Source organism: Pseudoalteromonas sp. 23_GOM-1509m (genome assembly GCF_000518425.1).
Classification (GTDB): domain Bacteria; phylum Pseudomonadota; class Gammaproteobacteria; order Enterobacterales; family Alteromonadaceae; genus Pseudoalteromonas; species Pseudoalteromonas tetraodonis.
The window spans coordinates 331347-416976 of the sequence record NZ_KI912434.1 but is presented as its reverse complement, the minus strand read 5'-3'; the positions used below and the strand labels follow the sequence as shown (position 1 = coordinate 416976).

Below are 85630 nucleotides of genomic sequence, written 5' to 3'. Positions count from 1 at the left end.
ACAGATAGCGACACGTTTAGCCCCGCAAAATGATTGAGTATTATTGCGGATTGGTATTAGCGCACTGGCTCCAAATAACAGAACCACGTTACAGCAAAATGCTGTTTTTTATTGTTTTAAATTTGAAGATGAATTACGCAATATCTTAAAAAAAGAGACTGCCAGCCAATCTCATCATGTATATGCTTCCTATCAGATTACTAATAACTTATAGACTTAACATTCTCATGCAGTTATAGATCCTACGTGTTAAAATTTGATTTTAACTTTGCATATTATTGAGGTGTCTATTGCCAACCAGTGATTATCAACGAGTGCTAAATGAGATAACTCAAGAGGTTAAACCTTTATTGAGCCAAGGTAAGGTTGCTGATTATATCCCTGCTCTTGCTGAAGTTGATCTTGAGCAGTTTTCTATTGCCATTTACACCACTGAGGGGGAGATATTTTGCGCGGGTGATTGTGAACAGCGTTTTACTATTCAATCTGTTTCTAAAGTAATGACTCTTACATTAGCGCTGCAACGTTATGGCGATGAACTATGGAGTAGAGTGGGTAAAGAGCCCTCTGGAACAGCATTTAATTCACTGACACAGCTTGAGTTTGAAAAAGGCATACCCCGTAACCCATTTATTAATGCGGGTGCCATAGTTACCTGTGATGCTTTATATAGTCGTTTATCAGCACCCATGCACTCTATGCTGGAAACATTTCGCGATTTATCTGGTAATCGAAGTATCGTAATAGATAAACAAGTGGCTAATTCAGAGTATGAGTTTAGGCATCGAAATGCGGCAATGGCACACTTAATGAAATCATTCGGTAACTTTGAAAATGAAGTTGATGATGTGCTGTGGTCATACTTTAATTTTTGTGCCATAGAACTTAATTGTATCGAACTTGCTAAGGCGTACAATTTTTTAGCTAATAAAGGGATAGACTATAGTTCTTCTAAACGAGTGCTTTCTAGTCGTCAGAATAAGCAACTAAATTCGTTGTTATTTACCAGTGGTTTATATGATGCGGCGGGTGATTTTGGTTATCGAGTAGGAATGCCGGGCAAATCAGGGGTTTCTGGCACTATATTGGCGGTGTTACCGAATAGATTTACTGTGGCAGTGTATTCCCCAGGATTAAACTCTTTTGGTAATTCAGTCGCAGGAATAGCAGCATTAGAGCTGCTATCTAAAAAGCTTGATATATCGATATTTTAAATACGCTGAGTGCATTGGGATTTTATTGATCCCAATACACTTGCTCTAAGCAATCTTCTCGCTCTGGTAAGCCACGTGATAAGCGTGGAGAATGCTGAACCAGTACTTCGTAACTTGCACGGTTGGCGTATTTACTAATTTGAGCGAGCGAAGAGTAGGTAATCGCTTGTTGCTGATGTTTTGCTGAATTAGCAACGTTCAACTTATGATAAACATTCGCTGATAAGTCATGCAATACAGCGGCTAAAGCACAATCACCAGCGCCGTTGGTATTTTTAATCGAGTCAGGCCCGCCCATAAACGGAGCAGTATGACTATATGCCTTTATTGGGTTTTCACAGTCAACTTTACGCATTGCACGTGAAAACTCATAACGATTAAAGTCAGGGATAGCACCAGGCAAAAGTGGATACTCTGTTTCGCGTTTGAAACTGTCATCAACAAAACCGGCCATAAATAAGCCTTTTTCACCGGCAGTACAAATTACTAAATCAACCCAGTCTAATGCTTTGTCGGCAGCTAGTAATGGATCTTCAAATCCAGTAATTGCTTGGCCTTCTTCTTCGTTCATAGCAAGGATATCAACATGCTTTTCTACAAAGTTAGCCCACCATGTCGGATCCTGCTCGATAAGAAACTTAGTACCGAGTGTTAATACAACCGGTACATCTGCATCGTTAGCATACTTGATTGCTTGCATGGTCGCTTCGGTCATGGTTTCATCGCCTTGAGTACGCATTAAATAAGCGCTAATCACTAATGCCGATGAGCCTTCGATTAGCTCTTTATCAATTGACTCAGGCTTTAGATAATTCATTAGGCCAGCACTAATGGCAAAGGTGCGTTCACCCGTTTCATCAATCAATGTGAAACAGCGGCCTATAGGACCATCTACAGGCTGTAAGTAGTCTAAGTCTACGCGACTTGAGTTATTACATAAAAAGCGATAAGCATAACTGCCTATTTTTATGTTTTCACTCATTACACCTAATAGCACCGAACGGTCATCAGCAAGTACGGAATAGTTGTGCATCGTGTTGCCAACGGTTCCGCCTGCGAATTCGTAATCGACCATGTCGTTTAGTTTTAAGCGATCGTATAAAGCATTGGTGATGTCATTATCTATAACTTGCGACATCCCTCGGCGCAATTGAAATTCATCGAGAAAAGCTTGGTCAACCTTAGCTTCTATATCAACAACGATTTGATCGATCCCCGTAATATAGCTGCGGTGTAATCGCTCAGTGGCGTTAAGTTGATTGGTCAGTGGATCTTTGGCTTCCACTGGAAAATAATGTTTATGCCTGCGGCGTCCAGGAAATTTCATTTGCTACCCGTGTTGTGAGCTAAATAAAAAAAGCGTGAGATTATAGCGTAAATCCTGCCTTATGAGCCATGACAAACCACTTAAATTTGTTTTATTTTTGCAATAAAGTGATCAATGACGCATTTTATTGCGCTAAGTTGGTATAATTACGGCATAAAAAATAGTTAAGTAATAATAATGACAGAGCCATTTGACGACCAATATTGGATGGAACAAGCGCTTGTGTATGCAAAACAAGCGGAGCAGCTAGATGAGATCCCGGTAGGGGCTATAATTGTTAAAGATAATCAGCTTATTAGCGCAGGCTATAATCGTTCAATTACTGATAACGACCCGTCGGCTCATGCTGAGATGATAGCGGTACGTGAAGCAGGAAAAGTACTTAATAATTACCGCTTAATTGACTGTACTCTTTACGTCACGCTAGAGCCATGCTCTATGTGCGCAGGTTTATTAGTACATAGCCGAATTAAACGCTTAGTATTTGGTGCAGCCGATGCTAAAACGGGTTCTGCTGGTTCAATTATGAACCTTTTACAAGAACCTCGTTTAAACCATCAGGTAGAAATAACGGGTGGGGTATTAGAAACACAATGTGCAGAGACTATTTCTAGTTTTTTTAAGCGTCGCCGAGCACAAATAAAGGCGGCAAAGCAAGCCGCTCGTAATAGTAACAGCGATTAGTCAGCTGCTGCTATTAAGGCGTCTAATTCAGCCATTTGCTGCATAGCAAACATGCGGCGGCGCCAAATTATTTTTTTATGTAAATTTCTTAACATCACTCGACGACGAGTGGCGGTTGAGTGCTTTATACAACGTTTAAGTTGATGTGTACGTCTACGTTTAAGCATGACTTATCCTTATGTGCTTGGTAATGACACAAAATTTTATACAATTAAGCCAGATTATTGAATAATTGATTACAAGTAAACAACTATTTGATTTTCTGATGTTCAGTTAAATACTAAGCAGCGTATTTATTTTTTTTCCTCAGCGGAATTACTCGTACGTTGCTCTGAATCATCAGGTTTAACGATTTTCTTTTCTGTTTCATTTGTTGAGGTAATCGGCGCCATTGCATTATTTTCATCAAGCCAAACAAGCGCATCGTAATAGCGACGTATATTATCAACATAGGTCACTGCTACATCACCGCGAGCATAGCCATAACGGGTATTACGATAGTGACGTTTTTTTACTAACAATGGTAAGCGCTTTTTAACGTCAGCCCATTTATCAGGGCTAGCTCCCTGTTGCTCGGTAATAATACGGGCATCGTTAACGTGTCCCCAACCTACATTATAGGCGGCAAGTGCAAGCCAAGTACGATCCGGTTGAGGGATTCGATCCGGGACGCGTTTAATTAATTTTGCTAAGTATTGGGCACCACCGCGTATATTTTGCTCTGGTTCTAAGCGGTTTGTTACACCGACTTGTTTTGCTGTGCGTCTTGTTAGCATCATAATACCACGCACACCGGTTGGTGACTTAGCTCGCGGGTTCCACATCGACTCTTGATAACTTAATGCTGCCAGTAAGCGCCAATCTAGGCTACCTGCATATTGCATAAACCAAGGTTGATATTTAGGCAGTGTTTCTTTAATTGCGTCTATATAGGCCAAGGTATTAACGTAATTAAATTGGCGGACATGACCGAAGTATTTTTCTTCGAGCACATAAAGTTGATTATTTTGTTTTGCTTCACCAAAAAAGGGAACTAATAATGCGTATAGGGAATCATCATTCGACTTTCTTAGTATCCATGCAATTGAATCATTTCGGGTAACTGAAAAGCCAATACTTAAATTAGGGTGATAGCGACGAAATAGCGCTAAAGTATGTGAATCCGCTAAGGTGTAATCTATTTCGCCGTCAATAACTGCTTGCAGTAATTCTTCTTCATCAAACTCTTCGGTTTCATTCCAGCTTAAGTTTGAGTTGGTTTGTTGAATTTCTTCTAATGTTAATGAATGGCTACTTTTAGCGATAACGGTGAAGTTTCCGGTTAAATCATCAAAATCACGAGGGCGTTCACGGCCTTGTTTAAAGACTAATTTTTGGCTAATTGTTCTGTATGTAGGGCCATAGCGATAGCGCTCAGCACGTACTTTATTGTAGGTAAGCCCTGAGGCAATTAAATCGAGGTCACCACTGTCCAAGCGCGCAAACATTTCGGATAAATTAAAAAAGGGTACAATTTCAAGCTCTACCCCTAAGTAGTCTGCAAACGCTTGAGAGAGCTCAAATTCAAATCCTTGCTCCCCTTGAACGGCTTGATAGTAATTACTTGCACTGGCAAGTGTACCAATACGAATTTTGTTTTCAGATTTGATTTGGGCAAGCTGTGTTGATTGCTCTTGTGTATTACATGCACACAAAAGTATGACTAACGTAATGATTGTTATTAGCTTTATCTTCAACATATTCGCCTCTTTAGCATCCTATCTCCTGTTATAACAAAACTTACTGATTACGTCACTTATCGTTTAATCGCAGTGAGTAAAAAATAGGTGTAAACAAAAAGAAAAAGTTAATTTAATGAAAAGCGCATTTTTGAGTTAAATCTGAGAGTAATTTGGACTATAATACGCGCCTAAAATATCGTTCAATCCCTAACCCCGGGTGAAATTACTTATGTTGATCCTTCGTGGTGCACCAGCACTTTCAGAGTTCAGAGTTAATAAAATTTTAGCGCGTTGCCAACAATCGCAACTTCCTGTCACCAATGTATATGCCGAATACGCTCACTTTGCCGATTTAACATCGCCATTAAACACTGATGAGCACACCAAACTTGAAAAGTTATTAACCTACGGCCCAACAATTGCTGAGCATGCGCCAGCAGGTCAGTTGGTATTAGTGACGCCTCGTCCTGGTACAATCTCGCCATGGGCTTCGAAAGCGACAGATATCGCTCATAACTGTGGGCTTAAACAAGTTCATCGCGTAGAGCGAGGTATTGCTTACTATGTTGAAGGTGATTTAAGTGCAGAACAGTTAGCACAAGTTGCAGCACTTCTTCATGACCGCATGACTGAAGCTACTCACAGTAAATTAGAAGATGCCGCGCAGTTATTTCGCAGCGATGCACCTCGTCCAATGTCATCAGTTGATATTTTAGGTGGCGGCCGTGAAGCATTAGCCACAGCAAATATAGAGCAAGGGTTTGCGCTTGCTGATGATGAAATTGATTATTTAGTTGAAAACTTTATTAAGTTAGGGCGTAACCCTAACGATATTGAACTGTTTATGTTTGCTCAAGCGAACTCAGAGCATTGTCGTCATAAAATATTTAATGCTGATTGGACTATTGATGGCATTGAACAACCAAAGTCGTTGTTCAAAATGATTAAAAACACCTTTGAGCATAATCCTGAAAATGTATTATCTGCTTATAAAGATAATGCAGCCGTAATGAAAGGCTCAAAGGCGGGTCGCTTCTTCCCGAATGCACAAGGTGAATATGCGTATCACCAAGAAGACATTGAAATATTAATGAAGGTTGAAACCCATAACCACCCAACGGCTATTGCTCCTTTCTCTGGTGCGGCAACAGGGTCGGGCGGTGAGATTCGCGATGAGGGCGCAACTGGTCGTGGTTCAAAACCAAAAGCGGGTTTAGTGGGCTTTACTGTATCTAATTTACGTATTCCTGGTTTTGAACAGCCTTGGGAAAGTGATTTTGGTAAGCCTGGCCGTATTGTTAATGCTCTAGATATTATGACTGAAGGCCCATTAGGTGGTGCTGCGTTTAATAACGAGTTTGGCCGTCCTAATTTATTAGGTTATTTCCGTACTTACGAAGAAAAAGTGACCAGTCACAATGGTGAAGAGGTGCGTGGTTACCACAAGCCAATTATGCTTGCCGGTGGTTTAGGTAATATCCGTGCTGATCATGTTCAAAAAGGCGATATTCCAGTTGGTGCAAAACTCATTGCACTAGGCGGCCCTGCAATGAACATTGGCTTAGGCGGTGGCGCTGCATCAAGTATGGCATCGGGTCAATCAAATGAAGATTTAGATTTTGCCTCTGTACAGCGTGAAAACCCAGAAATGGAACGTCGTTGCCAAGAAGTCATCGACAAATGTTGGCAGCTAGGTGATGCAAATCCAATTGCGTTTATTCATGATGTGGGTGCAGGTGGTTTATCTAACGCATTCCCTGAACTTGTTAGTGACGGTGGACGTGGCGGTAAATTTCAGCTTCGCAATATCCCAAATGATGAACCGGGCATGGCACCACACGAAATTTGGTGTAATGAATCGCAAGAGCGCTATGTACTCGCTGTCGCTGTTGAAGATTTTGATCGTTTTGAAGCTATTTGTAAGCGTGAAAGAGCGCAATATGCGGTTATTGGTGAAGCAACTGCAGAGCCTCATTTAACGGTTGCTGATAGTCACTTTGAAAATAATCCTGTTGATTTACCGCTCGATGTTTTATTAGGAAAAGCACCTAAAATGCATCGTGATGTAACATCACAACAAGTGTTAGGTAAAGCACTCGACGTTGAAAATATCAGTGCTGCTGATGCTGCAGAACGTTTATTACGTTTACCAACCATTGCTGAAAAAACCTTCCTCATTACTATTGGCGATCGTTCGGTAACAGGTTTAGTAGCACGCGATCAAATGGTAGGCCCATGGCAAGTACCAGTAGCTAACTGTGCAGTAACCGCAGCAACGTATGACACTTACCATGGTGAAGCAATGTCACTGGGTGAACGTACGCCTGCAGCACTACTTAACTATGGCGCTTCAGCGCGTTTAGCAGTGGCAGAATCGTTAACGAATATTGCCTGTGCAAACATTGGCTCTCTTGAAAATATTAAGTTATCTGCAAACTGGATGGCCGCAGCGGGACACCCAGGAGAAGATGCCGGTTTATACGAAGCGGTAAAAGCGGTGGGTGAAGAGTTATGTCCGGCACTTGGGTTAACAATTCCTGTAGGTAAAGATTCTATGTCGATGAAAACGACATGGAAGAACGAAGATGATGCTACAGAGCAATCTGTAACATCACCGTTATCGCTTATTATCACTGCTTTTGGTCGTGTTGAAGACGTACGTAAAACAGTGACCCCACAGTTACGAACAGATAAAGGCGATACATCGCTTATTTTAGTTGACTTAGGCGCGGGCAAAAACCGACTGGGTGCATCAAGCCTTGCTCAGGTTTATAAGCAATTAGGTGATACAACACCTGATGTAGATAGCCCAGAGCTACTAAAAGGTTTTTACAACGCAATGCAAGCGCTAGTCGCTGATAGCAAGTTGCTTGCGTACCATGACCGTTCAGACGGTGGTTTATTTACCACTATCGCTGAAATGGCGTTTACCGGTCACACCGGTGTTACCGTTGATTTAGCGACTTTGACCGGCTCTGATATTGAAGCGCTTTATAACGAAGAGCTAGGTGCTGTAATTCAAGTAGCGAATAGCGATTTAGAGGCTGTAAATGCGGTATTTGAGCAGCATGGAGTTGCCGCAATTAGTCATGTGATTGGCTCGCTAAATAACGACGATAACATCGTGTTTAATCGTGGTGAGCAAACAGTACTTAATCATACTCGTACTGAACTTCGTACAATTTGGGCCGAAACAACGTATCAAATGCAAGCGCGTCGTGATAACCCAGATTGTGCTAAGCAAGAGTTTGACGCTAAGTTTGACGCAAAAGATCCTGGCTTAAATGTAAAACTTAACTTTGATTTAAATGAAGATGTTGCAGCTCCATATATTGCAACTGGTGCTAAACCGCAAATGGCTATTTTACGTGAGCAAGGTGTAAACTCTCATTTAGAAATGGCAGCTGCATTTAACCGTGCGGGCTTTGCAGCGGTTGATGTGCACATGAGCGACATTTTAGAAGGGCGCTTAACACTTGAGCAATTTAAAGGCTTAGTGGCGTGTGGCGGTTTCTCTTACGGTGATGTGCTTGGTGCGGGTGAAGGTTGGGCTAAGTCAATACTGTTTAATGACATGGCACGCGATCAATTCCAAAGTTTCTTCCACCGTGAAGACACCTTTAGCTTAGGGGTATGTAACGGTTGTCAGATGCTATCAACATTAAAAGAGTTGATCCCAGGTACTGAGCATTGGCCACGCTTTGTAACGAACAAGTCAGAGCGTTTTGAAGCACGCTTTAGCTTAGTTGAAATACAAGAGAATCCATCGGTATTCTTTAATGGTATGGCGGGCTCGCGGATGCCAATTGCGGTATCTCATGGTGAAGGCCATGCAGAGTTTGCAAACGAAGCAGCAACAAAAGCAGCACTTGCAAGTGGTACTGTAGCGGTTAAATTTGTTGATAACTACGGCAACCCTACAACGCAATACCCAGCGAACCCGAACGGCTCGCCAGAAGGTATCACAGGTATTACATCAACAGATGGCCGTGCAACTGTAATGATGCCACATCCAGAGCGTGTATTTCGTACTGTTGCTAACTCTTGGCACCCAGATGAGTGGAAAGAGGATAGCCCATGGATGCGTATGTTCCGTAATGCGCGTAAAAATGTAGGTTAATATACACACTAGATTCATGATCTGGATGTAAAATAAAAAAGGCTGCCTTGTGCAGCCTTTTTTGATTATAGTGACTAAAAAACATGTAAGGATAATATGTTTAAGCGCATTGGTTTAATTGTTGGCACTCTTTTACTGAGTCTATTATTACTCGGGTATGTATTTCGCTTGCCTTTACTACAATGGGCCATTGCCCCTGAACTTAAAAAAGCAGGTGTCACATTAAGCTGCCTCGATTTTTCAATTACCTCAAAGTTAAATATACATGCCGACACTGTGTGTTTAAATTATCAAAACCAACAATTACAACTCTCTGATATTACTGCAAATACAAAGCATGTCAGTGTTCAAAGTGCAATATTAACGCTCAATCCATTACCTAAAAGTGATAACGCTAATCAACCGGCTAAACAGCTTGAGATAGCGCTACCTTCAAATCGCCCACTCATTAATATTAAACAGCTTGTAGTAAACAGTAATCAGCTCAATAAACCATTAAAAGTTAGTGTATTAGAACCTGCGCTAAATCAATTTAATGTAACGGGCGATATAAATGCGCGTGCTACTTTAACCTCCAATAAAATAAGTGGTCAGCTAGCAGTTGATGACATTTTGTTAAAACAGGTAATAAACACTAAAAACACCTTACTCGATGCTGTTAACTTTAATACTCAACAAGTGTTTAGTTTTGACGGGATTGAGCTTAAGTTGAACGGGGGGATTAGCGCTCAATTTGCTCATACGTTTGAGCAATGCCAATTTAATTTATTAACCACTGGCCAGATGGCTACTCGCTTTAATTTAAATAACCAAGCGTTAATCCTAGATACCGGTTCACTTAATAACAAAATTAATTTAACCCCTCGCTGTACTGAGTTAATTCCACCAAGTAAGTACGCAGATTATGTAAGCAAACAAGTTGCTTTAAATTGGCAGGTTAAGCTTTCTCAAGCTCTTCGCATAGAACAAGGGGAGCTGAGTATTCCAGTAATCAATTTGATGAGTGAAGGTAATAAGCACTTTGATATTTTAATAACAGACACCGCACTCTCTATTAACGCTTTGCTTGATAATATTCAGGCAAAGGTGTCTGCTCAAATAAACACGCCAGATATAAACAGCATTAATATAAGCGCTCAGCTAAATGGTACTAAAGTTAAAGGTGATTACAACGTTGAGCTTGAAAGGCTACCCGCATTTATCCCTGTTACTGCTAATATGCTTAATTTCAGTGGTTACTTTGAATTAAGTGAATTTATTGACTCAAAACCCGTCGGGTACACACAGAGTAAATTTTCCGTTGCTAGCTTTGAAGCTTTTGATGTAAAAGCGGTACATTATCAAGGTGGTTTAACCGCGAAAATGGATAAACAACTAAATGCAGAAATTACATTAACTAATCAGTTAAAAAATGCGGCATATAAAGAATTTAAACTTACCAATATAAATAATAGTCTCACGGCAAAAGCAAACCTAGGTGTAGGTGAGTTATTTGCTCATTTAACTGCGAAAACGCAAATTAAGGCTCTTAATAGCGCTGATATAAGACTGAATAATATAAAAATAGACTCGAGTGGATTACAAAGCCGTGCACTTAAAGCGTCGCACCATGCGTTTATAGATGATATTGAGTTGGTGGTAAATCATCATATATCGTCACAGGCGCATCCGTTTGAGGTGATTGTGCCAGCGCAAAGTGTGTTGCCATTAAACACCTTTATTAATCAGTTTTATCCACTTGCTAAGCTGACAAAAGGTACTTTTAACGGCAATATTAGTGGCGATGTCAATTTACAAAGGGCATCCTTTGATATAGATACTCGCCAATTAAGTGGACTTTATAATGACTACCTTGCAAGTGATTTTAGTAGTGTATTTAGCGGGGAATTTAATTCAGGTAGGCTTAATGTAAAACCCACTACCTTTCATTTAAATGAGTTTAGAGCGGGCGCAGTTATCAAAGGCCTTAAAGGGCAATGGCTCGTCAATAACAATAATGTGCTTGTTAGTAATGTTGAAGGTAATGTGCTTGGCGGTACATTTTTATTAGATAACTATACGCTTGGACAAGAAACCCAAGTTAGCACTGTAACGTTTAATAATATTGATGCAAGTAAGCTGATCACCCTTGATGATAAGTCGGGTATTACTTTAACAGGGCGTTTGGCTGGTACACTGCCAGTGAGCGTTAATAAAAATGGTGTGCACATTAGCCAAGGCAGTCTGTTTAGTCAAGGCGAAGGCAATTTAAAAATTAGCAATAATGCTGCATTTGATTCTGTGATGCAGCAACAGCAAGAGTTGCAACCTGTACTGGGGTTATTGACTGATTTAGATATTCAAAAACTCAATAGCAGCGTTGTACTTAAAAATGATGGTTGGTTAAAGCTTGGAGTTAATTTACAAGGTTATAATCAGCAAGCGCAGCAGCAAGTTAACTTTAATTACAACCATGAAGAAAACATATTTACGCTTTTACGGGCACTGCGTTTAAGTGATGAAATTACACAAAAAGTTGAGCAACAATTTTCACAAAAAGGAAATGGGCAATGAGACAGTCGTTATCGATAAAAGTGCTGCTCGCGTTAGCAGCAATATCAGCGCTAAGTGCGTGTACGCATCGTGTTGAGGTGTCGGCTAAAGAGCCAATCACTATTAATTTAAATGTTAAGGTTGATCATGAAATTCGTGTCAAAGTAGATAAAGAGCTCGATAATTTATTTAGCGATGACAGTGAGTTATTTTAAGGAGCTAGAATATGAATATTAAAAATAAATTAAATATAGTAACCCTAATCAGTGCCGTTTGTATGTCATTTTCAGTTTGGGCTATGAGTTTAGATGAAGCTAAAAGCCAAGGCTTAGTTGGTGAAAACAGCTCAGGCTACCTTGGATTAGTTGTACAAAATACAGAAGCAAAAGCGGTTGTTGATGACGTTAACGAAAAACGTAAGGCACAGTACTTAAAATTAGCTAAAAAGAATAACTTGTCACTTGCACAAGTTGAGGCATTGGCAGCGGCAAAAACAATCGAAAAAACGCAAAGCGGCCACTACATTGAAGTAAACGGTAGCTGGGTCAAAAAATAAAGTTAATGGGTTAACTAAAGGTATTAAAAGCCGAGCTTATACGCTCGGTTTTTTACAGTTCTCTAATAATTGTTGCCAAAAATCAATACCTTTTCGGCGTGCTAAGTTTATATTATGCTCAGGAATAGACTCAGGTTCGTCATAATTTTCAAGTGCTTCACTCATACTTGCTTCACGAATTAGGTGCAAGGTAGGAAACGGCGCTCTATTTGTGTAGTTGGCCGCATCGGTTTCATCGCTATCGGCAAATACATAATCGGGGTGAAAATTAGCAATTTGATATTTACCTTCAAAGCCTTGTGCAATCAATAGTGCATTTGCTAAATCGACTAAATCTAAAAAGTCTTCAAAGTCACTAAAACCGTTATCGAACATGATTAGCGTGGTTTCTCGTTCGCGCTCGCGGTCAAGCTCGATACATTGCTCAAGCATATCCATTACAGCATCATCGATAGTCTTAGCGTTACTTACAATGTAATGAATACAGTTGTTTTCGACTTCTTTACGGGCAAACGGACAAAAGTTATATTTTACAATAACGGATGAAACCCATTCTCGGGTTTGGCTAATAGCTATGTTATTCACTGTTTTGGCTCTAAGTATTGATTAATAATAGTGAGTGTTTTTTTTATGGCGCCTTGGTTTTTAGCAACACATTGCGCCGCTTTTGTGCCGAGCGTTTGGCATGCCTTTTTATTTTGGCTAAAGGTAATGAGTTGTTGTGCCAGTTCATCTGAATTTTCTACCACGCATGCCCCTTTGAGCTTTGTTAACTCAGGATAGACATGATCAAAGTTATACGTGTGAGGGCCTGTTATTACACCGACCGAAAATGCGGCTGACTCAAGCGGGTTATGACCACCACGACGAATCAAACTACCGCCAATATAACTAACATTAGCCGCGCCGTATAAGCACTGTAATTCACCTAGCGTATCGGCAAGTAAAACGTGTTCGTTTTGGTAATTATTTTGGCTACGACGACTAAAGCTTAAAGTACTTTGTGTGAGTAGTTCAGCCACTTTATCAAATTGCTCGGGGTGTCGCGGGGCAATAATCAATAAAGCATCAGGCTGCTTTTTTAACAACTGCTGGTGGGCATCGAGTATTAATTCATGCTCTATAGGGTGAGTAGAGCCTGCCACCCATATAAAACGTTCTTGGCTATTATAGTACTGTTTGAGCACGCTCACCTTTGTAAGTTGCTCTTGATTGGGGCTTATATCAAACTTGATTGAACCTGTAACATGGCTTTTTGAAGGCTCAAGCCCAAGTGTAATAAAACGCTCTGCATCTGTTTTATTATGACTGGCTAACGCAGTAATAGATTGCATAATACGGTGAGTTAACTGCGCAACCTTTTGATAACCCTGCTGCGACTTTTCAGAAAGTCTCGCATTAACAACCAATACCGGGATTTTTTTGTTATGCGCATTAGCCATAATATTTGGCCACAATTCAGTTTCTAAAATACATAGTAACTGCGGTTTTACGCGTTTTAAAAATCGAGCAGTGGCAAAAGGAAAATCGATAGGTAAATAACTAATAGCGACGGTATCTTTAAATTGTGCTGTTATTTGTGCGCGTCCAGTTGGGGTATTACAAGTGATCAAAATATTTAGCTGCGGGTGCTCATTTTGCAACGCTTTAATTAATGGCGTAGCTGCTAATACCTCACCTACAGAAGCACAATGAATAACAACAGGTTTAGTGTTATTAGAAAATAAACAGCGACGTACAAACCCAAAACGTTCTTTAAAATGCGCGCGATAACCCGAATTTTTTTTACCACGTAATACATATAAATAAAATATGATCAAAGGGCTAATAATGATTAGTGCAAGTGAATAAAAAGTGCGTGCCATACTGAGCTTTGTTTAAGGTAATTGTAGCTAGTTTATCGTGAAACGGCTTATTTCTAAACATACAAAGTATAAAAGTTGGTTTGAGTTCATTTACTAGGGTATAAACTAAATCAATGTCATTCAAATCACGCTATTGCATCAGTTTCATGATTTTAGGAAATGCTTATGGTTACTTTTATAACAAAAACGATTTCCATGCAGTAAGCCTTTGATTTTAGTTTCTGTGAAACATCTAATTTAGTTATATAGAGGTGATTTGGCTATAAAATTATGGAATAATGAAATTAATTTTTCCTGCCATTTCAGTTCCAAGAGGAATATCTCATGTCAATTATAGATTCAGTGGCAACCAGCTACCTAGAAAGTTTAAACCGTCATCAAGTATTGTTTGAAACAATGGAGGCGTATCATCAAGAGGTAATGCAGTTGCTAGAAGCATGTCATAGTGCTTTACAAGCTGGTGGTAAGGTTGTTTGGTTTGGTAATGGCGGCAGTGCTGCCGATGCTCAGCATTTAGCTGCAGAGTTTGTGGTGCGTTATAAATTAGAGCGAGGCCCATTAGCGTCTATTGCTTTAACCACAGACACGTCTATTTTAACAGCGCACAGCAACGATTATCATTTTGATACTGTGTTTGAGCGCCAAGTACAGGCGCTATGTAAACCTGAAGATATCGTGATTGGTTTAACTACATCAGGTACCAGTAAAAATATCAATTTAGCATTAGAAGCTGCTAACAAAATAGGGGCATTCACGGTTGCATTTACTGGCCGTGACGGCGGGCAAGTAAAAGATATTGCAAAGTTACCTATTATTATTAAAAACGACGAAACCGCGCGTATTCAAGAAGCACACATGTTTATTGGCCATTGGTTATGTGAAGCCATGGATATGGTTGTTGCGGAGCAGCAGTAATGGATTTATCTTTACTAAAGAACTTATCAGCAGCACGTATTTTAGTGGTGGGCGACGTGATGCTCGATCGCTATTGGTATGGTGATTCAGGGCGTATCTCACCAGAAGCGCCAGTACCCGTTGTTAAAGTAAGTAAATTTGAAGACAAGGCTGGCGGTGCGGCTAATGTGGCTAAAAATATAGCCCGTTTAGATGGTAAAGTGGGGTTGTTAGGCCTTATTGGTGAGGACGAAAGTGGGCAAATTTTAGAAAATATTTTAGAAGGTGAAAAAATAAATTCACAGCTTGTCAGCGTGTGTGATTTACCGACTATTTCTAAAATGCGTGTAATTAGCCGTCATCAGCAAGTGGTACGTTTAGATTTAGAAGAAACTTTTAACGAATCACATAGCCAGCTTTTATTAAATCGATTAGAGCTTGTGCTAAATGATTACGACTTTATAGTGTTTTCTGATTACAACAAAGGCTCGCTATCGCTGATCAAAGAGATGATAAGTGTGGCCAAAAAAGCAGGTAAAACGGTACTTGTTGATCCTAAATCATCGGACTTACAGTTATATCGCGGTGCTGATTATATAACCCCTAATTTAAATGAATTTAAATTAGCAGGCGGGCAAGTGGGCTCAGAAGAGACACTTGCAAGTAGTGCACGAAACCTCATTAGTGATGCGGGTATAACGGCGATGTTACTTACCCGTTCAGAGCAAGGTATGTCGCTTATAAATGCCACTGAAAAATATGATTTTGCAGCTCAAGAGCTTGAGGTCAGTGACGTAACTGGCGCTGGGGATACTGTTATTGCAACCCTTGCCGTTATGTTAGGTGCGGGCATGACTGCCAAAGATGCAGTCGAAATTGCAAACTTAGCAGCCGGTATTGCGGTGAGTAAATTGGGCGCGGCTACGGTTTCTCCAGAAGAGTTAAGTCGAAAGCTGGGGCAATACTTACAGGCAACTGGCGAGCATTATCAAACCCCGTTTGATGACGTATTGCAGCATATTGAATTTGCTAAGCAAAATGGTGAAACGATTGTATTTACTAATGGTTGCTTTGATATTTTGCATGCAGGGCATGTGCGGTATTTAGCGCAAGCTAAAGCCCGTGGGGACAGATTAGTGGTTGGTTTAAACAATGATGAATCTATTGCTCGTTTGAAAGGCCCAGAACGCCCAATAAACCCATTAGATGAGCGCGCCATGGTCCTCAGTGCACTTGCCTCCGTTGATTGGGTTATCCCGTTTGGAAGTGCTGATGAAAATGACACGCCGGCAAAACTTATCGAGCAAATAAGCCCTGATATTCTTGTCAAAGGCGGCGACTATACGGTAGAACAAATAGCCGGTGCGGAGCATGTGCTGCGCCATGGCGGAAAAGTCGAAGTGCTTGAGTTTTTAGATGGCTGTTCAACATCAAAAGTGATTAGCAAAATAAAAAGCTAGTTAATGAAATCAAAAAAAGGGGATAAACTGCAGTTTATCCCCTTTTTTAATGTTATTAATGAAACTAAAAGTTGTATTCGAACTTAGCAAATGCAGACGTATCGTTTTCTGCTCCATCGTTATTAGAGGCAAGTCCGCCAAGGGTTAAGCGCCCCCCCATGGCAAGCATTCTGTAGCGTACTTCAAGTTGTTTAGAACTAAAGCCTGTTTTAGTAATCGAATTACCTAAATCTGGATTATTAGGGTAACGGTCGCGGTTGTCGCTATTGAAGTCAATATCACGCAGTTTTACTTGCCAATCAGTTCCGTTAGAAAGTTGCCCAAGTACAGTAAGTACTAGTGACTGCGTATCATTATCATAAGTAGAGCCGATAGGACGTCCATGATAGCGATAGCCTGAATTATATATACTGTGTTCATAGTAGCAGTTTTCGGTTGCCGATGAAGCAGAGCACGCAACGCCGGTATCAGTGTACTCTAGGTTAAATAAAATATTCTGATCATAAATGCGAGTCGTAGTTTGTATTCCACCAAGGTAACCTCTGTCTACTGGCTTAATGCCGCCACTGGTATCTTCACCAATCGTGCTTACATACACGGCGTAAGGTTGATTAAACAACGTGTCAGACCAACGAATATCAAAGCCTGCTAACTGGTTACCCAAGCGAGTGATAAGCTCACCATCACAATCATTGGTACCATCAACACACTCTCCTCCGCCGGTTATTAAATCAAAAAAGTCGCCCGCTGAACTGGGTTGTCCCTTGCCAGCCCATTGTGCTGACCAACTAAAGCCAATTTCTAATTGTTGAATTGGACGAAGATTTAAACGAGTACTCCACAATAACGCATCTGGTACAACTCGGGTTGACTCTAGCTTTGCCATTTGTGCAGTAAAGCTCCACTGACCAATCCAACTCAGCCAAGGTGTTTCAAATGCACTGCTTTGTTCTCTGCTGATACTTATTGCAGGAAGTGGTTTGGCGTTACCAGACATAATTAGACTGTTATCAACGCCTGGTCCCCAAAACTGTTCAACCGCACCGGCTCTAAATATCCAATTACCCAAACGATACGCTAAATAGCTATCATCAAGTGAGGTATCATTGCAGTCAGTCAGTGCTTGCTCATTGTTAACTATATCGTCTGTTGTTTTACCGTTGACTAAGCAGTTTTTGCCATCACTGCGGTGATTAAGCGCAATTTTAGCTGCAAAGTTATGTCCTAGGTAAGCATAGGCTGCTGTTAATTCTGACTCTTGGGTATTCGTTGCACCAAAGCTGGTGGTCGCTAATGGGTCTGAGCTGGCAAATGCAGAAAGTTGAACACTATGTGAACCACTGTTTTCTGACTTATAACGATGTTTTACACGCAATAACGCATCTTGTAAGCGAGGTGATAATTGCTCTAGTCCGGCATTATCGATATCAGCAATAAAGCTTTTCCACATTAACGGGTAAGTCGTTACCGGGGCTAAAATAACACCTGCATCGGCGAGTTGCTGGATATCCGCTCTTAACCCAAAATCATCAGGTTTAACCCAGGGTTCAGCATAAACAGGGGCACTCATTGCACAAAAAAGCGAAGAGAGTATAAAAAAATTGTTTCGCAAAGCTCAGATCCTTGTGATTGAAATTGCCGGTAAGTTTAGCAATCTAAGCATCTTATTGCAGTAATTAAATCTGAATTGGTATGTTAAATCATATAGAAAAATGCTTACCATCTATCGCTAAAAAGTTGCCATTGGTATACTGCAGGTCAAATAAGCCAGTGAGATTGTAATGAGCAAAAAACGACTTTTATTTATTCCTGTGTCATCACCTGAGGGGATTGGTGAATATATGCGCTCGTTGCAATTAGCACAAACGTTAAAAAGTGATTACCAAGACGCCTTAGACATCCATTTTATTTTAAATAAGCATACTGCTTATGCTAAGCACTGCCCATTCACTACCACACTACTAAGTCAGTCGCCAACTAAGGAAGTTGAAGCAGTTTGTGAATTAATTGAGCAGTACCAGCCAGATGTTGTGCTGTTTGATTGTGCAGGACGCGCTGAGCAAATGAAAGCGGCAAAAAAAGTGGGTGCTAAAGTTGTCTTTATTTCGCAGCATGCAAAAAAGCGAGCAAAAGGTTTAAAGCTTAACCGAAATAAACTAATTGATATGCATTGGGTAGTGCAACCTGACTATTGCATTGCCCCTCTTACTTGGTATGAAAAACTTAAACTCAGTTATTTTTCGTTGGCCTATCCTTACAATGTTGGACCTTTTACGGCTTTCGCCTCTGAGCAACAAAAGCTGAACACTTTATCTAATTATAATTTAAAAGAAAATGAGTTTTTCATCGTGAATGCCGGCTCAGGCGGGCATACAGTCAATGGCGTGAATTGCGCAGATATATATTTTCAAGCAGGGCTTGTTATTGCTAAACAAACAGGCTTGAAAGGCGTGGTGGTATTTGGCCCTAATTACACTAAGTCGCTACCTAAAACCAATGAGTTAATTTGTTTGCCAAGCCAAGAGGGAACTGAATTTTTAGCCTTACTCAGTCAGGCTAAAATTGCATTACTGAGCGCGGGTGATACTTTACTACAAGCTATTGCTTTGCAAACCCCAACCATTGCTTGTGCTATTTCAAAAGATCAGAGTGATCGAGTCGCACGTTGTGCAGCCACTGGCGTTGTTAAACAAGCTGAGCTTGATATTTTAGACATCACTCAAAAAGTGCAAGAGCTACTTACTGAGCCAAATTATAACAATACACTCAGCCAATATATGTTGTTAGAAAATGTACATAGCTTTGATGTTATAACGAATGGTGTAAAAGTACTGTTGCAGGGGAATAAGCTATGAATATTGTCATTGTAATTGACTCTCTTGTTGGTGGTGGCGCTGAAAAGGTAATGCTTACATTAGCGCAAGAGATGGTATTAAAAGACCACAATGTGACTATCTTGTCATTGGCGCAAAATATTGAATATGACATTCCAACCACTTTGAACGTTGAAAGTTTATTTTCAGGTCGAGCAACAAAAGTAGATCGATTTTGGCAGATAAAAAAGAATATCAGAGTGTTAGAGACATGGTTTGAGCAAAAGTTACGGCAACTTGGGTCTATTGATATAGTACTTTCTAATTTAGATCGTAGTAATAACTTATTAGCGCAGAGTAAAATAAAAAATATCCATTTTGTTGTTCATAACTCAGTTAATGCAGAGCTCGCTAGGCAAAAAAAACTAGGCCCGCTTTCATACTTATATCTTAAAAAGAGTAAACAAAATCTTAATGGTAAATCACTGATCTGCGTGTCCAAAGGGGTTGAAGAAGAAATACAACAAGGCAGCTTAATAACCCCAAGTGCTATTACCACTATTTATAATCCATTCAATTTTAAAACAATCAATGATAAAGCTAATGAGGTGAATACAAATATACCCGATTCTCCCTATCTTATTCATGTGGGACGTTTAGCTAAACAAAAACGCCATGATATTTTATTTTCTGCATTTGCCAAGTTAGATAAAAAATACAAATTAGTGCTGTTATGTAACAAAAAAGAAAAGGCATTAAAGTTAGCCAAAGAATATGGTATTGAAAATCAGCTTATTGTTCCGGGATTTGTACAAAACCCATATAACTGGATAAAGCAGGCAAAAGCTTTATTGTTAAGTTCAGACTTTGAAGGGTTTGGTAATGTGCTAGTCGAGGCTTTAGCAGTAGGTACGCCTGCTGTCAGTACTGAGTGCCCTCATGGTCCAAGTGAAATACTTACGGGTGAACTAAGTAAATATCTAGTACCTATTGGCCAAGGTGAGCTCCTAGCGCTCGCAGTTAAGCAAGTGCTCGCAGATAACCCAAATGTAACCAACGCAGCTATTTTAGAAAAGGTGTGTGCCGATAGAGTAACAGAGCAATACTTAGCGTTAGCAAACTAGTTTTTATTAGGTTAACCCATTATGGTAGTGTTTATTTAAACTTTGCCAATCGTTTTCTTGCCAATGAAAGCTGCTATTGCGGCTTTGCTCTTTTAAAAATGAGCGCTGTAGGCGAGACATGTTGCTTTGTTGCCATTTTTTATCGGGTGTTTTTATTTCGCCGCGGTCAAAATCGATAATAAAAACGTCACCACAATCATCAAATAAAATATTATTAATATTTAAATCAGCGTGATAAACCCCTTTATTATGAAATAACGCAATTGTGCTGGCTATTTTTTTAATTTCAGCTTCATTCAAGGTGCGTTCAATTAGTATATCTAATACGCTTTTAGCGCCGCTTACCGCTTCGGTAATAATATCACCTCGGTAAATAAGACCATGGCGGCCCACTTTAGCGGCAATAGGTTTTGGTACATTTAAACCTAGCTCTATTAATTGTGTCATCAAGCTAAACTCTTTATAAACACGGGTATGCTCAAGCCCCCAGTACAAATACTGATCACTGAGTAGCTTTCCTATCAGGCCGCCACGCCAATAATGGCGTAACACAGCCGTTAAATCTGCGTGTTTAAAAAACCACGCGGTTGCACGTCCCTTTTTAGCGCCAACAATTTTTTGCTGTAGTTGCCAGAAATTGGGATCAAACCAATCTAACTCTATCTGGCTGCTATATTGAGGATGGCTCAAAATGACATGGTTATTTTTGACGTGTTGATTAAACATAGCTCATAGGATTCGCTTTAATATGTGCATATATTAACGTGTTTTCAGGCTAAGGATAAGTACTTGCAATGACGCGATTATAATTTAAGATCGGGTTTTATTATTTTACTCCCAAGGAAACGTGTGACTTCAGCGCCTACTTACACTTCAATTTGTATTTTACGTCTTTCTGCTATTGGTGATGTATGCCATGCAGTAAGTGCGGTACAAGCTATTCAAAAAGCACACCCAAATGCCAAAATTACATGGGTTATAGGTAAGGTCGAGGCGATGCTGTTAGCTGACTTACCAGGCGTTGAGCTTGTTGTATTTGATAAAAAACAAGGTAAAGCGGCACTGAAACAGTTAAAGCAAACCTTTAAAGGGCAGTGTTTTGACGTACTGCTTAATATGCAAGTGGCTTTAAGAGCAGGTTTTGTTGCTCGCTGTATTCCTGCCAAAGTTAAAATTGGTTTTGACTGGGCTCGTTCAAAAGAGCTACATAGTTTATTTATTAATAAACGCATTAAAGCCCAATCTCAGGCGCATGTTTTAGAGGGATTTAAAGGCTTTGCCCAAGCGATTGGTGTTGATGATTATGTCCCTGTATGGAATATGCCCTTTACCAACAAAGATCAAGCTAAAGCTGATGAGCTGTTAGGTGACGATTATTTATCAAATAAGCTATTTGTTATTTCGCCAGCAGCAAGTAAAGCACAGCGTAACTGGTTAGCCGAACGCTATGCTGCGCTTGCGGATTATGCACATACACAGGGGTTTAAAATAGTATTAACTGGTGGACCGACTGAACTGGAAATTAATTTAGCAAATAACATCATTAAACACTCTGATTCACCCATTCTGAACTTGGTGGGTAAAACAAAACTCAAAGAATTATTGTGCGTACTTAAGCGTGCAGACTTAGTACTGGCACCTGACACAGGCCCAGCTCATATGGCTGTGACTGTTGGTACGCCCGTTATTGGTTTATATGCGCATTCAAACCCTGCGCGTACGGGGCCTTATTTATACCAAGACTACGTGGTTGAGGTTTACCATCAAAACTTAGTTATGCAAACAGGTAAAACCGCCGAGCAATTGCCTTGGGGTACTCGTGTTAAAGGCGATGATTTAATGAGTCAAATAACCACCGATGCAGTAAAACAAATGTTTGATCATGTTGTTAAAAAAGAGTCACTGTTATGAATCAAGAGAACACTAACAAGGCGCTTTTTTTAGATCGTGATGGCGTAGTAAATGTTGATCATGGTTATGTGTTTAAAAGCGAAGAGTTTGAATTTATAGACGGTGTGTTTTCAACATGTAAAGCGTTTTATGATGCGGGGTATAAAATAATTATAGTGACTAATCAGTCAGGCATTGGCCGTGGTTATTATTCTGAGAGCGAATTTTTAGCACTTAGTGAGTGGATGAAAGCGCAGTTTAGCGCTCATCAAATTGAAATTACGGACGTTTATTTTTGTCCCCATCATCCTAAAAACGCATTACCAGATTATTTAAAAGAGTGCGATTGCAGAAAACCAGCGCCTGGCATGTTACTTCAAGGAATAAAAGATCATCATATCAACCCTGCACTTAGTGTGATGGTGGGTGACAAATTAGGTGACATGCACGCTGCCATTAGCGCTAATGTGCGTACCAAAGTACTGGTACGTTCAGGGCAAAAATTTGATGACAAAGCTGTAAATTTTGCTGACTATGTTTGTGACTCAATCAACGACCTTCCGGCTTTGTTTGCTGATCTAACGTAGTACATACCTCAAGCCTGTAAACTGGCAGCTTTTCCTGCCAGTTAGGCAATTTGCGACGAATGACAAACAGTGCAATTTGGCGCTTAAACTTTTACAATACCCCCATTATAAATAGCAGCAACACGTCTGCTGTTTAACCCGTTCAACCAAATGGAGATCACAGATGAGAGCATCTGCTTTTTTTAGCCAATTACAACAGCAAATCGAAGACGTTAAAGCGGAAGGTTTGTACAAGAATGAACGTGTTATCACTTCGCAGCAGCAAGCTCAAATTGAAGTGGCATCAGGCGAAAAAGTTATTAATTTTTGTGCTAACAACTACTTAGGTTTAGCTAACAGCCCAGAGCTTATTAAAGCAGCGCAACAAGGCTTAGATGACCATGGGTTTGGTGTGGCGTCTGTGCGTTTCATTTGTGGTACACAAGATATTCATAAAACGCTCGAGAAAAAAATCAGTCAATTTTTAGAAACTGAAGACACCATTTTGTACTCATCATGTTTTGATGCCAATACGGGGTTGTTTGAAACCATATTAGGTGCAGACGATGCGATTATTTCTGATTCATTAAACCATGCTTCTATTATTGATGGCGTACGTTTATGTAAAGCAAAACGTTTCCGTTATGCAAATAACGATATGGCTGATTTAGAAAAGCAATTAATCGCAGCCGATGAAGCCGGTGCTAAAACTAAATTAATTGCAACCGATGGCGTATTCTCAATGGATGGCGTTATTTGTAACTTAGAAGCCGTATGCGACTTAGCTGATAAATACGATGCACTTGTTATGGTTGATGACTCACATGCAGTTGGTTTTGTTGGCGAAAACGGTAAAGGTACACCTGAGTACTGCAACGTGCTTGATCGTGTTGATATTATTACTGGTACCTTAGGTAAAGCACTAGGTGGAGCCTCGGGTGGTTATACCTCAGGTAAAAAAGAAATTGTTGAATGGTTACGTCAGCGTTCTCGTCCTTACTTATTCTCAAATTCATTAGCGCCTTCAATTGTAACGGCGTCAATTAAAGTGTTAGAAATGCTTGAAAATGGCGGTGAGCTTCGCGCTAAGCTATGGTCAAATGCTAAATACTTCCGTGAGCAAATGGAAGCGGCTGGTTTTACCTGTGCAGGTAAAGATCATGCGATTATACCTGTGATGCTAGGAGACGCCAAAGTAGCGTCACTTATGGCTGATAAGTTATTGGCTGAAGGGATTTATGTAACCGGCTTTTCATTCCCTGTTGTACCAAAAGGGCAGGCGCGTATTCGTACCCAAATCTCTGCAGCGCACAGCAAAGAACAGCTTGATACAGCCATTGCAGCATTTACCCGTATTGGTAAAGAGATTGGTGTTATTTAATTTTCTTGTTAAATCGCGGCTGAAGTCGCGATTTTTTAATTGAGTGTGAATTATGAAAGCATTATCAAAGTTAAAAGCAGAGCCAGGCATTTGGATGACAGATGCACCAAAGCCTGAAGTGGGTCATAACGATCTGTTAATTAAGATTCGTAAAACGGCTATTTGTGGCACCGATGTGCATATTTATAAGTGGGATGAGTGGGCACAAAACACCATACCGACGCCTATGGTGGTTGGCCACGAATACGTGGGTGAAGTAATCGACATGGGACAAGAAGTTCGCGGTTTCGAAGTTGGCGACCGTGTATCAGGTGAAGGTCATATAACCTGTGGCCATTGTCGTAACTGTCGTGCTGGGCGCGTTCACTTATGTCGTAATACAACAGGGGTCGGTGTAAACCGCGAAGGCGCATTTGCAGAGTATTTAGTGATTCCTGCATTTAATGCGTTTAAAATCCCAGATAATATTAGCGATGAACTTGCCTCTATTTTTGACCCATTTGGCAATGCAGTACATACCGCATTATCGTTCGATTTAGTCGGTGAAGATGTCTTGATCACCGGTGCTGGCCCTATTGGTATTATGGCAGCAGCAGTGGCTAAGCATGTGGGTGCACGCCATGTGGTTATTACTGATGTAAATGAATACCGCCTAGACTTAGCACGTAAAATGGGCGCAACGCGTGCTGTAAACGTCGCGAATGAAAAGCTTGAAGATGTAGCTAAAGAGCTGGGCATGACTGAAGGCTTTGATATTGGCCTAGAGATGTCAGGTGTACCAAGTGCATTTAATGCCATGCTAAATAACATGAATCATGGCGGCAAAATTGCCATGTTGGGAATTCCACCTTCAGATATGGCGGTCGATTGGAATCAAGTTATTTTTAAAGGCTTAGTGATCAAAGGTATTTACGGTCGTGAGATGTTTGAAACTTGGTACAAAATGGCCAGTTTGATTCAATCAGGGCTTGATTTAAAACCAATTATTACTCATCAGTATTCAATAGATGACTTCCAAGCTGGCTTTGATATGATGATTTCAGGTCAGTCAGGCAAAGTTATTTTAAACTGGGATTAAACGTAAAACAGTAAAAATAACGGGAAGGCGGCTTTTGCCGCCTTTTATTTTATTTATTAAAGAGATTTCAATGGCATTTAAACATATATCAATCGCACAAACCCTTGAACTACTTGATAAAGAAGATGTAGTGATTGCTGATATTCGCGATCCTAATTCGTATCAAGCGGGTCATATTCCGGGTTCAGAGGCATTATCTAATGCGAATATTGCCCAATTTATGATGGAAAAGGAGTTTGACCAGCCGATTATTATTGTCTGTTATCACGGTATGAGCTCACAAGGCGCTGCCAGCTACTTAGTAGAGCAAGGCTTTGAAGATGTTTACAGTATGGATGGCGGTTTTACTGCATGGGAAGCCGCTTACAAGGATAAAATAGCACGATGATAGAGCTAGGCAGCCTAACTAACCCTCGCGCTGCACAGGGCTTTATAGATTATTTAAAAAGCCAAGGGTTTAGCGGGCAAATTCGTACTGAGGATGGCCATACGCTTGTCATTAGTGTGGCACCTGAGGACTTTCATGCGGTGCAACCGTTGTGGAATGAATTTGCTAAAAACCCTAATCATGAACGTTATCAACAAGCGTCATGGCAAGTAGGCAGCACGCAATCACCATTAAAATATCAAGGCCAGTCGCTTAATTTAGTCGCGCGGTTTAAAGCCTTAAGTTGGCTTAATCAAAGTGTTAGCATACTGAGTATTATTGTTTATATTGCCTTTTTATTGAGTGCGTTTGAACCTATTTACATGGCGTTGCAGTTTAACCCTGCGTCACCACTTACTTGGTTAACCCCGGCTATAGTGCATTTTAGCGCCATGCATATCGTGTTTAATCTAATTTGGTGGGTTTCACTGGGTGACAATATTGAAAAGCAATGTGGTAAGTCGAGTCTAATCGGACTCTTTTTAGTTACCGCTTTAATAAGTAATTGGGCACAGTACTTAATGGTCGGTCCTAACTTTGGTGGGCTTAGCGGTGTTGTATATGGGTTGTTAGGCTTTTGTTGGATTTACAGCACCCTTAACCCTAAACAGCCTGCACTGGTTACAACTGCAATTGTTGGATTTATGCTGGTATGGTTAGTACTTGGTTTTGCAGATGTATTATTTGTTGGAATGGCTAATTGGGCACACTTAGGTGGGCTCGTTAGCGGTATGGCTTTTGCCTATACCGCTCAGCTTTTTAAAACAAAAAGTGCCTAATGATATAAATATTTAGTAAATAAGAGATCACGGATGATCTCATGCCCTGTTTCTTCTTTAAGAAGGCTCTTTAGTTTTTCTGCGCTTTTAAGGCGTATTTGCTCGCGTCCTGTTAAAGACTTTATTTTGTTTTCAGGCTCTTTAGATAATATCTCTACTAACGCATCACGAAGTAACGGCGTGTGGTGTTCCACGATTGCAATATCTGATGTTTTATTAAGCATTAAATCAACAGTGACACGTACATAGCCCATTTTTTTACTCGATGGGCCAATGTAGTTGGTAATAATATCTGGCTCAAACCCAAAATAACCGACAGTAGACTCAGCACGTGCCGATAAGCTAGTTAAGCTGACTAGAAGAATAAAAAGGCCTGTAAATACTGTTTTTTTCATTTCAAAAGCGTTTCCGTAAACTGGTTACAAATAGTTTATACTTATTAGTAAATAAGATACAGCAAGATGCTGCTATTTGTTGAGTTATGTAAAGGCACTCTGTGCTCAAGTTTGGGATAGGCAATAGCGAGAGTCAAATGTTGATTAGCTTTTTATAATAACAGGGTGTGCTTGGTAGTGAGTAAATCGCGCTTTTTCAAATCTCTTAGCAATGTTATGATCTTGCTGATTTTTATCAAGTAGAGCTATTGTGATTACGTTTCCTCTTTCTTTATCTGCTGATTGGCAGAGTACTTCTCAAGTCTGTAGCTTATCTAGCGCTGAGCAAGAGTGGCTATTTGAACCGCATTCTTTAACGGCTAAATTAAAAAGCCAGTCACAGCGTTTTGCTGTAAAGGTGCTGAGCGAGCAAAAAGTTAACCTCTCGCAACCTCAGCAAGCTTTATTAAGTAATGAGGTGAACACCGTACTTAACCGTGAGGTTTTATTGTTGTGTGATGACAAACCGGTTGTATATGCTCAAAGCTGGTTGCCAATATCAAACAACAATACAAATAATCAGCTGCATAATATGGGTGAACGTCCGTTGGGTGATGTCATATTTCAAGACCCTGCGTTAAAGCGCACTGATATTGAAATAGCGCGCTTTGATGATAACCACTCATTGCAATCACTGGTGAGCGAACTTAATTTACCCATACACATATTATTAGGGCGACGAAGCGTGTTCTCTTTGCATGACTACAAATTTTTAGTTTGTGAAGTTTTTTTACCAGGAGCCTATTTATACTCATGAAACTAGCCCCTTTATCGGTAAACCATGTACCGTATTACGTTCAGTTAATGCGAATAGATAAGCCCATAGGCACCTTATTATTACTTTGGCCAACTTATTGGGCGCTGTGGATAGCAAATGAGGGGATACCAAGCCTAACAAACTTCATTGTGTTTACCCTTGGGGTAATAGTTATGCGCAGCGCAGGATGCGTTATCAATGATTTTGCTGACAGGAAAATAGATGGCTCAGTAAAACGAACCTGTCAGCGCCCTTTAGCAACTGGGGCTGTGAGTAGTGGGGAAGCAGTTAGTTTGTTTTTGCTGCTGGTTAGTATCGCTTTTATTTTAGTAATAATGCTAAATACCAATACTATCTTGTTATCGTTTGGGGCGCTTGGGCTCGCGTTTTGTTATCCCTTTATGAAACGTTACACACAACTTCCACAGGTTGTATTAGGGGCTGCTTTTGGTTGGGCAATTCCTATGGCATTTATGGCATCAACAAACTCATTGCCTGTGCAAGCTTGGCTATTATTTGTCGCTAATATTTGCTGGACGGTGGCTTATGACACTATGTATGCCATGGTTGATAGAGATGATGATTTAAAAATAGGGGTTAAATCAACCGCTATTTTATTCGCCAGTTACGATCGCCATATTATAGGGTTGCTTAACGTTATATTCTTAGTATTAATGACATTGATCGGCTTTATTAGCCAAGTTGGAGCAAGCTTTTGGTTAGGGTTAGCGGTTGCTGCGGCTTTATTATTGTATCAACAGCGTTTGATTCATTTACGCCAACGAGATGCCTGTTTTAAAGCGTTTTTGAATAATCATTATGTGGGACTTACTGTATTTATAGGCTTATTATTTTCTTACCCCGTTTTTTCTTAACGGGGTGGGTCGATAATACCACTAATTGACGCATTTTTTCTGAACCAACCAGCAATCGAATAGCGGTTATCAAAAGCCGGAAGTACTTCATGCACAAAGCGTTCGCTTTCAAATAATACCAAAGTGCCTGCAGTGGGTTTTATAACCACTTCTATGTCTTTACTTTTAGGCTTGTAAATTACTAGCTCCCCGCCTTTCTTAGGAGAGTTTAAATACAATACGGTGGTAAAAACTCGATTTGAACGACCTTTGAACGCATCTACATGTTTTTTGTAAAAATCACCCTGTGTATACTTTGCATAGTGACATTCATAATCAAACAAGCCCATGAAAAAGTTACGATTAAGGGTAGTGCGAACAGCTTCCATTATTTGTTGATAGCTAAGCTGTGCATTTGAGCTGCCATCAAACCAGTAGGTTTTATCTTTACGAACGGAATCATCAATTTGTAAATTGTTTAATCGTCCAATACCGGCAAGGCTAAAGTGAGGATTTATTCTATAGCAATCAGCCATCAACTCGGATATTAAGTCACTATCAATGGCGTTTTCAATAATGGCATAGCCATGCGTTTCAATGTGCTCTAGGTAAATTTCAGCAGCTGTAAAGTTATTCATTAACGCTAGTCATAATATAAGGGAGCGTTAGTGTAGTGAAAAAAAACTTTAATGCCACTAATTTATAGTTGTTATAAAACGCATGGAGTCATTTTTTATGCTCTTGAAACCTTCTTAATTAGCGAGAGTAGGTGGTCAACATGCTCACCTGCCTCTATTTGCTGGCTTGTTTGCACCACAAGTTGTTCATGGCTAATATCGTTATTCGTTTTAAGCTGGATTAAGTTATGGTTTTCTGCTACAGAGCTGGTGTGTTCAATACCTGCAATAGCAAAATGATCTGACTTTTCAAGTCCAGCCATTACCTGCTCAATACTACCTACTTTAATAGTTGAAACTTTATTTAACGAGTCTATTACTTCATTAAGCATTGATTGCACTTGTTTTGACTGCGAAAAACAACTGAACATTGGATAGCTTTCGAGCTCTTTTTTACTAATATCGCTTTTATTTGCTAAAGGGTGTTGTTTTGAACAAAATAAAATAAGTTGATCAGGTAATTGTATATCGCTACCAATGCTATTGACTATTTGCGAGCATACACTAATGTCAATTTCCCCTTGAAGCAGTTTTCTATGAAGCTCAGTTTTATTTTGCAGCTGCATTTCAATTTTAATATGCGGGTACTGACTCAAAAATTCGCCGCAGGTGATTGGTACTATGCTGCTGGTTGTTGTGGTGTAGCCAATCACTAATTTTTTTTCTTCTGTGCCATTAATTGATTGAAAAGCGCGATGCTTTATTTGTTCTAACTCATTGAGCGTATTTTTAGCAAAGTCGAGGAAAAGTTCGCCTGCTTGAGTTAACTTAACCGAGCGAGTAGAGCGGGTGACTAGTTCGTAGCCAAGCTCCGTTTCAAGAGTTTGAATGCTACGGGTTAATGCAGATGTGCTAATTTGGGTTTGTTCAGCAGCTTGCCTAAAATGACGAAGCAGGCCAAGTGCTACAAACTGTTCTAATTGTTCAAATCTCACTATATAGTCCTTTTTTATAGGTAAGCTAGGGGAATTACAGATTTAATACTGACTTTATATCCCTACAGATCAGTTGAAATAAGGTTTTTAACCACTTATTAAGATTAACTTTCTTTTAATCGTATTTAAAGAGAATAGTTGCAAAATGTTGTTATACCTTTGGGTAATGTTAAATTACTGTAGTGTTTTATTATTGACCAAATTTATGCAATTTTATAACAACTTTACTAAAGTCTCGTTTGGTTAATTGCTGTTTTTGCTTTTAGGATTAGGCTCAATAAAGTTTTTACTAACTCGGTTACTTAAAGGCTTATTTTCAATGTTTTGTAATTCAATTTCTATGGCATCACAAGAAATATGAATTTCAAATAATGAAGTAAGCAAAGATAAGCTCAAGCAGCTTAAACTGACACCAAATAAAATAATGCCCGTGGTATTAAATTCTATAAATAATGCAAACATAGATAACGTACATAATAAAAAAGAGGCCACACCGTATACTTGCATGGTCCTTATTAGTTTTATTCGCTTTCTAAGATTAGTTATTTGCGCCACTACAACAGGACGAATAGACTCACCTTCACGGGCATTCAATTCTCGTATTAGTTGCGCAAGTACTAAAAATCGGTTTGTATAGGCAAGTAATAACAATGAGATGGCTGGAAAAAGTAAACCTGGGGTAGTTAGCGTCATAATGTGTCCTTAAATCATATTATTTGCTTTAGGTTACGCGGGCTTATTGTACACATAAAGTAAATGAGGTGGATATTGCAAAATACTAATAATAGCCAATCAAATGTAACATCATTTGATTGGGTGACGCTTTATAATGCAGAAAATAGTTTAGAGGCCAATATAATAAAAGGACTGATTCTTAATGCGGGAATTGAGTGCCAAATAAAAGGTGAAATACTGCAAGGCGCAATGGGCGAGATCCCATTTGAACAAACACAAGTAAGTGTGCAGGTTTATGCGATAAAAGAGCGCCATGCACGTGAAATATTGGTAAACTATCAGCAAGTAAAACAATCCGCTCCAGATTGGGTGTGCCCTAACTGTAATGAGCATAATGGATCAACATTTGATTTTTGTTGGTCATGTGGGACCTTAAAGAATGACAAAAGCGAATAATTTTCAGCGTATTAGAGAGTTAAATTATTTACAAAAAGCGGTATTGGCCAGTGCGTTAATAGAGCGTATGTTGCCTAATTATGGGCTATTTAGTGAGGCTACCGGCTTTGGCGATGAGGTTATTTTACGCAATGCTTTAAATGTATGTTGGGAAAAAATACTCCTTCCTAAAAGTAAAATTGATTTAGAAAAGCAAGTTGAAAAAATAGAACCTAATGTTCCTGAACTTGCCGATTTTGATATGTTTGGTACCTATCCTGCCATTGACGCTGCCACCTCATTACTGAGCTTAATGCATGGCCTTTTAGCACAAGATGAGCAAGAGTTTGTTAATGTGAGTAAAATATCACAGGCCACCGTAGCTCGCTTTATTGAGTACCAAATGACGGTTGAAGGTGATGTTGCCGATAACAAAGCGGTGCGTGAACACCCACTGATGCAATACGAAATAGAGGTATTAGGTGAACTAATTGATTTTGTAGAAGCAATGGGGCGTATCACTGCTGAAAATGTGAAAGCATTGAAAAAGCATGTCCTTGCTGATGGCCAAACTAACATTGGTTTAGCACTGTAAGTTATTTGTTTTAAACACCTTGTTAGGTGGCAGGAGAATTAACAATGCGAATTTTAGGCATTGAATCATCATGCGATGAAACTGGTATTGCTATTTATGATGACGAAAAAGGGCTGCTAGCCCATCAATTATATAGCCAAGTAAAAGTACATGCAGACTATGGTGGTGTAGTACCTGAACTTGCCTCGCGCGATCACGTACGTAAAACATTGCCGCTTATTGATGCGGCATTTGCGCAAGCGGGTTGTGGGCCTGAAGATTTAGATGGTATTGCTTATACGGCAGGGCCAGGTTTAGTAGGGGCTTTGTTAGTAGGTACCTCAATTGGTCGCTCTTTAGCATATGGCTGGGATATCCCAGCGGTGGCAGTGCACCATATGGAAGGGCATTTATTAGCGCCAATGCTTGAGGAAAACGTCCCCGAGTTCCCATTTATTGCCTTACTGGTTTCTGGCGGTCATACCATGATGGTAAAAGTTGCTGGTATTGGTCAATACGAAGTATTGGGTGAGTCGGTAGATGATGCTGCTGGTGAAGCATTTGATAAAACAGCCAAGTTACTTGGGCTTGATTATCCAGGTGGCCCTCGTTTGGCTAAAATGGCTGAACAAGGTGTTGCTAAGCGATTTGTTTTTCCGCGTCCAATGACAGACAAACCTGGCTTAGATTTTAGCTTTAGTGGCCTAAAAACCGCCGCTTCAATTGCTATTCGTGAAAACGACAGTGATGAGCAAACAAAAGCAGATATTGCTCATGCATTTCAAACGGCCGTTATTGATACTTTAGTAATTAAGTGTAAGCGCGCATTAAAACAAACCGGTATTAAGCGCTTAGTAATAGCCGGTGGCGTAAGTGCTAATACGCAATTACGTTTGCAATTAGAGCGTGTGATGCAAGGTATGAAGGGCGAAGTGTTTTACCCTCGTACTGAGTTTTGTACTGACAATGGTGCAATGATAGCGTATGCCGGTATGCAGCGTTTAAAAGCGGGGCAGTTTGCTACGCTTGATATGAAAACTAAACCGCGCTGGCCAATCGATAGCTTAGAAGCAATATAGTTAACCAGAATTCAGGTTAGTTATTACTTCTTATCATCTGTAGGGGCTTGTTTAGTCCCTACTTTTGGTTCTTCCCCTTTAAATAAACGCACAATATTAGTGCGATGCCTAATAATGATCAGTAGCGTAATAAAGGTCACCGGTAAGGTGTATAACGGTTTTATCCACCATGTGTATAAAGGGGCTAGCGTAACGGCCACTAACGCGGCAAGTGATGAGTAACGAGTAATCGCGACAATCAGCAACCAAGTACCAATCAATAACCCTCCTAAAGAAAGCCCTATCGGTAGTAACGAGCCAAATGCAGTTGCAACCGCCTTACCGCCCTTAAAACTAAAAAATAACGGGTACATATGCCCTAGGCATGCAGCAACGGCGATTAAACCAAGCTCTAATGGCTCGAGTTTTAAAAAATAAGCGCCCCAAACAGGGATTGTTCCCTTTAAAATATCGAAGACTAAAACTAAGCATGCAGGAAGTGACCCGCCTAAGCGGTAAACATTGGTTGCACCTGGATTATTGGAGCCATGCGTGCGTGGATCGGGGAGTTTGAATAGCCGCGACACTAAAATGGCCGATGAAATCGAGCCGAGCAAATAGGCTAAAACAAACATTAAAATGACTAACACGCGCTTCCTTATTTTTTAATCATTACTTTTAAGCTATTATTGGCGTCAAAATTTACGGGCTTCTTAAATTACTCGCAATTTTGTAACGATTCTATTGTAGAAGTAATTTTAGTATATTTAAACACTGATTAAAGTATATACAGTATTAATTTGATTGATACAATATGTAATTAACTCAGTGACTTGTTACAGTCATTTGGAGTATCAATGGACAAGGTATTTATATCACAATTGCATGTCGAAACGATTATCGGGGTGTATGATTTTGAAAAGAAAAGTAAACAAAGCCTGTACTTTGATATTGAAATGTTAAGCGACATCAAGCCCGCAGCGCAAAACGACGATATTAACTTGGCACTGGATTACGCTAAGGTAAGTGAGCGTGTTATCGAACACAGTACGGCTAAACCGGTAGAGCTTTTAGAAACACTGGTGGAGCAATTAGCGCAAATCATTTTAACCGAATTTAATACCCCCCAAGTGACAATAAAAGTAAGTAAGCCCGCTGCAGTTGCACAAGCGCAAACCGTCGGTGTAGAAATAACGCGTAACAAGGCTCTTGCTTAAATGGCGCAAATATTTATTAGCTTAGGGTCGAATATTAATAAAGCAGAGCATATCAGGCGTGCTGTAGTGGCGTTAAATAAACACTTTAAAAATACACAACATTCTTCGGTGTTTGAAAGTGAAGCGGTGGGTTTTGCCGGTAATAACTTTTACAACTCCGTACTCGCTGCCACTACCGAAATGGCGCTTGAAGATGTGTGTGCGTTATTAAAACAAATAGAGCGCGATAATGGTCGCAAAGCAAATGATAAAAAATTTAGCCCGCGCACCTTGGATCTCGATTTACTCTTTTACGATGATGTCATTTGCGAGAGCCCAGCTCAACTACCACGTGACGAAATTACCAAAAATGCCTTTGTATTACAGCCTTTAGCAGAGGTGGCTCCTGATTTTTATCACCCTGTAGCAAAAAAAACGATTGCCCAAATATGGAATGCATATAACAACCCTCAACAAAAACTATGGAAGGTGGAGTTTTCTAACCCATGAGTATTATAGAAATAATTGTTTTAGCCCTAATTCAGGGATTTACTGAATTTTTACCTATATCGAGTTCTGCACACTTAATTTTACCGTCGCAAATTTTAGGCTGGGAAGATCAAGGCTTGGCATTTGATGTTGCCGTTCATGTAGGAACGTTAATTGCTGTTGTTATTTATTTTCGTAAAGAAGTGGCCGATATACTCGGTGCTTGGTTTAAATCGTTTGGTGCGCAAGGTACAACAGATGACAGCAAACTAGGCTGGTGGATAATTTTAGGTACTGTGCCTGCCGCTATTTTAGGGCTATTGCTAAAAGATTTTGTTGAACTGTATTTGCGCAGTGCGTGGGTGATTGCAACCACAACCATCGTATTTGGTTTGTTGTTATGGTACGCCGATGCTAAAGGTAAGCAAATAAAAACAATTTATCAGCTTAACTGGAAAACCGCACTCATCATTGGCTTTGCGCAAGCCGTTGCGATGATCCCAGGGACTTCTCGCTCAGGTATTACCATGACCGCGGGTTTAATGCTGGGTATGAATAAGCAAAGTGCAGCCCGTTTTTCGTTTTTGCTGGCTATTCCGATTATTTCAATGATGGGCCTTTATTACACAGCAGAGCTAGCGCTTGGCGATCATATTGTTGATTGGACTGCTTTATTGTTGGGTGTAGTGCTGTCGTTTTTATCAGCTTATGCCTGTATTTTTATGTTTTTAAAAGTGATTGAACAAATGGGTATGCTGCCATTTGTTATTTATCGTTTGTTATTAGGCATCGGCTTAATATTCTTTTTAATGCTATAAGCCATTAATCTTTAAAAAGCCTCCCACCATGGGAGGCTTTTTTATTTGCGCCAAACATCGCATCGGCGCTGTCTTGCCGAAATACCAAACATCTGCTGCAAATTTACCTAGAAAGCTCAACAGACCCTGATGGTAACTTGATCTAAATTTTGGCATTATAGCGCCATTAAAGTTTGCCTTAGAGCACATTCCGCGCAGGATGAAAGGATAGTAAATGCATATACATATTTTGGGTATTTGTGGCACATTTATGGGTGGTATAGCCGCTATAGCTAAATCATTAGGTCATCACGTTACTGGGTCTGATCAAAACGTTTACCCACCAATGAGTACCCAATTAGAAGCGTTGGGAATCGAGCTAACCCAAGGCTATGATGTATCTCAACTAGAACCGGCACCCGACATCGTCGTCATAGGTAATGCTATGAGCCGAGGGAACCCGTGTGTTGAATATGTATTAGATAAAGGCCTGCCTTATACCTCAGGCCCAGAGTGGCTTAAGCATAATTTACTACAAAACGCATGGGTGCTGGCGGTGGCTGGAACCCATGGTAAAACAACGACCGCCAGTATGCTGGCATGGATATTAGAATATGCAGGTTTAAAACCAGGCTTTTTAATTGGCGGGATCGTACAAAATTTTGGTCTTTCGGCTCGGGTTGGGCAAACGCCATTTTTTGTAATAGAAGCCGATGAATACGACACCGCCTTTTTTGATAAACGCAGTAAGTTTGTTCATTACTTACCGCGAACACTCATTTTAAATAATCTTGAATTTGATCATGCTGATATTTTTGAAGATTTAAATGCGATTAAAAAACAATTTCACCATTTGATACGTACACTACCGCAAAGCGGGAAAGTATTGTGGCCAAAAGGTGATGAGGCTCTGAGCGATGTTATAGCAAAAGGGCTGTGGAGCGAGAGCGAAACATTAGGCGATGATTGGGATTATCAGCTACTTAAAGCGGATGGTTCTCAATTTAATGTGTTATTAAACACGCAGCTGCAAGGTGTAGTTAACTGGCAGGCAATTGGTGAGCATAACGTTAAAAACGCGATGATGGCCATTGCTGCAGCACGCCATGTAGGAATTGCTATTGAGCACAGTATTGCGGCTTTAGGCGAATTTATCAGCCCAAAAAGGCGTATGGAGCTTAAAGCGGATATAAATAACATTAAAGTGTATGATGATTTTGCCCATCATCCTACCGCGATACAAACAACGCTTGCGGGGCTGCGCGCCAAAGTGGGCAATGACAAAATTATTGCGATTTTAGAGCCGCGCTCTAACACCATGAAAATGGGAGTTCATCAATTTACATTGCTAGACTCATTAAGCGATGCGGATGAGGTGCTACTGTTTGAACCAGAAAACTTAAGCTGGTCGCTTAAGGAGCAAGCAGAAAAAGTCGGTATGCAGTGTTTTGATTCTACAATCGCCATTATCGAAACAGTGCTTGAAAATATTGAGCCAAATCAACATGTTTTAATTATGAGTAATGGTGGTTTTAATGGCCTTCATCAACAACTTGTTGATGGCTTGGCCAATAAATACAGCGGAGAATAATGTGCAATTTAAAGATAAAATCACCTTAGCATTTAGTGGTGCATCAGGCGCTCCATATGGATTGAGGTTGCTAGAAGTGTTACTTGAGCAACAATTTCAAGTGTATGTGCTTATTTCAAGTGCCGCGCGCGTAGTTTTTGATACCGAGTCCAATATAAAGTTATCAGGGAATGAAGACAAAGCCACAGAGCAATTAAGCCTGTTATATAACGCAAAACCTGGGCAGTTAAAGGTATTTGGTAAAGATAATTGGTTTAGTCCGGTAGCTTCGGGCTCTGCAGCGCCGAAAAAAATGGTAGTATGTCCATGTAGCGCAGGCTCTGTGTCTGCCATTGCAGTCGGCGCATCAGATAATTTATTAGAGCGCGCCGCCGATGTGGTGATAAAGGAGCGAGGCCAGCTTATTTTAGTGCCACGCGAAACGCCATTTAGCGAAATTCATTTAGAAAACATGCTTAAATTATCGCGTTTAGGTGTAACAATTATGCCTGCAGCACCTGGGTTTTATCATCAACCGCAAAGCATAGAAGACTTGGTTGACTTTATGGTGGCGCGAATTTTAGATCATTTAAATATTGAACATAATCTCACAAAGCGTTGGGGTTATGGTGAGGGTAAGAAATGAATAAGCAAAATATTGCTTTAAATATTGAAGGCCTTACCAAGGTTTACAAAAATGGGGTAGAGGCAGTAAAAGGGGTTGATTTACAAGTTCACGAAGGTGACTTTTTTGCATTACTGGGCCCGAATGGGGCGGGTAAATCAACCACTATTGGGGTAATTTCTTCACTGGTTAATAAGACCAAAGGCAAAGTTGAAGTATTTGGTCACGATATTGATACCGACCTTGAAGCGGCTAAAGCGAATTTAGGCCTAGTACCACAAGAGTTTAACTTTAGTCAGTTTGAAACGCTGAGCCAAATACTCGTTAATCAAGCAGGTTACTACGGTGTACCGCGCGGCGAAGCACATAAACGTGCAGATAAATACTTAGCGCAGCTTGGATTAATCGAGAAAAAAGATAAGCAAGCACGTACCTTATCTGGTGGTATGAAACGCCGTTTAATGATTGCACGTGCCTTAATGCATGAGCCCAAATTACTTATTTTAGATGAGCCGACAGCGGGGGTTGATATAGAGCTTCGCCGTTCAATGTGGGACTTTTTAAGGCAAATTAACGAACAAGGTGTGACCATTATTTTAACAACCCACTACCTTGAAGAAGCTGAACTGCTTTGTAAAAACATCGCCATTATTGATACCGGGCGAATTGTTGAAAACACCACGATTAAAGCCCTGCTTGCTAAATTAGACAAAGAAACCTTTGTATTGGATTTAAAACAACCATCTAAACCCGTAACGCTAGATGGATACAAATTTACTATGGGGGATGATCACACCATTGAAGTTGAAGTGGCTAAATCTCAAGGATTAAACGCGGTGTTTACAGCATTGACTGAACAAGGTAATACCGTGCTGAGCATGCGAAACAAAGCGAATCGATTAGAAGAATTATTTGTAGGTTTATTAGAGCAAGGGCGGGGCGAATAAATGTTTAAATATGGCGTAGCCTTAAAAAGTATTTGGATTAAAGAGTGCATTCGCTTTTTGCGTATTTGGGTGCAAACCTTAGTACCGCCAGCGATCACGATGAGTTTATATTTTGTTATTTTTGGTAACCTAATTGGCTCGCGTATTGGTGACATGGGCGGTTTTAGCTATATGGAGTTTATTGTCCCTGGCCTTATTATGATGTCAGTTATAACTAACTCTTATTCAAATGTTGCCTCTAGCTTTTACTCAACTAAGTTTCAAAAAAGTATTGAAGAGTTATTAGTTGCACCTGTGCCTAATTACATCATTGTACTGGGTTATATGGGCGGAGGTATGACCCGTGGCATTATGGTTGGTTTTATCGTAACGTGCGTTTCTTTATTTTTTGTAGATATACAAATACATAATATTTTTGTGATTATAGCCACTGTTATTCTCACCTCGGCGGTGTTTGCCTTGGGCGGGTTAATTAACGCTATTTATGCAAACAGCTTTGATGACATAAGTATTATTCCGACCTTTATTTTAACGCCGTTGACCTATTTAGGCGGGGTGTTTTATTCAATCACTTTACTGCCTGACTTTTGGCAAATGGTGTCGCAAATAAACCCAATTATTTATATGGTTAACGCATTTAGATATGGGTTTTTAGGTGTTTCGGATGTAGATTTATCGGTCGCAATGGGTGTGTTGTTGGTGTTTATCAGCGTCCTATTTACTTTAGCACTGACGCTAATTAAAAAAGGTGTGGGGCTAAGACACTAATGAGCGATGCAAATTCACGTAGTATTGTATCTAATCAAGCGGGACTTCATGAAAAGCTTGATGAAATAGTTAATAAACACTTACAGGCTGAGTTTAAAAAGCCAATTGCAACGCATACGCAAACCGCATTTGATGAAGTTAATGCTAAAGTGCAAGCCTTTAATGGGCCGCTTATTTTAGATTCCTGTTGTGGGGTCGGAGAGAGCACCGCTAATTTAGCAAAACGTCATCCTGAAGCGTTAGTCATAGGCATTGATAAGTCATCTCATCGACTTGATAAGCATGATGTTGAATATAAACAAAGTGAAAGTGGTCAATACATTTTAGTGCAAGCTGACTTAAATGACTTTTGGCGTTTAGCGGTGGCTGCTAATTGGCAGCCTACGCATCACTATTTGCTTTACCCTAACCCTTGGCCTAAGTCTAAACACATACAAAGGCGCTGGCATGGGGCGGCTATATTCCCGTTTATTGTAAAGTTAGGTGGTTTACTTGAGGTGCGCAGTAATTGGGATATTTATGTTAAAGAGTTTGCCAGAGCGCTTGAATTAGCGGGGAATCCATGTGAAACCGAATTGTTTGAGTCAGACGAAGCAATTACCCCTTTTGAACGTAAGTACTGGGCCAGTGGCCAGCAAAGCCACCGGCTTGTTATAAATCTTAAATAGCTAATTGTTGCTTAAAGTGAGTCACATGTGGCGTTGGTTTACCAAGGTAACTACCTTGCATCAGCGTCACATTTAGTTTATTGAGTAGCTCGGCAACCGTGTTATTTTCTACCGCTTCAACAACCAATTCAAGTTCAAGCTGCTGGGCTATATCAGCAATATAGGCGATAAATAGCGACGTATTTTCATCATTTACGAGTTGCTTGGTGATCGCACCATCGAGTTTAATACCATCTACCTCAATCTTTAACGTATTGAGCGTATTAATAAACTCATTACCCCAACAATGCATCACTATTTTTGCCCCTTTACTTTTCACCATCGCAATAAATGATTTTATTTCATAGTAGTGTGTAATGACCTGCGACTCTAATATTGAAATAGTAATGTTTTCAGGGTTGGGGTAGCGATGAAGCTCATATGCTATGTGATCATAAATAGTGGGATCTGCAATATTTTCAGCGCACACAGTTAACCCCCAGCTGATTGCTGATTTGCGAAAGCGCGAAATGCATTGAGTAAATAAGGTACGTGTTAACATCCCATCCATACGCAGCCTATTTACTGCATTAGAAAAGGTATCAGGGGTTAAAATCTCCCCATGTGAGGTCACTATTCTTGGTGAGCAGTCATACCTAATAATGGCATTGGTATTGGTATCTATAACAGGTTGAAAATAAGGAACAACGCGATGGGCATTAAACGCTTCACGAATTTCTTTTGCTATTTCTACATTGTATAAATACAGAGATTTAGCGTCGTTAATCGCTTCTGAGTAGTTAACTATGGGTTGATCGCCTTGCCTTGATTGCAGCAACGCAATGTGGGCATTCTTAAGCAGTAATGACTTATTCCCTCTTGCGACTCCAGCGTTGAGTGTAATATAAATAAATGGGTCTGTAATAAAAGGTGTATTTTTATTATGGGATTGAATAATGCTGTAAAGCTCATCAAAAGGTGTTTCTTTACTGGTTAAAATGGCCAGCTTGTTGGTCGCAATACGATAAATACGTGATTGCAGACGGTTTTGCTGCTTAAAGTGAGTGAGTAGTTTTTTCATCACTTCATCGGCTGTTTTTGTGCCAAAAAAGCGACTGATACTATCAATTTCGTTAACCAAAATAATCGCGATTTGTAGATGATGCTCATTACTTTTTTTTAGCTGCTTTTCCAAGGCAATATGATTTTCAAACCCCGTAGCATGATCCCTCATTAGTGAGCGGCGTACCCCAAAACAATAAAGAATATAAACCAGTAACAATATGAACAGTACGCAACTAAAATGAAGCAGGGCTTGATTCAAACGTGTCATTAAAGCCGTATTGATTTTATCGACGCTAATATCAGCTGCAGTTAAATAGGTTCTGCCATTTTTTGCTATATGAGGAATATACACCGTTTTAGAATGACCACGATGCACCGTTGACACTTCAAAAATAGGGGCCGTTGATAAAAATGCCGCCATATTAATTGGCGTCGCTTCAGGGTAAAGATCTAAATATTGGGTGACTTTACCGTTATTTTGATCATCTTGGGTGTAACTGGAGGCTGTAAAATAAATATTTTCATCAATTAATATCATTGAATATAAATAATCTATATTTAAATCATTGGCTAAAGCAGAAAGCTGTTCGGCCTTATTTTGATAGCTTGCAAAGCTAATTTCTTGCGACGTTTTGTCGTGGTAATCACTACCTAAAATATACTTTACGCTGGTGGCGGCATTTATTAAGCGATTGTCAATGCTGCGAATTACATCACTTTGAATGGCAGAGTAAGTGTAGTAACCATAAATGATTAAGCTGACCAAAAAAAAGACGGTCCCAAGCGCCAACCGTGTTAATTTTAGATTTCCTTTGAGCATGTATTATCCTTATTTTTGTTGATTTTATTATACTTAAAAATTATAAATGCCCAATATTTTAATTACCCTTTGTACTAAATTTAGAAAATAGTGAAATGTTATCTATTTAGTATTGTCTTTTATGGCTTAAAACGAGACATTTTTGTCATATTGCAGTAAAGTTAGCGCAATTTTTTAGAAATGCCGTTGCTTAAAAAACACCTTATATTAGCGTGTTTTACAAACTAACAGGTGTTTTAGTCACACACTAGGTATGAAGATGGATCAAAAGCGTTGTGCCGTCGCCTCTAAAGAAAGCCTTAAACGGATATTCACCGTTCCAGAGGCGCCAGACTCAACTTTGAGCAAAATAGAGCTTGAAATTTCGAGTAATTTAGCAGGTTTCTTAAACGAAAATATCGCGGCAATTGAAAAACCATTACATGAAATAGAAAAAGATTTTCAATCGGCGGCAATCCCTGAAGAACCGACGTTTGTGTCTTGCTATGCTCAAGATATTATGGAGCAGCTGGTTGCTCATTCTGTTCATACCGCAGCGCCAAGCTTTATTGGCCATATGACATCGGCTCTGCCTCATTTTTTACTACCGTTATCGAAATTAATGGTTGGGTTAAATCAAAACCTAGTAAAAATTGAAACCTCGAAAGCGTTTACCCCATTAGAACGTCAAGTTTTAGGGATGATGCATCATTTAGCTTATAGCCAAAGTGATGGTTTTTATTCTAAATGGATGCACAGTGCAAAAACTTCGTTAGGGGCATTTTGCTCTGGCGGCACCGTGGCAAATATTACTGCACTTTGGATAGCTCGAAATCGCTTATTAAAAGCGGATGGCAATTTTAAAGGCATTGCTGCACAAGGTTTAGTTGCAGGAATGCTTCACTATGGTTACAAAGGGCTGGCAGTTTTAATTTCTGAACGAGGTCATTATTCGCTTGGTAAATCGGTTGATTTATTAGGTATTGGTCGTGAAAATTTAATTGGTATTAAAACTTCTGCCGATAATAAAGTCGATGTTAGTGCAATGCGAGAAAAAGCGTTAGAGCTTGAAGCACAAGGCATTAAAGTGATGGCAATTATTGGAGTCGCAGGAACCACTGAAACCGGTAATATTGACCCACTTGAAGATATGGCTAATTTAGCACAAGAGATTAATTGTCATTTTCATGTTGATGCAGCGTGGGGCGGAGCAACTTTACTGTCTAATACCCATAGGCATTTATTAAAAGGTATTGAGCATGCAGATTCAATCACCATTGATGCGCATAAGCAAATGTATGTGCCGATGGGGGCCGGTTTAGTCTTATTTAAAGACCCTGCTGCAACTGATGCCATCGAGCATCATGCTGAATATATTTTACGTAAAGGCTCTAAAGATTTAGGCAGCCATACGCTGGAAGGTAGCCGCCCTGGGATGGCGATGTTAGTGCATGCTTGCTTACGTGTTATTGGTCGTAAAGGCTATGAAATGCTTATCGATCGCAGTATTAAAAAAGCGCGTTATTTTGCTGATTTAATAAAAGCCGATGAAGACTTTGAGTTAATATCAGAGCCAGAACTTTGCTTACTGACCTATCGCTATGTACCAAAACAAATTAAACACGCGATAGCCCAAGCTGATGCACAAACCCGTTTAGACATTTTTGCCGCGCTTAATCGTTTTACTGCCAGCATGCAAAAACGCCAACGTGAATCGGGTCGCTCATTTGTATCGCGTACGCGTTTAACGCCAGTTCAATATGATAACCAACCAACCGTGGTATTTAGAGTGGTACTTGCGAACCCGCTTACCTCAGGTGCTATATTAAAAGAGATATTAGAAGAGCAGAAAGAACTGGCACAAACTGATCCGGTGTTTAAAAAGTATCTACGAAAATATATGTAACTACAATTACAAATGCAATGACAAAAAAGGCGCGATTAAGCGTCTTTTTTGTTACTGATTAAAAGCAACTCGCCTTTATAAGGTTGCTGATAATTTGTTGCGAAGGTTTTATTTTTTCCATTGCTAAAAACTCATCGGGCTGATGCGCTTGGTTAATAGAGCCTGGTCCCATTACGATGGTTTCACAGCCGAGTTGCTGTATAAATGGCGCTTCGGTACAGTAGTTAACAGCCACTGCTTTTTGCCCTGCTATATTTTCGGCTAATTTGACTAACGCGCTATCTGTGCTTCCCGTAAATGCTGGAATTGGCTCATGCAAATCAATTACGCTCACAGAGTTAGGGTATTGCTGGTTTATATCGTAGGTTGCATCAAGTACCAGTGCTTGAAGCTCTTGCACGCTTAAACCTGGAAGAGGGCGCATATCAATGTGCATTTCACAGCAGCCACAAATTCGGTTGGCATTGTCACCCCCATGAATATTGCCTAAGTTGAGTGTTGGATAAGGAATTTCAAAGTGGTTTATTGAATATTTATTCTTAAGTTGTTCTTTTAAGATCAGTAATTTTGTAATCACTTTATGCATTACTTCGATGGCATTAAGACCCCGTTCGGGATCAGAGCTATGTCCTGAGCGACCAACGACTCTGATTGCTGTAGTCATATGGCCTTTATGGGTAAATACTGGTGTCATATCAGTGGGTTCACCAATAATACAGCGATTTGGCTTTAAATTTGGGTGATTACAAATTTGCTGTGCGCCAGCCATAGTGGTTTCTTCATCGGCGGTCGCTAATATTAAAATAGGTTGAGTTTGTTGCTTTTCATCAAGCTCACTAATAGCTTGCAGTACAAAAGCAAAAAAGCCTTTCATATCAATACTGCCTAAACCATATAATTTGTTATCAAGTTCAGTTAATTTAAATGGGTTTTGATTCCAGCGGCTATCATCAAATGGCACCGTATCGGTGTGCCCCGCAAGCATTAACCCGCCATCGCCTTGTCCGCGTTTTGCTAATAAGTTGTAGCGGCCTTTACCACCTTCTAACTCTATTATTTCACAGGTAAAACCTAAGCTTTCACACCACTGAGCGAGTAGTTCAATCACGCTTTTATTGCTCATACACAAATGCTCTTCAATAGCGCTAATAGAAGGGGCAGCAATCAATTGCTGATACATCGAGATAAATGACGGCAGAGACATAAAAAAATCCAAAATAAGTATTCAATTTAATTGCATAACAATATAAAAGTATTTATGATGAATATCAATTCACTTTTTAAGCATAAATATATTAAAGTTACGCCATGAAAATAATACGACGATAGTTATCACTCATTAATTTAATCAGTTTAGCTAGGTTGCAACCTAGTGTAAGTAAATAACATGGAATGTAGTCACTAATTTTAGATAAAGAGTAAATAATGAACGTAGTAATTATAGGTGCCAGCGGTTATAGCGGCGCAGAATTGGCTAGCTTAGTTGCCAAACATCCAGCATTAACATTATCAGCATGTTATGTATCAGCGCTAAGCTTAGATAAACATAAACTGCTCAGTGAATTATACCCTGAGCACTCAGGGTTACTTGACTTACCTTTGCAACCACTTAATGAGAGTGCATTGAGTGATATAGCGCATTCAGCAGACTATGTGTGTTTATGCACTGACCATAAAGTAAGTGTTGATTTAGCCCCTCAGTTTTTAGCGATGGGCAAAAAGGTATTTGACTTGTCGGGTGGTTACCGTCTTGAAAGTAATGAAGATTACGTCACTTATTATGGTTTTGAACACCAGCATCCAGAACTTCTTAATGAAGCTGCATATGGCCTTGCAGAGTGGAATAGTGAGGCCATTGCAAAGGCGCAGTTAGTTGCTGTAGCTGGCTGCTACCCAACTGCCGCATTAAATGCATTAAAACCTCTTCAGCAAGCTGGGTTACTTAGTGATGAGCGGATTATTATTAATGCTGTATCGGGAGTAACTGGGGCTGGTCGTAAAGCAAGTATTGGCACGCATTTTTGCGAAGTATCGCTAGCTGCTTATGGTTTGTTTAACCATCGTCATGGGCCTGAGATACAGCAGTATCTTGGCCATAACGTGTTATTTACTCCTCATTTAGGTAATTTCCCGCGCGGTATTTTAGAAACCATTTATGTACAGCTAAAACCGGGTGTGACCAGTGAGCAAGTAACTAAAGCGTATCAAGTATTAGCGGATGAGCCGTTAATTCGATTGCTTGGTGGCAAAATTCCCTCCATTAAAGGGGTAGCAAAACAACCCTATGTTGATATTGCATGGCAGCAGCAAGACTCACAATTAATAGTAATGGCAGCGATTGACAATTTACTAAAAGGGGCGGCTGGTCAGGCTCTGCAATGTATTAATTTGTCAATGGGTTTGCCTCACACTACAGGTTTAGTAGGAGCGTTTAAATGAGCAGTAAAACGTGGGTTATTAAACTCGGTGGCGCAGTACTCAATACTGAAAATGCCGCTAAAGCGCTTTTTGAGGTTCTTAATGAACAACATGATGCACAATTTGTCATTGTTCATGGCGGTGGCTCATTAGTTGACCATTGGCTAGCAGAAGCCGGTTTTGCCAGTGCTAAACACCAAGGTTTGCGTATCAGCCCTAAAGAACAGATGCCTTATATTGTAGGAGCATTAGCGGGAGCAGCAAACAAACAATTAATGGCGCAAGCAATGACTGCTGGGCACAAACCCGTTGGCTTGAGTTTATATGAAGCTGGAATAACAGCATCACAAAAATTAAAAGCGCTAGGGCAAGTAGGTCAATGCCATAGTAATGATGATTCTATTATTAATGAATTACTCAGTGGCGGGCGTTTACCTATAGTCAGCTCCATCGGTTTTGATGAGCAAGGGCTTTGGTACAACGTCAATGCTGACGAAGCAGCAGCAGCGATTGCGAGTAATTTAAACGCCGAACTTATTTTTATGACAGATGTAGAAGCGGTGCTTGATGCGAATAAGCATCCACTACATCAACTTGACACAAAACACATTGATACTTTAATTGCAGAGGGAGTAATTGTGGGCGGGATGGAGGTCAAAGTTAAGACCAGTCTTCACGCTGCCCAACATTTACGACGCGGTGTGTACATTTCCAGCTGGCAAAAGCCAGAGAATTTAACGGCTTTGCTGCAAGGCGAGCACGTCGGAACTAAAGTGACACCATAGGTTGAATATGTTTAAAGATTTTATAACGGGTCTAGAATTAGACCAACAAGGCGCCCTTAATTTATTAAAATTAGCGCAAGATATTAAAGAAAGCCCTGCAAAGTACAGCCAAGTGTTAGCTGGTAAGTCAGTGGTTACTCTGTTCGAAAAGCAAAGTTTACGTACGCGTTTATCGTTTGATATTGGTATAAACCGTTTAGGCGGTCATGCGGTTTACCTAGATCAACAAAACGGCGCGATGGGAGCTCGTGAATCAATAAAAGATTTTGCCTTGAATATTTCAACTTGGGCTGATGGTATCGTTGCTCGGGTTAATCAGCACAGTACGTTAACTACCTTAGGTGAGTATTCGTCTGTTCCAGTGGTTAATAGTTTGTGTGATTTATATCACCCATGCCAAGCCTTAGCTGATTTTTTAACGCTTCAAGAAGTGCACGGTGATGTTAGTCAGCTAAAGCTAGCTTATTTAGGTGAAGGCAATAACGTAACGCATTCACTGATGCTACTTGCAGCAACTTTAGGTACTGATTTTGTTGCTGTAACGCCAAAAGGCAGTTCGCCCGATTCGCAAATTCTTAAAAAAGCGGAGCAAATTGCCGCAATGAATGGGGCTTCTGTGATGGTAAGTGACAGAGTTGAGGCTGCGGTAGGTGCTAACGCAGTTTACGCTGATACCTGGGTTTCTATGGGAGACACCACACCGCTTGAGCAAGTGAAAGAAAAATACATGCCTTATCAATTAAATCAGGCATTACTTAAAAAAACCGGGGCAACCACGGTATTACATTGCCAACCGGCACACCGTGAGTTTGAAATTACCTCTGAGGTAATGGATGGCCCCGCATCAAAAATTATTCAACAAGCAGAAAATCGTATGCATGCGCAAAATGCTCTGCTTGTTACATTATTAAATCCAAATTTTGTTAAGGAACACCTATGAGTTCAATTAAAAAAGTCGTTTTAGCCTATTCAGGTGGTCTTGATACATCGGCTATCGTGCCATGGTTAAAAGAAAACTACGGCTGTGAAGTTATTGCCTTTGTGGCCGATGTTGGCCAAGGCGCAGAAGAACTTGAAGGCGTAGAAGCAAAAGCCATTGCATCGGGGGCATCTGAATGTTACGTGGTTGATTTGAAAGATGAAATGGTAAGTGATTACATTTACCCAACACTTAAAACAGGCTCTATATACGAAGGAACCTACTTGCTAGGTACTTCTATGGCACGTCCGATCATCGCTAAAGCCCAAGTTGAAATTGCCCGTAAAGTGGGTGCAGATGCACTTTCTCATGGCTGTACGGGTAAAGGTAACGACCAAGTACGTTTTGAGTCATGTTTTGCAGCACTGGCTCCTGATTTAAAAGTGATTGCGCCATGGCGTGAGTGGGATTTATCAAGTCGTGAATCATTGCTTGATTACCTAGCCGAGCGTGATATTCCGTGTTCTGCATCAGCAACTAAAATTTACAGTCGTGATGCTAACGCATGGCATATCTCCCACGAAGGCGGCGAGCTTGAAGACCCTTGGTGTGAGCCAAGTGAGCAAGTATGGACATGGACTAATTCACCAGAGCAAGCGCCCGATAAAGCTGAGCATGTCACTTTATCAGTTGTAGAAGGTGAAGTGGTTGCTGTAAACGGCGAACAATTAAAGCCTTACGACTGTTTAGTTAAACTAAACGACATGGCAGCTCCGCATGGTATTGGTCGTGTTGATATTGTAGAAAACCGTTTAGTGGGCATGAAATCACGCGGTTGTTACGAAACACCAGGCGGTACAGTGATCATGGCTGCGCTTCAAGCAATTGATGAGCTCGTTCTTGATAAGTCAAGCCGTAAATGGAAAGAGGTACTCGGTGGTGAATTTTCGCATTTAGTCTACGACGGTCGTTGGTTTACGCCGCTTAAAGATTCTATTTTAGCCGGTGCAGAAGCGCTTTCTACGTTAGCGACAGGTGAAGTGGTACTTAAACTTTACAAAGGGCAAGTAACAGCGGTCCAGAAAAAATCACCTAACAGTTTATACAGCGAAGATTTTGCTACTTTCGGTGAAGACGATGTTTATGACCAATCGCACGCAGAAGGCTTTATTCGTTTATTCTCACTATCAAGCAGAATTTCAGCATTAGCTAAAAAGTAATTTTTTAAGCCCCTTGGAATTAAGGGACTATTATCGGGTTTGGAGAGATTTCATGGCATTATGGGGCGGGCGTTTTTCTACGGGTCCAGATGAAGCGTTTAAACAATTTAACGATTCACTTCCCTTCGATTATCAATTAGCAGAGCAAGATATTATTGGCTCTGTTGCATGGGCTGGCGCACTTGAACAAGTGAACGTGTTATCTAATGACGAACACCAAAAGCTGGTATCGGCATTATATGAATTACTTGAAGAGGTAAAAGCAGATCCACACGCTGTTGCCACCTCAGGTGCTGAGGATATTCACTCGCATGTTGAAGCTGCGCTAATTGAAAAAGTGGGTGATTTAGCTAAAAAATTACACACAGGCCGAAGCCGTAACGACCAAGTTGCTACCGACTTTAGATTATGGTGTCGCGATACTGCCGATCATATCTTAAAAGCGATTGCACAACTAAAAGCTGAATTTATTAGCTTGGCTGAACGTGAGCTTGGCACAATATTGCCAGGGTATACGCACTTACAGCGTGCACAGCCGGTGTTATTTAGTCACTGGTGTATGGCTTATGTAGAAATGTTAGAGCGTGATGAAAGCCGGTTGCAAGATGCCCAAGCACGAATGAACTATTGTCCACTCGGCAGTGGCGCTCTTGCGGGAACTGCCTATCCGATTGACCGTCATGCACTTGCACAAGGGTTAGGGTTTACAGGCGCGACTAAAAACAGCCTTGATGGTGTATCTGATCGTGACTTTGTGGTTGAGCTATTAAGCTGTGCGTCTATCTCTATGATCCACTTATCGCGCATGTCTGAAGACTTGATTTTTTATAACTCAGGAGAAGCTGGGTTTATCGAACTGGCTGATAATGTTACATCGGGCTCATCTTTGATGCCGCAGAAAAAGAACCCAGATGCATTAGAGCTAATTCGTGGTAAAACAGGGCGGGTATTTGGTGCGTTTAGTGCAATGATGATGACTCTAAAAGCACTGCCGCTTGCCTACAATAAAGACATGCAAGAAGATAAAGAAGGCATTTTTGACGCTATGCCAACGTGGCTTGCTTGTATTCATATGGCGCAAGCGTGTATTAAGGGGGTAACAGTTAAGGCAGACAAAACCTTAGCAGCGGCAAAAGGTGGCCACGCGAATGCAACCGAGCTTGCTGATTATTTGGTAGCCAAAGGTGTACCGTTTAGAGAAGGGCATCATATTGTTGGGGTGTTGGTGCAATTAGCCATTAGTGAAGGTAAAACGTTAGAGGAGCTTTCACTTGAGCAGTATAAATCAGTAAACCCAGTGTTTGAAGATGATGTGTATCCGGTACTTGAAATTGATGCCTGTATTAAAGCACGTCAAGCACTTGGCGGAACCTCATTAGAACAAGTAAGTAAAGCGGTGAAAGGCGCGAAAAAAAAACAGCAAATAACAGTTCGTGATGCAAACCTAGATGACGTGGAAGCAATCGCTAAACTCGTACAACACTGGGCAACAGTCGGCGAAAACTTACCGCGCGCTAAAAGTGACATGGTGCACTCAATTAATGAGTTTGCTGTAACCGAGATAAACGGTCAGGTATCAGGTTGTGCTTCATTATACATTTACGACACTGGATTAGCTGAAATACGCTCATTAGGTATTGACCCTAAAAGCGCAGTAACAGGCCAAGGGCGAGAGCTAGTAGAACATTTATTAGTAAAAGCCAAAAAATTGGCACTCAATCGTGTCATCGTTCTGACTCGTGTACCTGACTTTTTCGAAAATCAGCGGTTTAGTTTCTGTAATAAAGAGAGCCTACCTGAAAAAGTCATGAAAGATTGTGAGTTATGTTTACGTAAAGAAAACTGTGATGAAGTCGCAATGGAATATATGTTAAAGCCAAGTAATAGCATGGAGATCCCTTGTAAAAACGTGGCTTGAGCAATCCCTAGGATAAAAAACGCACGGTGACCCCGATGCGTTTTTTTTTTGGGTAAAATAAAATAATTTTTAAATTAACATACTATGAACTTAAAGTTGGCATATCGGTTGCATTTATTATTTGTGTAACCTGTTGTTGAGTCAATTAACTAACATAGACAATACGTTACAGCAGTTATTTAGTAACTACTTCAGGTGGTGTGATTTAAATTTACGCCAATAATAAAAATTTAATACTCAAAAGGATTAATCACATGCAAATTTCAGCTAATAGCCAAGTGCAAATGCAAGCATACAATAAAACGCAACAATTAAAGCCTGCTATGGAACAAACTGCTAGCCCTAAAACCCTACAATCTGATACAGTTAGTATATCTCAAGAGGCAATGAGTGCTGCTGGTGCAGAACTTCGTCGTGGCGGCGGTATTGTACCTATCAAACCTAAATAATTAATTAAGGTTTTAAATGTTTTTAACTGAGTTTTTTGGTTTTTTCTCGCTTTCAGCGTTTACAATGTGGGGCTTTTTAATGGCATTTTTTTTAATGTCTTTGTCTATACTTTAAACGTAAAAAGAAATACAACTTTATTACTCAGTTCATTTATTATGATGGTTTCTTATACTCTTTCAGACTATTTTTTTACTTGGCTATCAATTAAAACTGCGGTTTTATTAGATTGGGCTATCTATGATATTTTTACCATTCTTTGCTTGCTAATAGCTATGGCTATGTTAAGAAAAACGACACCCTCTTTTTTGTATTTAATTGTGGGTCTTGCAATAAATTCACTTTTCTTTTCCCTCATGTACTTAGATTTGAATGTATATCAAAATAAAGAACCTTGGCTTTTTTGGGATATCTACACGTTCAGTGTAAACATTATTGATCTGATTATGATTGTCGCTTTAATAGTAGACCGTGATTTCCTTGGCTTACACACCCTTAAAAGTAAACTCATTTCATTATTCAAAACGACTGAGCTTAACAAAATCCAATAAATGTATTATGTAGACTTATTTTTAGCTGATTATATTGATGCATTTATACAGTGGGGCTTTTTAATGGCCATGTTGTACACTTTGGTATCGAGTATAAATACGCTAAATAAATCTTTGGTCTATTTAGCCACAATCATGTTCTTTTCTTACCTTATTGGTGACTTCCTTTTAGTTTTCAAAAACGTTTACCTTAACTGGATTTTTTTTGATTTCGCTACAGTTTGTATTATTTTTATAATAACAAAAGCTTCAAGCTTTGAAAGCGATGTGGCTAAAAACTATATTGTTAGTGGCTTATTGATTAATGCTTGTTTAACGTATGCTATTTACATAGATCTTTATATAAACTGGAACTCAGATCCTTGGTGGTTGTGGAGCCTGTACTCTATGGGGGTTAATGTTGTTGATTTACTAATGATTATTGCTATTTTTATCAATAAAGACTTTTTAGGGCTAATGAAACTTAAAGGTCGTTTATTTAGATCATGCGCTGAGTTTAAAAGCCCATAATGACAGATTTATTATGGCTACTTGTTAAAGTTGGCGAGAATTTAGGTAATTTTATATTGTGGTTATTTTTAATCGCTTTTCTATTTAACCTTTCTTCGAGCATTAATAAACAAGATAAAAGCTTACTGCATATTTCATTAATAATGATGATTTCTTATTTTCTAAGTGCATTTTTAAGCCTCGAAACTTCTACTTATAAAGATTATTTCATATTTGATCTCACAACTATTTTGATACTTTTTTTATGGCGAAAAATAACGTTGCAAAACACGCCAATTGCTTTTTATTACTTAATGCTGGGGTTGGGTGTTAATACCTGTTTATTTTTAGGAATGCATTATGATGTTCAAGTTAAAGCAAACAGTGACTATTGGTGGTTTTGGGCTGCATATGGGTTTGGCGTTATTCTATTTGATCTTATAATGGCATTGGCACTATTTATCAATAAAGATTTTTTGGGCTTAGTGAGGCTTAAGAACATTCTATTTCCAGCAAGAGCGAAACTACCTAGCGCAATGTAATAATACGCTAGGTGTTGTGTTTAGTGCTTGGTTTTACCCAGCCTTGACTGCAGGGCTTTCATAACTATGGTGTCAACAAACTCACTCACATCCCCGTTATGGCGTGCTACTTCTTTTACTAGCGTTGATGATATAAAGGTATTACGCTCGGCAGGCGTTAAAAATACGCTTTCTAAATCAGGGTTTAAACGGCGGTTCATATTCGCGAGCTGAAACTCGTAATCAAAATCAGAAACCGCTCTTATGCCTCTGATCAGTACATTAGCATTATGGTCACGGGCTAAATCGGCGAGTAGCCCTGAAAAGCCAATGACTTTTACATTATCTAAATGGCTTAAAATCTCATTTGCTAAATCAACGCGTTCTTCTAAAGTAAAACACGGTTTTTTACTTGGGTTATGAGCAATAGCCACAATAACGGTATCGAACATTTTAGCCGCACGCTGAATTAAATCAGTGTGGCCGTTGGTAAGAGGGTCAAATGTGCCTGGGTAGATTGCGGTCACTTTCATAATATTTACTGTGTTATTATTTTTAGCCGTAGTGTAGCAGTGTTTAGTGTGCAAAGCAGCCTTGTGAGTAAATTGTATATAACTGCAGCTGCGCAGTGTTACAAATGCAATGATTTGTTTATACTAGGCGGATTATTTTAATGCAGCATCGTATTTTCGAAAATTGAGTAATGAGTATATGAATACCAAGGATAAAATAATTCAAACCAGTATTTCATTGTTTAATGAACATGGTGAAAGAGCAATATCTACTAATCATATCGCATCGAGTTTAGGTATGAGTCCGGGTAATCTGTACTACCACTTTAAAAATAAAGAAGACATTATTCGCCATATATTTGCACTTTATCGTGACCATTTAAGTACTCATTTTAAGCCGGTTGATCAAGGCGACGATGCTTTTGAACACCTAGGTCCTTATTTAGATTCGCTATTTGAATTGATGTGGCGCTATCATTTTTTTTACGACAACCTTGGCGATATTCTCGCTCGCGATAGTCATTTAAAACAGGGTTACATTGATTTTCAACAGGAGTTACTTGAGCAGGTGCGTAACATCATTTTGGCCTTACGCGACAGCGAAATTATTGCTATTGATGAACAAGATGCTATCGAACTTGCTCATACGTTAAAATTAACGGTCAGCTTTTGGACACCCTATATGAAAGCAAGGAGGCTTAGTGGTGTGCTGGTTGAGCAAGATATTTACCCTGGTATTGTAAAAGTACTGACTTTATTTAAAGCCTACAGCACCGAAAAAAGCGCAAATAAAATTAATCAGTTAAGAGACAAGTACGCACTTTTAGCAAATGCTGCTCCCCAGAATCCTTAAGCCCGTTAAGTTGGTTAGTTCCTAGGCGCTAAATTTTTTGCTATAATCCGCCGCGCCCAATACCTGGGTGCGCGAATTCCCGCAGTCTAAGAGTTAAACTATGCTTAAATTTATCGTCAAACTTCACCCTGAAATAGCCATTAAAAGCCGTTCAGTCCGTAAACGCTTTACTAAAGTGTTAGAAAATAACATTAAAATTGTATTGCGTCGTGTTGACGAAAAAGTACAGGTACGTAATAACTGGGATAACATTTCAGTTGTAACAAAACTTGACGATGCTCAAACTCGCCTTGATTTTATCGACAGCTTACAACGTATACCTGGCATCGTGCAGTTTATTGAAGTGACTGAAACAGACTTTAAAACGATTGATGACATTTATCAAAAAACTATTGAGCTAGTTGGTCACACTATTATTGGTAAAACCTTTTGTGTCCGTGCTAAGCGCATAGGTCAACATGATTTTACTTCAACTGAGCTAGAGCGTTACGTTGGTGGCGGGCTTAATCAACATGTTGAAGGGGCTCGAGTAAAGCTAAGTCGCCCAGAAGTAACGATTCGTTTAGAAATTAAAGACGAAAAAGCCTACATAGTAACGCAAACGCATTTAGGAATGGCGGGCTTTCCACTGCCAACACAAGACGATGTATTATCGCTTATGTCTGGTGGGTTTGATTCTGGCGTTGCCAGTTATCAAATGATCCGTAAAGGTGCTCGCACGCACTTTTTATTCTTTAATTTAGGTGGCGCTGCTCATGAAATTGGGGTTAAACAAGCGAGTTACTATCTATGGAAACAATACAGCTCTACTCACAAAGTTAAGTTTATTACTGTTGATTTTGAGCCAGTGGTTGCTGAAATCTTAGAAAACGTTGAGAACAGCCAAATGGGCGTTGTCCTTAAACGTATGATGATGCGAGCGGGTAGTGCCGTCGCTGAAAAACTAAATATTCAAGCATTGGTTACGGGTGAAAGTATAGGTCAGGTGTCTAGTCAAACCTTAGCTAACTTAAGTGTGATTGACCGCGTAACCGAAACGCTCATTTTACGCCCACTTATCCAACATGATAAGCAAGAAATCATCAATATAGCGCGCCAAATAGGCACTGCAGAAATGGCAGAGACGATGCCTGAATACTGCGGTGTGATCTCTAAAAAGCCGACAGTTAAAGCCAAAATTGAAGTGATTAAAGCAGAAGAAGAAAAGTTTGACTTTGATGTATTAGATACCGTTATTGATAACGCCCGTGTTATGGATGTGCGCGATATTGATGTTGAGGCTAAGCAAGAGCTTAAAGAGGCAGAATCAGTTACAGAGTTACCAGAGGGAGCGGTTGTTGTTGATATTCGCTCGCCTGAAGAAGAAGATGCGGCGCCGCTGGAAATTGAAGGTATTGAAGTTATCCACTTACCGTTTTTCCGCTTAGCAACAAAGTTTGGCGATTTACCTAAAGGTAAAGATTATTACTTATATTGCCAAAAAGGAGTAATGAGCCAATTACAAGCGCTTATTCTTCACGAAGAAGGCTTTACCACTGTTAGAGTATATCGTCCTTGATGGCATAAGATATTGGGTCTGTTGACCTTTGCGGATTATAATTTGTTCAAACTAGGGGCGGTTTAATCGCGGCGCGAGGTTTGTAACCTAGTGGGCTAAGTAAAAATCGAGCAACAAAGAGTAAATCGCCCCGAGGCAGAACCCTTCGGGCAGCGCCTGTTTGGCATTGATGCTGCGTTATCGCCTATTTATGGGGAATAACCACACCACATAGGCTCTGCCTTACCTAAATACCAAACAGACTGCTGCAAATTTAACCTTGAAAGGTCAACAGACCCTAAATGCGCGGATTTATTCCGCGCTTTTTTTTGCCAAAATTTTAGCAAGTAAGGCGTCATTATAAGGTGTTGCAATATGGTGCAGTTTTCCTTGCTCACTTATATAGCCACAAATCGCCATGATCTCTGTTTGTCTATTGTGCATTACATCTTGATGCATCGAAGAGTAATTTTCGGCAGTTAAACTCATTACTTTGTAAGCCCGCTCTAGGGCATCTATAAGCTTAATATTGAGTTTTAGCGCGGTTGCAATGTGGCACGCCTCAGCTAATAAATTAATAATTGCACTACTGTATTGCGGTGCACGTAACTGACCATTTTTTATATTGTGGTGAGCGGTTAATGGATTTATTGCAATATTAACCAGTAGCTTTTCAAACCGTAGTTGTTCAATATTGTTACTGACAATTAACTGCGGAATAGTGTGTAATTGCGCACTAAGCTGTTGAATATTTTGAATAGCTAGTTGATTACAGCCCCCTAATACACTTTGCCCGTTTCCGGTATGTTGCACAATATTAGGGTTTGACTTAAATCCAGCCATGCTGGTGGTTAAAAAGTACAATGACTGCTGCTTTGTTAGCTGTTCATTTAATTGTTCAACATTACCCATGCCATTATGACTCAGTATAATATGGGTATTATTGCCTAGATAAGGTTTTACTTGAGCATAGGCTTGTTGCACTGCAAACGCTTTTACCGTGAATAAAACAATATCAAATTCAGGAGTTTGAGATAACTGCTCTTGTGAGATAAAAGTGGCGTTAATTTTTTCAGACGCAGCGTTACTGTGGCTGTAAAAGCGAGTATTAACTGTGCCTTTTCGAGTAAGTATATATATAGCGTGATGCTTGGCTAAAAAATGGCTAAATAACAAGCCAATAGCGCCATCACCTACAACAAGTATGTTAGCCATAATGCTTCTTTTTACGCAGTGTTAACAGGGCTTTAGCTAAAAAGTAGCTCGCTGCACCAATAAAATCGGCAACAAAATCGGCCAGTGATGCTTGTCTGTAAGGAAGGCTATCTTGCATAATTTCTATTGCTGCACCGTAACCAGCGAGTAATAGTATTTGTGCATATAATGGGAGTTTAAACGCTTTATCCATAATAATGGCAAGTAAAAAGAAGATACCAAAATGCGCTACTTTATCAACATGCGGAAATAAGTTTGCCGCGCCCTTTACCTCTTTAGCAAATAAGAAGGTAAACGCAACAATACTAATTAAAAAAATTGCTTGGTAAACACGCCTTGTCACGAAAATTCCTAAAATCGTATAAAAAAGAAGCCTCAGTATATCAAACTAATTTAGTATCGCACCTGAACAAAATGCAGAAAAATGTAAAGATTTATCATTTTAACGTTATAATTGCGGCATAAAATTAAGATTAGATAGTTAGGAGAACGCTATGCCTTCATTTGATATTGTATCTGAAGTAGAAATGAACGAAGCAAAAAATGCGGTTGATAACGCCAACCGTGAACTAGAAACGCGATTTGATTTTAGAGGCGTTGATGCATCAATAGAGCTAAACGATAAAACAATTAAATTAAAAGCTGAAGCAGATGCTCAGGTAATGCAGTTATTTGATATTTTAGCGAGTAAAATCTCTAAACGTGGGATGGATGTTGCAAGCTTAGAGCTACAAGATATTTCTCGTGCGGGCAAAAATGTTTTTCGTAACGTTGCACTTAAACAGGGTATCGAAAAAGACATGGCTAAAAAAGTAGTAAAAGCCATCAAAGACTCTAAAGTAAAAGTACAAGCGGCCATTCAAGGTGAAGAAGTTCGCGTAACAGGTAAAAAGCGTGATGACTTACAAGCGGCTATGCAAGTTGTACGCACTGCTGATTTAGGTCAACCATTTCAGTTTAAAAACTTCCGCGATTAATTTATTGCCTCGAGCTCGGCACTATAGGCGCTGAGCTCAAAGCAACATGTATTTAGCCAAACACGTTATATTGTTTGGCTTTTTTATTTTTAAATCTATGATGAACCCCGAACCCCGAACCCCGAACCCCGAACCCCGAACCCCGAACCCCGAACCCCGAACCCCGAACCCCGTATCCAGAACCTTGAATCTTTGGATTTTTAGATGTTTAGACGTCCGTTGACTTTTTTTAGTAAACAGATAACAATAGCAGCCTATTTTCAAGGTGCTTGCTAAACACTTCAATGGTGTGATTTTTTTAGTAGGATAATCGGGAAGTTGGTGCGTTTTCATTGATGAAGTCAATCCCAACACTGCCCCCGCAACGGTAAAGTTATGCTGTATTAAATTATGGTAACTGAGTCCGGAGACCGGCCTTGATTTAATCTTACTTACTAACATCTTTGCGGTGGGCAAAGATAGGGGACATGATGTTAAATAAAACCGCACTGGGTGTGGCCATTTCGGCTGTACTCTCTATTTCTGTATCTGCTGCAGAACAATCAATCGAAACAATAACAGTAACTGCTAATAAATTTGAACAACCTATAAATGATGTATTAGCAAGTGTGGCAGTTATCGACCGCGCTGATAGTGAAAAAGCGAATTATCGAGACTTACCTGCAATATTAAATACCATAGCTGGGATAGATATTGTCCGTAATGGTGGGTTAGGTCAAAAGGCAGATATATTTGTTCGCGGGGCCAGCGCTAAATATACCTTAGTACTGGTTGATGGTGTAAGAGTGAGCGATGCAAGCTCAGGTAGTGTATCGCTGACGAATATTCCAGTTAACAGTATCGAGCGTGTTGAAGTTATAAAAGGTGCCAGAGCGGCTATTTATGGCTCAGACGCTGTAGCCGGAGTAATTAATATTATCACCCGTAAAGCCTCAAATAACTCGCTTTCGGCTACTTTAGGCAGCCATAGCTACAGTAATTATCAGCTTGCTGGTGGGCTTGTAAAAGAGGCGCTTAGCTTTAATTATAATTTAGGCTACGAAGAGACGGATGGTTTTGATGTTACTGGCAAAGATCCAGCGGCTGAGTACACAAAAGATCATGATGATGATGGCTACAAAAATAAAAACATTGGCTTTAATTTAGCTTATGAGCTTGCTGAACTAGGCCAGTTGAGCCTGCAATCTCAGTATAGTGAAGGCGAAGCACAATATGATAATGCATGGGGTAACGATGCCTACGACTTTGAAAATTACACCGCTAAGCTAGGCTGGAACAAAGCCTCTGATGTATATAGCCAAAGTACTTCGGTGAGCGTTTCGCAAGAAGAAAATACCCAAACAGGTACCGATGTGCAGCAAGTGTATAGCACAGAGCGTGTTGAGTTTGAATATCGAGGGCGTTATACCCTTACTCAAGAACTTGATATATCGGGTGGCTTTAATTATTTATCTGAGGATTTATCAAACTCGTCAGCAACGTCATCAGAAGAAAAACGCGATAATAAGGCGTTGTTTATAGGCGCGTTTTATAGCCATAACAAATGGTTAGCAAATGCGGTTGTTAGAACCGATGATTATGACTTCCATGGCCGTGCAAACACTTACAGTACAGGACTTGGTTACAAAGCAAATAACTATGTAACACTACGTTTAAATCACGGTACTGCATTTAGAGCTCCTTCGTTAATTAATGCGTTTGTGACTAACAGCCCGTACTATTTACCAAACAATAATATTAAACCTGAAGAAGCCTTAAATAATGAGCTTGGTATAACTTTAGAAACCCAATGGGGCCGTTATGATATTGCTATTTTCGATAACCGTATCAATAATTTGATTAGTAATAATTATGATGCAGACTCAGGTAAATATATTGCCACTAACATAGATAAAGTATCTATGCAGGGATTTGAGCTGTCGGCAGAGTTTTCAGCGCTAGGCTTTGAACACTCGGTTAACTTTAGCTTTTTAGACGCTACAGATGAAAAAACGAATACCGATTTACCACGTAGACCTTCTGAATCGTTTAATTATCAACTCGCTAAAACATGGGGTGATTTTGATGCCAGCTTGGATATGCAATATCGCTCATCGCGTCCTTCGATTGCGTATTATGACTCGGAGCTCGCTGCTTATACGGTATTTAATATAGCAGCCAATTACCAGTTGCTAGATAATTTGTCGTTAGCTGCTCGAATAGAGAATATTACTGATAAAGAATATTTTACTGCTGCGACGGGCTTTGCTGCCAGTGGTAAGCTATTAGGTTATAACAGCGCAGGAAGAACTTTCTTTGTAGGGGCAAATTATCAGTTTTAATCGCTAATATAGTGTTTATTAATATACAAAAGCCCGATTTAAATCGGGCTTTTTAATATATTACCCGTTTAAAAACTCGCTAAATTCGGTTTCAAACTTATGTAATTTGGGTGCAATTAAAATACTGCAATAGCCCTGCTCAGGATTTTCATTGTAATAGTCCTGATGGTAGTGCTCTGCGGGGTAAAAAGTGGTTGCTGGGCTCACCTCAGTCACTATAGGTTCGCTAACATGACTTTGCAGCTCTGCAATAACTGCCTGTGTTTGTACTTGTTGTTGCTCATTATGATAATACACAACGCTGCGGTATTGAGTGCCTATATCGTTACCTTGGCGATTTAGTTGTGTGGCATCGTGTAGGGTAAAAAACATCGCGAGTAAGGTTTCAAAGCTGATAACACTGGCATCAAATTCAACCTTAATTACCTCTGCATGGCCACTGTTGCCAGTGCAAATAGTTTTGTATGTTGGGTTATCAGTATGTCCACCAGTATAACCAGAGCAAACACTGAGTACACCTTTTACACGCCTAAATGCTGCATCAATACACCAAAAACAGCCGCCGCCGAGTGTTGCTACTTGTGTGGTCGAACTCATAAGTACTTCCTCAATTGTTAGGGATATGTGCACTGAATAAAGCGCCGTAACAGCTAGTTACGACGCTCTGAGTGACTTAGATCTCTTTAAGCGGTTTTTCAGCGGCTTGCTTATCAAGTTTTTGTTGTAAAAACTCAGGTGATTGTGTATTTCGCGCTAGTGCGTAATAAGCGGCTGGCACCACAAACAGAGTTAGTATGGTTGCCACCGTTACGCCAGTAAATACCACCACACCAATTACCATTCTACTTTCCGAGCCTGGGCCGGAAGCCAACACCAAAGGTACGGCACTCATAACCGTTGTTAGGGAGGTCATAATAATAGGGCGCAAACGCTGTGTAGCCGCTTGTAAAATGGCCTCACTAAATTCTACGCCTTTATCACGTAACTGGTTGGTAAATTCAACAATCAGTATACCGTTTTTAGCACTTAACCCAATGAGCATAACAATACCTATTTGGCTGTATATATTAAGCGTTAACCCCATACTCCACAGCCCAAACATGGCACCCATTAAACCAAGTGGCACAGTTAACATAATAACAAATGGATGCATAAAACTTTCAAACTGAGCTGCCAGTACTAAAAAGGTCACGGTTAATGCCAGCACAAACACATAGGTCATGGCTGAGGCACCTTCATAAAACAATTGCGACTCACCTTTATAGTCAATGGCACCATCAATGTCGTTTTCCTCTGTGGCAACCTTGTTTAAAAAGTTTAGTGCTTGTTCTAGCGTGTAACCATCAGCTAGGTTGGCACTTAAAGTAATTGCACGCATTCGGTTATAGCGGTTTAAACGCGAGGCGGTGGCTTCTTCTTTTAAGCTAATAAGGCTATCAAGAGGAACAAGTTCTCCGCTACGTGATTTTAGGTAAATATTTGAAATATCAGTCGGGTTGGCAAAGTCTTGTTTTGTGCCCTTTAAAATTACATCGTATTCTTCACCGCGGTCAATAAAGGTGGTTACACGGCGTTGGCCAAGCATGGTTTCAAGTGTACGACCCACATCAGAGACTGATACGCCTAAATCAGCGGCTTTATTTTTATCAATACTGACTAAAAACTGAGGGAAGGTTTCTTTATAATCATGATCAATACGCACTAATCCAGGGTTTTTCTCAGCGCGTTTAATAATTCTATCTCGCCAATCGGCAAGTTGAGCATAATCATTACCTTGCAAAACAAATTCAATAGGGCGAGATGAACCACCTCCGCCAATACCACGGCGCATAATAGCAAATGCACGGACGTCGGTGACCTCTTGCATTTTGCCGCTTATTTCATCCATGACTTCCCATGTTGAGCGTTTGCGCTTATCCCAATCAGCCATGCCAACAATAGCCACGCCGCCACTGCCACCCCAACCTGGGACTCGAACAAGCACTCGACTTAGTTCGCCAGATTCAGAATAAGGCATCAAGCGCTCTTCAATTTTTGCCATATTAGCTGCGTTATTTTCATAACTTGCCCCTTCAGGGCCATTCATAAGCACAAAGAAGGTGCCACGATCTTCTTTTGGCGTGAGCTCTGAGGGTATTTGTAAAAATAATGAATAACTAACAAACCCAGCCAAAACTAAGCTCAGCATTAAGCCCCATTTACGGGTCATGTTTGACGCTAAAGCGTTACGGTATCCATTTTCTAATTTAGTAAAAAAACGGTCCATAACTTGGCTAAACTTACTTTCTTTTTCAGAGGCCTTTAACACTTTTGAACACAGCGCCGGAGAGAGTGTCAACGCAGTGATACTAGAGAAAAACACGGCAGCACTTACTGCCATAGCAAACTCTGTAAATAGTGCGCCAATTCGTCCTTCCATAAACACTAATGGTACAAACACGGATATAAGCACTAAGGTGGTGGCTATAATTGCAAAGCCCACCTCACGTGCGCCGCGATAAGCTGCCAATAAAGGCGGTTCACCAAGTTCAATACGGCGGTGAATATTCTCTAGCATTACAATGGCATCATCGACCACTAAGCCTATTGCTAACACCAGTGCTAGTAGAGTTAATAAGTTAATTGAATAACCCATTGCTAATAAAAACATGAAACTACTGACTAGGGCGACCGGTACTGTGACCGCGGGAATAAGAGTGGCGCGAATGTTACCTAAAAATATAAAGATAATAAGCACGACTAACCCCATAGAAATTGCTAAAGTTTTATAAACCTCATTAATTGACTCTTTAATAAATACCGAAGAATCATAACTGTCTTCTATGGTGGTGCCTTCAGGTAAATTACGTTTTATTTTTTCCAGTTCACTGCGGGCGTTATCAACCACAGTTAGGGTATTGGCTTTGGCTTGTTTAACAATACCCATACCAATCATATTACGGCCATTACCTCGGAATAAACTTTCATCATCGGCGGCTTCTAGTTTTACGTCAGCCACTTCGCCTAGACGCACTAAATAACCATCTTCACCTCGTTTAATAACTAGGTTTTGAAAATCACGTTGGTTTTTATAGCTGCGGGCAGTGCGAACGGTAAAATCACGATCAACTGATTCAATTTCACCGGCCGGAAGTTCTACATTTTCACTACGCAGTGTTTGCTCAATATCACTGGAGGTAATGCCACGGGCGGCCATCGCTTGGCGGTTAAGCCATACTTTCATGGCATACTTTCGCTCCCCCCCAATGCGCACATTCGATACGCCATCAACAACGGCTAATCGATCTACAATAAAACGCTGTGCATAATCAGAAAGTTGCAATGAATTCATGGTTTCACTGTTAAGTACAAACCACGCGATAGGGCTTTCGTCACTATTTGATTTTGATACTTCAGGAGGACGTACTTGTTCGGGTAGGCTATCAAGTGCACGCGCAACACGTTCACGCACATCGTTGGAGGCATCGTCTATGTCACGGCTAATATTAAACTCAATGGTAATGTTTGAGCGGCCATTACGACTCGATGAGTTAATACTTTTAATACCTTCAATGCCCGAAATACGATTTTCAATAACTTGCGTTATTTTTGTTTCAATAATTTCGGCAGATGCACCGGTATATTCAGTACTAATATTTACAATCGGTGTTTCAATATCTGGATACTCTCGCAAAGGCAACATGCTAAAAGCAACTAAGCCAAATGTGAGTAACAGTAAGTTAATAACAATCGCAAAAACGGGGCGTTTGACGCTAGTATCGGTAATTTTCACGTGTTACCCCTTAACGCTTACTTTACTACCTGAGCGAATTTTAATTATTCCCTCGGTAACAATTTGCTCGCCATTACTTAACCCTTTGTCTATCGCAACCCAGCCATTATTTCTACTTGCAACATGTACTTCTTTACGGTTTGCTATGCCATCTTCAATTTGAAAAACGTAATGCTTATCTTGCAGAGGAATAATGGCCTTTTCAGGCACCATCAGCGCTTGGTTACTGCTCAGTTCTAAAGCGGTATTAAGCAACATACCTGGGCGAAGTAAACCTGATTTATTAGCAAAACTTGCTGTTACTTCTACACTGCGAGTGATTGAGTCGATACGTGAGCTTATATGGGTTACTTTACCGCTGAAGGTTTGATCAGGGTAAGCATCGTTTTGAGTGCGAACAATCATGCCGTTTTTCAGTTGAGCTAAATACTTTTCAGGCACTTTAAAATCAACTTTTATAATACTAATGTCATCGAGGGTTGTGATCACGGTACTGTTATTGACATAAGCACCCACCGATATTTCGCGTTTCCCCAGTAACCCAGAAAAAGGCGCGGTGATGGCCATTTCATTGAGTTTGGTTTTAGCACTTTCAAGTTGTGCTTCGCTGGCATCAACGCGAGCGAGTTGTTCTTCAAGCAATGACTTGGCCGTCGCTTGCGAGCGAGAAAGCTCGGTTAGTCTGGCTAATTGACGTTTTTCTTCTTGTAAATTAATGCTAAGTTCTTTTACTGCAAATTGTTCTTGTTGGTTTTGCAGTTGTACTAATTTTTGTCCTTTGCTGACCAAGTCGCCATCTTCAAAGTAAATGCTAGTGACATAATCGTTTTGGGCGCTTTTAATGTAGATAGCCTGATTAGCGCGAGCACTGCCAATGGCTTCAATCATAATTGCGTTTTCTTGCGATCTGACCGTGTGGGCAGAAACTTGCGTTGTCATTGCCGAGTAATTGGCTTGCTCGCCCTGTGATGCGGGAAAATACAAATAAACGCTAAAAATTATTAGTAATGAAATAATAAATGGAAATAAGGCTTTACCTGATTGTTTAGAGTGCATTGTTTTCATACCTGAAAATAGATTATAAGTATTGTACGAAATCAGGACAAAAAAAGGCGGTTATGTATCTCATTAATTTGTGCGTTAAGCGTAAAAATAACTGATACTTAGTCATTGCGCATATTTAACAGTAATAATGGGAGTTAATTGATGAGCTTTAAAACATCATGCAAACGCTGTTTAACGCTGAGAAAGTTAGTATTGTGGGCTATTATTATGTTTATATTTTATATGGCGTTTTTTCAGTATGGCTAATATAAATAAACAAATACTAAAATACCGAGCGCAAGGCGCTAAAAATGGAATTGAAATATTAGTGGTCGGCAGCATTGGCTTGATTATTATCATGCTGTTTAATTTATTACGCCCAGGCGAAATAAGTATTATCGAAATTTTTTTAGTAAGTTTATGTATTGCTGCAATTTTAATTGGCTTTTTTAAAACACAAGAACCTTTTTATAGTATTATTTTAACTGAGCAGCAATTAATATATCAGCATAAGTATGGACAATGGCATATACACCCAGAGAATTTGCACCATTGTGGTATACCTAAGGTTGATAATGGCATTGATTACCTTGAGCTTAATGCGATTGGTATTAAATTAAATGATATAGATTCATTCTTGTCTGCTTTAGCTCCAAGAATTGCGGGTAAATTGTTGATAGAGCAGCGACATTTCTTTATGCAAGTTGTTCAAAAAAATTGCAAAAATGGGCATTGCCCATCAGAATGGTTAGTTGAAGATAATAAATATAGGTCAAAAAAAGGAATTGACTATAATGGGCTCATAGCGATGTTTGCTAATAGGGCTAAACATCTTCAGCTTTTAACAGGGTATGACTTACTGTTACCAGCCAGTGTAATAGAAAGTGATATTTGGGAATTTAGCGCAAATTTAAATAAATGGAAGCGCGATCCCTCTCAGTTTATAAAGTCGCAGTGTGAATAATAATATAAGCACTCACTGCGGGATTAGGAATAACTATGAGCCAAGACAGATCTTTCATTAAAAGTGGTCGAAACACCATAATACATAAAGACAGAAAACTAGATTTAGTGATTGTTAATGGTGAGACTCACCCTAAAATTAAAGTAACAGGTAATGGTCTTGAGCCATTTAAAGAAGAACTGCCAAAAAACCGCCGAGATGCAAAAGAGCGTTACCTCGACGTTGTTTATATTACTAGTGCTGATGTATTTAGCGAAGAAAAACAATTGTTGTTTATTCAATCCTTAGATGGCCGCGAATATAAAGTAGATTACAGTAAAGTTGGCACTAAATTATTTGTTCGTATTCATCAAGATAGCTATTTATAATTTATAATGGCATTTTTTTTGCTTAATAGTTTTATTAGATAATTTTAAGACAAAAAGGTGCTGAGTATGAGAGCAATTTCGTTAATACCACTTATGTCATGCTTGCTTTTGGCTGCATGCGGAGGGGGAGGCGGTGCTGATAACAGTGATATAAAAACATCAGTATTTGCAGGTAACGATCTTCAAGTTGTAGAAAAATCAGAGTTTACTATTTCTGCAAAAGGCTCTCCTGCAGATGGTACATTTACTTGGCAGCGTGTAAGTGGCCCTATTATAGATGTGTTTCCGCTTGAAGGGGCTGAACAAACCATTACTGCACCAGATGTAAAGTCTGACAGTGAACTGGTATTAAGAGTTAGCTATCAAACGTCAGATGGCAGTTTAGTGAATGACGACTTGAGTGTTTTCATTGCCTCTAATAATCAGCTTCCTCTTGCTGTTGTTACTCAAGTTGCTCCTGCAAACTTGCCCTCAGTTTATAAGGATACTGTAACCCTAAGTGGTTTAACTTCCACAGACCCCGATGAAAATGGCGAAATTAGCAGTTATTTGTGGCAATTATTGTCAGGGCCGGATTTAACAATTGATAGCTATACCAATCCAACGCTTAGTTTTTCTCATCCATTATTAGAAAATAACACCAACTTAAAATGGCAGCTCACCGTAACAGATGATGAGGGCGGAGTATCTGCATCACAATTTGATATGACCCTTAATAAAACAGCTCAAGTGATTATTGCCGATGCAGGCGCTAATCAAACAGTAGAAGAGTTTGATAAGGTTATCTTAGATGCCACAGCCAGTGAAGCGGCAACTCAATCTTATCAATGTATGTGGCAACAACTTACCGGTAATGCAGAAACCCTGATTGAATCACAGTCATGTACTGCCAGCTTTTTTGCCTCTGATATTGATTTAAATGCAACGCTTAGCTTTGAAGTACAAGTTATGGACTTAAAAGGGCGCACCGACACAGATACCGTATTTATTGATGTAACACCCAAAGCGCTTGGGTTAATAAATGATACAGGAGTAGGAGAGTGTTATAACAATACTCAGCGAATTAATTGTAATAATGATGAATTTCCAGCTCAAGATGCTGATCTTGGGCGCGATAGTTTTGCCAATCGTTTAGGTAAAGTGGGTAAAGGGAATCTGGCTTTTGATTACACCAAACTTAATGAGTTTGCCGATGAGCTTCTCGATGATGCGCAAAACTTTAGCTGTATTCGTGATAATACTACCGGCCTTGTTTGGGAAGTAAAAAGCCCTTATTCCGGGGTGTTACCAAATACCACTTTACGTGATGGGCAAAACCGTTACATTTGGCAAGGGACTGTCAATAGCGGCGATGTAGCGGGTAGTGATAATACCACGTGCCCGAGCAATACTGATTGCGGATTACAAACCTATATTGATGAAGTTAATGCGCTTGATTTTTGTGGTGGTAGTAACTGGCGTTTACCCACTTATACTGAACTTTTAGGTTTAATTGATTACGGTAAACAAGGGCAAAACGTATTGATAGATACTGCATTTTTTCCTAATACACCATCGACTAACACCGAAGGGCATTTACGCTATTGGACCTCACAGACCGCGGTTGATGGTGCCAGTTTATCTCAGGCTTACACTATCGATATGATGGATGGCAATGATTTAGCCTATCCAAAAGATAATGCCGCTTATGTGCGCTTAGTTAGAAATCGTTAAGGTGATTATTATGAAATTAATTAAAGTCTCTATGTTATTAGCCTTAGGATTAAGTCAGTCACTTGCAGCGCAGCAGTGTTATCAGGAAGTCGCGACTAGCGATGATACCGACCGATTTGTGATTAATATTGATGGCACTGTGTCAGATACTAAAACAGGGCTAATGTGGCAGCGCTGTAATTATGGTCAAGTTTATAATAGCGAAACAACTAGCTGCGATGGTGATACTCAACCATTAAATTGGCAAGCTTCACTTAAAGGCGCACTGAATGACACCACGGCAAATTATAACGACTGGCAAGTGCCGAGTATTAAAGAGTTAGCTAGTATAGTAGATCACCGTTGTACCGATCCAAGTATTAATGCGGGTATTTTTTTAGCAACGCAGTCGCAAAATTATTGGTCTAATACCTCGGGTATTAGCAATATAAATTCGGCATGGGTTTATCAATTTTCCAGTGGTTTAAATAGCTTACATGCTAAAACAAGTAACGTATATTTACGCCTAGTACGCTATGAGAAGTAGTTAATTAATATATTAGCGAATCTAAAAATGCTCTTTTATTTACGGTTAGCCTTTTTATTTACACTATTTTAATAATAAAGCCTGGTTGTAGTTGTCACCCAGGCTATTTTTTTGCCATTATAGACCGTGAATTAACGACCAAGGACTATAAAGGTGTATTTAAGCTATTTTGGTTTACAAGAAAAGCCATTCTCAATTTCGCCTAATCCCCACTACTTATTTTTAAGTGAACGCCATAAAGAAGCATTAGCGCACCTTACCTATGGACTAGGTGAAGACGGTGGCTTTGTGCTGTTAACAGGTGAAGTGGGTACAGGTAAAACCACCATAACACGTAGTATGTTAGAGCGACTGCCTGAAAATACCCAAGTAGCCATGATCCATAATCCTGCGTTATCAGAACTTGAACTGTTAGCCAGTATTTGCGATGAATTACAAATAACTTACGACGCCAAAAATGCCACGCTGAAGAGTCTAACGGATGTGATTAAAAAGCACCTTGAGTTTAATAATAAAGCGGGGGGGCATACTATTTTAATTATTGATGAAGCACAGTTGCTTGCCCCCGATGTGCTTGAACAACTTCGGTTATTAACCAATATCGAAACCGACCATAAAAAGTTATTACAAATAGTATTAGTAGGGCAGCCTGAGTTACAGGTACTTCTAAAGCGAAATGAGTTAAGGCAACTGGCACAGCGTATTACTGCTAGGTATCACTTGTTAGCGCTAACACCAGGGCAAACCATTGCTTATATTCAACATCGGCTACATATTGCAGGTTGTGACAAGAAAATATTTTCAATGGAAGCGATGCAAATGGTGCATCAGCTCACAGGCGGTGTGCCACGATTAATGAATCTGGTGTGTGAACGCGCATTAGTAGGGGCATTTTCTAAACAACAAGAAATTGTTGGCAGTGATATTGTTAAGCAAGCAGCGAGTGAATCTTTACCTATCGACTTTATTGTCACAAATAATAAGGTGAGTAAAACAGGTTCTATTTGGCCTTATAGCGCTGCTGCGTTAATGCTTTTTGGTGCAGGAATTGGCCTGTCATTTATTCTTTAGTTAGGTGATTCATGTCTTATTTATTAGATGCGTTAAAGCAGTCAAAGCACGATACCATGAGCGCAGAGCAATATGACTTGCAAGCGCAACAATTAAAACAACAACACCAGTTGATGACCTATCGTCGAATTAGTTTTTTACTCGCCGGAAGTTTATTGGCGACGGGTATATTGACCAGTGGCTTTTTTGTCGGGAAGTGGCTGCAACAAGAAAATGTAGCCGTAAAAAATGAGGTTGTTCAAAATGACCTTAGTCAAAAAGACTCAGCAGTGGTAGAAAAACCAACAAGCCCAGAGGAAGTACAAAAAACGGTTGCTCAAGCAGTAACAACCCCTCAAGCGCCCCTTGTAACAGCTGCGCCTAACAATTCTGTGCCACTGGCAGGGCAATTGGTTTATGTACAAACCCCAACGGGTGTACAGCAAATGTTGCTTACGCCACAAGGGCAATATTTACCTATGAGCGTTAATCAAGCGTCTCAAGGGCAAGCGCACAATTTCTCGGCGCAGAATAACGTTCCATCTAGTTTTCAATCACCGAGCAACCAACCGAAAAGCGTACCAACTCAAGCAACGAAAAGAACACTCAGTGCCGATGAGTTAAGTAAATACAAAGTGTTAGGTAAACCACTTAATCAAAATGTGCCTGCTCAGCCAGAATCAACCGCTGAACTAGATACGGTTCCCGACACGCTTAAAAATGCGTTTGCGCAAGCCGTTAATGACACAGAAACAACAGCCGACTACGAAGTAACTCAAGGCTCTCGTCATTCATCACGGGTACAACCCGTTGAGCTACTGCCGGATGGCCTACAAAGTATGTTGCCAAGCATTAAATATCAGGCACATATTTATTCGTCGACAGCAGATAAGCGCTGGATAAAACTCAATGGCAGAGAGCTATATGAAGGGGAGTCTATTGGTGCATTGAGGGTGCTAGAAATAGCACCGGATCAGAGCGTACTTGATTTTGATGGCTATGAATTTAGCTTAAAAGCTCTGCAAGATTGGCCACAGTAGTGGCCAATTAACTAAAGATAGAGTGCTTATAAAAACCCTCTAAATCTATATTATATTCTTTGGGTTTCACTGCTGATTCAAGCGTGTCTTGTGTTCTTTTGCTTGATAAGTCAATATCTTGAACTTCAGTGTAACGCCCATGTTTGGCATTAAAAAACGTTTTTACGACTGGTTTTAATGGTGTTGCAGGGTTACTTTGGGTCACCAGCCCCACTTTTTGGCTGGAAAGTTTTACCAGCGTGCCCACAGGGTGAATACCAATACATTGAATAAATTTATTAAGTAGCACGCCATCAAAGCTATCTGGGCAACCTTGTTTTAATATTTTAAACGCCTTAATTGGCTCCATACCCGCTTTATAAACGCGTTCAGCGGTTAATGCATCATATACATCAACAATAGAGGCCATACGAACGTATTGGCTTATTTCATCGCCTTTCTTACCAAAGGGGTAGCCTTTACCATCTAAGCGCTCATGATGCATACCTGCGATATCAACAGCAATCCCCGTTAATCCTGCGTCTTCTAGTATTTCTTTGCTAAAGCGCGCATGGTTTTGCATCACTTTAAATTCTTCGTCACTGTAGCGACCTGGTTTGTTGAGAATCGCGTCAGGTATTTTTATTTTTCCCATATCATGCAATAGGGCACCTGTTGCAAGTTCTTCAATGATTGGTTTTTCAATATTGAGATGTTTTGCAAAAATACTCATTAAAATAGACACATTTATCGAGTGCTCTAATAAATAGGCATCTTTTTGGCGCATTTGCGTAATGCACGCCAGCGCATCTTGATTTCTAAATACGGAGTCAATAAACCCGCTAGCCAGCTCCCTAAAAGGAGCAACATCAACAGTGCGGCCAGATTCTATATCGCCAAATGCTTTGGTTTGTAAGTTTTTTGCTTCATCATAAAGCTTTTTAGCTTTACTCATTTCTTGCTCAGCGCTGTGGGTTATTAACCATGGATCGCGCTTTTTGATTTTGTGCTTAGTTGCAGGCGTTGGTTGTGTTTCAGATTCTTCAGAGGTGAGCATTTTATCAGGATCGATTTCAACCTCTAAAATGCCAGATTTTATTAATTTATCAATTCCACTTTGAGTTTTAACCCAGCCTTGGTTTTTTATTCTAATATTGCCAGTTTGCTTAACAACTTTTTGTACAAACATACCAGGCTTTAGCTGTGTAGTAGGAATGGTTTTCAAAGTGAACTCTAATTAACAAGTATGATTAGAGAAAGTAACAAATAAATTCACATTTAGAAATAAAAAAAGGCATCAAATTGATGCCTTTTTAATTAAATGATGACTATTTTCTATTCATCATCTTCAACAAGCGTCATCAACGAGGTGTTACCGCCTGATGCCGTTGTATCGATACTGATTGTTTTTTCAGTAATAAGGCGCTTAATTAGCGTGTCGTAATACTCTGAGCTGATCACTGGCAGTATTGCGCCTTTACGTTGTGCAAGCTGTTGGCTGAAGTAGCCTAAGCGAGAAGAACGTGCAGCAACTACCGCACCCGCTAGGTGAGGGTGTGCCAATATAGCTTGTAACTGGTTTGGTTTAGCTACTTGGAAAACACCTTCAGCAACGCCGGTTGCAATAAACTTATCTCTAAAGGCAACCGCTTCGTCGTAAAATATTTCAGATGCAACAGTAATTACCGTATTACCAGCCGCTAGTGCGGTAATAATCGACAGTGCCCAAAAGTTAAATGAGGTGCTTTTATCTGCGTAACAAACCACACAACCACGTGCTTCAAGGTGAAGTGTATTCGACTCACCTGTTGGCCCTGGCAATGTTGTATATTTACGCATGTGCTTTTCTAAGCGGTTTAACTGAGCGCGAGCATCGGCAAGTGTTAACGCTAAATCGTCCGCGAGGTCGTCAATAATTTCAACCGTCGCTACTTTCGCTAATAACTGACGTACCGCAGAAACACGATCATTCAGTGGCGTTGCACGCCAGATTTTTTCATCGCGCATAGAGTTAACCATCAGCTTTTCTACTTGCTCATTTGCGCCACTGTAGTGGTGTAAATCAAGCTCATCTGGCGTTAGGTTAGTCATTTGTACGTTATCTGGTGATGCTTTTTCTTTTATTAGGCGTTGTAGGTAGTTTGGTCCACCGGCTTTAGGGCCAGTACCAGAGAGTCCACGGCCACCAAACGGTTGCACGCCAACAATGGCACCAATCATATTACGGTTGATGTATACGTTACCTGCACGCGACATTTTCGCTAAATGTTCACAACGTTCTTCAATGCGAGAATGAATACCCATTGTTAAGCCGTAACCCGTGTTGTTGATTTGGTCGACAACACTATCAAGCTCACTCGATTTAAAGCGAATAACATGCACACACGGGCCAAATACTTCACGTTTCAATACCGATAAGTCTTTAATTTCGTATAAACGTGGTGCAAAGAAAAATGCGCCATTTTCGCTGTTATCAGGGATTTTACACTCATAGTGAAGTGTTGCATTACCCTTTAGGTATTCAACATGGTCGTTGAGTGTTTTAAGCGCTTTTTCATCTATTACTGGGCCTACGTCTGTAGAGAGTAATGATGGGTCGCCAATATGCAACTCAGCAAGTGCGCCTTTAAGCATATCGATAATGCCATCAGCTACGTCTTCTTGAATAAAGAGTACGCGTAATGCTGAACAACGTTGACCCGCACTTTGGAAACCAGAACTGATAACATCATCAACAACTTGCTCAGGAAGCGCTGTTGAGTCAACAATCATACAGTTTTGGCCGCCAGTCTCTGCAATTAAAGGCACCTGAATATCGTTACGTGCTGCTAATGTTTGCGAGATAAGCGTGCCCGTTTCAGTTGAACCTGTAAACATAACAGCTTGAATACGCTCATCAGGAACAATGGTTTTACCTACTTCGCTACCGCGAGCAATGACAGGTTGTACAACGTGCTCAGGTAAACCAACTGATAGCATTAATTCAATGGCACGAAGTGCGATTAAGCTGGTTTGCTCTGCTGGTTTTGCAATAACCGTGTTACCGGTAACAATGGCCGCTGCAACTTGACCCAAGAAAATAGCGAGCGGGAAGTTCCATGGGCTAATACATAAAATAACACCACGGGCTTCAAAGCGCTCATCTTGCGCAAGCTCTTCTGCACGGGCTGCGTAGTAACGACAAAAATCAACGGCTTCACGTACTTCATCAATACCATCTTGTGCTACTTTACCTGCTTCTTTAATACAGATAGCAACAAGCTCATCGTGATGGCGCTCTAAAATATCAGCAACGCGACGCAACAAATTGGCGCGCTCTTTTACCGGTGTTTGTGACCATGATTCAAATGCGGTTTCAGCGTTGGCTAGCAACACTTTCATTTCATCGCTATTTTGTAATTTTATATGGCCAATAATTTCTTTATGGTTTGCAGGGTTTTTAACTGCCAGCGCGCCCTCTGGTACTTGACTTTCATCAATTAAGTGCTCTTCAAACCAAGTGTCTAAATTTTCTTTAAACGGGGTGATCACGTTAATATCAGTTAAGTCCATACCTTTTGAATTGGCACGTTCTTCACCGTATAAATCAATTGGCATTTTTATCTGTGTGTTGTATTTATTACGTAAACCTTGCAGTGTTTCAACAGGATCTGGCAATAATGCTTCAACCGGTTGTGTGGTATCTACAATGGCATTTACAAATGACGAGTTAGCGCCGTTTTCTAGTAAACGACGCACAAGGTAAGCAAGTAGGTCTTCGTGTTGGCCGACCGGTGCGTATACGCGGCACTGAATTTTTTCTTCATCAACGATTTGGTCAAATAAAGATTCACCCATACCGTGAAGACGTTGGAATTCAAAACCTTGGTTATCACCTTTGGCCACTTCTAAAATAGTCGCTGCGGTGTAGGCGTTGTGTGTTGCAAATTGCGGGTAAAGTACATCACGTGCTTCGAGCATTTTAATCGCACACGCTTTATATGATACATCCGTGGTTGCTTTACGGGTAAACACCGGGAAGTAATCTAAACCATCTTGTTGTGTGGTTTTGATTTCTGTATCCCAGTATGCGCCTTTTACTAAACGCACCATCATTTTGCGACCCACACGGGTTGCTAGGTCGGTTAGCCATTCAATAACAAAAATAGCGCGTTTTTGATAAGCCTGAACCGCTAAACCAAAACCTTGCCAATCGCCTAAATCGTCATCGCTAAATACTGCCTCAATAACATCAAGAGAAATATCTAAACGGTCAGCTTCTTCAGCATCAACAGTAAAGCCGATATCGTATTTTTTAGCGGCAAGGGCTAGTTCTTTTAGTTTTGGAACGATTTCTTCCATTACACGCTCTCTATGAGTGAACTCATATCGAGGGTGAATAGCCGATAACTTTACAGAAATACCTGGGCTTTTTATTGGACCACGGCCATTTGCGGCTTTACCGATAGCATGAATCGCATTCATGTAGCTATCAAAGTAACGCTTGGCGTCTTTCATTGTGCGAGCACCTTCGCCTAGCATATCGTAAGAATATACATAGCCTTTTTGCTCTTTTTCAGCAGCACGCTCAATCGCTTCGTTAATGGTACGACCCATTACGAACTGTTTGCCCATTATCTTCATAGCAAAGTTAACAGACTTACGTATAACTGGCTCGCCTAAACGACCAATGGTTTTTTTGAGTATGCCAAACTGTTGCTCTTTAGTCTTATCGTTATAGTTAACCATTTTACCGGTTACTAATAATCCCCAAGACGAGGCATTAACGAATAAAGAGTCACTACTACCTAAGTGAGAGCTCCAATCGCCGTTTGCTAATTTATCACGTATTAATGTTTCTTGAGTTGCTTTATCAGGAACACGAAGCAGCGCTTCGGCTAAACACATTAATACCACACCTTCTTCACTCGATAGTGAAAATTCATTTAATAGCGCATCAACACCGCTTTGACCGTCTTGGTCTTTACGAATGTTTAAAACTATTTGGCGAGCTCTTTCCCATGCACGGCTTCGTGCTTTAACACCGACTTCTGCAAGTGGTAAAATGTGATCAATAACCGCATTTTCATCTATACGGTAGAAGTCACGGATCTTTTGTCTGATCGGACAAGTCGTTGTTAAATCGCCATTGAATAACATAAGCAACCCTCAGGAGTGTTAAGACTTAGGGTAATTGTTAATTACCGCTAAATGTTGTTGGTGTAAAGCGTGCATTCTAATTAAAATCCAGCAGAATATGCTGGTTAATTTTGCCGTTTTACGATAATTTACAGGGCATATTATTAACTTATCCATATAAAATACTGATATGACTAATCCGAATAGATTACGCCTGCTTGATCGTATCGATATATCAATTTTAGACGTTTTGCAGCGCAATGGTAGAATTTCAAATGTTAACCTCGCAAAACAAGTGAATTTAAGTCCTAGTCCTTGTTTAGATAGAGTTAAACGTCTGGAGCAAGAAGGCTACATTGAGGGATATTTTGCAAAGTTAAGCGAGGAAAAGCTCAATCAAAGCTTAGTGGCGCATGTGCAGGTATCGTTAGTCACCTCAAATACCGCGGTATTTAAAGTGTTTCGCGAACACATTCTTAAAATTAAGCAGGTTGTTGAATGTGACATGGTAGCGGGTGGTTACGACTATTTATTAAAAATTCGCGTCTCTAATATGGACGAATACAGAGAAGTATTAGGTGATTTGGTCGATATTCCAGGGGTGGGTACACACCACACTTACATGGTAATAGAAAAAATCAAACAGGATCCTGGACTGCGTTTAGATATGTAACCTTTGAGTACATTATTGCAGGTATAAAAAATTGCAGGCATAAAAAAAGCATCTTTTTGATGCTTTTTTTATGCCTGCAATATAGGTGGCGCTTACGCCCAACCTTCATAGCGTTTTCTGCGCGATAACACAATAGTTAAAATAATTCCTAAGAACAAACCTAAAAATGCAATAGCACCACCATAAGTGAGTAGCTGACGCTTTTCTTTAGCACTGGTTGCTTGCTTTAATTGTTGTTCTTGAGCAAGCGAGTCTTGTAATTGACTTATTTGTGCTAACAGCTGAGCATTTTGTTCGGTTAGCTGTGAGTTTTGTTCTTGTAGTTCAGGTAATTCTACTTGCGCTTGGCGTAATTTATTTTGCATAGCGCTAATTTCGCTGTTAAGCGCTTGATACTGCTGCTTTAAACCAGCTGATTCGCTGATGAATTTAGCCTCTACCCAGCCTTCACGGTCTTTATCATCTTTAACTTTTATAAAACCGTTTTGTTCATCAGATAATAAAGTCAGTTGCGTGCCTGCATCAATAGAACCGAGTAAGCGATAGTCTTTACTGGCGCCTGAACGCATAAAAGTATACAAGTTATCGATTATATAAGCTGTTTTAGCATTAGTAGGCGGCGTTGATTGAGCTTCTTCTGCTTGGCTCATAAACGGGGCGGCTGTTAAAAGCAGCCATAGTAAACAGTGTTTTAGCATTTATCTACCTTGTTAATCTAGCAGTGTCCGTTGTGAACGTGATTTTTATTTCGCATAAGTATATAGATAGTATGGATTTAATAGTTTAATAGCAAGATAGATATTGTAACCAAAGTATTTTGCTTGCGTGTTTATGATTAAAAAATTTGCAATATAGGTCTGCTTTGTTTATTTTGAGCACTTATTAATTTTAAGGGTAATCCGCAAGCCTAATGGATACTGAGATAGAACTGAAGTTTTTGGTATCAGATGACGTCATTCCACTGATCCCCTCGTTAATTACTCAATTTGCAAAAACAGTTACAAACAAGCCTTCTAAAAGTTTGCAAAATGCTTATTTTGATACGCCAAGCAGAGAGCTGAGAGCACTCGATATTGGTTTTAGAACGCGTTGTACAGACGAGCGCTGTGAGCAAACAATTAAGCTTGCAGGAGACGTGGTGGGGGGATTACATCAACGTCCAGAATATAACCTTCCCATAGAAACAAATCGACCTAATTTAATGGCGTTTGATTCATCAATTTGGCCACACGGCATGCAAATTGATGTTATATCACAAAACCTCTACCCTATATTTAGTACTAATTTTATCCGCCGTACGTGGTTAATTGAAACGCAAAATGGTGCCAAAATTGAAGTGGTATTAGATAAAGGTGAAGTGGCCGCCTCGGGTAAAGTGGAGATTATTAGCGAGCTTGAAATAGAGCTCGTCGAAGGTAGCCGAGACGAGCTATTTGCTTTAGCAGATAAATTAATAAGCCAAAACAGTGTGCGCTTGGGGCTTTATTCAAAAGCAGCAAGAGGCTACCGCCTAGCGGATAACACACCGTTACAACCGAGTAAATCTATCGGTTTTGTTAAACTTACTAAGCAAGCCACTCAAGAGCAAGCACTTATTGAAGCCATGGGCTTTGGTATTCGCTTTGTGCAAAAACATGAGCAATGCTATTTTGATAAGCCAAGTTTAAAAACATTAAAACGTGTGACCGACGGTATTAGTTTAATTCGTCATAACTTTTGGTTATTTGATGATATTGTCAGTAAAGACAGCACCGAGCACCTCAGAACGGAGTTAAAGTGGTTATTGAGTGAATTAGCATGGGTTGAAAATGCCATTCAGTTAAAAACTTACACTTCTAAGCGCCATGCTTTTTATAAAAAAATAAACAGTGCGCCCGCCTTAGCTCAAGTTATTAACGATTTAAAAGAGTTACAACCGAGTATTGATGATATTTTTGCGCTTTTTCATAGTGCGCGTTACAACCGTTTATTGCTGAGCTTAACAACGTGGCTGATAAATAAGCAGTGGCGTAAAGACTGGAGCCAAGCAGAGCTACAAAACGCTGAGCAGCCCGTTATTGATATTGCTCATCGTTTATTTGATAAAGATTGGAAAAATTTACACCGCTTATTGCCTAAAGAGCAAAGTTTAGCGGGCAATGATTATTTAAATTTTCGTACTCAGTTAGAAAATAGCTTACTCAGTGGTAACTGTTTAGGTGCACTGTTTAATAAAGATGAACGATTAGAATTTAGGCTTCCTTGGCTCGATATTTCTCATGGCATGTATGAGCTAAGCACGCTTGATTATTTAAAACAGCTGTGTGGCGGGCAAGAAGATGCTCAACTAGCAAAAATACAACTATGGTTGGAACAAAAGTCTGACTTTTTAGTCAGTGCCATGGAGCAAAGTCGACACGCTTCATTTGATACAGAACCGTATTGGCTTTGATGGCTAAGCACTTTTGCACGCTTAACTTGTTGCAAAAGTGCATTATTCTATCGCTTTTGTGTTTTGTTACAAATGTGTATTCACAGCCCTATTGGCAGCTTTACGAGAGTAAACAGGGGGTGAGTGTTTATTTTCAGCGTTTGAGCGATGATACCTTGAAAATGAAAGCTGAAACGGTGGTTAAGAATACCACAGCAGAAGATTTAATCGCCTTACTCAGTGATACCGATGCTGCTCCCCGCTGGATAGAAAATATTGCTAAAGTAAAATTACTGAAATATTTAAGCCCCTCAGAAAACCTTGTTTACAGCTTTATTGACTCCCCTTGGCCCGTTGCAAATAGAGATTTAGTCACGTATTCGTGCTATACAAAACGCAGCGCGTTGCAAACTCAACTTAGTATTCATGCCCGTCCTGATTTTTTACCTCAAACTAAAGGGGTAGTAAGAATAAGCACATTAGATGCGACGTGGTTACTGACTCAGCAAGCGAATAACTTGCATATTGACTATCAGGTTTATGCGTTACCAGGCGGAAGTATACCCAATTGGCTAAATAACCGAGTCGCTCTAAAAAGCACCTTTAACACGCTAATAAATCTAGCTGAAATACTTGCTACTAAGCAGTACACAGCAAAGCCAACCGTCATCCGTACTGGGGATTGCACACATGGCGAATTGCCGCGGTTATAAGCAAAAAAGTGACCTAAGTGGTCACTTTTTTAAGTGGATATAAGCTAATTAGTATTTAGCGGATTGACCGTCTTTAGGTATAGACTGTTTTATAAACTCGCGTAAATCGTTGTTAGAGCTTTCTAAATCTGCATGGCGTAGGTACATCATATGGCCACTGCGGTAGCCTTTAAAGCTTAATCTATTTTGCATTTTACCACTTGGATCTAGTTGCCACATTGTGTATTTAGCATCAAAGTAGTTTGTTGCACCATCAAAATAGCCAGCTTGAACCATCACATTTAAATACGGATTTTGAGCCATAGCTAAACGCAAGTTTTCACCGGTATTGTTTCCGCTTCTATCCCATGGGTGAACGTTACCAAATAAGTTATATTTGATGTCGGTTTTGTAATTAAGCTCTTCACGCAGGTAGTAGTTAATTGCAGGGGTAAAAGAGTGCAGCCACGATGTAAGCTCTGCCCAGTAATCTGGTGATTCACCGGCATCGCGCTTATCAATCCCTAAATAGCGCGAATCCAGTCGACCAACCATTTGTCCGCGTTCACGTAATAACTCTTTCCAAAAAAACTGTGTCGGAATGTCTAAGTTATTTTGGCTAACAAATGTTTCAGATAGACCTGCATATTCGGCCATTTTTTTAATAATACGACGTTTTTCATCTGGGGCAATAAATCCGCCTTTTGCAAGCGCGGGAATGAGCTCATTAACGGTAAACTGTTCCACTTCAGGTAATAGCTCGTCTAAGTCTTTAGCTTGTAAATCAGCGCTTAATGCCTTGTGGTACCACGCTGTAGCTGCAAAGTAAGGTAGGCGGTTAGCGGCTTTTACAGGACCGTCGCGCTTAATACCAATATCGGTAGGTGAAACGAGTACAACACCGTTAATGTACATCCATTGACTATTTTGTAGCTCATGCGCTAAGCCTGATACACGAGTGGTACCATAGCTTTCACCAATTAAAAATTTAGGAGAGCGCCAGCGTTCATTGCGAGATACAAAAGTATTAAGCCACTCTGCTAGATATTTTATATCGGCATTCACACCAAAAAATAACTCTTTTTGTTTATCCTTTGGTAGAAGGTTACCATCTTTATCTTCAACGACACGCGAATAACCCGTGTTTACAGGGTTTACGTAAACGATGTCGGCTACGTCTAAAACCGAGTAAGGGTTATCTTTAACACCGTAAGGTTGAATAGGGTAGCCTTCGTCGTCAATTTTTAAAACGCGTGGGCCGGTGTATGCTAAATGCATCCAAACTGACGCTGAGCCTGGGCCACCATTAAATGAAATAAGTAATGGGCGCTTTGTTCTATCATCGACCTTATCGCGCGTGTAGTAAGTGTATTGAAGGGTTGCGATGGCGTCTCCCTTGTCATCCCATACCGGTTGTGTGCCAGTTGCTACTGTGTAAGAAAATCGTTCATTATTTATTTTTGCTTTGTGCTGGGTAACCACTTTACTGTCAATATCAATGCGACGTTGATTATCGGCAAACGAGGCGCTACTTAGGGTGAGCGCAATAGCGGCAATGGGTAAAAATAGACTTCGACTAAATTTCATAAGTGACCCTTTTTATTTTATGTACTGCAGTTATAGCGATATTTGAGTAAAAAACAAAAGTAATGAGACTAGCTGCCGATAATAATCGTTGAGTTTATGTAATTAAGATTAATCTGATTGCAGCAAATAGGCGAAATATACTTGATATGTATGTTGCACTGTAAGTTTAAGGCGATTTAAAAATTTAATTATTAATTAAGTTTTTTAAATCATTGGTCGCTTATTTGTTTCTATATGGATGATTGAAAGTGATTTCTTTTTAGGTTTATAACCTTAAAGAGTGGGCGCAAATAAAAGGGAGTTTATGCAACGCGTTTTAATTGTTGAAGATAACATTAGAGTACAGCAGATATTTAAGCACATTGCTGCTCAATATCTTGATGTTTTGGTTGATTTTGCCTCGTCACTTACTCAATGCAAACAACTCCTGAGCCAAACAAGTTATTCACTCGCCTTAGTTGATTTGCCACTTAGTGGACAAACCGATATGGATGTTGCTCGCTATATTTTATCGCAAGGTATCCCTACGCTATTAATGACAACGCAATTAGAAGAGTCCACGCGCCTAAAAATGCTGGAATTAGGGATTATTGATTACATTATTAAAGATAACCGTGACTCTTACCTTTATGCCATTAAATTTGTAGCACAGTTACTGCGTAATCAAGGGCGTAAGGCGCTAATTGTTGATAATTCTTTATTGAGCAGTAGCTTGGTTAAGCAAATGCTCGAAAAACAGTTATTTGATGTCATTACTGCTGATAATAGCGCTCAAGCATTGCATATACTTAACCATAATAGGGCAATTAAGTTAGTCATTACTAATCATAATTTAACTGATATGAATGGGTTTGAATTAATTAGAGCAATTCGAAATGTTAAAAGTCGTGAGCAATTAGCCATTATTGGTCTGGCCGATGTATATAGTTATGGTGTTGCCACGCAGTTTATTAAATCGGGTGCAAATGACTTTTTAACTAAGCCCTTTACTCATGAAGAGTTTCATTTTCGAGTGGTAAAAACTATGGAATCGCTATGGCTGGGTGAAGCTATAAGAGCTGATTTATCCCTCGACGCGACTGAGTAAGTCATTATGCTTAAAAAATTAATTAGTACTTAGAACGTTGTGCAGCGGGTCACTAGAGATGACGTCTTGCTTTTAACCACCTCGCACCAATGCAGTATTTTGCATAAAAAAAGCGCACCTAAATGGTGCGCTTTTTTGTTTTATATATTATTTATTTTTTTAAGTTTATGTTTTTATTATTAATTTAAAAATGGCACAAAGGTTGGATTGTATAGAGGAAATACAATAACAAGCTAGCGTCCTAAGGGGGCCTTTGTGAAAATGATCAGTGCAATAATAAAGCCATTCAAACTAGATGATGTGCGTGAAGCACTCGCTGATTTAGGCATCGAAGGAATGACAGTGGTTGACGTTAAGGGATTTGGACGTCAAAGAGGGCATACTGAGTTATACCGTGGTGCTGAATATCAGGTTGACTTTATACCTAAAATTAAACTTGAAATTGCTACTCGTAGTGAAAATTGCCAACGCGTTGTAGAAACCATTACCAAAGTCGCTGGAACGGGCAAAATTGGTGACGGCAAAATTTTTGTTTACGACCTAGACCAAATCGTCCGTATTCGTACTGGCGAGCTTGATGATGATGCAATTTAAGGGGGCAACATGGAAAATACAATTATAGAGCTGAAGTTTTCGCTCGATACGTTTTACTTTTTAATGTCTGGCATCTTAGTCATGTGGATGGCAGCCGGTTTTGCAATGTTAGAAGCGGGTTTAGTGCGCTCTAAAAATACCACAGAAATTCTAACTAAAAATATCGCGCTTTATTCTATCGCGTGTACTATGTTTTTGTTGATAGGCTACAACATTATGTACGTAGATAATGTTGAAGGCGGCGTTATTCCTTCGTTTGGTGGGCTAATAGGTAGCCAAGCGGCAGATGCTAATCATTCACTCGAATCTGACTTTTTCTTCCAAGTAGTTTTTGTTGCAACGGCCATGTCTATTGTATCTGGCGCCGTAGCAGAGCGTATGAAGTTATGGGCTTTCTTAGTTTTCACAGTGGTACTAACAGGATTAATTTACCCAATTGAAGGTTACTGGACATGGGGTGGCGGCTTCTTATCTGAATTAGGCTTTGTTGATTTTGCAGGCTCTGCCATTGTACATGCAACTGGTGCGGCTGCAGCGCTTGCGGGTGTAATACTACTGGGTGCACGTAAAGGTAAATATGGTAAAAATGGTGAAATTTACCCAATTCCAGGTTCAAACTTGCCACTTGCTACATTGGGTACGTTTATTTTATGGATGGGTTGGTTTGGCTTTAACGGCGGATCACAGTTATTAATTTCAGATAAAGAAAACGCAACAGCGGTAGGTCAAATATTACTTAATACCAACGCTGCTGCAGCTATGGGCGCAATTTCAGCCTTGTTCTTATGTAAACTGTTATGGGGCAAAGCTGATTTAACCATGGTACTTAATGGTGCACTTGCAGGCTTAGTGGTTATTACTGCAGACCCATTATCACCATCACCACTAATGGCGTGTTTATTTGGCTTACTAGGTGGCTCATTAGTGATACTTAGTATTGTCGCACTGGACAAAGCGAAGATAGATGATCCCGTGGGTGCTATTTCTGTTCATGGTGTGTGTGGCATCCTAGGTGTCGTGCTAGTACCTGTTACTAATGCTGAGGCTAGCATTGTTAATCAGTTGATTGGCCTACTATGTATTATTGGTTTTGTGTTTATTGCTTCATTCATTGTATGGGCAATCCTCAAGCAAACCATGGGTATTCGTGTTACCGAAGAAGAAGAGTTAAACGGTATGGATCAACACGATTGTGGTATTGATGCTTATCCAGAGTTTGTATCAGTTAGAAGTAATTAATTAAAAGTATTGTGTGTTCAATCAAAGCCCTACTCTGTTAGGGCTTTTTTGATTTCAGGGGAGGTTAATTTTTCAGGTGCTAGAGTAATGTGATAAGCTCCTCGCGTTAAATTAACCTTCGGAATATATTACACTTAAATGGCTGAAAAAAAGAAAACATCGACCAGTAAACCCTCGACTAAGCGCGCTACTAAGTCATCTAAATCATCGGCGCGAAAAAGTGCGACTAAAAAAACTTCAAGCACCACAAAACGGCCACTTTTTAAAACGTTGTTTTCTATTTTTTGGAAACTGAGTCTGGCGACGTTTATCGCCATTGCACTTTATTTTATTTACCTTGATGCAAAAATAACTCGCCAGTTTGAAGGTAATAAATGGCAACTTCCGGCACAAGTATATGCCCGCTCAATGACTTTTTTTCCAGGCCAGTTTTTATCAGAGCAAGAAGTTTTATGGGAGCTTAAGCGCTTAAACTACACGGCGGTTAATCGCTTAAGCCGGACTGGGCAGTATATTAAAACAGCCAATAGTATTAAGATTTTTCGTCGTGACTTTGAATTTTATGATGGTTTAGAGAGCGCTCATGTTATTGAGTTGCGTTTCTCTGGAGAGAAGGTAGCCAGTATTAAAGATAAGTTTGGCCGTCGCTTAAACACTGCCAGATTAGAGCCTGTACAAATAGCCCGTATTGGTAATGACTCAAAACAAGATAGAGAGTTTGTACCATTAGATAAATTTCCTGACATGCTTAAAAATACCTTATTAGTAGTTGAAGACCGCGATTTTTATGATCATCACGGTGTATCGGTATTTTCAATTTTACGCGCTTTGTATACCAATATTCGCGCAGGGCGCACCGTGCAAGGGGGGAGTACATTAACCCAGCAGCTGGCTAAAAATATTTACCTTACCCGTGAGCGTTCGTTAGTGCGTAAAATTAATGAAGCCTTTATTGCGCTTATTCTTGATTACCGTTACTCAAAAGATCAGATTCTCGAAGCCTATTTAAACGAAGTGTACTTAGGTCAGTCATACAACCAAGGGGTACATGGAATGGGGCTGGCCGCCGAGTTTTACTTTGCCAAACCTGTTGATGAACTCGAGTACGACCAAATTGCCTTGCTGGTGGCTATGGTTAAAGGCCCATCTTATTACAATCCTAGACGTTACAAAGAACGTGCGATGGATCGTCGTGACCTAGTGCTGCGTTTAATGGTCGATAACAAACTTATTTCTACTAAAGAGTATAGAGCCTCGTTAAAGCGCGCAATTGATATTGCACCAATGAAAGCCAGCTTGCAAAAGTCTTATCCAGGTTACTTAGAGTTGGTTAATCGCGAGCTTAAACAGCTACTACCCGATCAAGACGTATTGGATGCGGGTGTGCGTGTATTTACCTACTTTGATTTACAAAAACAAACCGCGATGGAAGAGTCGATTCAGGCCAGTTTA

Annotated in this window: 80 protein-coding genes and 1 riboswitch (1 of these 81 running past the window's edge); of the genes, 56 read left to right on the top strand and 24 right to left on the bottom strand. The window is 40.0% G+C overall.

What is annotated here, in order from left to right:
* The first annotated feature begins 290 nt into the window (after nucleotides 1-290).
* Nucleotides 291-1214: a glutaminase B gene (gene glsB, locus N523_RS0117570; protein ID WP_028835530.1), complete on the top strand. Its 924-nt coding sequence runs from the start codon at nucleotides 291-293 to the stop codon at nucleotides 1212-1214.
* 22 nt (nucleotides 1215-1236) lie between these two features.
* Here the strand turns inward: glsB and N523_RS0117565 are convergent, their stop codons facing one another.
* Nucleotides 1237-2541: an inosine/guanosine kinase gene (locus N523_RS0117565; RefSeq protein WP_013464270.1), complete on the bottom strand. Its 1305-nt coding sequence runs from the start codon at nucleotides 2539-2541 to the stop codon at nucleotides 1237-1239.
* Between the two features lie 177 nt (nucleotides 2542-2718).
* Here N523_RS0117565 and tadA point away from each other — a divergent pair, with 177 nt between their 5' ends.
* Nucleotides 2719-3225: a tRNA adenosine(34) deaminase TadA gene (tadA, locus tag N523_RS0117560; protein ID WP_013464271.1), complete on the top strand. Its 507-nt coding sequence runs from the start codon at nucleotides 2719-2721 to the stop codon at nucleotides 3223-3225.
* Here the strand turns inward: tadA and N523_RS19585 are convergent.
* Nucleotides 3222-3392, bottom strand: a complete 171-nt coding sequence (locus N523_RS19585; RefSeq protein ID WP_008468235.1) for a hypothetical protein — start codon at nucleotides 3390-3392, stop codon at nucleotides 3222-3224. The two genes, tadA and N523_RS19585, sit on opposite strands and share 4 nt — an antisense overlap.
* Nucleotides 3393-3518: 126 nt before the next feature.
* A complete protein-coding gene (gene mltF, locus N523_RS0117550) occupies nucleotides 3519-4964 on the bottom strand; it encodes a membrane-bound lytic murein transglycosylase MltF (protein WP_028835529.1) in 1446 nt (481 codons plus the stop codon).
* 211 nt (nucleotides 4965-5175) lie between these two features.
* On the opposite strand from mltF, the gene purL reads away from it, so the two are divergent.
* The 4 genes from purL (at nucleotide 5176) to N523_RS0117530 (ending at nucleotide 12154) form a co-directional block, all read left to right on the top strand.
* Nucleotides 5176-9066 (top strand): phosphoribosylformylglycinamidine synthase, encoded by a 3891-nt coding sequence (gene purL / locus N523_RS0117545; protein ID WP_028835528.1) that lies wholly within the window; start codon nucleotides 5176-5178, stop codon nucleotides 9064-9066.
* A gap of 96 nt (nucleotides 9067-9162) precedes the next feature.
* Nucleotides 9163-11619, top strand: a complete 2457-nt coding sequence (locus tag N523_RS0117540) for a YdbH domain-containing protein (RefSeq protein ID WP_028835527.1) — start codon at nucleotides 9163-9165, stop codon at nucleotides 11617-11619.
* Nucleotides 11616-11813 carry a YnbE family lipoprotein gene (locus N523_RS0117535; RefSeq protein WP_028835526.1) on the top strand — a complete coding sequence of 66 codons (198 nt, stop codon included), beginning with the start codon at nucleotides 11616-11618 and terminating at the stop codon, nucleotides 11811-11813. Before N523_RS0117540 ends, N523_RS0117535 begins: the two co-directional genes overlap by 4 nt.
* Before the next feature lie 11 nt (nucleotides 11814-11824).
* Nucleotides 11825-12154 (top strand): YdbL family protein, encoded by a 330-nt coding sequence (locus tag N523_RS0117530; RefSeq protein WP_008468219.1) that lies wholly within the window; start codon nucleotides 11825-11827, stop codon nucleotides 12152-12154.
* Between the two features lie 36 nt (nucleotides 12155-12190).
* Here N523_RS0117530 and N523_RS0117525 read toward each other — a convergent pair whose 3' ends face one another.
* Both N523_RS0117525 and waaA read right to left on the bottom strand, forming a co-directional pair.
* Nucleotides 12191-12739, bottom strand: a complete 549-nt coding sequence (locus N523_RS0117525; protein ID WP_028835525.1) for a DUF1415 domain-containing protein — start codon at nucleotides 12737-12739, stop codon at nucleotides 12191-12193.
* The gene (gene waaA / locus N523_RS0117520; RefSeq protein WP_028835524.1) at nucleotides 12736-14019 is read right to left on the bottom strand and encodes a lipid IV(A) 3-deoxy-D-manno-octulosonic acid transferase; all 1284 of its coding nucleotides are present in this window, start codon (nucleotides 14017-14019) and stop codon (nucleotides 12736-12738) included. The genes N523_RS0117525 and waaA overlap by 4 nt, the downstream gene beginning before the upstream one ends.
* A gap of 324 nt (nucleotides 14020-14343) precedes the next feature.
* On the opposite strand from waaA, the gene N523_RS0117515 reads away from it, so the two are divergent.
* Both N523_RS0117515 and hldE read left to right on the top strand, forming a co-directional pair.
* Complete coding sequence (locus tag N523_RS0117515; RefSeq protein ID WP_028835523.1) at nucleotides 14344-14934, top strand: D-sedoheptulose-7-phosphate isomerase; 591 nt, start codon at nucleotides 14344-14346, stop codon at nucleotides 14932-14934.
* A complete protein-coding gene (hldE, locus tag N523_RS0117510; RefSeq protein ID WP_028835522.1) occupies nucleotides 14934-16373 on the top strand; it encodes a bifunctional D-glycero-beta-D-manno-heptose-7-phosphate kinase/D-glycero-beta-D-manno-heptose 1-phosphate adenylyltransferase HldE in 1440 nt (479 codons plus the stop codon). Before N523_RS0117515 ends, hldE begins: the two co-directional genes overlap by 1 nt.
* A 64-nt stretch (nucleotides 16374-16437) precedes the next feature.
* Here the strand turns inward: hldE and N523_RS0117505 are convergent, their stop codons facing one another.
* A complete protein-coding gene (locus N523_RS0117505) occupies nucleotides 16438-17985 on the bottom strand; it encodes a capsule assembly Wzi family protein (protein ID WP_028835521.1) in 1548 nt (515 codons plus the stop codon).
* Between the two features lie 169 nt (nucleotides 17986-18154).
* On the opposite strand from N523_RS0117505, the gene N523_RS0117500 reads away from it, so the two are divergent.
* Together N523_RS0117500 and N523_RS0117495 are read left to right on the top strand one after the other, a co-directional pair.
* Nucleotides 18155-19228 carry a hypothetical protein gene (locus N523_RS0117500; RefSeq protein WP_028835520.1) on the top strand — a complete coding sequence of 358 codons (1074 nt, stop codon included), beginning with the start codon at nucleotides 18155-18157 and terminating at the stop codon, nucleotides 19226-19228.
* Nucleotides 19225-20310, top strand: coding sequence for a glycosyltransferase (locus N523_RS0117495; protein ID WP_013464282.1), 1086 nt, complete (start codon nucleotides 19225-19227; stop codon nucleotides 20308-20310). Before N523_RS0117500 ends, N523_RS0117495 begins: the two co-directional genes overlap by 4 nt.
* A 6-nt stretch (nucleotides 20311-20316) precedes the next feature.
* Here the strand turns inward: N523_RS0117495 and N523_RS0117490 are convergent, their stop codons facing one another.
* On the bottom strand, nucleotides 20317-21036 hold the full coding sequence (locus N523_RS0117490) for a 3-deoxy-D-manno-octulosonic acid kinase (protein WP_028835519.1): 720 nt from the start codon (nucleotides 21034-21036) through the stop codon (nucleotides 20317-20319).
* 123 nt (nucleotides 21037-21159) lie between these two features.
* Between N523_RS0117490 and N523_RS0117485 the strand changes: the two genes are divergently transcribed.
* The 6 genes from N523_RS0117485 to glpG all read left to right on the top strand — a co-directional run bounded on the left by N523_RS0117485 (nucleotide 21160) and on the right by glpG (nucleotide 26431).
* The gene (locus N523_RS0117485) at nucleotides 21160-22221 is read left to right on the top strand and encodes a glycosyltransferase family 9 protein (RefSeq protein ID WP_028835518.1); all 1062 of its coding nucleotides are present in this window, start codon (nucleotides 21160-21162) and stop codon (nucleotides 22219-22221) included.
* Complete coding sequence (gene gmhB, locus N523_RS0117480; RefSeq protein WP_028835517.1) at nucleotides 22218-22787, top strand: D-glycero-beta-D-manno-heptose 1,7-bisphosphate 7-phosphatase; 570 nt, start codon at nucleotides 22218-22220, stop codon at nucleotides 22785-22787. Before N523_RS0117485 ends, gmhB begins: the two co-directional genes overlap by 4 nt.
* A gap of 163 nt (nucleotides 22788-22950) precedes the next feature.
* Nucleotides 22951-24147, top strand: coding sequence for a glycine C-acetyltransferase (locus N523_RS0117475; protein ID WP_008468203.1), 1197 nt, complete (start codon nucleotides 22951-22953; stop codon nucleotides 24145-24147).
* A 52-nt stretch (nucleotides 24148-24199) separates the two neighbouring features.
* Nucleotides 24200-25225: an L-threonine 3-dehydrogenase gene (tdh, locus tag N523_RS0117470; protein WP_010390995.1), complete on the top strand. Its 1026-nt coding sequence runs from the start codon at nucleotides 24200-24202 to the stop codon at nucleotides 25223-25225.
* Between the two features lie 70 nt (nucleotides 25226-25295).
* Nucleotides 25296-25613, top strand: coding sequence for a thiosulfate sulfurtransferase GlpE (glpE, locus tag N523_RS0117465; protein WP_028835516.1), 318 nt, complete (start codon nucleotides 25296-25298; stop codon nucleotides 25611-25613).
* The gene (glpG, locus tag N523_RS0117460) at nucleotides 25610-26431 is read left to right on the top strand and encodes a rhomboid family intramembrane serine protease GlpG (protein ID WP_028835515.1); all 822 of its coding nucleotides are present in this window, start codon (nucleotides 25610-25612) and stop codon (nucleotides 26429-26431) included. Before glpE ends, glpG begins: the two co-directional genes overlap by 4 nt.
* Here glpG and N523_RS0117455 read toward each other — a convergent pair.
* Entirely contained in the window at nucleotides 26428-26826 is a 399-nt protein-coding gene (locus N523_RS0117455) for a flagellar basal body-associated protein FliL (protein ID WP_008468199.1), read from the bottom strand. The two genes, glpG and N523_RS0117455, sit on opposite strands and share 4 nt — an antisense overlap.
* A gap of 250 nt (nucleotides 26827-27076) precedes the next feature.
* Between N523_RS0117455 and N523_RS0117450 the strand changes: the two genes are divergently transcribed.
* The gene (locus N523_RS0117450; RefSeq protein ID WP_028835514.1) at nucleotides 27077-27622 is read left to right on the top strand and encodes a chorismate--pyruvate lyase family protein; all 546 of its coding nucleotides are present in this window, start codon (nucleotides 27077-27079) and stop codon (nucleotides 27620-27622) included.
* Entirely contained in the window at nucleotides 27619-28497 is an 879-nt protein-coding gene (gene ubiA, locus N523_RS0117445; protein ID WP_013464289.1) for a 4-hydroxybenzoate octaprenyltransferase, read from the top strand. The genes N523_RS0117450 and ubiA overlap by 4 nt, the downstream gene beginning before the upstream one ends.
* Here the strand turns inward: ubiA and N523_RS0117440 are convergent.
* The 3 genes from N523_RS0117440 to N523_RS0117430 form a co-directional block, all read right to left on the bottom strand.
* A complete protein-coding gene (locus N523_RS0117440) occupies nucleotides 28494-29114 on the bottom strand; it encodes a 2OG-Fe(II) oxygenase (RefSeq protein WP_008468193.1) in 621 nt (206 codons plus the stop codon). The genes ubiA and N523_RS0117440 overlap by 4 nt on opposite strands.
* A 95-nt stretch (nucleotides 29115-29209) precedes the next feature.
* Complete coding sequence (locus N523_RS0117435) at nucleotides 29210-30088, bottom strand: LysR family transcriptional regulator (protein WP_008468191.1); 879 nt, start codon at nucleotides 30086-30088, stop codon at nucleotides 29210-29212.
* Between the two features lie 243 nt (nucleotides 30089-30331).
* Nucleotides 30332-30781 carry a DUF2721 domain-containing protein gene (locus N523_RS0117430; protein WP_008466063.1) on the bottom strand — a complete coding sequence of 150 codons (450 nt, stop codon included), beginning with the start codon at nucleotides 30779-30781 and terminating at the stop codon, nucleotides 30332-30334.
* A 75-nt stretch (nucleotides 30782-30856) separates the two neighbouring features.
* Here N523_RS0117430 and N523_RS0117425 point away from each other — a divergent pair, with 75 nt between their 5' ends.
* From N523_RS0117425 to tsaD, 3 genes are read left to right on the top strand one after another with little or no spacing between them, the layout of a single operon-like run.
* Nucleotides 30857-31219, top strand: coding sequence for a putative signal transducing protein (locus N523_RS0117425; protein ID WP_008466062.1), 363 nt, complete (start codon nucleotides 30857-30859; stop codon nucleotides 31217-31219).
* Entirely contained in the window at nucleotides 31203-31793 is a 591-nt protein-coding gene (locus tag N523_RS0117420) for a YjaG family protein (protein WP_008115608.1), read from the top strand. Before N523_RS0117425 ends, N523_RS0117420 begins: the two co-directional genes overlap by 17 nt.
* Before the next feature lie 44 nt (nucleotides 31794-31837).
* Entirely contained in the window at nucleotides 31838-32851 is a 1014-nt protein-coding gene (gene tsaD / locus N523_RS0117415; protein ID WP_008466060.1) for a tRNA (adenosine(37)-N6)-threonylcarbamoyltransferase complex transferase subunit TsaD, read from the top strand.
* A gap of 23 nt (nucleotides 32852-32874) precedes the next feature.
* On the opposite strand, the gene plsY is transcribed toward tsaD, so the two are convergent.
* The gene (plsY, locus tag N523_RS0117410) at nucleotides 32875-33480 is read right to left on the bottom strand and encodes a glycerol-3-phosphate 1-O-acyltransferase PlsY (RefSeq protein ID WP_008466051.1); all 606 of its coding nucleotides are present in this window, start codon (nucleotides 33478-33480) and stop codon (nucleotides 32875-32877) included.
* A gap of 207 nt (nucleotides 33481-33687) precedes the next feature.
* Here plsY and folB point away from each other — a divergent pair, with 207 nt between their 5' ends.
* The 8 genes from folB (at nucleotide 33688) to trmB (ending at nucleotide 39890) form a co-directional block, all read left to right on the top strand.
* On the top strand, nucleotides 33688-34047 hold the full coding sequence (gene folB, locus N523_RS0117405; RefSeq protein ID WP_013464292.1) for a dihydroneopterin aldolase: 360 nt from the start codon (nucleotides 33688-33690) through the stop codon (nucleotides 34045-34047).
* A complete protein-coding gene (gene folK, locus N523_RS0117400) occupies nucleotides 34048-34536 on the top strand; it encodes a 2-amino-4-hydroxy-6-hydroxymethyldihydropteridine diphosphokinase (protein WP_028835513.1) in 489 nt (162 codons plus the stop codon).
* Nucleotides 34533-35333 (top strand): undecaprenyl-diphosphate phosphatase, encoded by an 801-nt coding sequence (locus N523_RS0117395; RefSeq protein WP_028835512.1) that lies wholly within the window; start codon nucleotides 34533-34535, stop codon nucleotides 35331-35333. Before folK ends, N523_RS0117395 begins: the two co-directional genes overlap by 4 nt.
* A gap of 214 nt (nucleotides 35334-35547) precedes the next feature.
* Nucleotides 35548-36903: a UDP-N-acetylmuramate:L-alanyl-gamma-D-glutamyl-meso-diaminopimelate ligase gene (mpl, locus tag N523_RS0117385; protein WP_028835511.1), complete on the top strand. Its 1356-nt coding sequence runs from the start codon at nucleotides 35548-35550 to the stop codon at nucleotides 36901-36903.
* A gap of 1 nt (nucleotide 36904) precedes the next feature.
* Nucleotides 36905-37528, top strand: a complete 624-nt coding sequence (locus tag N523_RS0117380; RefSeq protein WP_028835510.1) for a flavin prenyltransferase UbiX — start codon at nucleotides 36905-36907, stop codon at nucleotides 37526-37528.
* The gene (locus N523_RS0117375) at nucleotides 37525-38454 is read left to right on the top strand and encodes an ABC transporter ATP-binding protein (protein ID WP_013464297.1); all 930 of its coding nucleotides are present in this window, start codon (nucleotides 37525-37527) and stop codon (nucleotides 38452-38454) included. Before N523_RS0117380 ends, N523_RS0117375 begins: the two co-directional genes overlap by 4 nt.
* Nucleotides 38455-39222, top strand: a complete 768-nt coding sequence (locus N523_RS0117370; protein WP_008466038.1) for an ABC transporter permease — start codon at nucleotides 38455-38457, stop codon at nucleotides 39220-39222.
* Nucleotides 39222-39890, top strand: a complete 669-nt coding sequence (gene trmB, locus N523_RS0117365; RefSeq protein WP_013464298.1) for a tRNA (guanine(46)-N(7))-methyltransferase TrmB — start codon at nucleotides 39222-39224, stop codon at nucleotides 39888-39890. Before N523_RS0117370 ends, trmB begins: the two co-directional genes overlap by 1 nt.
* Here trmB and N523_RS0117360 read toward each other — a convergent pair.
* Entirely contained in the window at nucleotides 39883-41754 is a 1872-nt protein-coding gene (locus N523_RS0117360; RefSeq protein WP_028835509.1) for a GGDEF domain-containing protein, read from the bottom strand. The genes trmB and N523_RS0117360 overlap by 8 nt on opposite strands.
* Before the next feature lie 259 nt (nucleotides 41755-42013).
* On the opposite strand from N523_RS0117360, the gene panP reads away from it, so the two are divergent.
* Nucleotides 42014-43639, top strand: coding sequence for a pyridoxal-dependent aspartate 1-decarboxylase PanP (gene panP / locus N523_RS0117355; protein ID WP_028835508.1), 1626 nt, complete (start codon nucleotides 42014-42016; stop codon nucleotides 43637-43639).
* Nucleotides 43640-43697: 58 nt separating this feature from the next.
* On the opposite strand, the gene argE is transcribed toward panP, so the two are convergent.
* Complete coding sequence (gene argE, locus N523_RS0117350; RefSeq protein ID WP_028835507.1) at nucleotides 43698-44843, bottom strand: acetylornithine deacetylase; 1146 nt, start codon at nucleotides 44841-44843, stop codon at nucleotides 43698-43700.
* Between the two features lie 221 nt (nucleotides 44844-45064).
* Here argE and argC point away from each other — a divergent pair, with 221 nt between their 5' ends.
* The 9 genes from argC to N523_RS0117305 all read left to right on the top strand — a co-directional run bounded on the left by argC (nucleotide 45065) and on the right by N523_RS0117305 (nucleotide 52928).
* Nucleotides 45065-46078: an N-acetyl-gamma-glutamyl-phosphate reductase gene (argC, locus tag N523_RS0117345; RefSeq protein ID WP_028835506.1), complete on the top strand. Its 1014-nt coding sequence runs from the start codon at nucleotides 45065-45067 to the stop codon at nucleotides 46076-46078.
* Nucleotides 46075-46842: an acetylglutamate kinase gene (gene argB / locus N523_RS0117340; RefSeq protein WP_016900251.1), complete on the top strand. Its 768-nt coding sequence runs from the start codon at nucleotides 46075-46077 to the stop codon at nucleotides 46840-46842. Before argC ends, argB begins: the two co-directional genes overlap by 4 nt.
* 7 nt (nucleotides 46843-46849) lie before the next feature.
* Nucleotides 46850-47782, top strand: coding sequence for an ornithine carbamoyltransferase (locus N523_RS0117335; protein ID WP_016900252.1), 933 nt, complete (start codon nucleotides 46850-46852; stop codon nucleotides 47780-47782).
* Nucleotides 47779-48981, top strand: coding sequence for an argininosuccinate synthase (locus tag N523_RS0117330; RefSeq protein ID WP_028835505.1), 1203 nt, complete (start codon nucleotides 47779-47781; stop codon nucleotides 48979-48981). Before N523_RS0117335 ends, N523_RS0117330 begins: the two co-directional genes overlap by 4 nt.
* Nucleotides 48982-49033: 52 nt before the next feature.
* Nucleotides 49034-50899 (top strand): argininosuccinate lyase, encoded by a 1866-nt coding sequence (argH, locus tag N523_RS0117325; RefSeq protein ID WP_028835504.1) that lies wholly within the window; start codon nucleotides 49034-49036, stop codon nucleotides 50897-50899.
* Nucleotides 50900-51153: 254 nt separating this feature from the next.
* The gene (locus N523_RS0117320) at nucleotides 51154-51348 is read left to right on the top strand and encodes a hypothetical protein (RefSeq protein WP_013464307.1); all 195 of its coding nucleotides are present in this window, start codon (nucleotides 51154-51156) and stop codon (nucleotides 51346-51348) included.
* Between the two features lie 66 nt (nucleotides 51349-51414).
* Nucleotides 51415-51897: a hypothetical protein gene (locus tag N523_RS19160; protein WP_331280069.1), complete on the top strand. Its 483-nt coding sequence runs from the start codon at nucleotides 51415-51417 to the stop codon at nucleotides 51895-51897.
* Nucleotides 51898-52407 carry a hypothetical protein gene (locus N523_RS0117310; RefSeq protein ID WP_028835503.1) on the top strand — a complete coding sequence of 170 codons (510 nt, stop codon included), beginning with the start codon at nucleotides 51898-51900 and terminating at the stop codon, nucleotides 52405-52407.
* Entirely contained in the window at nucleotides 52407-52928 is a 522-nt protein-coding gene (locus N523_RS0117305) for a hypothetical protein (RefSeq protein ID WP_028835502.1), read from the top strand. Before N523_RS0117310 ends, N523_RS0117305 begins: the two co-directional genes overlap by 1 nt.
* A gap of 20 nt (nucleotides 52929-52948) precedes the next feature.
* On the opposite strand, the gene coaD is transcribed toward N523_RS0117305, so the two are convergent.
* Nucleotides 52949-53440 (bottom strand): pantetheine-phosphate adenylyltransferase, encoded by a 492-nt coding sequence (gene coaD, locus N523_RS0117300; RefSeq protein ID WP_024601870.1) that lies wholly within the window; start codon nucleotides 53438-53440, stop codon nucleotides 52949-52951.
* 178 nt (nucleotides 53441-53618) lie between these two features.
* Between coaD and N523_RS0117295 the strand changes: the two genes are divergently transcribed.
* Together N523_RS0117295 and thiI are read left to right on the top strand one after the other, a co-directional pair.
* Nucleotides 53619-54272 carry a TetR/AcrR family transcriptional regulator gene (locus tag N523_RS0117295; protein WP_013464311.1) on the top strand — a complete coding sequence of 218 codons (654 nt, stop codon included), beginning with the start codon at nucleotides 53619-53621 and terminating at the stop codon, nucleotides 54270-54272.
* Nucleotides 54273-54372: 100 nt separating this feature from the next.
* Entirely contained in the window at nucleotides 54373-55830 is a 1458-nt protein-coding gene (thiI, locus tag N523_RS0117290; RefSeq protein WP_016900261.1) for a tRNA uracil 4-sulfurtransferase ThiI, read from the top strand.
* 291 nt (nucleotides 55831-56121) lie between these two features.
* Here thiI and N523_RS0117285 read toward each other — a convergent pair whose 3' ends face one another.
* Nucleotides 56122-57024: a ketopantoate reductase family protein gene (locus tag N523_RS0117285; protein ID WP_028835501.1), complete on the bottom strand. Its 903-nt coding sequence runs from the start codon at nucleotides 57022-57024 to the stop codon at nucleotides 56122-56124.
* The gene (locus N523_RS0117280) at nucleotides 57017-57367 is read right to left on the bottom strand and encodes a VanZ family protein (RefSeq protein ID WP_008466003.1); all 351 of its coding nucleotides are present in this window, start codon (nucleotides 57365-57367) and stop codon (nucleotides 57017-57019) included. Before N523_RS0117280 ends, N523_RS0117285 begins: the two co-directional genes overlap by 8 nt.
* Nucleotides 57368-57518: 151 nt before the next feature.
* On the opposite strand from N523_RS0117280, the gene N523_RS0117275 reads away from it, so the two are divergent.
* Both N523_RS0117275 and N523_RS0117265 read left to right on the top strand, forming a co-directional pair.
* A complete protein-coding gene (locus N523_RS0117275) occupies nucleotides 57519-58001 on the top strand; it encodes a YajQ family cyclic di-GMP-binding protein (protein ID WP_013464315.1) in 483 nt (160 codons plus the stop codon).
* Between the two features lie 267 nt (nucleotides 58002-58268).
* A riboswitch (cobalamin riboswitch) is annotated at nucleotides 58269-58434 on the top strand.
* 37 nt (nucleotides 58435-58471) lie between these two features.
* The gene (locus N523_RS0117265) at nucleotides 58472-60322 is read left to right on the top strand and encodes a TonB-dependent receptor domain-containing protein (RefSeq protein ID WP_028835500.1); all 1851 of its coding nucleotides are present in this window, start codon (nucleotides 58472-58474) and stop codon (nucleotides 60320-60322) included.
* A 60-nt stretch (nucleotides 60323-60382) separates the two neighbouring features.
* On the opposite strand, the gene msrA is transcribed toward N523_RS0117265, so the two are convergent.
* The 3 genes from msrA to N523_RS0117250 form a co-directional block, all read right to left on the bottom strand.
* Nucleotides 60383-60919, bottom strand: coding sequence for a peptide-methionine (S)-S-oxide reductase MsrA (msrA, locus tag N523_RS0117260; RefSeq protein WP_028835499.1), 537 nt, complete (start codon nucleotides 60917-60919; stop codon nucleotides 60383-60385).
* 76 nt (nucleotides 60920-60995) lie between these two features.
* Entirely contained in the window at nucleotides 60996-64094 is a 3099-nt protein-coding gene (locus N523_RS0117255; protein WP_028835498.1) for an efflux RND transporter permease subunit, read from the bottom strand.
* Nucleotides 64095-64097: 3 nt separating this feature from the next.
* Nucleotides 64098-65150 carry an efflux RND transporter periplasmic adaptor subunit gene (locus N523_RS0117250; RefSeq protein ID WP_028835497.1) on the bottom strand — a complete coding sequence of 351 codons (1053 nt, stop codon included), beginning with the start codon at nucleotides 65148-65150 and terminating at the stop codon, nucleotides 64098-64100.
* A 247-nt stretch (nucleotides 65151-65397) separates the two neighbouring features.
* Between N523_RS0117250 and N523_RS0117245 the strand changes: the two genes are divergently transcribed.
* The 6 genes from N523_RS0117245 (at nucleotide 65398) to N523_RS0117220 (ending at nucleotide 70799) form a co-directional block, all read left to right on the top strand.
* Nucleotides 65398-66102: a DUF2982 domain-containing protein gene (locus N523_RS0117245; protein ID WP_028835496.1), complete on the top strand. Its 705-nt coding sequence runs from the start codon at nucleotides 65398-65400 to the stop codon at nucleotides 66100-66102.
* Nucleotides 66103-66137: 35 nt separating this feature from the next.
* Nucleotides 66138-66470 (top strand): hypothetical protein, encoded by a 333-nt coding sequence (locus tag N523_RS0117240; RefSeq protein ID WP_013464320.1) that lies wholly within the window; start codon nucleotides 66138-66140, stop codon nucleotides 66468-66470.
* Between the two features lie 66 nt (nucleotides 66471-66536).
* Nucleotides 66537-68183: an Lcl C-terminal domain-containing protein gene (locus tag N523_RS0117235; protein ID WP_028835495.1), complete on the top strand. Its 1647-nt coding sequence runs from the start codon at nucleotides 66537-66539 to the stop codon at nucleotides 68181-68183.
* A gap of 10 nt (nucleotides 68184-68193) precedes the next feature.
* Complete coding sequence (locus N523_RS0117230; protein WP_013464322.1) at nucleotides 68194-68709, top strand: Lcl C-terminal domain-containing protein; 516 nt, start codon at nucleotides 68194-68196, stop codon at nucleotides 68707-68709.
* A gap of 153 nt (nucleotides 68710-68862) precedes the next feature.
* Complete coding sequence (locus N523_RS0117225; RefSeq protein ID WP_028835494.1) at nucleotides 68863-69780, top strand: ExeA family protein; 918 nt, start codon at nucleotides 68863-68865, stop codon at nucleotides 69778-69780.
* Nucleotides 69781-69791: 11 nt separating this feature from the next.
* Nucleotides 69792-70799: a general secretion pathway protein GspB gene (locus N523_RS0117220; RefSeq protein ID WP_028835493.1), complete on the top strand. Its 1008-nt coding sequence runs from the start codon at nucleotides 69792-69794 to the stop codon at nucleotides 70797-70799.
* Between the two features lie 7 nt (nucleotides 70800-70806).
* On the opposite strand, the gene N523_RS0117215 is transcribed toward N523_RS0117220, so the two are convergent.
* Together N523_RS0117215 and putA are read right to left on the bottom strand one after the other, a co-directional pair.
* Nucleotides 70807-72003 carry an HD-GYP domain-containing protein gene (locus tag N523_RS0117215; protein WP_028835492.1) on the bottom strand — a complete coding sequence of 399 codons (1197 nt, stop codon included), beginning with the start codon at nucleotides 72001-72003 and terminating at the stop codon, nucleotides 70807-70809.
* A 110-nt stretch (nucleotides 72004-72113) separates the two neighbouring features.
* Entirely contained in the window at nucleotides 72114-75917 is a 3804-nt protein-coding gene (putA, locus tag N523_RS0117210; RefSeq protein ID WP_013464326.1) for a bifunctional proline dehydrogenase/L-glutamate gamma-semialdehyde dehydrogenase PutA, read from the bottom strand.
* Between the two features lie 169 nt (nucleotides 75918-76086).
* On the opposite strand from putA, the gene N523_RS0117205 reads away from it, so the two are divergent.
* Nucleotides 76087-76569 (top strand): winged helix-turn-helix transcriptional regulator, encoded by a 483-nt coding sequence (locus N523_RS0117205; RefSeq protein WP_016899359.1) that lies wholly within the window; start codon nucleotides 76087-76089, stop codon nucleotides 76567-76569.
* Between the two features lie 92 nt (nucleotides 76570-76661).
* Here N523_RS0117205 and N523_RS0117200 read toward each other — a convergent pair whose 3' ends face one another.
* On the bottom strand, nucleotides 76662-77267 hold the full coding sequence (locus N523_RS0117200) for a TIGR04211 family SH3 domain-containing protein (protein WP_013464329.1): 606 nt from the start codon (nucleotides 77265-77267) through the stop codon (nucleotides 76662-76664).
* A 212-nt stretch (nucleotides 77268-77479) separates the two neighbouring features.
* On the opposite strand from N523_RS0117200, the gene N523_RS0117195 reads away from it, so the two are divergent.
* Together N523_RS0117195 and N523_RS0117190 are read left to right on the top strand one after the other, a co-directional pair.
* Nucleotides 77480-79000: a CYTH and CHAD domain-containing protein gene (locus tag N523_RS0117195; RefSeq protein ID WP_028835491.1), complete on the top strand. Its 1521-nt coding sequence runs from the start codon at nucleotides 77480-77482 to the stop codon at nucleotides 78998-79000.
* Entirely contained in the window at nucleotides 79000-79692 is a 693-nt protein-coding gene (locus N523_RS0117190) for an START domain-containing protein (protein WP_028835490.1), read from the top strand. The genes N523_RS0117195 and N523_RS0117190 overlap by 1 nt, the downstream gene beginning before the upstream one ends.
* A 48-nt stretch (nucleotides 79693-79740) precedes the next feature.
* Here N523_RS0117190 and N523_RS0117185 read toward each other — a convergent pair whose 3' ends face one another.
* On the bottom strand, nucleotides 79741-81258 hold the full coding sequence (locus N523_RS0117185) for a S10 family peptidase (RefSeq protein WP_028835489.1): 1518 nt from the start codon (nucleotides 81256-81258) through the stop codon (nucleotides 79741-79743).
* Nucleotides 81259-81562: 304 nt separating this feature from the next.
* On the opposite strand from N523_RS0117185, the gene N523_RS0117180 reads away from it, so the two are divergent.
* From N523_RS0117180 to mrcB, 4 genes are all read left to right on the top strand, one after another.
* The gene (locus tag N523_RS0117180; protein WP_028835488.1) at nucleotides 81563-82345 is read left to right on the top strand and encodes a response regulator; all 783 of its coding nucleotides are present in this window, start codon (nucleotides 81563-81565) and stop codon (nucleotides 82343-82345) included.
* A gap of 255 nt (nucleotides 82346-82600) precedes the next feature.
* Nucleotides 82601-82939, top strand: a complete 339-nt coding sequence (locus N523_RS0117175) for a P-II family nitrogen regulator (RefSeq protein WP_010391070.1) — start codon at nucleotides 82601-82603, stop codon at nucleotides 82937-82939.
* A 9-nt stretch (nucleotides 82940-82948) separates the two neighbouring features.
* Complete coding sequence (locus tag N523_RS0117170; RefSeq protein WP_028835487.1) at nucleotides 82949-84178, top strand: ammonium transporter; 1230 nt, start codon at nucleotides 82949-82951, stop codon at nucleotides 84176-84178.
* 138 nt (nucleotides 84179-84316) lie between these two features.
* Nucleotides 84317-85630 carry the 5' portion of a penicillin-binding protein 1B gene (mrcB, locus tag N523_RS0117165; RefSeq protein WP_028835486.1) on the top strand. The gene runs 1020 nt beyond the window's last position, so only the first 1314 of its 2334 coding nucleotides appear in the window; the start codon lies at nucleotides 84317-84319; its stop codon lies off the right edge, out of view.

Coding starts and splice junctions, on each gene's coding strand:
- gmhB (WP_028835517.1), top strand. CDS start 22,218: ATGAATCAAGAGAACACTAACAAGGCGCTTTTTTTAGATCGTGATGGC.
- N523_RS0117240 (WP_013464320.1), top strand. CDS start 66,138: ATGAGCCAAGACAGATCTTTCATTAAAAGTGGTCGAAACACCATAATA.
- N523_RS0117190 (WP_028835490.1), top strand. CDS start 79,000: ATGGCTAAGCACTTTTGCACGCTTAACTTGTTGCAAAAGTGCATTATT.
- N523_RS0117395 (WP_028835512.1), top strand. CDS start 34,533: ATGAGTATTATAGAAATAATTGTTTTAGCCCTAATTCAGGGATTTACT.
- N523_RS0117250 (WP_028835497.1), bottom strand. CDS start 65,150: ATGCACTCTAAACAATCAGGTAAAGCCTTATTTCCATTTATTATTTCA.
- N523_RS0117320 (WP_013464307.1), top strand. CDS start 51,154: ATGCAAATTTCAGCTAATAGCCAAGTGCAAATGCAAGCATACAATAAA.
- panP (WP_028835508.1), top strand. CDS start 42,014: ATGGATCAAAAGCGTTGTGCCGTCGCCTCTAAAGAAAGCCTTAAACGG.
- N523_RS0117430 (WP_008466063.1), bottom strand. CDS start 30,781: ATGACGCTAACTACCCCAGGTTTACTTTTTCCAGCCATCTCATTGTTA.
- N523_RS0117245 (WP_028835496.1), top strand. CDS start 65,398: ATGGCTAATATAAATAAACAAATACTAAAATACCGAGCGCAAGGCGCT.
- tdh (WP_010390995.1), top strand. CDS start 24,200: ATGAAAGCATTATCAAAGTTAAAAGCAGAGCCAGGCATTTGGATGACA.
- N523_RS0117375 (WP_013464297.1), top strand. CDS start 37,525: ATGAATAAGCAAAATATTGCTTTAAATATTGAAGGCCTTACCAAGGTT.
- N523_RS0117535 (WP_028835526.1), top strand. CDS start 11,616: ATGAGACAGTCGTTATCGATAAAAGTGCTGCTCGCGTTAGCAGCAATA.
- N523_RS0117275 (WP_013464315.1), top strand. CDS start 57,519: ATGCCTTCATTTGATATTGTATCTGAAGTAGAAATGAACGAAGCAAAA.
- N523_RS0117565 (WP_013464270.1), bottom strand. CDS start 2,541: ATGAAATTTCCTGGACGCCGCAGGCATAAACATTATTTTCCAGTGGAA.
- N523_RS0117335 (WP_016900252.1), top strand. CDS start 46,850: ATGTTTAAAGATTTTATAACGGGTCTAGAATTAGACCAACAAGGCGCC.
- hldE (WP_028835522.1), top strand. CDS start 14,934: ATGGATTTATCTTTACTAAAGAACTTATCAGCAGCACGTATTTTAGTG.
- N523_RS19585 (WP_008468235.1), bottom strand. CDS start 3,392: ATGCTTAAACGTAGACGTACACATCAACTTAAACGTTGTATAAAGCAC.
- N523_RS0117305 (WP_028835502.1), top strand. CDS start 52,407: ATGACAGATTTATTATGGCTACTTGTTAAAGTTGGCGAGAATTTAGGT.
- waaA (WP_028835524.1), bottom strand. CDS start 14,019: ATGGCACGCACTTTTTATTCACTTGCACTAATCATTATTAGCCCTTTG.
- msrA (WP_028835499.1), bottom strand. CDS start 60,919: ATGAGTTCGACCACACAAGTAGCAACACTCGGCGGCGGCTGTTTTTGG.
- mltF (WP_028835529.1), bottom strand. CDS start 4,964: ATGTTGAAGATAAAGCTAATAACAATCATTACGTTAGTCATACTTTTG.
- thiI (WP_016900261.1), top strand. CDS start 54,373: ATGCTTAAATTTATCGTCAAACTTCACCCTGAAATAGCCATTAAAAGC.
- argH (WP_028835504.1), top strand. CDS start 49,034: ATGGCATTATGGGGCGGGCGTTTTTCTACGGGTCCAGATGAAGCGTTT.
- N523_RS0117540 (WP_028835527.1), top strand. CDS start 9,163: ATGTTTAAGCGCATTGGTTTAATTGTTGGCACTCTTTTACTGAGTCTA.
- N523_RS0117330 (WP_028835505.1), top strand. CDS start 47,779: ATGAGTTCAATTAAAAAAGTCGTTTTAGCCTATTCAGGTGGTCTTGAT.
- putA (WP_013464326.1), bottom strand. CDS start 75,917: ATGTTATTCAATGGCGATTTAACAACGACTTGTCCGATCAGACAAAAG.
- trmB (WP_013464298.1), top strand. CDS start 39,222: ATGAGCGATGCAAATTCACGTAGTATTGTATCTAATCAAGCGGGACTT.
- ubiA (WP_013464289.1), top strand. CDS start 27,619: ATGAAACTAGCCCCTTTATCGGTAAACCATGTACCGTATTACGTTCAG.
- N523_RS0117490 (WP_028835519.1), bottom strand. CDS start 21,036: ATGTTTAATCAACACGTCAAAAATAACCATGTCATTTTGAGCCATCCT.
- folK (WP_028835513.1), top strand. CDS start 34,048: ATGGCGCAAATATTTATTAGCTTAGGGTCGAATATTAATAAAGCAGAG.
- tsaD (WP_008466060.1), top strand. CDS start 31,838: ATGCGAATTTTAGGCATTGAATCATCATGCGATGAAACTGGTATTGCT.
- coaD (WP_024601870.1), bottom strand. CDS start 53,440: ATGAAAGTGACCGCAATCTACCCAGGCACATTTGACCCTCTTACCAAC.
- N523_RS0117205 (WP_016899359.1), top strand. CDS start 76,087: ATGACTAATCCGAATAGATTACGCCTGCTTGATCGTATCGATATATCA.
- N523_RS0117420 (WP_008115608.1), top strand. CDS start 31,203: ATGACAAAAGCGAATAATTTTCAGCGTATTAGAGAGTTAAATTATTTA.
- N523_RS0117220 (WP_028835493.1), top strand. CDS start 69,792: ATGTCTTATTTATTAGATGCGTTAAAGCAGTCAAAGCACGATACCATG.
- N523_RS0117170 (WP_028835487.1), top strand. CDS start 82,949: ATGGAAAATACAATTATAGAGCTGAAGTTTTCGCTCGATACGTTTTAC.
- N523_RS0117360 (WP_028835509.1), bottom strand. CDS start 41,754: ATGCTCAAAGGAAATCTAAAATTAACACGGTTGGCGCTTGGGACCGTC.
- N523_RS0117235 (WP_028835495.1), top strand. CDS start 66,537: ATGAGAGCAATTTCGTTAATACCACTTATGTCATGCTTGCTTTTGGCT.
- argE (WP_028835507.1), bottom strand. CDS start 44,843: ATGTCTCTGCCGTCATTTATCTCGATGTATCAGCAATTGATTGCTGCC.
- N523_RS0117295 (WP_013464311.1), top strand. CDS start 53,619: ATGAATACCAAGGATAAAATAATTCAAACCAGTATTTCATTGTTTAAT.
- N523_RS0117200 (WP_013464329.1), bottom strand. CDS start 77,267: ATGCTAAAACACTGTTTACTATGGCTGCTTTTAACAGCCGCCCCGTTT.
- N523_RS0117185 (WP_028835489.1), bottom strand. CDS start 81,258: ATGAAATTTAGTCGAAGTCTATTTTTACCCATTGCCGCTATTGCGCTC.
- N523_RS0117500 (WP_028835520.1), top strand. CDS start 18,155: ATGAGCAAAAAACGACTTTTATTTATTCCTGTGTCATCACCTGAGGGG.
- purL (WP_028835528.1), top strand. CDS start 5,176: ATGTTGATCCTTCGTGGTGCACCAGCACTTTCAGAGTTCAGAGTTAAT.
- N523_RS0117285 (WP_028835501.1), bottom strand. CDS start 57,024: ATGGCTAACATACTTGTTGTAGGTGATGGCGCTATTGGCTTGTTATTT.
- N523_RS0117515 (WP_028835523.1), top strand. CDS start 14,344: ATGTCAATTATAGATTCAGTGGCAACCAGCTACCTAGAAAGTTTAAAC.
- tadA (WP_013464271.1), top strand. CDS start 2,719: ATGACAGAGCCATTTGACGACCAATATTGGATGGAACAAGCGCTTGTG.
- N523_RS0117310 (WP_028835503.1), top strand. CDS start 51,898: ATGTATTATGTAGACTTATTTTTAGCTGATTATATTGATGCATTTATA.
- N523_RS0117265 (WP_028835500.1), top strand. CDS start 58,472: ATGTTAAATAAAACCGCACTGGGTGTGGCCATTTCGGCTGTACTCTCT.
- N523_RS0117180 (WP_028835488.1), top strand. CDS start 81,563: ATGCAACGCGTTTTAATTGTTGAAGATAACATTAGAGTACAGCAGATA.
- mpl (WP_028835511.1), top strand. CDS start 35,548: ATGCATATACATATTTTGGGTATTTGTGGCACATTTATGGGTGGTATA.
- argC (WP_028835506.1), top strand. CDS start 45,065: ATGAACGTAGTAATTATAGGTGCCAGCGGTTATAGCGGCGCAGAATTG.
- glpE (WP_028835516.1), top strand. CDS start 25,296: ATGGCATTTAAACATATATCAATCGCACAAACCCTTGAACTACTTGAT.
- N523_RS0117530 (WP_008468219.1), top strand. CDS start 11,825: ATGAATATTAAAAATAAATTAAATATAGTAACCCTAATCAGTGCCGTT.
- folB (WP_013464292.1), top strand. CDS start 33,688: ATGGACAAGGTATTTATATCACAATTGCATGTCGAAACGATTATCGGG.
- N523_RS0117370 (WP_008466038.1), top strand. CDS start 38,455: ATGTTTAAATATGGCGTAGCCTTAAAAAGTATTTGGATTAAAGAGTGC.
- glpG (WP_028835515.1), top strand. CDS start 25,610: ATGATAGAGCTAGGCAGCCTAACTAACCCTCGCGCTGCACAGGGCTTT.
- N523_RS0117195 (WP_028835491.1), top strand. CDS start 77,480: ATGGATACTGAGATAGAACTGAAGTTTTTGGTATCAGATGACGTCATT.
- N523_RS0117475 (WP_008468203.1), top strand. CDS start 22,951: ATGAGAGCATCTGCTTTTTTTAGCCAATTACAACAGCAAATCGAAGAC.
- N523_RS0117495 (WP_013464282.1), top strand. CDS start 19,225: ATGAATATTGTCATTGTAATTGACTCTCTTGTTGGTGGTGGCGCTGAA.
- N523_RS0117440 (WP_008468193.1), bottom strand. CDS start 29,114: ATGAATAACTTTACAGCTGCTGAAATTTACCTAGAGCACATTGAAACG.
- N523_RS0117455 (WP_008468199.1), bottom strand. CDS start 26,826: ATGAAAAAAACAGTATTTACAGGCCTTTTTATTCTTCTAGTCAGCTTA.
- N523_RS0117230 (WP_013464322.1), top strand. CDS start 68,194: ATGAAATTAATTAAAGTCTCTATGTTATTAGCCTTAGGATTAAGTCAG.
- argB (WP_016900251.1), top strand. CDS start 46,075: ATGAGCAGTAAAACGTGGGTTATTAAACTCGGTGGCGCAGTACTCAAT.